This is a genomic window from Dyadobacter sp. HNCC25DJ185, from assembly GCF_056895195.1.
Genome location: NZ_JBXHAR010000004.1, coordinates 403,700 through 519,042 on the forward strand (window position 1 = coordinate 403,700; position 115,343 = coordinate 519,042).

At 44.8% G+C, this 115,343-nt stretch carries 118 protein-coding genes (1 of these 118 cut by a window edge); 38 read left to right on the forward strand and 80 right to left on the reverse strand.

Going from position 1 to position 115,343, the window contains the following annotated elements; genetic code table 11:
- The 7 genes from AC1XUF_RS13515 to AC1XUF_RS13545 all read left to right on the forward strand — a co-directional run.
- Window positions 1–309, forward strand: the final stretch of a protein-coding gene (locus AC1XUF_RS13515) for a SusC/RagA family TonB-linked outer membrane protein (RefSeq protein ID WP_483342332.1). The gene continues 2,724 nt to the left of window position 1, outside the view; 309 of the gene's 3,033 nt are visible here — the last part of the coding sequence; its start codon lies beyond the left edge, outside the window; its stop codon occupies window positions 307–309.
- Window positions 310–322: 13 nt separating this feature from the next.
- Window positions 323–1,816 (forward strand): RagB/SusD family nutrient uptake outer membrane protein, encoded by a 1,494-nt coding sequence (locus tag AC1XUF_RS13520; RefSeq protein WP_483342333.1) that lies wholly within the window; start codon window positions 323–325, stop codon window positions 1,814–1,816.
- A gap of 19 nt (window positions 1,817–1,835) precedes the next feature.
- Window positions 1,836–2,678 (forward strand): LamG domain-containing protein, encoded by an 843-nt coding sequence (locus AC1XUF_RS13525; protein WP_483342334.1) that lies wholly within the window; start codon window positions 1,836–1,838, stop codon window positions 2,676–2,678.
- On the forward strand, window positions 2,678–4,351 hold the full coding sequence (locus tag AC1XUF_RS13530; RefSeq protein ID WP_483342335.1) for a glucoamylase family protein: 1,674 nt from the start codon (window positions 2,678–2,680) through the stop codon (window positions 4,349–4,351). The genes AC1XUF_RS13525 and AC1XUF_RS13530 overlap by 1 nt, the downstream gene beginning before the upstream one ends.
- A gap of 21 nt (window positions 4,352–4,372) precedes the next feature.
- A complete protein-coding gene (locus AC1XUF_RS13535) occupies window positions 4,373–5,749 on the forward strand; it encodes a glucoamylase family protein (RefSeq protein WP_483342336.1) in 1,377 nt (458 codons plus the stop codon).
- A 140-nt stretch (window positions 5,750–5,889) separates the two neighbouring features.
- On the forward strand, window positions 5,890–6,873 hold the full coding sequence (locus AC1XUF_RS13540) for a Kelch repeat-containing protein (protein WP_483342337.1): 984 nt from the start codon (window positions 5,890–5,892) through the stop codon (window positions 6,871–6,873).
- Window positions 6,870–8,546, forward strand: a complete 1,677-nt coding sequence (locus AC1XUF_RS13545; protein ID WP_483342338.1) for a M1 family metallopeptidase — start codon at window positions 6,870–6,872, stop codon at window positions 8,544–8,546. The genes AC1XUF_RS13540 and AC1XUF_RS13545 overlap by 4 nt, the downstream gene beginning before the upstream one ends.
- Here AC1XUF_RS13545 and AC1XUF_RS13550 read toward each other — a convergent pair.
- The 3 genes from AC1XUF_RS13550 to mazG all read right to left on the reverse strand — a co-directional run bounded on the left by AC1XUF_RS13550 (window position 8,541) and on the right by mazG (window position 10,552).
- Window positions 8,541–9,206, reverse strand: a complete 666-nt coding sequence (locus AC1XUF_RS13550) for a thiamine diphosphokinase (RefSeq protein ID WP_483342339.1) — start codon at window positions 9,204–9,206, stop codon at window positions 8,541–8,543. The genes AC1XUF_RS13545 and AC1XUF_RS13550 overlap by 6 nt on opposite strands.
- 3 nt (window positions 9,207–9,209) lie before the next feature.
- Complete coding sequence (locus tag AC1XUF_RS13555) at window positions 9,210–9,584, reverse strand: hypothetical protein (protein WP_483342340.1); 375 nt, start codon at window positions 9,582–9,584, stop codon at window positions 9,210–9,212.
- 140 nt (window positions 9,585–9,724) lie between these two features.
- Window positions 9,725–10,552 carry a nucleoside triphosphate pyrophosphohydrolase gene (gene mazG / locus AC1XUF_RS13560; protein ID WP_483342341.1) on the reverse strand — a complete coding sequence of 276 codons (828 nt, stop codon included), beginning with the start codon at window positions 10,550–10,552 and terminating at the stop codon, window positions 9,725–9,727.
- Window positions 10,553–10,689: 137 nt separating this feature from the next.
- On the opposite strand from mazG, the gene AC1XUF_RS13565 reads away from it, so the two are divergent.
- Window positions 10,690–12,537, forward strand: coding sequence for an ABC transporter ATP-binding protein (locus tag AC1XUF_RS13565; RefSeq protein WP_483342342.1), 1,848 nt, complete (start codon window positions 10,690–10,692; stop codon window positions 12,535–12,537).
- Here the strand turns inward: AC1XUF_RS13565 and AC1XUF_RS13570 are convergent, their stop codons facing one another.
- Complete coding sequence (locus AC1XUF_RS13570; protein ID WP_483342343.1) at window positions 12,538–13,008, reverse strand: PaaI family thioesterase; 471 nt, start codon at window positions 13,006–13,008, stop codon at window positions 12,538–12,540.
- Between the two features lie 167 nt (window positions 13,009–13,175).
- Here AC1XUF_RS13570 and AC1XUF_RS13575 point away from each other — a divergent pair, with 167 nt between their 5' ends.
- Both AC1XUF_RS13575 and AC1XUF_RS13580 read left to right on the forward strand, forming a co-directional pair.
- Entirely contained in the window at window positions 13,176–13,973 is a 798-nt protein-coding gene (locus tag AC1XUF_RS13575; protein ID WP_483342344.1) for a phosphosulfolactate synthase, read from the forward strand.
- A 28-nt stretch (window positions 13,974–14,001) separates the two neighbouring features.
- Window positions 14,002–14,658, forward strand: a complete 657-nt coding sequence (locus AC1XUF_RS13580) for a DedA family protein (RefSeq protein ID WP_483342345.1) — start codon at window positions 14,002–14,004, stop codon at window positions 14,656–14,658.
- Window positions 14,659–14,812: 154 nt separating this feature from the next.
- Here the strand turns inward: AC1XUF_RS13580 and guaB are convergent, their stop codons facing one another.
- Window positions 14,813–16,294: an IMP dehydrogenase gene (gene guaB, locus AC1XUF_RS13585; RefSeq protein ID WP_483342346.1), complete on the reverse strand. Its 1,482-nt coding sequence runs from the start codon at window positions 16,292–16,294 to the stop codon at window positions 14,813–14,815.
- Between the two features lie 274 nt (window positions 16,295–16,568).
- On the opposite strand from guaB, the gene AC1XUF_RS13590 reads away from it, so the two are divergent.
- From AC1XUF_RS13590 to AC1XUF_RS13610, 5 genes are all read left to right on the forward strand, one after another.
- Window positions 16,569–17,123: an RNA polymerase sigma factor gene (locus tag AC1XUF_RS13590; protein ID WP_483342347.1), complete on the forward strand. Its 555-nt coding sequence runs from the start codon at window positions 16,569–16,571 to the stop codon at window positions 17,121–17,123.
- 17 nt (window positions 17,124–17,140) lie between these two features.
- Window positions 17,141–18,142, forward strand: coding sequence for a FecR family protein (locus AC1XUF_RS13595; RefSeq protein WP_483342348.1), 1,002 nt, complete (start codon window positions 17,141–17,143; stop codon window positions 18,140–18,142).
- A gap of 109 nt (window positions 18,143–18,251) precedes the next feature.
- A complete protein-coding gene (locus AC1XUF_RS13600) occupies window positions 18,252–21,671 on the forward strand; it encodes a TonB-dependent receptor (RefSeq protein WP_483342349.1) in 3,420 nt (1,139 codons plus the stop codon).
- Between the two features lie 40 nt (window positions 21,672–21,711).
- Window positions 21,712–23,151, forward strand: coding sequence for a RagB/SusD family nutrient uptake outer membrane protein (locus AC1XUF_RS13605; protein ID WP_483342350.1), 1,440 nt, complete (start codon window positions 21,712–21,714; stop codon window positions 23,149–23,151).
- Window positions 23,152–23,155: 4 nt separating this feature from the next.
- Window positions 23,156–23,572 (forward strand): hypothetical protein, encoded by a 417-nt coding sequence (locus AC1XUF_RS13610; protein WP_483342351.1) that lies wholly within the window; start codon window positions 23,156–23,158, stop codon window positions 23,570–23,572.
- Here AC1XUF_RS13610 and AC1XUF_RS13615 read toward each other — a convergent pair whose 3' ends face one another.
- The 5 genes from AC1XUF_RS13615 to mutY form a co-directional block, all read right to left on the reverse strand.
- Window positions 23,573–24,889, reverse strand: a complete 1,317-nt coding sequence (locus AC1XUF_RS13615) for a transporter associated domain-containing protein (protein ID WP_483342352.1) — start codon at window positions 24,887–24,889, stop codon at window positions 23,573–23,575.
- Between the two features lie 118 nt (window positions 24,890–25,007).
- Window positions 25,008–25,493 carry a single-stranded DNA-binding protein gene (locus AC1XUF_RS13620; RefSeq protein WP_483342353.1) on the reverse strand — a complete coding sequence of 162 codons (486 nt, stop codon included), beginning with the start codon at window positions 25,491–25,493 and terminating at the stop codon, window positions 25,008–25,010.
- Window positions 25,494–25,565: 72 nt separating this feature from the next.
- The gene (locus AC1XUF_RS13625) at window positions 25,566–26,771 is read right to left on the reverse strand and encodes a Gfo/Idh/MocA family protein (protein WP_483342354.1); all 1,206 of its coding nucleotides are present in this window, start codon (window positions 26,769–26,771) and stop codon (window positions 25,566–25,568) included.
- 48 nt (window positions 26,772–26,819) lie between these two features.
- The gene (locus AC1XUF_RS13630) at window positions 26,820–27,680 is read right to left on the reverse strand and encodes a phytanoyl-CoA dioxygenase family protein (protein ID WP_483342355.1); all 861 of its coding nucleotides are present in this window, start codon (window positions 27,678–27,680) and stop codon (window positions 26,820–26,822) included.
- A gap of 25 nt (window positions 27,681–27,705) precedes the next feature.
- Complete coding sequence (gene mutY, locus AC1XUF_RS13635) at window positions 27,706–28,785, reverse strand: A/G-specific adenine glycosylase (protein WP_483342356.1); 1,080 nt, start codon at window positions 28,783–28,785, stop codon at window positions 27,706–27,708.
- Between the two features lie 159 nt (window positions 28,786–28,944).
- Here mutY and AC1XUF_RS13640 point away from each other — a divergent pair, with 159 nt between their 5' ends.
- The 3 genes from AC1XUF_RS13640 (at window position 28,945) to AC1XUF_RS13650 (ending at window position 31,943) form a co-directional block, all read left to right on the forward strand.
- Complete coding sequence (locus AC1XUF_RS13640; RefSeq protein ID WP_026631310.1) at window positions 28,945–29,250, forward strand: HU family DNA-binding protein; 306 nt, start codon at window positions 28,945–28,947, stop codon at window positions 29,248–29,250.
- 28 nt (window positions 29,251–29,278) lie between these two features.
- Entirely contained in the window at window positions 29,279–30,115 is an 837-nt protein-coding gene (locus AC1XUF_RS13645; RefSeq protein WP_483342357.1) for a tetratricopeptide repeat protein, read from the forward strand.
- Between the two features lie 265 nt (window positions 30,116–30,380).
- Window positions 30,381–31,943 carry an Rne/Rng family ribonuclease gene (locus AC1XUF_RS13650; RefSeq protein WP_483342358.1) on the forward strand — a complete coding sequence of 521 codons (1,563 nt, stop codon included), beginning with the start codon at window positions 30,381–30,383 and terminating at the stop codon, window positions 31,941–31,943.
- Window positions 31,944–31,985: 42 nt separating this feature from the next.
- On the opposite strand, the gene AC1XUF_RS13655 is transcribed toward AC1XUF_RS13650, so the two are convergent.
- From AC1XUF_RS13655 to aat, 5 genes are all read right to left on the reverse strand, one after another.
- Window positions 31,986–32,813: an enoyl-CoA hydratase-related protein gene (locus AC1XUF_RS13655; protein ID WP_483342359.1), complete on the reverse strand. Its 828-nt coding sequence runs from the start codon at window positions 32,811–32,813 to the stop codon at window positions 31,986–31,988.
- Window positions 32,814–32,854: 41 nt separating this feature from the next.
- Window positions 32,855–33,937 carry a M20 family metallo-hydrolase gene (locus AC1XUF_RS13660; protein WP_483342360.1) on the reverse strand — a complete coding sequence of 361 codons (1,083 nt, stop codon included), beginning with the start codon at window positions 33,935–33,937 and terminating at the stop codon, window positions 32,855–32,857.
- Window positions 33,931–35,181: a glutamate-5-semialdehyde dehydrogenase gene (locus AC1XUF_RS13665; protein WP_483342361.1), complete on the reverse strand. Its 1,251-nt coding sequence runs from the start codon at window positions 35,179–35,181 to the stop codon at window positions 33,931–33,933. The genes AC1XUF_RS13660 and AC1XUF_RS13665 overlap by 7 nt, the downstream gene beginning before the upstream one ends.
- Window positions 35,181–36,212 carry a glutamate 5-kinase gene (gene proB / locus AC1XUF_RS13670; protein ID WP_483342362.1) on the reverse strand — a complete coding sequence of 344 codons (1,032 nt, stop codon included), beginning with the start codon at window positions 36,210–36,212 and terminating at the stop codon, window positions 35,181–35,183. Before proB ends, AC1XUF_RS13665 begins: the two co-directional genes overlap by 1 nt.
- Before the next feature lie 115 nt (window positions 36,213–36,327).
- Complete coding sequence (aat, locus tag AC1XUF_RS13675) at window positions 36,328–36,936, reverse strand: leucyl/phenylalanyl-tRNA--protein transferase (RefSeq protein WP_483342363.1); 609 nt, start codon at window positions 36,934–36,936, stop codon at window positions 36,328–36,330.
- Between the two features lie 382 nt (window positions 36,937–37,318).
- Between aat and AC1XUF_RS13680 the strand changes: the two genes are divergently transcribed.
- The 6 genes from AC1XUF_RS13680 (at window position 37,319) to hemH (ending at window position 43,641) form a co-directional block, all read left to right on the forward strand.
- Window positions 37,319–38,041: a GNAT family N-acetyltransferase gene (locus AC1XUF_RS13680; RefSeq protein WP_483342364.1), complete on the forward strand. Its 723-nt coding sequence runs from the start codon at window positions 37,319–37,321 to the stop codon at window positions 38,039–38,041.
- A 133-nt stretch (window positions 38,042–38,174) separates the two neighbouring features.
- Window positions 38,175–39,374, forward strand: a complete 1,200-nt coding sequence (locus AC1XUF_RS13685; protein ID WP_483342365.1) for an argininosuccinate synthase — start codon at window positions 38,175–38,177, stop codon at window positions 39,372–39,374.
- 4 nt (window positions 39,375–39,378) lie between these two features.
- On the forward strand, window positions 39,379–40,362 hold the full coding sequence (gene argC, locus AC1XUF_RS13690) for an N-acetyl-gamma-glutamyl-phosphate reductase (protein WP_483342366.1): 984 nt from the start codon (window positions 39,379–39,381) through the stop codon (window positions 40,360–40,362).
- A gap of 32 nt (window positions 40,363–40,394) precedes the next feature.
- Window positions 40,395–41,531: an aspartate aminotransferase family protein gene (locus tag AC1XUF_RS13695; protein ID WP_483342367.1), complete on the forward strand. Its 1,137-nt coding sequence runs from the start codon at window positions 40,395–40,397 to the stop codon at window positions 41,529–41,531.
- A gap of 71 nt (window positions 41,532–41,602) precedes the next feature.
- Entirely contained in the window at window positions 41,603–42,553 is a 951-nt protein-coding gene (locus tag AC1XUF_RS13700) for an N-acetylornithine carbamoyltransferase (protein ID WP_483342368.1), read from the forward strand.
- 14 nt (window positions 42,554–42,567) lie between these two features.
- On the forward strand, window positions 42,568–43,641 hold the full coding sequence (gene hemH, locus AC1XUF_RS13705) for a ferrochelatase (protein WP_483342369.1): 1,074 nt from the start codon (window positions 42,568–42,570) through the stop codon (window positions 43,639–43,641).
- Between the two features lie 16 nt (window positions 43,642–43,657).
- Here hemH and AC1XUF_RS13710 read toward each other — a convergent pair whose 3' ends face one another.
- The 4 genes from AC1XUF_RS13710 to AC1XUF_RS13725 all read right to left on the reverse strand — a co-directional run bounded on the left by AC1XUF_RS13710 (window position 43,658) and on the right by AC1XUF_RS13725 (window position 48,172).
- Window positions 43,658–44,806: a cysteine desulfurase family protein gene (locus AC1XUF_RS13710; RefSeq protein ID WP_483342370.1), complete on the reverse strand. Its 1,149-nt coding sequence runs from the start codon at window positions 44,804–44,806 to the stop codon at window positions 43,658–43,660.
- A gap of 7 nt (window positions 44,807–44,813) precedes the next feature.
- Complete coding sequence (gene glmM, locus AC1XUF_RS13715; protein WP_483342371.1) at window positions 44,814–46,217, reverse strand: phosphoglucosamine mutase; 1,404 nt, start codon at window positions 46,215–46,217, stop codon at window positions 44,814–44,816.
- Between the two features lie 139 nt (window positions 46,218–46,356).
- Complete coding sequence (locus tag AC1XUF_RS13720) at window positions 46,357–47,106, reverse strand: proteasome-type protease (protein WP_483342372.1); 750 nt, start codon at window positions 47,104–47,106, stop codon at window positions 46,357–46,359.
- Between the two features lie 49 nt (window positions 47,107–47,155).
- Entirely contained in the window at window positions 47,156–48,172 is a 1,017-nt protein-coding gene (locus tag AC1XUF_RS13725; protein ID WP_483342373.1) for an alpha-E domain-containing protein, read from the reverse strand.
- A 221-nt stretch (window positions 48,173–48,393) separates the two neighbouring features.
- Between AC1XUF_RS13725 and AC1XUF_RS13730 the strand changes: the two genes are divergently transcribed.
- The gene (locus AC1XUF_RS13730) at window positions 48,394–49,953 is read left to right on the forward strand and encodes a helicase HerA-like domain-containing protein (protein WP_483342374.1); all 1,560 of its coding nucleotides are present in this window, start codon (window positions 48,394–48,396) and stop codon (window positions 49,951–49,953) included.
- A 74-nt stretch (window positions 49,954–50,027) separates the two neighbouring features.
- On the opposite strand, the gene AC1XUF_RS13735 is transcribed toward AC1XUF_RS13730, so the two are convergent.
- The 4 genes from AC1XUF_RS13735 to AC1XUF_RS13750 all read right to left on the reverse strand — a co-directional run bounded on the left by AC1XUF_RS13735 (window position 50,028) and on the right by AC1XUF_RS13750 (window position 53,729).
- Complete coding sequence (locus AC1XUF_RS13735; protein WP_483342375.1) at window positions 50,028–50,600, reverse strand: acyl-CoA thioesterase; 573 nt, start codon at window positions 50,598–50,600, stop codon at window positions 50,028–50,030.
- Between the two features lie 11 nt (window positions 50,601–50,611).
- The gene (locus AC1XUF_RS13740) at window positions 50,612–51,697 is read right to left on the reverse strand and encodes a Gfo/Idh/MocA family protein (protein ID WP_483342376.1); all 1,086 of its coding nucleotides are present in this window, start codon (window positions 51,695–51,697) and stop codon (window positions 50,612–50,614) included.
- A 12-nt stretch (window positions 51,698–51,709) separates the two neighbouring features.
- Window positions 51,710–53,059 (reverse strand): neutral/alkaline non-lysosomal ceramidase N-terminal domain-containing protein, encoded by a 1,350-nt coding sequence (locus AC1XUF_RS13745; RefSeq protein WP_483342377.1) that lies wholly within the window; start codon window positions 53,057–53,059, stop codon window positions 51,710–51,712.
- Window positions 53,060–53,195: 136 nt separating this feature from the next.
- Window positions 53,196–53,729 (reverse strand): YceI family protein, encoded by a 534-nt coding sequence (locus tag AC1XUF_RS13750; protein WP_483342378.1) that lies wholly within the window; start codon window positions 53,727–53,729, stop codon window positions 53,196–53,198.
- Between the two features lie 182 nt (window positions 53,730–53,911).
- On the opposite strand from AC1XUF_RS13750, the gene AC1XUF_RS13755 reads away from it, so the two are divergent.
- Window positions 53,912–54,721: a transglutaminase-like domain-containing protein gene (locus AC1XUF_RS13755; protein ID WP_483342379.1), complete on the forward strand. Its 810-nt coding sequence runs from the start codon at window positions 53,912–53,914 to the stop codon at window positions 54,719–54,721.
- Between the two features lie 56 nt (window positions 54,722–54,777).
- Here AC1XUF_RS13755 and kbl read toward each other — a convergent pair whose 3' ends face one another.
- A complete protein-coding gene (gene kbl, locus AC1XUF_RS13760) occupies window positions 54,778–55,962 on the reverse strand; it encodes a glycine C-acetyltransferase (RefSeq protein WP_483342380.1) in 1,185 nt (394 codons plus the stop codon).
- Window positions 55,963–56,030: 68 nt separating this feature from the next.
- Entirely contained in the window at window positions 56,031–56,984 is a 954-nt protein-coding gene (locus AC1XUF_RS13765; RefSeq protein WP_483342381.1) for an NAD-dependent epimerase/dehydratase family protein, read from the reverse strand.
- 173 nt (window positions 56,985–57,157) lie between these two features.
- On the opposite strand from AC1XUF_RS13765, the gene AC1XUF_RS13770 reads away from it, so the two are divergent.
- Window positions 57,158–57,619, forward strand: a complete 462-nt coding sequence (locus tag AC1XUF_RS13770) for an Lrp/AsnC family transcriptional regulator (RefSeq protein ID WP_483342382.1) — start codon at window positions 57,158–57,160, stop codon at window positions 57,617–57,619.
- A gap of 22 nt (window positions 57,620–57,641) precedes the next feature.
- Here AC1XUF_RS13770 and AC1XUF_RS13775 read toward each other — a convergent pair whose 3' ends face one another.
- From AC1XUF_RS13775 to AC1XUF_RS13800, 6 genes are all read right to left on the reverse strand, one after another.
- Window positions 57,642–60,044, reverse strand: a complete 2,403-nt coding sequence (locus AC1XUF_RS13775; RefSeq protein WP_483342383.1) for a hypothetical protein — start codon at window positions 60,042–60,044, stop codon at window positions 57,642–57,644.
- A gap of 27 nt (window positions 60,045–60,071) precedes the next feature.
- Complete coding sequence (locus tag AC1XUF_RS13780) at window positions 60,072–61,223, reverse strand: DUF4249 domain-containing protein (protein WP_483342384.1); 1,152 nt, start codon at window positions 61,221–61,223, stop codon at window positions 60,072–60,074.
- A 35-nt stretch (window positions 61,224–61,258) separates the two neighbouring features.
- Window positions 61,259–62,353 carry a DUF4249 domain-containing protein gene (locus AC1XUF_RS13785; protein ID WP_483342385.1) on the reverse strand — a complete coding sequence of 365 codons (1,095 nt, stop codon included), beginning with the start codon at window positions 62,351–62,353 and terminating at the stop codon, window positions 61,259–61,261.
- Window positions 62,354–62,427: 74 nt separating this feature from the next.
- On the reverse strand, window positions 62,428–63,543 hold the full coding sequence (locus tag AC1XUF_RS13790) for a DUF4249 domain-containing protein (RefSeq protein WP_483342386.1): 1,116 nt from the start codon (window positions 63,541–63,543) through the stop codon (window positions 62,428–62,430).
- Window positions 63,544–63,560: 17 nt separating this feature from the next.
- The gene (locus tag AC1XUF_RS13795; protein ID WP_483342387.1) at window positions 63,561–66,332 is read right to left on the reverse strand and encodes a TonB-dependent receptor domain-containing protein; all 2,772 of its coding nucleotides are present in this window, start codon (window positions 66,330–66,332) and stop codon (window positions 63,561–63,563) included.
- Window positions 66,329–67,057, reverse strand: a complete 729-nt coding sequence (locus AC1XUF_RS13800) for a hypothetical protein (RefSeq protein WP_483342388.1) — start codon at window positions 67,055–67,057, stop codon at window positions 66,329–66,331. The genes AC1XUF_RS13795 and AC1XUF_RS13800 overlap by 4 nt, the downstream gene beginning before the upstream one ends.
- A gap of 246 nt (window positions 67,058–67,303) precedes the next feature.
- On the opposite strand from AC1XUF_RS13800, the gene AC1XUF_RS13805 reads away from it, so the two are divergent.
- Window positions 67,304–68,365 (forward strand): NAD-dependent epimerase/dehydratase family protein, encoded by a 1,062-nt coding sequence (locus AC1XUF_RS13805; protein ID WP_483342389.1) that lies wholly within the window; start codon window positions 67,304–67,306, stop codon window positions 68,363–68,365.
- A 109-nt stretch (window positions 68,366–68,474) separates the two neighbouring features.
- Window positions 68,475–69,326 carry a beta/alpha barrel domain-containing protein gene (locus AC1XUF_RS13810; RefSeq protein ID WP_483342390.1) on the forward strand — a complete coding sequence of 284 codons (852 nt, stop codon included), beginning with the start codon at window positions 68,475–68,477 and terminating at the stop codon, window positions 69,324–69,326.
- Between the two features lie 56 nt (window positions 69,327–69,382).
- Here AC1XUF_RS13810 and AC1XUF_RS13815 read toward each other — a convergent pair whose 3' ends face one another.
- On the reverse strand, window positions 69,383–70,498 hold the full coding sequence (locus AC1XUF_RS13815) for a hypothetical protein (protein ID WP_483342391.1): 1,116 nt from the start codon (window positions 70,496–70,498) through the stop codon (window positions 69,383–69,385).
- 102 nt (window positions 70,499–70,600) lie between these two features.
- Between AC1XUF_RS13815 and AC1XUF_RS13820 the strand changes: the two genes are divergently transcribed.
- Both AC1XUF_RS13820 and AC1XUF_RS13825 read left to right on the forward strand, forming a co-directional pair.
- Window positions 70,601–71,194, forward strand: a complete 594-nt coding sequence (locus AC1XUF_RS13820; RefSeq protein ID WP_483342392.1) for a thymidine kinase — start codon at window positions 70,601–70,603, stop codon at window positions 71,192–71,194.
- 15 nt (window positions 71,195–71,209) lie between these two features.
- Window positions 71,210–71,851 carry a GDSL-type esterase/lipase family protein gene (locus AC1XUF_RS13825; RefSeq protein WP_483342393.1) on the forward strand — a complete coding sequence of 214 codons (642 nt, stop codon included), beginning with the start codon at window positions 71,210–71,212 and terminating at the stop codon, window positions 71,849–71,851.
- 67 nt (window positions 71,852–71,918) lie between these two features.
- On the opposite strand, the gene AC1XUF_RS13830 is transcribed toward AC1XUF_RS13825, so the two are convergent.
- On the reverse strand, window positions 71,919–73,013 hold the full coding sequence (locus AC1XUF_RS13830) for a chorismate mutase (protein ID WP_483342611.1): 1,095 nt from the start codon (window positions 73,011–73,013) through the stop codon (window positions 71,919–71,921).
- Between the two features lie 186 nt (window positions 73,014–73,199).
- Between AC1XUF_RS13830 and AC1XUF_RS13835 the strand changes: the two genes are divergently transcribed.
- Both AC1XUF_RS13835 and AC1XUF_RS13840 read left to right on the forward strand, forming a co-directional pair.
- Entirely contained in the window at window positions 73,200–74,402 is a 1,203-nt protein-coding gene (locus AC1XUF_RS13835; RefSeq protein ID WP_483342394.1) for a proline dehydrogenase family protein, read from the forward strand.
- Window positions 74,403–74,453: 51 nt separating this feature from the next.
- Window positions 74,454–75,221: a lipoprotein signal peptidase gene (locus AC1XUF_RS13840; RefSeq protein ID WP_483342395.1), complete on the forward strand. Its 768-nt coding sequence runs from the start codon at window positions 74,454–74,456 to the stop codon at window positions 75,219–75,221.
- Between the two features lie 32 nt (window positions 75,222–75,253).
- On the opposite strand, the gene AC1XUF_RS13845 is transcribed toward AC1XUF_RS13840, so the two are convergent.
- The 10 genes from AC1XUF_RS13845 to AC1XUF_RS13890 form a co-directional block, all read right to left on the reverse strand.
- Entirely contained in the window at window positions 75,254–76,852 is a 1,599-nt protein-coding gene (locus AC1XUF_RS13845) for a hypothetical protein (RefSeq protein WP_483342396.1), read from the reverse strand.
- 289 nt (window positions 76,853–77,141) lie between these two features.
- Complete coding sequence (locus tag AC1XUF_RS13850) at window positions 77,142–77,786, reverse strand: OmpH/Skp family outer membrane protein (RefSeq protein ID WP_483342397.1); 645 nt, start codon at window positions 77,784–77,786, stop codon at window positions 77,142–77,144.
- 11 nt (window positions 77,787–77,797) lie between these two features.
- Window positions 77,798–78,421: an OmpH/Skp family outer membrane protein gene (locus tag AC1XUF_RS13855; protein ID WP_483342398.1), complete on the reverse strand. Its 624-nt coding sequence runs from the start codon at window positions 78,419–78,421 to the stop codon at window positions 77,798–77,800.
- Between the two features lie 51 nt (window positions 78,422–78,472).
- On the reverse strand, window positions 78,473–81,073 hold the full coding sequence (gene bamA, locus AC1XUF_RS13860; RefSeq protein ID WP_483342399.1) for an outer membrane protein assembly factor BamA: 2,601 nt from the start codon (window positions 81,071–81,073) through the stop codon (window positions 78,473–78,475).
- 16 nt (window positions 81,074–81,089) lie between these two features.
- Window positions 81,090–81,833: an isoprenyl transferase gene (locus tag AC1XUF_RS13865; RefSeq protein WP_483342400.1), complete on the reverse strand. Its 744-nt coding sequence runs from the start codon at window positions 81,831–81,833 to the stop codon at window positions 81,090–81,092.
- A 321-nt stretch (window positions 81,834–82,154) separates the two neighbouring features.
- Window positions 82,155–82,937 (reverse strand): LytR/AlgR family response regulator transcription factor, encoded by a 783-nt coding sequence (locus tag AC1XUF_RS13870; RefSeq protein WP_483342401.1) that lies wholly within the window; start codon window positions 82,935–82,937, stop codon window positions 82,155–82,157.
- Window positions 82,921–84,390, reverse strand: a complete 1,470-nt coding sequence (locus AC1XUF_RS13875; protein ID WP_483342402.1) for a histidine kinase — start codon at window positions 84,388–84,390, stop codon at window positions 82,921–82,923. The genes AC1XUF_RS13870 and AC1XUF_RS13875 overlap by 17 nt, the downstream gene beginning before the upstream one ends.
- Window positions 84,390–85,046 carry a hypothetical protein gene (locus tag AC1XUF_RS13880; RefSeq protein WP_483342403.1) on the reverse strand — a complete coding sequence of 219 codons (657 nt, stop codon included), beginning with the start codon at window positions 85,044–85,046 and terminating at the stop codon, window positions 84,390–84,392. Before AC1XUF_RS13880 ends, AC1XUF_RS13875 begins: the two co-directional genes overlap by 1 nt.
- Before the next feature lie 26 nt (window positions 85,047–85,072).
- Window positions 85,073–87,232: a TonB-dependent receptor gene (locus tag AC1XUF_RS13885; protein WP_483342404.1), complete on the reverse strand. Its 2,160-nt coding sequence runs from the start codon at window positions 87,230–87,232 to the stop codon at window positions 85,073–85,075.
- 125 nt (window positions 87,233–87,357) lie between these two features.
- The gene (locus AC1XUF_RS13890; RefSeq protein WP_483342405.1) at window positions 87,358–87,993 is read right to left on the reverse strand and encodes a 3-keto-disaccharide hydrolase; all 636 of its coding nucleotides are present in this window, start codon (window positions 87,991–87,993) and stop codon (window positions 87,358–87,360) included.
- 41 nt (window positions 87,994–88,034) lie between these two features.
- On the opposite strand from AC1XUF_RS13890, the gene AC1XUF_RS13895 reads away from it, so the two are divergent.
- A complete protein-coding gene (locus AC1XUF_RS13895) occupies window positions 88,035–88,604 on the forward strand; it encodes a fasciclin domain-containing protein (protein WP_483342406.1) in 570 nt (189 codons plus the stop codon).
- 62 nt (window positions 88,605–88,666) lie between these two features.
- On the opposite strand, the gene AC1XUF_RS13900 is transcribed toward AC1XUF_RS13895, so the two are convergent.
- Window positions 88,667–89,086 carry a nucleoside-diphosphate kinase gene (locus AC1XUF_RS13900; protein WP_483342407.1) on the reverse strand — a complete coding sequence of 140 codons (420 nt, stop codon included), beginning with the start codon at window positions 89,084–89,086 and terminating at the stop codon, window positions 88,667–88,669.
- Window positions 89,087–89,288: 202 nt separating this feature from the next.
- Here AC1XUF_RS13900 and AC1XUF_RS13905 point away from each other — a divergent pair, with 202 nt between their 5' ends.
- The 4 genes from AC1XUF_RS13905 to AC1XUF_RS13920 all read left to right on the forward strand — a co-directional run bounded on the left by AC1XUF_RS13905 (window position 89,289) and on the right by AC1XUF_RS13920 (window position 92,865).
- The gene (locus AC1XUF_RS13905) at window positions 89,289–90,323 is read left to right on the forward strand and encodes a DHH family phosphoesterase (protein ID WP_483342408.1); all 1,035 of its coding nucleotides are present in this window, start codon (window positions 89,289–89,291) and stop codon (window positions 90,321–90,323) included.
- Between the two features lie 54 nt (window positions 90,324–90,377).
- Entirely contained in the window at window positions 90,378–91,283 is a 906-nt protein-coding gene (locus AC1XUF_RS13910) for an FKBP-type peptidyl-prolyl cis-trans isomerase (protein WP_483342409.1), read from the forward strand.
- Window positions 91,284–91,366: 83 nt separating this feature from the next.
- Window positions 91,367–91,942: an RdgB/HAM1 family non-canonical purine NTP pyrophosphatase gene (gene rdgB / locus AC1XUF_RS13915; RefSeq protein ID WP_483342410.1), complete on the forward strand. Its 576-nt coding sequence runs from the start codon at window positions 91,367–91,369 to the stop codon at window positions 91,940–91,942.
- Window positions 91,943–91,971: 29 nt separating this feature from the next.
- Window positions 91,972–92,865: a polyphosphate kinase 2 family protein gene (locus AC1XUF_RS13920; protein WP_483342411.1), complete on the forward strand. Its 894-nt coding sequence runs from the start codon at window positions 91,972–91,974 to the stop codon at window positions 92,863–92,865.
- 90 nt (window positions 92,866–92,955) lie between these two features.
- On the opposite strand, the gene AC1XUF_RS13925 is transcribed toward AC1XUF_RS13920, so the two are convergent.
- The 36 genes from AC1XUF_RS13925 to rpsJ all read right to left on the reverse strand — a co-directional run bounded on the left by AC1XUF_RS13925 (window position 92,956) and on the right by rpsJ (window position 115,255).
- The gene (locus tag AC1XUF_RS13925) at window positions 92,956–93,906 is read right to left on the reverse strand and encodes a hypothetical protein (protein ID WP_483342412.1); all 951 of its coding nucleotides are present in this window, start codon (window positions 93,904–93,906) and stop codon (window positions 92,956–92,958) included.
- Between the two features lie 310 nt (window positions 93,907–94,216).
- Window positions 94,217–94,894 carry a hypothetical protein gene (locus tag AC1XUF_RS13930; protein WP_483342413.1) on the reverse strand — a complete coding sequence of 226 codons (678 nt, stop codon included), beginning with the start codon at window positions 94,892–94,894 and terminating at the stop codon, window positions 94,217–94,219.
- Between the two features lie 14 nt (window positions 94,895–94,908).
- Window positions 94,909–96,441, reverse strand: coding sequence for a 2,3-bisphosphoglycerate-independent phosphoglycerate mutase (gene gpmI, locus AC1XUF_RS13935; RefSeq protein WP_483342414.1), 1,533 nt, complete (start codon window positions 96,439–96,441; stop codon window positions 94,909–94,911).
- Window positions 96,442–96,459: 18 nt separating this feature from the next.
- Window positions 96,460–96,789, reverse strand: a complete 330-nt coding sequence (locus tag AC1XUF_RS13940) for an FtsB family cell division protein (RefSeq protein WP_483342415.1) — start codon at window positions 96,787–96,789, stop codon at window positions 96,460–96,462.
- Between the two features lie 55 nt (window positions 96,790–96,844).
- Entirely contained in the window at window positions 96,845–98,116 is a 1,272-nt protein-coding gene (gene eno / locus AC1XUF_RS13945) for a phosphopyruvate hydratase (RefSeq protein WP_483342416.1), read from the reverse strand.
- A gap of 152 nt (window positions 98,117–98,268) precedes the next feature.
- Entirely contained in the window at window positions 98,269–99,372 is a 1,104-nt protein-coding gene (gene carA, locus AC1XUF_RS13950; protein ID WP_483342417.1) for a glutamine-hydrolyzing carbamoyl-phosphate synthase small subunit, read from the reverse strand.
- Window positions 99,373–99,527: 155 nt separating this feature from the next.
- Entirely contained in the window at window positions 99,528–100,088 is a 561-nt protein-coding gene (gene rplQ / locus AC1XUF_RS13955) for a 50S ribosomal protein L17 (protein WP_483342418.1), read from the reverse strand.
- A gap of 72 nt (window positions 100,089–100,160) precedes the next feature.
- Window positions 100,161–101,150 (reverse strand): DNA-directed RNA polymerase subunit alpha, encoded by a 990-nt coding sequence (locus AC1XUF_RS13960; RefSeq protein ID WP_167266916.1) that lies wholly within the window; start codon window positions 101,148–101,150, stop codon window positions 100,161–100,163.
- Between the two features lie 130 nt (window positions 101,151–101,280).
- Window positions 101,281–101,886, reverse strand: coding sequence for a 30S ribosomal protein S4 (gene rpsD / locus AC1XUF_RS13965; RefSeq protein ID WP_483342419.1), 606 nt, complete (start codon window positions 101,884–101,886; stop codon window positions 101,281–101,283).
- A gap of 75 nt (window positions 101,887–101,961) precedes the next feature.
- Window positions 101,962–102,357: a 30S ribosomal protein S11 gene (gene rpsK, locus AC1XUF_RS13970; protein WP_031528731.1), complete on the reverse strand. Its 396-nt coding sequence runs from the start codon at window positions 102,355–102,357 to the stop codon at window positions 101,962–101,964.
- A gap of 41 nt (window positions 102,358–102,398) precedes the next feature.
- Window positions 102,399–102,776, reverse strand: coding sequence for a 30S ribosomal protein S13 (rpsM, locus tag AC1XUF_RS13975; RefSeq protein ID WP_483342420.1), 378 nt, complete (start codon window positions 102,774–102,776; stop codon window positions 102,399–102,401).
- Between the two features lie 5 nt (window positions 102,777–102,781).
- Window positions 102,782–102,898, reverse strand: coding sequence for a type B 50S ribosomal protein L36 (ykgO, locus tag AC1XUF_RS13980; protein WP_015813811.1), 117 nt, complete (start codon window positions 102,896–102,898; stop codon window positions 102,782–102,784).
- A gap of 39 nt (window positions 102,899–102,937) precedes the next feature.
- Window positions 102,938–103,156: a translation initiation factor IF-1 gene (infA, locus tag AC1XUF_RS13985; RefSeq protein WP_015813810.1), complete on the reverse strand. Its 219-nt coding sequence runs from the start codon at window positions 103,154–103,156 to the stop codon at window positions 102,938–102,940.
- A gap of 12 nt (window positions 103,157–103,168) precedes the next feature.
- Window positions 103,169–103,966 carry a type I methionyl aminopeptidase gene (gene map, locus AC1XUF_RS13990; protein ID WP_483342421.1) on the reverse strand — a complete coding sequence of 266 codons (798 nt, stop codon included), beginning with the start codon at window positions 103,964–103,966 and terminating at the stop codon, window positions 103,169–103,171.
- Between the two features lie 6 nt (window positions 103,967–103,972).
- Window positions 103,973–105,286 (reverse strand): preprotein translocase subunit SecY, encoded by a 1,314-nt coding sequence (gene secY, locus AC1XUF_RS13995; RefSeq protein WP_483342422.1) that lies wholly within the window; start codon window positions 105,284–105,286, stop codon window positions 103,973–103,975.
- Window positions 105,287–105,339: 53 nt separating this feature from the next.
- A complete protein-coding gene (gene rplO, locus AC1XUF_RS14000) occupies window positions 105,340–105,786 on the reverse strand; it encodes a 50S ribosomal protein L15 (protein WP_483342423.1) in 447 nt (148 codons plus the stop codon).
- Window positions 105,787–105,800: 14 nt separating this feature from the next.
- Window positions 105,801–105,980, reverse strand: coding sequence for a 50S ribosomal protein L30 (gene rpmD / locus AC1XUF_RS14005; protein WP_031528736.1), 180 nt, complete (start codon window positions 105,978–105,980; stop codon window positions 105,801–105,803).
- Between the two features lie 36 nt (window positions 105,981–106,016).
- Complete coding sequence (gene rpsE, locus AC1XUF_RS14010; protein WP_015813805.1) at window positions 106,017–106,532, reverse strand: 30S ribosomal protein S5; 516 nt, start codon at window positions 106,530–106,532, stop codon at window positions 106,017–106,019.
- Window positions 106,533–106,546: 14 nt separating this feature from the next.
- The gene (rplR, locus tag AC1XUF_RS14015; protein WP_483342424.1) at window positions 106,547–106,900 is read right to left on the reverse strand and encodes a 50S ribosomal protein L18; all 354 of its coding nucleotides are present in this window, start codon (window positions 106,898–106,900) and stop codon (window positions 106,547–106,549) included.
- 48 nt (window positions 106,901–106,948) lie between these two features.
- Window positions 106,949–107,506: a 50S ribosomal protein L6 gene (gene rplF, locus AC1XUF_RS14020; RefSeq protein ID WP_483342425.1), complete on the reverse strand. Its 558-nt coding sequence runs from the start codon at window positions 107,504–107,506 to the stop codon at window positions 106,949–106,951.
- A 21-nt stretch (window positions 107,507–107,527) separates the two neighbouring features.
- Complete coding sequence (rpsH, locus tag AC1XUF_RS14025; protein ID WP_483342426.1) at window positions 107,528–107,926, reverse strand: 30S ribosomal protein S8; 399 nt, start codon at window positions 107,924–107,926, stop codon at window positions 107,528–107,530.
- A 77-nt stretch (window positions 107,927–108,003) separates the two neighbouring features.
- The gene (gene rpsN, locus AC1XUF_RS14030; protein WP_483342427.1) at window positions 108,004–108,273 is read right to left on the reverse strand and encodes a 30S ribosomal protein S14; all 270 of its coding nucleotides are present in this window, start codon (window positions 108,271–108,273) and stop codon (window positions 108,004–108,006) included.
- Between the two features lie 34 nt (window positions 108,274–108,307).
- Window positions 108,308–108,862, reverse strand: coding sequence for a 50S ribosomal protein L5 (rplE, locus tag AC1XUF_RS14035; protein ID WP_483342428.1), 555 nt, complete (start codon window positions 108,860–108,862; stop codon window positions 108,308–108,310).
- Window positions 108,863–108,935: 73 nt separating this feature from the next.
- Complete coding sequence (rplX, locus tag AC1XUF_RS14040) at window positions 108,936–109,277, reverse strand: 50S ribosomal protein L24 (RefSeq protein ID WP_483342429.1); 342 nt, start codon at window positions 109,275–109,277, stop codon at window positions 108,936–108,938.
- Window positions 109,278–109,323: 46 nt separating this feature from the next.
- Window positions 109,324–109,692, reverse strand: coding sequence for a 50S ribosomal protein L14 (gene rplN, locus AC1XUF_RS14045; RefSeq protein ID WP_483342430.1), 369 nt, complete (start codon window positions 109,690–109,692; stop codon window positions 109,324–109,326).
- 2 nt (window positions 109,693–109,694) lie between these two features.
- Complete coding sequence (gene rpsQ / locus AC1XUF_RS14050; protein WP_082217005.1) at window positions 109,695–109,958, reverse strand: 30S ribosomal protein S17; 264 nt, start codon at window positions 109,956–109,958, stop codon at window positions 109,695–109,697.
- A gap of 15 nt (window positions 109,959–109,973) precedes the next feature.
- The gene (gene rpmC / locus AC1XUF_RS14055; protein ID WP_031528745.1) at window positions 109,974–110,168 is read right to left on the reverse strand and encodes a 50S ribosomal protein L29; all 195 of its coding nucleotides are present in this window, start codon (window positions 110,166–110,168) and stop codon (window positions 109,974–109,976) included.
- 42 nt (window positions 110,169–110,210) lie between these two features.
- Window positions 110,211–110,636 (reverse strand): 50S ribosomal protein L16, encoded by a 426-nt coding sequence (gene rplP, locus AC1XUF_RS14060; RefSeq protein ID WP_483342431.1) that lies wholly within the window; start codon window positions 110,634–110,636, stop codon window positions 110,211–110,213.
- A 43-nt stretch (window positions 110,637–110,679) separates the two neighbouring features.
- Entirely contained in the window at window positions 110,680–111,513 is an 834-nt protein-coding gene (gene rpsC, locus AC1XUF_RS14065) for a 30S ribosomal protein S3 (protein WP_483342432.1), read from the reverse strand.
- Window positions 111,514–111,532: 19 nt separating this feature from the next.
- Window positions 111,533–111,922, reverse strand: a complete 390-nt coding sequence (gene rplV / locus AC1XUF_RS14070) for a 50S ribosomal protein L22 (protein ID WP_483342433.1) — start codon at window positions 111,920–111,922, stop codon at window positions 111,533–111,535.
- Between the two features lie 51 nt (window positions 111,923–111,973).
- Complete coding sequence (gene rpsS / locus AC1XUF_RS14075; protein ID WP_115830811.1) at window positions 111,974–112,252, reverse strand: 30S ribosomal protein S19; 279 nt, start codon at window positions 112,250–112,252, stop codon at window positions 111,974–111,976.
- A 9-nt stretch (window positions 112,253–112,261) separates the two neighbouring features.
- Complete coding sequence (rplB, locus tag AC1XUF_RS14080) at window positions 112,262–113,086, reverse strand: 50S ribosomal protein L2 (RefSeq protein WP_483342434.1); 825 nt, start codon at window positions 113,084–113,086, stop codon at window positions 112,262–112,264.
- Between the two features lie 40 nt (window positions 113,087–113,126).
- Window positions 113,127–113,414, reverse strand: coding sequence for a 50S ribosomal protein L23 (gene rplW, locus AC1XUF_RS14085; RefSeq protein ID WP_483342435.1), 288 nt, complete (start codon window positions 113,412–113,414; stop codon window positions 113,127–113,129).
- 2 nt (window positions 113,415–113,416) lie between these two features.
- The gene (gene rplD / locus AC1XUF_RS14090) at window positions 113,417–114,046 is read right to left on the reverse strand and encodes a 50S ribosomal protein L4 (RefSeq protein ID WP_483342436.1); all 630 of its coding nucleotides are present in this window, start codon (window positions 114,044–114,046) and stop codon (window positions 113,417–113,419) included.
- A gap of 5 nt (window positions 114,047–114,051) precedes the next feature.
- A complete protein-coding gene (gene rplC, locus AC1XUF_RS14095) occupies window positions 114,052–114,672 on the reverse strand; it encodes a 50S ribosomal protein L3 (protein ID WP_483342437.1) in 621 nt (206 codons plus the stop codon).
- Between the two features lie 277 nt (window positions 114,673–114,949).
- On the reverse strand, window positions 114,950–115,255 hold the full coding sequence (rpsJ, locus tag AC1XUF_RS14100; protein ID WP_015813787.1) for a 30S ribosomal protein S10: 306 nt from the start codon (window positions 115,253–115,255) through the stop codon (window positions 114,950–114,952).
- Window positions 115,256–115,343: the final 88 nt, after the last annotated feature.

Genomic DNA, 115,343 nt, shown 5'->3' on the forward strand with positions numbered 1-115,343 from the left:
TATCCTTCTGCTAACATCGGCGGTGGGTCAAACTATCTTCCCAATACATTCTTCGTCCAAAGCGGAAGTTACTTCAGGGTAAGAAATGCACAGCTGGGTTTCACATTCCCGCAGTCGGTAAATGAAAAGCTCAAAATCCGCAAGCTGCGCCTCTATGCAAATGCGCAAAACCCATTGAATTTCTTCAAATACAAAGGGCTTTCTCCTGAGGTAAGGGCAACAGACAATAAACCGACGCAAGCCGGTATAGATGCCAACGTGTACCCGCTTTCGGCTACCTACAACTTCGGTATCAATGTTACTTTCTAATATCAGAATCGACATGAAAAATATAGATTTCAAAAACAATATGAAGCGGGCAAGTCTCTATATCGGGCTGGCTTCCATGCTGATCATTCCGTCATCCTGCGACCAGAGCTTTCTGGATACTGACCCGCAAGGCAAACAAGCCGGGGCCGTTTTCTGGCAAAGTGGTGAAGATGCCACAAAGGCAGTAAATGCCATGTACGCCAACCTCCGCGGCTGGAACAATACCGCATTCGCACCTATAGCTGTTGAAAGCATGGGATCTGATGACGTGGAAAAAGGCAGTACACCTTCCGATGCCACATTTTTTAATGATTATGATAACTTTTCGGTAGGATCCAGCGACGGTCAATTGGGTGGTTTCTGGTCCGGGCAGTATCAGAATATTAACTATGCTAACCAGGTAATAGATAACATTCCTGCAATCGCCATGGACGAAACATTGAAAGCCCGTTACATTGCAGAAGCCAAATTTGTTCGTGCCTACTCCTATTTCCGTCTCGTAAGGGCATTTGGTGACGTTCCTCTGCGCCTTTCACTTCCAAAGGATGCTACCGAGTACAATATTCCACGCACCCCAAAAGCAGAAGTCTACGCAGCCGTTGAAAAAGACCTGACGGACGCAGCTGCCATATTGCCCCTGAGCTATGGGGCTGCGGACCTGGGACGTGCTACCAAGGGGGCAGCCCAGTCGCTTCTGGCCAAGGTATCCATGTACCAGCAAAAATGGCAGCAGGTTTTTGACCTGACCAATCAGGTCATGACGTCGGGCCAATATTCCCTTTTCCCCAACTATGAAGCATTGTTCAGGATTCCCAACGAAAACTCGGTCGAATCCATTTTTGAAATCCAGAATGAGCTGATCCCATCTAATGCGGACGCTTCCAATTCGCAGTACTCACAGGTTCAGGGCGTCAGGGGAGTTACAGGCGGGGGATGGGGTTTCAATGTCCCCACCAAAGTTTTGGCCGATTCCTACGAAGCAGGTGACCCGAGAAGAGATGCTACCATTATTTTCCGCGGAGAAACAACGCCTTCAGGAGATGCAATCCCGGCTACTGGTGATAATCCGATGTACAATCAAAAATCTTATGTGCCCTTTTCACTGTATGTAACGGGATTTAATGAAGGCTCTCAACAAAATGTGAGGGTTATCCGATATGCCGAGGTATTGTTAATGAATGCAGAGGCCGCCAATGAGCTCGGAAATACAGCTCAGGCACTGACATCACTCGAATTGGTGAGGGCTCGCGCCAGAGGTACCAGTAAAACCATTCTGCCTAAGGTGACCACCACAGATAAGGCTGCTTTGCGGCTGGCGATCTGGAATGAACGACATTCAGAACTGGCTATGGAGTTTGACCGCTACTTTGATGTGATCCGTCAGGGACGCGCCACAGAGATTTTTGGCCCCAAAGGCTGGAAAGCCGGGAAGAATGAGGTTTGGCCGATCCCGCAAAACGAACTGGACCTGAGCGCGGGTATATTGGTTCAAAATCCTGGTTATTAATTTGTAAACCACAATTTCGATGAAAGCTTTAAAGAATAAAATGATATGGGCGATCAGTGGTTTACTGGTTGTCGGAGCGTCTTCCTGTTACGAAAAGTTCGATCCTGAAAGTTATGCTCCCAGTGTTTCCATCGGGGGGTTCACCTCTTCAGATGAAATTGCTTCTGCTAATCTTGTCGCCCACTTCCCATTTGATGGTGATTATACGGATGTAATTTCCAAAACAGCAGGCGTGAATACTGGAACGACATTCGCCAACGGATTAAAAGGCAAGGCAATGAAAGGCGCGAAAAACGGATATATGCTTTTCAATCCGACACCGGCGATTCTGGGCCTGAAAAGTTTTACGCTAACCTATTGGGTAAACAGCCAGTCTACTACCGCCGCAGGCGGCATTATCGGACTGGTGGGTCTTTCCAAAAAAGATGGATTCTGGGGGAACATCGAGACTTTCTTTGAAAATGGCGGGACTGCAACAGATGGCATTTTCAAAGCCCACATTCAAAATGATAGTATTGATACCTGGGTTTCCAAAGAAGGTATTGTGAACCTATACAATTCGTGGAACCACATTGCGCTTTCTTACGATGCAACAAGCTCTACGTTTTCTATTTATGTGAACGGCTCCAAAACAGCTACCAGCACAGTACCCAAGTTCGGAAACCTTAAGTGGAGCAAACCAGGCCCGATGGTGTTCGGTACCGTTCAGTTCCAAACTACCCCAAGCCTGACCACCGGAGCTGAAGGCCAATCATGGGCAAGCTACCTTACCGGGTTGCTGGACGAGGTGCGAATTTATGATGTAGCATTAAAGGACAGTGAATTGGATGCACTTGTCAAACTGGAATCAAGGGGGAAATAATGCCTTTTAGAAACCTCCTCTTTGTCGGCTTTTTATTTTGGCTCGGGATCTCCTGCAAATCTGAGAAAGATCCCGGGCCATCCACCCCAACAACTCCCTCCTCTTTCGGCTTCAACAGCCTGAAAGTCAATGAAACCTATTCAGGGTTTGATTACGTGAATGTAAACCTGAAACCAAAAATCAGATTTGCATTTTCGTCGTCATTGAGCGATGCCTCATTAACGGCAGGAATTGTATTTAAATCCAAAACCGGGGAAGCGATTCCCTTTTCGGCGACATTGGAAAATGGCGACAGCGCGGTTTTGGTCACACCCGTTTCGAACCTCTCTTATCTTCAATCTTATACGGTTTCTGCCACGAAGGCCTTAAAGTCCAGGGCCAATGGTACATTGCTCAATGAAGTCCATGTTAACCTCACCACTGTCCTGGATTCAACCGACAAATTCCCGGTGATCTCAGACGAAGCGCTTCTTACGCTTGTGCAGAAGCAGACATTCAAATATTTCTGGGATTTCGGGCATCCCGTGAGCGGTTTGGCAAGAGAAAGAAACAGTTCGGGAGATGTGGTAACCAGCGGCGGAAGCGGTTTTGGCATTATGACTATCCCGATTGCAATCGATAGAAAGTTTATTACCCGGGCGCAGGGGCTTGAGCGCATGCAACAGATCGTCAGTTTCCTGAAAGACAAGGCACAAAAGTTTCACGGCGCATTTCCGCATTGGCTCAATGGCGCTACCGGAGTGGTACAGGCATTCAGCACCAAGGATAACGGCGCCGACCTGGTCGAAACTTCCTATCTGATCCAGGGCCTGCTCACTGCCCGGCAGTATTTCAACGGGGCCGATGCCACCGAAACAGCCCTTCGCACCAATATTAATGCAATCTGGGAGGGGGTAGAATGGGATTGGTTCAGGAAAAACAATGAGGATGTGCTGTACTGGCACTGGAGCCCTGAGTACAACTGGGACATGAACCAGCAGATCAGAGGCTGGAATGAATGTCTGATTACATACGCGCTTGCGGCTTCCTCGCCTACGCACGCTATTCCCAAGGCAGTATACGATAACGGCTGGGCCGGAAACACGAACTTCGTCAATGGAAAAGCATATTACGGCATAACGCTGCCCCTTGGTGAGGGATATGGAGGCCCATTGTTCTTTTCACATTATTCGTTTCTGGGACTTAATCCAACTGACCTGACAGACCGTTTTGCCAACTATTTTACCCAAAATAAAAACCACACGCTAATCAATTACAACTACTGTGTTACCAATCCGCAGGCTTTCAACGGATACAGCGACCAGTGCTGGGGACTTACAGCGAGCGACATTCCCGGCGGCTACAACGCCAATTCGCCTACCAATGATAAGGGGGTTATATCCCCAACTGCCGCGCTGTCTGCATTCCCTTATACTCCGCAGGAATCGATGAGAGCGTTGAGGTTCTTTTACTACAAGCTCGGCGATAAAATCTGGGGCGATTATGGGTTTCATGATGCCTTTTCACTTGACGAGTTATGGTTTGCCGATTCCTACCTCGCCATCGACCAGGGACCGATTGTGATTATGATAGAAAATCAGCGAAGCGGTCTGCCCTGGAAATTGTTCATGAGCTGCCCGGAGGTGAAAGGCGGACTCAAAAAGCTGGGGTTCAGCAGCCCTCACCTTAACTAAGATATTTATTAAAACTCAATCATGAAGATATCCTCATATTACCTTCTTGGGCTGCTGTTGCTTTGGGTCCCTTTTGATTCCATCGCACAGAAAAAAAAAGCCGTTGCTCCCAAACCGGCTGTTTTTAACCCGGCAGAACGTCCCCAGAATTTATCTGATACAGCTTTGCTGGAATTGGTTCAAAAGCAGACATTTCGCTATTTCTGGGATTTCGGGCATCCTGTCAGTGGTATGTCCCGCGAAAGAAGCAATGTTGCCTACGAATACGGCGATGAAGTTGTTACCACCGGAGGCACTGGCTTCGGCGTCATGGCCATGATCGTGGCCGCAGAAAGAAAATGGCAACCAAGAGACTCTGTTGCAGCAAGACTGCTGAAAATGGTTAAATTCCTCTCAAAAGCAGATCATTACCATGGAATATTTCCACATTGGCTCAACGGTGCTACCGGAAAAATCATCCCTTTCGGAAGAAAGGACGATGGTGGCGACCTGGTTGAAACATCGTTCCTGTTTCAGGGGCTCCTGGCTGCCGGGCAATATTTCAACGCGGACAATCAGCTCGAAAGTGAACTGCGCAACAGGATCCACTGGATTTGGGATGAAGCAGAGTGGGACTGGTATACACGAGGTAATCCTAACCAGCTGTATTGGCACTGGAGCCCGAACAACGGCTGGGCAATGAATTTCGAGCTGAGGGGCTATAACGAAACATTGATCACCTATATCCTGGCGGCATCTTCGCCACGCTATCCCATTACCGCGCAGGTGTACAATAAATGCTGGGCACAGAGTGACCATTTTAAAAATGGAAAGGAGTATTACGGGATAAAGCTCCCGCTGGGTTTTGAATTCGGCGGACCCTTATTCTTCGCCCATTATTCATTTCTTGGACTGGACCCACGTGAGTTGAAAGATCAGTATGCCGACTATTGGGAGCAGAACGTCAACCATAGTCTTATCAACTACAAATATTGTGTCGATAATCCGGGTAAGTTCAAAGGTTACGGCGAAAACAGCTGGGGCCTTACTGCCAGTGACACCTACAACGGTTACAATGCACATTCTCCCACCAACGATTTCGGGACCATCACGCCAACTGCCGCTTTATCTTCATTTCCTTACACGCCGCAACAATCCATGAAAGCCCTGAGGCATTTTTATAATGATATCGGCGATAAAATCTGGTCAGAATATGGTTTTGTGGATGCTTTTAATGAATCGCAAAACTGGTATGCTAAATCCCATCTGGCGATTGACCAGGGCCCTATTATTGTAATGATCGAGAATTACAGGACCGGGCTGCTTTGGAAACTTTTTATGAAAGACCCAGATATTCAAAAGGGCCTTAAAAAGCTTGGATTTGAAAGCCCCGCGCTGGAAATAAGCATTAAAAATTGATCATTGCTTGCCCGAAATTAACCGAAAGACCGGCCTCGAGCCGGTCTTTCGGTTTTATAAAATATAATTGTACCTTGATATTGTTTTTTTGCAAAAAACATCTGCAATAGTGCTTAACCACTTCACTTAAAGGCATCAAAATGAAATCATTCTGCAAAACAGGAGCATTGCTGATCAGCCTGATAATCGGCGCATTTTCAGCATCTGCGCAAATATGGGAAGTATCGGAGCCCGAAAATCTTCCTGAAAAACGCCTTGAAAATGCAATGGCCACCGCAAACGGAAAGTTGTACCTTTTAGGGGGACGTGGGATCAAGCCCGTCGATGAATACGATTTTAAGAAAGATGCCTGGGTACACCTGAGTCAACCACCTCTGGAAATGAGCCATTTTCAGGCGGTAACCTACAAAGATGAAATTTACGTGCTGGGCGCTTTTACGGGAGGTTACCCCCACGAAGTGCCAATCCCCGACATTTATATTTTTAACCCTGTCAGAAATGAATGGCGGAAAGGCGCAGCCATCCCCGAAAACAGAAGGCGCGGGGCAGCTGGAGCTTTTGTTCTAAATGATAAAATCTACGTCATCTGCGGAATTCAGGATGGTCATTGGGACGGACAAGTATCCTGGTTCGACGAGTTTGACCCCGCAACCGGAACCTGGAAAACTTTAACCGACGCCCCCAGACCACGTGACCATGTTCAGGTAGCAGTCCTGGACCACAAGCTTTATGTTGCGGGAGGCCGGCTTTCTACCGCGAGGATCAACCAGGTTCTGAATACTGTGATCAAAGAGGTAGACATTTATGATTTCAAAACAGGTAAATGGTCCACACTGGATCCAGCCAACAATCTGCCCACTTTGCGGGCGGGTAATACAACAGTGGTTTTTAATAATAAAATACTCGTCATTGGCGGTGAAAGCGATGCGCATGTGGAGGCGCATCATGAAGTAGAAGCTTTTAATCCCAAAACACAAAAATGGGAAAAGTTACCCTCCCTCCACCAGGGCAGACATGGTACGCAGGCCGTTTCTTTAAATAAAAAAATATATATCGCTGCAGGTTCTGGCAACCGCGGCGGAGGTCCTGAGCTAAATGATATGGAGATCCTTGATAATAAATGAAAACAATTAAAGTCGATAAACACAAAACATTCATGTTGCGAGCCATTCTTTGCTGCTTGTTCCTGGCCATATCTTACCAGGCCATTTCACAAACTCAAAAATTTACACATGCTGATACGTTAAGAGGCTCTATCACTCCCGAACGTGCCTGGTGGGACCTCACCTATTATCATCTCCATGTAAAACCAAATGCCCAGGACAGCACGCTGACCGGCAGCACACAAGTTGTTTATAAGGTTCTCAAAACCAGCCAGGTCATCCAGATAGACTTACAGCAACCCATGCAGATCAGCAAAGTGCTGCAGGACGGCGAGTCACTGGAGTTTAAACGCGATGGCAATGCCTTTTTTATTTATTTAAAGAAAAAACAGGAGGTTGGAAAAACAGAAACTATTGAGGTTTTCTACTCCGGAAGACCTAAGCTGGCCAAACGTCCGCCCTGGGACGGGGGCATCCAGTGGATACCCGACGGCGACGGGAACACGATTATTTCCACTTCCTGCCAGGGATTAGGATCGAGCGTTTGGTGGCCATGTAAAGATCATATGTACGACGAGCCCGACAGCATGCAAATAAGCATTACCGTTCCCAAAAATATGATGGACGTTTCCAATGGAAACCTTCGCTCGGTTGTCGAAAATAGTGATAACACGCATACATTCAACTGGGTTGTCCAGAATCCCATCAACAACTATGGTGTGAATATGAATGTCGCCAATTATGTGAGCTGGAAGGAGACTTTCAAAGGTGAAAAAGGCGATTTGCAAGTCAGTTATTATGTCCTCCCGAAAAATCTGGAAAAGGCGAAAGAGCAGTTTAAACAAGCTCCCATGATGCTGAAGGCATTTGAGCATTGGTTTGGCCCTTACCCTTTCTATGAAGACGGCTATAAACTGGTTGAAGTGCCTTATCTCGGCATGGAGCACCAGAGCTCAGTTACTTATGGCAATGGGTACAAACAAGGTTATCTCGGCCGCGACTTATCCAAGACAGGCTGGGGACTGAAATGGGATTTCATTATTATTCACGAAAGCGGCCACGAATGGTTTGCCAATAACATTACCTACAAAGATGTAGCTGATATGTGGGTGCACGAAAGTTTCACCAATTATTCAGAAAACCTTTACACCGAATTCTACTTTGGAAAAGAGGCAGGTTCCGACTATGTCATAGGTACCCGCGCCAATATTGCCAATGACAAACCAATCGTCGGCGTGTACGGTGTGAATCAGGAAGGTTCGAGGGATATGTATTACAAAGGAGGCAATATGCTGCACACGATCCGACAGATTATCAACGACGACGAAAAATGGCGACAGATACTGAGGGGCCTCAATAAAACCTTTTACCACAAAACCGTGGATGGTTCGCAAATCGAGGCCTATATGAGCGACAAGTCAGGCAGAAACCTTTCAAAAGTTTTTGACCAATACTTACGCGATGTCCGGGTTCCGGTGTTAGAGTATTCTTTTGGGTCAAAAGGGCTTCAATACCGCTGGGCTAATGTCGTGGAAGGCTTTGATATGCCTGTAAAAGTGATGATCGGAGCTGGGAAAGCCGAATTTCTTTACCCATCGGCAGAATGGAAGACTTTAAGGACCAAAGCAGAAAAGAAATTGACCGTCGACCGGAATTTTTACGTGGAATCTAAAGAAACGAGCCAATCTTCATAAGTCCCAACATTCCATAATCAAAAGATCGCCCTTCTGGGCTGAAACCCTGACCATGCCATCGGCGGCGGCTTCATTGCTATTGCCTGTTCGATGTCCCAATGTCAGGGTTTCGTTATTTAGATTATATTTCAATCCGCTCGTCTGGATCCCATCAACGGTTCCAATTGGGATCAGGGAAATGGGCGTTCCTGCTACATACCATTTTTCAAAAACCCCGGCAAGCGGGAATATTTTGGAATAATCATCAAACATCACCAGTTTGATCTTGTCTTTGTAGCGAACCAGGTTGGTAACATTTGTAACTGCATGATCCTGTCGCCTGCCGGTAGCCCATACGATGTTAGCTGCCGGAAAGCCTCTTTCAATCAGGAAATCAATCCCTTTTTCAAGATCTGTTTTGTCCTGATCCGGCGTGTTAACAATTTCAAGCGGGTGCTGACGATTTCGGATATCCTCAAAATCATGCTGATGATCGAAATCCCCCAGCCAGGCGTCTATCTTGATTCCCAGTTCCAGAACACGATAAATGGCGTGATCCAACACCAGGATATAAGGGCTCCACTCCAACAGTTGTCCGAGCAATTCTTCGCTGCAAGCTTCGCCGTTTGCGATGATCAATGCTGGCTCCTGTTTTTCCTTAACGATATGATGTGAGGACATAGATTAAAATTTACTATTGATCAACGAAATGATCTGATCAAATCGCTGATCCATTTTGGATTCCAACCTTCCCATTTTCACTTCCAGGCTGCCCATCCTCACTTCCAGATTATCCATCCTCGCTTCCAGATTATCCATTCTCACTTCCAGATTGCCGACTCTCTTGTTCAGGTCAGTGAATTGGTTGTCAATCCTGATAAATTGATTGTGCATGAAGGCGAATTCCAAATCGTACTTCGCGAATTGTTCCTCACAACGCGCAAATCCTTTTTGAACTGTCGTTGTCAGCGTTGCTAATCCGATCGCTATCATATCGATTTGTGCACCGTGATCCACTGCAATATTTTCCAATTGGTTAATTCTTTCTTCTATGAACATAATGCGTGCTATTTTGGAGGGAGTATCAGGGACCAGGCCGGCATCCATAAACTTCGTGCAATATCCGAAAGAATTTTAACACGTCAGCACCTCAAAAACTGAGGGGTTTATAATTCAAAAAAAATCGCTATGCAAGTCAATCAGACTCCCAATTTCTTGGCGGCATTCCAGTATTCATCCATTTCTTCCAGGCTCATCTCTGACAAGGATTTACCGTCGGCTCTGGATGCTTCCTCCAAGTACTGAAATCTTTTGATAAATTTCTTATTGGTCCTTTCCAAAGCTGTTTCCGGGTTGATATCGGCAAACCTCGAATAATTGACCAAAGAAAACAGCAGATCCCCAAATTCGCCCTCAGCCTCATTCTTATCTATAACTTCCTCAGATTCAATATTAAAATTATCCCGAAACTCTTTCAACTCCTCCTCTACCTTGCCCCAAACCTGGTGTCTTTCATCCCAGTCGAATCCGACGCCGCGGGCCTTCTCCTGGATACGCATCGCTTTTACCAGCGCGGGTAGCGAACCCGGGACGCCCGACAAAACCGATTTATTACCTTCTTTCAATTTCAGTTTCTCCCAGTTTTGCTTAACCGCTTCTTCACTATCCGCAACAAAATCTCCATAAATATGCGGATGCCTGGAAATCAATTTTTCACATATCCCGTTCAAAACATCCTTGATATCGAATTGATAAGCATCCGTTTGTTCCGAACCTATTTTGGCATAAAATACAATATGCAGCATCAGGTCACCGAGCTCCTTCCGTATCTCAGGCAAGTCGTTCTCCATGATTGCATCCGACAATTCGTATGTTTCTTCAATGGTCAGGTGCCTCAAACTTTGGATGGTTTGCTTACGGTCCCAGGGACATTGATCACGCAATTCGTCCATAATGGTCAGCAGCCGGTCGAACGCCATAAGCTGCTCTTTCCTGCTGTCGGTAAGAGAATCAAAGCTTTTTTCCATAAAACAAAGATAGCTAATCAAAAACCAATTCGCGGGCCAAAAAGGGTTCAACGACTTGCATTGAGCCCCAAACACTGTTACCGAACTTTTTCCGGGAGCAAAACGATTATTGACTTACAAACATTTACATTTCATCATTGAGAAAACCACCGCCAAAAGCTTTCAATAATTCCGATTCGGGAAATCTGCCATCTTTCAAAAAACGGTTCTCCGCATTACAGAACCTCCCCCGGTTTTTCAAGCTCGTGTGGGAGACCAACAAGGCACTTACAATTGGAAATATCCTTTTCCGACTCTTAAAATCGGGCTTGCCGTTATTGGTCCTGTACATTGGCAAGGAAATCATTGATGAGGTCATCCGCCTGATGAACCATCGGGCCGACTCCCACCAATATCTTTGGACTTTGGTTGGGACTGAGCTGGCTTTGACCATTATTTCCGATCTTCTCAATCGTTGTATCAACCTATTTGACAGCCTGTTAGGCGATCTGGTTGCCAATAAAACCTCGGTGGACCTGGTACACCACGCTGCCAAACTGGACCTCTATCAATTTGAAAACCCTGTTTTTTACGATAAACTGGAAAGGGCTAGGCGGCAAACTTCCGGCAGAACCGTGTTGTTGTCGCAAACCCTGGCGCAAATGCAGGACATTCTTACCTTGTTATCGCTGGGAGCTGGCCTGGTCGTGTTTAATCCATGGCTGATTCTCATTCTGATTATTGCGGTCATTCCCTCTTTCATAGGAGAAACACATTTTAATGAACGAACTTATTCGTTAACCAGGAGCTGGACCCCAGAACGCAGAGAATTGGATTACCTCAGGTACCTGGGCTCCAGCGCCGAAACAGCCAAAGAAGTAAAAGTATTTGGATTGGAAAATTATCTCGCCGATCGCTTCAAGGCACTCTCGGATGAGTATTTTAACGCAAATAAAAAAATAGCAATCAGTCGGGCGGGATGGGGTTACCTGCTTTCCGCTATTGGCACACTGGCCTACTACGGAGCCTACGTCTTTGTGTTGTTTCAAACGCTGTCCGGGATAATCACGATCGGAACTATGACGTTCCTTTCGGGGTCGTTCCAAAGGATGCACGGCATGTTGCAGGGAATTATGGGCCGGTTTTCAGGCATTGCGGAGGCCGCATTGTACTTGCAGGATTTGTTCGACTTTTTCGAAATCCAGCCCACGATCCCTGCAAACGAGAATGGAGGATTGATCCCTAAACCGATCAGAAAGGGCATTACCTTTGAAAACGTAGGCTTCAAATATCCCGACAATGATTCCTGGGCGCTTCGAAACCTTTCCTTTTCAATTGAGTCTGGTGAAAAACTGGCGCTGGTCGGCGAGAACGGGGCAGGAAAAACGACCCTGGTTAAATTGCTGGCTTCGCTTTACAAGCCCACAGAGGGGCGAATACTCATTGACGGGACCGATATCCGGGGATTCCAGCTGGCCGATCTTCGCGCAAATATTGGCATCATTTTCCAGGACTATATCCGTTATGAAATGAGCGTTTCCGATAACATTGCCGTGGGAGATATCTCCAATATTAATGACAGAACTGCTATCGAGCTTGCCGCCAACATGAGCATGGCGCATGAACTCATCGCCCGTTTACCCAATCAATTCGAACAGGTTTTGGGCAAACGCTTTAAGGACGGAACAGAATTGTCCGGAGGTCAGTGGCAAAAAATCGCATTGGCACGGGCCTATATGCGTGATGCCCAGATTGTCGTGCTGGACGAGCCGACTTCGGCGCTGGATGCCCGCGCAGAACACGAGGTATTCAAACGATTTTCCGGATTGATCGAGGGAAAAATGGCGGTACTGATTTCGCACCGCTTCTCTACGGTAAGGATGGCCGATCGGATCCTTTTCCTCGAAAAGGGTAAAATGGTCGAATACGGCTCCCACGAGGAGCTTCTGAATCAAAACGGTAAATACGCGGAGCTCTTCAACTTGCAGGCAGAAGGTTATCTTTAATTAAAAAGGTATCTTCAAGCTGGTCTGAATTAAATTGCTCGTACACTTGGCTATGATTTTGTCGTGCAAATCATAAATCACGCCTTCAACATGCACAATGTTTTTGCCAGCCCGGATCACCCTGGCTTTGCAAATGAGCGTATCCCCCAGCCTTGCCGCATGCAAAAAGTCGCAATTGAGATTGACTGAGGTGTAGGCATACTCCCTTCCCAGACCGTAGACCATTGTACCTACCACTTCATCCAAAATAGCTGCGGCCATTCCGCCATGAAGTGTTCCCATGGGATTGGTCATATCTTCCCTGACTGTAATCTCAGCCTCCATGCTGCCCTCCCGAATATCCAGGAGTTTGCCATTGAGCCACCTGCCTGCCGGTGATACACTTTGCGTCATTGGTTTCCCTATCAATTGTTGTAAAGCAATAAGGCGTTTATTTTCTTCCTCGCTCGCTGGCTTATTCCCGTGCGACATACGTAAAGTGATATAGATATGGAGAATTATATTGCATATTCGAAAAATAGTAATTATCGTAGAAATACCTATGATACAGCCTCGATTGTCTGGATTTAATTGCTAAGTTTTAAAGGTTATTACTACCTTTGCCCGAGTTTTTGCCAGAGATAAAAGCATACCCATATATGAATTTTACGTTATCGCAGGTTCCTGAACGCTCCGAGAAACCCCGTCAAAAGGGACTGACCATGGTAATGGATAAAGGGCTCAGTGTCAGGGAAACAGAAGATATGTTGTCCACTTCATCTCCTTACATTGATATCGTAAAATTGGGCTGGGCTACCTCATTCGTAAGCCCGAATCTCACCGAGAAGCTGGCCGTTTATAAAAATGCCAATATTCCGGTTTATTTCGGCGGCACCTTGTTTGAAGCGTTTGTAGTCAGGAATCAGTTTGAAGACTATCGCAGGCTTCTTGACAAATACGATCTCAAATATGCAGAAGTGTCCGACGGCTCTATCGAGATGGCCCAGGATATCAAATGCGAATACATTCATACGCTTTCCAAACAGGTCACAGTGTTGTCCGAAGTAGGTTCCAAGGATGAAAACAAAATCATTCCCCCTTATAAATGGATCCAGCTCATCAAATCCGAACTGGAAGCAGGGGCCTGGAAAGTGATAGGCGAAGCCAGAGAATCCGGAAATGTAGGCTTATTCCGTGCCAGCGGAGAAGTACGTCAGGGCTTGGTAGAAGAAATCCTGACCCAGATCGCCTTCGAAGATATGCTTTGGGAAGCGCCCCAAAAATCACAGCAGGTATGGTTCGTTAAGTTGCTTGGTGCCAATGTGAACCTGGGTAACATCGCGCCATCCGAACTTATCCCACTCGAAACAATCCGTTTGGGGCTGAGGGGAGATACTTTTAATCACTTCCTGAATGCCAAGACCAAGCAAAAATGGAAAATAGACTCCAAGAATTAAACACATTATTACTCACCTAATCGCAGCTATGGAATTCATCAAGCAGTTTATTGACATTTTTCTCCACCTGGACAAGCATTTGTTCGACATTGTTCAGCAGTACGGGACACTTACTTACCTCATCCTCTTCCTGATTGTTTTTACGGAAACCGGCCTGGTGATTATGCCCCTGCTGCCCGGCGACTCATTGCTATTTGCCGCTGGCGCCATCGCCGCCAATGAAGGTACCGGCCTGAATGTCTGGCTCATCATTATTATCTTGATCGTGGCTGCTCTCCTTGGAGACAATGTCAATTATTTCATCGGGAAAAAATTCGGCGGCGAGATCAAAAAACGGGAGCGGGTATTGTTCCTGAAAAGGGAATATCTTGAAAAAACAGAAGCATTTTATCAGAAACATGGCGGAAGCACCGTCATCATGGCACGTTTTATCCCCATCGTGCGCACGGTTGCGCCCTTCGTTGCCGGCGCTGGAAGCATGAATTACTCACGATACATCGTTTTCTGTATCATTGGCGCTTTACTGTGGGTCCCTGCATTGACTTTGCTAGGCTTCTTCTTTGGCAACATGGATATCGTGAAAAAGAACTTCGAGCTGGTCATTTTCGGAATCATCGGAATTTCAATACTGCCCATGATTTTTGGTTATTTCAGAAGCAAATTCACAAAGCCGACGGCGGCATAAGCTGAAGTTAATCGCTCTTTCTGGCCCATCCCCTTTTAGCTCTATATCATATCCGCAAAAAGGCCCCGCAAATATCGTTTTGCGAGGCCTTTTTCCATTTATTAAACCTTTGATTTCAACGAAAAAAGAAGACATCTAAAAGCTAAGAAGCATTCTAAGACTTCGACGAATAGTTCGGTGCTTCTTTCTGGATCATGATATCGTGCGGGTGGCTTTCCCTTACACCAGCCGAGGTGATTTTTACGAACTGGGCTTTTTGCAAGGAAGCAATATCTCCGGCCCCGCAATAACCCATTCCTGCTTTCAGCCCGCCAACCATTTGATATACAATTTCGGAAACCTTTCCTTTAAAGGGTACCCGGCCGACAATCCCTTCGGGAACCAGCTTTTTAACATCGTCTTCAGCGTCCTGGAAATACCGGTCTTTCGAGCCGTCTTCCATGGCTTCCACCGAGCCCATTCCGCGATAAGCTTTGAATTTCCGGCCTTCGTAAATCACGATTTCGCCCGGAGCTTCGTCGCTTCCCGCAAGCATTGAGCCGATCATGATCGTGCTTGCGCCGCCAGCCAGTGCTTTGGTCATGTCGCCAGAGAAACGGATGCCCCCATCCGCAATCACAGGCACGTCCGGATAATTTTCTTTCAATGCATCCGCTGCCCACATTACTGCTGTTAACTGTGGAACACCGATCCCCGCGATGATACGGGTGGTACAGATACTACCCGGGCCAACCCCTACCTTCACTGCATCGGCACCTGCTTCGGCCAGCGCAATGGCAGCTGAGCCAGAGGCGATGTTGCCGGCGATCACATCCAATTTGGGAAATGCCGCTTTTACGGATTTCAATGCGTCGATCACTCCTTTGGAATGGCCGTGTGCGGTATCTAAACTAATGACATCTACACCGGCTTTTACCAGTGCTTCAACCCTTTTCAAAAGGTCGGCTGTAACACCTACTGCCGCACCTACGCGCAACCTGCCGTATTCGTCCTTGCAGGCGTTGGGGTGGGACTTCCGTTTGAGTATATCCTTATACGTGATCAATCCGGTAAGCCGGTACTCAGCATCTACAATGGGAAGTTTTTCAATTTTGTACTCTTGGAGGATTTTCTCGGCGTCGTCGAGCGACAAACCGTCAGAAGCGGTGATCAGGTTTTCCTTCGTCATGATCTCGGTCACCGGCTTTGCCATTTCCCTTTCGAAACGCAAATCGCGATTGGTAAGAATCCCGATCAGTTTGTGATTTTCATCGATAACCGGAATACCGCCGATTTTGAACTCCCGCATGATCTGGTGGGCATCGCCAAGCGTAGCCGTATCTGATAAAGTGATCGGATCGAGGATCATGCCGCTTTCCGAACGTTTTACTTTTCGTACCTGCTCGGCCTGTGCCTCCAGGCTCATATTTTTGTGAATAATCCCTATTCCGCCTTCCTGGGCCATTGCAATGGCCAGTTCGAATTCGGTAACAGTATCCATAGCTGCGGACACAACCGGAATGTTGAGTTCGATGTTACGGGTCAGCCTGGTCTTAGTTGTTGTATTGCGAGGAAGAATTTCTGAATAACCTGGTATTAGAAGAACGTCGTCGTAAGTGAGGGCCTCGAAGAGGACTTTGGATGGGTCTGTGCTCATAGCAAATAAACTATTGTTATTTGCCGGGCAAAATTAACAATTATTTTGGAGCCCACCAAAACATTTGGATGTTAGCTAAATATTAAATTTTTAAGAATTGGTTTTTAATATCCGCCTTATTGTTGATCCTGTATTCCGGTATCAGTAATCCTCTTTCTGCTAAAAAGATGCTCAAATGAGTATTTTTTAAAATAATTAAAAATATCGTAAAATGGTTTAGGGGTTAAGGCGACTTTCTTGACTATATCTTTGTATTCTATTTTGCAGAATCCGGATGAACCCAATATTTACCGATGAACAACTGGTAGTTCTGCTTTCTGAAAGCAGTAAAAGTGCTTTTGAGGAGATATACGACCGTTATTGGTACAAACTTTTCTGCATTTCATTTCATCAGACCGGCTCGAGGGAAGAATCCGAGGAACTGGTGCATGATTTATTTGAAAGTCTCTGGAAAAGAAGGCTCGAAAGCAATATCACCCATTTGAGCTCCTACCTGGTGATTGCATTGAAATATTTGATCACCAATCATCTAAAATCAAAAATAACCTGGCGGAAATATCAGGAGTGGGTGCTTTTGAATAAGATGCAGGAAATATCTTCCACGGAAGAAAAGATTCAGTTCAACGATCTTTCGGAAGCCATTGACAGGGCCATGAAAAAGCTTCCGGAAAAGACCAGCAAGGTTTTTCAACTCAGCCGTTTCGAAAATCAATCCGTAAAAAGCATTGCGAAGGAACTCCATATCTCGGAGAAAGCCGTAGAATATCACATTACCAGGTCCCTAAAGGTTTTGAAAGACAATCTTTCGAGCTACCACACAGATAATTGAGACACTTACAAAGGCAAATGAACCAGTACGATTTCCAAAAAACTCTAAACAAATATCTCGCGGGGCAACAAACCCCTGAAGAAGAGGAATTCATTCTGGAATATCTGAAAAGTAATCCCTTGGACGATACCGCTGTTTTCGAAGGCGACAAACAGATCATTGGAGAGCGGATCAAGAAGAAGCTTTACGCAAATACCATCGGCAAGCCATTGTTGGTCAGGCTAAGTCCTTGGTTCGCCGTGGCCGCATCCGTAGTCGTCTTGTTTGGATGCTGGTATTTTCTGGCAAGAAAAGAGCGTACCGAACTGATTTCAGATTCGGACGTGAATCCCGACCAGGAAGTGGTTGAGATCCGGAATACTTCCGGCAGATCACAGACAGTGCCGCTGGAAGATGGCAGCGTTGTGGTTTTGAAAAAGAATAGCAGCATTAGTTTTCCTGAGCATTTCGGTAAAAAGAACAGGCTGGTATTTCTTCACGGCGAAGCATTTTTCCAGATCAAAAGAAACACTGCAAAACCTTTTATTGTTTCGGCCGGCAACCTGATGACTAAGGTCCTGGGTACCAGTTTTAATATTAAGTCCTATGATGAATCCTCTTCTGTCGAAGTGCAGGTCAAAACGGGCAGAGTATCAGTCTACGAGCGGGTCAACAGCAATTCCGTTAACCGGAACGGCGTGATTCTGACCCCGAACCAGAAAATAATTTTTGATAAGAAGTCGAAAAAAATGGAGCTGTCCATTGTAGAAAATCCAATGATGGTGATTCCGATTAACGAAACAGCACATGGCTTTTCTTTTTCAGAAGTGCCTGTTAAAACGGTTTTCTCCGACCTGGAGAAATCGTACGGGATCGATATCGTGCTCGAAAACGATACCGCCGACTCCTGTCTTTTTACCGGCGACCTGAATGGGTTAACCTTGTTTCAGCAGCTTGACCTGATCTGTAAGTCGGCCAATATCTCTTATGAAAGAAGGGGCACGGCTTTGTTTGTTCAGGGGGCGGGTTGCAGTAATTAGTAAAAAAAGTGGCGATGATGCTCGAACATCACAGCCACGGGAATCCAGTTGATCACAACGGTTTCCATTGTTTGTCCTTGCGTTGCGTTTCACAAAAACCATTAAAATTATGCATAAAAAAATACCCCTCAAAAGGGTTGTTTACAAGGTCATGAGTACTACGGCTAAACAACTAATCATTGCGATACTATGTTGCGGCGTTTCACTCGCCCACAGTCTCCACGGGCAGGAACTGCTCAATAAAGAAGTGTCTCTGAAAGTGGAATCCCTTGAAATAAAGAAGATTCTGCAGATGATCGAAAAGCAGGCGGACGTCAAGTTCGTTTACAGCACCTCTAGCATCCAGGGCGTGCAGAATACAAGCCTGAAAGAAATCAAGGGCCCTTTGAACAAGGTATTGGACCAATTGCTGACGCCGCTCAATGTCTCGTACGAAGTAGTGGGAAATTCAAGGATTTTACTGCGAAAAAAGTTGCTCAGCCCAGCAGGTAGCGCCCAGGCCAATTCCCTGCGGGTCGAAGTAATCGACCGGAGCATCACCGGCAAGGTCCTCGACGAAAAAGGGGCGGGCCTTCCTGGGGTAAACATTTTGCTGGTGGGCACGCAACAGGGTACTTCTTCCAATGAAAATGGCGATTACCGCATTACGGTGCCAGATCAGGGCGCTACATTGAAATTTTCATTCATCGGTTATGTAAGCCAGGAAGTTGTCGTGGATAAGGATATCATCAACGTTTCACTTGTTCCAGACGTCAGCGCACTGAAAGAGGTGGTAGTGGTGGGCTATGGTACGCAGGAGAAGAAAGATGTAACGGGCGCAGTATCTTCTGTAAAAGGGGCTGATTTTCAAAATTTGCCTTCCGGAGGGGCACAGCAGGCCTTGCAGGGAAGAGCCGCGGGGGTTAACATCGTACGCAATGGCGGTGCTCCCGGAGATGCAGGCTCGATCCAGATCCGTGGTTTCGGAACGGTTAACAATTCGTCGCCGTTGGTTGTGATTGACGGTATCCCCGCCGGGACCATGAACGACGTCAATCCAAATGATATCGAATCCATTGAGATCTTAAAAGACGCCTCCGCTTCCGCGATTTACGGAACGCGCGCTGCGAACGGTGTAATCCTGATCACCACCAAAAGGGGCAAATTCGATAACCCGCTTTCTGTTACCATTAACGGGTACGTTGGTGTGACCAACCGCATTAAAACGCTGGACGTACTGACTGCACCGGAACTGTCAAAATTAAAACAGGAGGCTTATACCAATGACGGATTGCCCATTCCTGAAATTTGGACCAATACAAAGTACCAAACGCAGCTTACCAACTGGCAGGACGAGCTTTTGAAACAGGGCGTAACCCGCAACTACGACGCCGCACTGCGTGGTGGCAGTAAATATTCCACGTTTGCGATCTCAGGCGGTTATTACAATGAAGATGGTATCATTGGCAAATCCAACTATAAGCGGTTCACTTTCAGGATCAATTCGGACCATAAAATTGGAAAGCGGATCAAGATCGGGCAGAATCTCCAGTTTACGAATACACATAATACTGGTCCCGACACCCAATCGTCCCAAACCGGATTGTTATGGAGTGCAATTCGTTTTCATCCCGGATTGCCGGTTAAAAACGCAGACGGGTCTTACGGTTCCACTCAAGGCCTTGGCGCTTTCGGCGATATCAACAACCCGATATTTACAGTCGATACTCAAGATAAAGACAACATACGCAACCGATTTTTGGGAAACCTGACCGGCGAACTGGAAATTATCGACGGATTGAAGCTGCGTGCCAATCTTGCCATGGACGCAACATTTTCGGAGAGCCATACCTTCGATATCAAGATCAATGATCAGTTCCGTACCAACTCTTACAATCAGCTGAGCCTTGGCCACGACAAAAGCTGGTCGTTCCTTCAGGAGTATTTCCTGTCCTATGATAAGCACTTTGGAAAGCATTCGCTTAACCTGGTAGGCGGTTACACTTCGCAAACCTTCAATGACCTTTATTCCAATCAATGGGGAAGGGATTTTTCAAGTGAAGACCCTTCTTTACGATATATGCAATATGCGGGGACTATTGTTTCAGTCCCTCTGAACAACGGCGGAAATGGCGGCCGCAGCTACGATGCGCTTGCTTCTTTCTTTGGAAGGATTAATTATTCTTTCAACGACCGGTATTTGTTTACAGCAACCATGAGGAGCGACGGATCGTCTAAATTCGCACCAGGGAACCAGTGGGGCGCTTTTCCCGCGTTTTCACTGGGCTGGAGACTTTCAGAAGAAGATTTCTTTAAGAACGCGCTCCCTATGTTCAGCAACTTCAAGCTGACTGGCGGCTGGGGACAATTGGGTAACCAAAACGTAGCATCCCTGCAATACCTGGCCCTGATTAACTCCACTTATCGCTATGCATTCGGGAACGGCGGGGTTCAGAACCAGATTGCCGGCGCTGCCCAAAGCCGACTTGCCAACCTGAACATTGGATGGGAAACCGCAGAGATGAGTAACTTTGGATTGGAGGCCGGTCTGTTCAAAAACGCGCTTTATGTTTCGGCCAATTACTTTATCAAAGATACCAAAAAGATGCTGCTGGCCCCTCCGTCCGTCGGAACGATCGGCACTGCTACCATCCCTGACCAGAATATTGGTCAGCTGAGGAACAAAGGACTTGAATTGGAAGCTTCGTTCCGGCACACAGTGGGTGATGTTACTTTCAACCTGAGCGGCAACGCCACGTTTATTAAAAACAAAATCACGAAACTGGCCACTCCTGGCGGATTTTTGGCGACACAGCTGTACGGTCGCGGCCAGCAGGAAATCGTAAGGACTTACGAAGGTCAGCCTTATGGTACGTTTTACGGTTACAAGACCGACGGTATTTACCAGAATCAGGGTGAGATCGATTCGGATGCCAACATTGCCAATGACTCGCGCCGCACAGACGGACAGATCAAGCCCGGAGATGTCCGTTTTCTGGATTTGAACAAAGATGGTATTGTCAATGATCAGGACAGAACAATTATCGGAAGTCCTCAGCCTAAAATCAATTATGGGTTTTCGGGGGGCGTGAACTACAAAGGATTTGATTTTACGTTGTTTTTTGTCGGTGTAGGTGGTTCCAAGATCTACAATGCCGACAGGATGCAGGGCCTTGACGCCAGTTATTCCTTCAACCTGTACGCCTCAGAAAACGACCGCTGGCATGGAGCAGGAACGAGCAATACCATTCCGCGGGTGAGTATCGACAATGCTAACAGGAATTTCAGGCCTTCGGATCTCTTCATCGAAAAGGGTGACTTTCTACGTCTGAAAAATATGACTTTGGGCTACACAGTTCCGAAATCGGCTATCAGCAAATTAAAAATGACGCAGGCGAGGGTCTATGTGACCGGACAGAACATTCTGACCTTCACGAAATACTCCGGATTGAACCCTGAGCTGGGATATGTAAACGGACAGCTGAATGTGGACTATGCGCAGTACCCGCTGGCGCGTACCTGGACAATCGGAGCAACTATTTCTTTCTAAAACCCCACGTTCAGATTTACACAGAAGAATTTGACTTATTATGAAAAAGATAACAACATTATCCGCATATATACTTCTTGCAGTTCTGACAGGTTGTAGCGACTTGCTCGAAACAACGCCTTACGGGCAGGTTACCTCTCAGCAGTACTGGAGAAACGGCGACGACGTAGTGGCGGCAGTAAATGCCGTTTACTCGCCCCTCCTCGACGAGGACGGCTTTGCCCATACCGAATATACTTTCGACAATTGCTCGGATGATATGAACCGGGCCGGCGACCATTCGGACGAAACTTCACTTGAAATGTTCACTTTCGACGCTTCCAACTCCCACATCCTGGCTACTTGGAAAACAAAGTATGAGGTTATTTCAAGAGCAAACGCAGTGCTGATCAACGCACCGAAAGTTGCTATGGACGAAACGTTACGTAACCGCAGCTTGGGTGAGGCCTATTTTCTAAGGGGCTTTGTCTATTGGAGGCTTTCATTGATATATGGCGAAGTACCTATTTTGCTGGAAGAGGATGCATTGAACCTGAATTTCAACAAACCCAAATCTACGCTGGCAGAAGTTCGCGCACAAGCCGAAGCCGATTTCCTTAAAGCAGCCTCTTTGCTGCCTGTATCTTACAGCGATGCAGAAGCAGGCCGTGTAACGCAAGGTTCCGCCTATGGTTTTTTAACGAAACTATATGTTTATGAAGAACAATGGGCAAAAGCGATTGAGGCAAGCACCAAGGTAACTTCCAATGCAGCCTATAAACTAGCGACTGGTTTTAACCAGAATTTTGAACTGGCGACAGAAAACAATCCTGAGATATTGTTCTCGCTGCAATACGAAACGGGTTGGACAACCGATAATTCCCCCACTTTTTACCATACCCCCCAGGCGTTCGGAGGGTGGGGCTTCCACGAGCCAATCGACGACCTGGTACAGGAATTCGAAAAGGGCGACACCCGCAAAACGTCTTCTATTTTCAGCCCTGGCGACATTGTGGACCGAAACGCAGCTGGAAAAGAAACTTTTGCAAAAGATATGACGCGGGTAACAGGATATGCATTCAAAAAGTACACGCAATTCGCGGATAATGGCGATATGAGCCAAAGCCTGAACGCACCTTTTTTAAGAACAGCCGATGTTTACTTGCTAGCATCCGAAGCCAAGATCCGGTCGGGCGCCAATGGCGATGCAGAATTGAATATCGTCAGAAAACGTGCTGGCCTGGCCCCAATTACCAATGCTACCATGAAAAACATTATGCACGAAAGGCGTGTAGAGTTGGCGGGAGAAAATGAAAGGCACCAGGACCTGATGCGCTGGGATAAAGCCGGCCTGATCGATATTGTAGCGCATTACAAAATTGACCGCGGCCCTCATAAGCCAAGCCGTAATTTTGTTAAACCCAAGCATTACTACTTCCCACTGCCGCAACGCGAAGTGGATCTAAGCAATGGGACATTAATCCAGAACAGCAATTATTAATCTCTTGGTTAAAAAAATCACCCTGTTGTTAATCCTGAATGTCCTTTTCGCGGGTTGCTCCTCCCGCGAAAAGGACATTCAGGGATTATGGAGAACTGATTCCATTTCGAATTATGTCAATGGGTTCAGTTTTACCAATAATACCAAAGATGCGCATTGGTCGTATTTTGATTACCGCGCCGATGGTTCACTTTTTGAAAGACGAAAAGGCGAGTACCGGAAATCGCATTATAAACTTCTTTCGGCAGATTCACTCGTCTATCTGGATTCTGCAGGTAAAGTTGTCAACGGCTATAAAATCCTGGACCTCGATGCCAGAAAATTGGTGCTGAAGAAGTCTCAGAAGCCGTATTTCTCAGGGAAAAATCAGGAACTGTATGAGATCCGGTATTTTTCCAAGGTAACTCCTGGCGGTAAGTGATCAACCCACCAGGACCCTTACCTTTTTTATCCTTTTCTTATCGGCCGATTGAACTTTGAAAGTAACCTCCCGGTGGGTGACAATTTCTCCAGTCCTCGGAAGCCTGGAAAATAACTCAAGTAACAGGCCTGCAAGCGATTCGCTGTTACCGCGCACCTCGTCGAAATATTCAGTATCAATATTCAGGATACGACACAAATCGTTGATCAGCACTTTTCCTTCAAAAACATAGGTATTTTCGTCAACCTGCGTATAGTTGATCTCGTCGTCCTCGTCATATTCGTCATTGATATCCCCGAAGATCTCTTCAATGATGTCTTCCAGTGTAATCAGCCCGCTGGTACCGCCATATTCGTCGACCACAATCGCCATATGCACCCGGCGGTTCTGAAAATCCTTCATCAGGTCATCCAGTCTCTTGCTCTCCGGAATAAAATAAACCGGCCGAAGTAGTTTTTGCCAGTTGAAATGCTCATCCTGATGAATATGCTGTAACAGATCCTTTACGTTCAGAATGCCTTCCACGTGGTCCAGATCGTCACGAAAAATCGGTACCCTCGAATACCCCGACTTATTGATCTTATCCATCAATTCATGAAAATCCAGCTCGATATCAAAAGCGGTTATTTGCAAGCGGGCCTGCATGGCTTTTTTAGCGTTGGTTTGCCGGAAGTTGGCCAGGCCACGCAATAAGTCTGTTTCCTCCTCGCTTTCCGCCTTGGCTTCCAGCATTTCACTCGTTACCTCCTGCCCTTCGGGCGTCAGTACCCCGGCAGAATAGCCCAATCTCATCACGGGTTGCGTCAACGGCCGGCAAACTTTGATCAGGAACTGCGTTAAGCCGGTTATCCTTGGAATAAATTCGTTAGCTCGCCGTGCGCTGTTATACCTCACCAGCGCGTCCAGCCAGATCCACAATGCGAGAGAGCCCAGGATCAACCACCTGGAAAGCGTCTCGTCGTAAATTTCAAGATAGTTCCATGCCAGATGTGCCGACAGGATAAGCGCCAGCAGCGTGATCGCCCTTTGAACAATCGATAAAGAAAGTTGCTGAATTCGGGTGGGCAAGTGATCTTCTCCGTCAGTTTTGCGGTCCCATGGATTTCCCATTGCTCCGGAAGCTGCGTAGGCCGCCCGGATCCCGGAAAGAAAAAGAGAGATTGCAAAAAGAAAAATGATCAGTATCAGATCGTAGGGAGCCAGGAAATCAGTGGGTATAATAACCCCTACCAGAAGTGGTTGCGTACTTTTTGGGGAAAAGAAAATCCCCGTACGCGTTCGGGCAAGGGGATCGTCACTGTCTGCTGTTTCTTTCACAAAATATCAGAAAACGTTGATAGTAAACTGTTAGCAGGATAAATGTACTTAATCTGGCTCAAAAACGGTACGGATTTTCAACAAATACATTTTTACCTAATACGGTTACCAAAGGTTTTCAAAAAGGAAGATCATCATCATCATCGCTTCCGGCAGCCAATGAAGGCGGAATTGGGTCCGATGGGCGCGGCGATTGGTTACCTTTCGGAGCACTGGATTGCTGCTGATAACCCTGGTTACCACCCTCTCCCTGCCCGCCTCCCGAACCTGCTGGCCCGCCGAGCAGCGTCATGCTATTTGCACGGATTGTAATACCCGTTCTTTGCTGACCTTCCTTATCCGTCCAGCTGTCCGTTCTGATCCGGCCCTCGATATAAACCTGGTTACCTTTTTTTAGGTATTTCTCGGCTACTTTAGCCAATCCCTCCCAGAGTTCGATCCTATGCCATTCGGTATTATCTACCCTCTCCCCGTTTTTGTTGGTATAAGATTCCGTCGTTGCAATGTTAAATTTCGCTACTGCCGATCCGCTCTCCAGGTACCTTACTTCCGGGTCGCTTCCCAGGTTACCTATTAAAATGACTTTGTTAACACTTCCTGCCATGGTCTTTTAGTTGTGGATATATTATTTATTGATGTAATTTTAAAGTTAGCGATATTCGGTGAAATCGTCTGCCTAAATATCCTGCTCGAATATCTTCCCGGTCTCCTTATCTTTCAAGATCAGCTTGTTGCGGCCATCATGTGTAACCTCCTGTTTGATCAGATAGTATTTCTCATCATAAGAAACGTAGTTGGAAGGCTTGGTAACACCTTCCTTCCCGCGCCAGACCGGAAGCTCCACTTTCTCCCACAACTTGGTTTTCGCGGATTTATATGCAGCGTCGATTACCGCGTTAACAATGTAGCCATCGTAAAACGTCTCAGCAGGTTCGGTCCCTTTTTCGACGGAATTGAACATATCTGTAAACATATGGTTGTAGCCCAGGTCATTCACTTCATCGCCTACCGGGAATAGCCAGCCCGTATTACTTTCTGCTTTTTCGGCCACATACTCTTCTCCCGCGCCGTCCGGGTTTTGTCCCGTTGTAAACATTTCAAACCCGGTACGCAGGAAATTGTTGATCCAGATGGTTCCTTCCGTACCCATTACCTCGTCCCGCAAATCCATTCCGCCCCGAAACGTCCAGCTTACTTCAAACTGCCCGATTGCCCCATTTTCGTATTTTACCAAAGCGATCGCATGATCTTCCGCATCGATTGGCTTCACCTGCGTATCGGCCCAGCACATCACTTCGACAGGTTTGATATCTTTCCCAATAAAATTGCGGGATATCTCGATGCAGTGGCAGCCCAAATCTAAAATGCAGCCGCCGCCAGCCTGCTCAATATCCCAGAACCACTCACTGTGCGGGCCGGGATGTGCTTCCCGGGATTTCGCCCAGATAATCCGTCCGAGAGAACCGTTTTTAACACTTTCCATGGATTTCAAAAACTTGGGTGTGTAGCAAAGATCTTCCAGGTACCCCCCAAATATTCCGGCATCCTCCACTGCCTTCATCATTCGCAATGCTTCCGCTCCATTTCTTCCAAGTGGCTTGGTGGACACAACCGCCTTTTTATGTTTAGCGCAGAGCATTACCGCTTCCTCGTGAACGTGGTTAGGAAGTGCAATGCACACCATATTTACATCAGGATTGGCAATTACTTCTTCCATGTTGGATGACCAGAAATCACAACCGTAGTCGGTTGCAAATTTCTTTGCGCTTTCCTCCCTCCTCGCATAAATGGCCACTACCCTATCACGTCCCCTTTGCCCGTGAATCGATTCAGCGTAAAATCGTCCGATAAAACCGGAACCTAGCATTGCAATTTTCTGCATACAAAGATTTGTGTTATGGATTAAAAAATGATCAGGTGCTATTTTTATTTACAAAGCTGTCTTCACCTCGTTCTCCCAGCCGGTCGGTTTCAACGCCGGATCATTTTCTTTTTTAAGAAAGTCGACATTGCCAAAAGATGCGGCATCCCATTCCAGCAAGGCACGATCGGGCACTGTCGAAACAGGCACCTTCCAGGAATTGGAGGTTTCACTGTATGCAATATTCGATTGCGAGTTATAACAGGAGATCAACGACCACCTGGGATGATCCGACAAATTGGCTTCTGAGCGGTGCATCAGATTACTATGGAAAAATAATGCGTCTCCCGGTTCAATTTCGCAATAAACGAGCTCCATGGTTTTTAATGCATGATTGACCATCTCCATATCTGCCCCAACCTGCTCACCAGCAAATCCGTGATTGACGCGTCCCATTTTATGGGATCCTTTGATCACCTGCAGACAACCGTTTTCTTTATTTGCAGGTGTCAGGGCAATCATAACACTCATGAGTTGGTCAGGAAAAATAAATTGATTTTTGTACCAGTAACCATAGTCCTGATGCCATTCCCAAGCACCACCGACTTTGGGTTCCTTCTGCATTAGCTTTGTATGAAAATGGCAAACCTGACTATCCTGCCCCAAAAGTTGCCAGACAGCATTCACCATTCTTTCGCTCCTGATCAAATAGCCGAATACATCGTCGCCGGGTGTGAACCATAACGACAGCTTTGTTTTCTTACCTGATTGGTCATTCAAGTCCATCGCATTCTTCTGCATGACCGAATTTTCGAGGGCGGTATGATACAGTTTTCCAATTTCCTCTTCTGAAAACAGGTTTTTAACAACCAGATAGCCATCCCGGTTGTACTGCTGAATCTGATTGTCATTCAAATTAAAACTTGCCATAGCTAATCATTTAAAAGTTTAGGAATTACAGATAGTTTTCCTCTTTGAGAAGCATATCTATGAGAATCGGCTTCGGGAGCGTTTCAATTTCGTCCCTGGTATAAAAAGCCAGTCCGGCAGGCAAATCTATTGTTACATCTGCCGAAATTTCAAACCACCAAAAACGCACATTCAGCCTCTGATGCGTGAGGATGTGCGAGTATACCTTGGGAATTTCTTTAACAGTGGCATTTTGAGCTAGATGAGCCAGAAACGAGTTATTTTCAAAATCCTCCGGAGAGCCGAGCGGCGCCTCCGACTCATGCAGATAAAAATCATATAAGCCTTTCCAAATGTCCTTGCCTGAGCGCTCCTTCATAACCAGCCTTTGACTCTGCTGTATCACGAAATAGTTGAAAAACCGCTGGCGCACTTTCAGCCTCTTGACCTTGACCGGAAGTTCCTTCTGAATATTGAATTGAAAGGCAAAACAAATATTGTTAAACGGGCAGATCGGGCAGTTAGGCGATACCGGGACACATTGAATAGCCCCGAACTCGATCATCGCCTGGTTGTAAGTAGCCGGATCGTCCGTCGGAACAAGCTCCTTAGCCACGGCGGCAAATTCCTTTTTTCCTTGAGTGCTGAGAATATCTGATTGAATACCAAAAATACGTGACATAACCCTGTACACATTTCCATCAATCGCAGGCACTGCCTCGCCGAAGGCAAAGGACGCAATGGCTGCAGCGGTATAATTTCCCAGCCCCTTCAACTTTGAAAGCTGCACCGAAGTAGCTGGAAACTCTCCGCCAAAATCATTGACAATCTGTATCGCCGTAGAATGCATATTTCTCGCCCGAGAATAATATCCCAGCCCCTGCCAGAGTCGTAGCACATCCTTTTCCTCGGCACCGGCCAAGTCGAAAATCGTGGGATAGTGAAACAAGAATTTTTCGTAGTATGGAGTACCCTGGGCGACCCTTGTTTGCTGAAGAATGATTTCGGACAACCAAATTTTATAGGGGTCCCTGGTCTGTCGCCATAGCAAAGGACGATGGTTTTTCAGATACCAGGATTTAAGCTTTTTGTTAAAATCAACGGCCTCAAAATATTCCGGTATCATATTATTTGCACTTATGTATGCTGTTTTTTAACCGATTATAAAAAAAATGAAAATGCCATCCTTTTAAATTCTGGTAAAATTACCGTACCTTTGTGTTCCCAAAATTCAGAGGAGTAAGTAAATAAATGAAATAATATCCACTTAAAGTAAACAATCAAAGTGACTAAGGCAGACGTAATCGCACAGATTTCTGAAAAAACAGGCGTAGACAAGGGCGATGTTCAGCAAACGCTGGAATCATTCTTCACCGTGGTAAAGGATTCGCTTTCTGAGGGTGAGAACCTTTATGTAAGAGGTTTTGGTAGTTTTATCAATAAAAAACGTGCACGTAAAGTTGCCCGTAACATTTCGAAGGGAACTTCGATGATTATTGACGAGCACTTTGTACCGAGCTTCAAACCTGCCAAGGTTTTTGTAGAGCAGGTGAAAGAAAGTGACAAACTGAAAGCAGTCGCTGAGAAGTAATTTACCTGAAAAGGTTGAGTCATAATTTATGAAAAAATCCATCTTTCTTTCCTGTTTGCTTGCGGTTGCACTTGTTGGAACACTGTTCAGTCTTCCAAAAGTCGTTGTCAATACGAAAGGTAAAGAAGTGGACAAAGAAAGGAGTCAGACGGCAGCTACTTCAAGCCCGTCTGACCCCTCTCCCGAAATAAAGCATGAAGCAGCTTTGTCAGCAGATCAGCAGAAAGCTGTAGATCAGCTAAAGACAAACTTCGCCAATGCGGGGGAAAAGGAAAAGGTTATTGCCGGGCTGAAATTGTCGGACAAATTTGTGGAACTTCAAAAATTCGACAGTGCCGCATTTTATGCTGAAAAAGTGGCCGTTCTGTCCCCGTCTATTGAAAACCTGGTGAGAACCGGTGATCGATATTACGAGGCTTATGGTTTCGCAGTAGATGAGCAAAAGGCAAAAAACCTCGGAGCCAAAACCCGCGAATATTATCAAAAAGCACTTGACCAGAATCCTGGATTGTTAGCTGCAAAAGCAAACATGGCAATGACCTACGTCAACACAGAAAACCCGATGCAGGGAATTTTGATGTTACGTGAAGTGATTGACACGGATCCTACCAATGAACTGGCTTTGTTCAATTTGGGGATTCTATCCATGCGATCCAATCAATATTCAAAAGCCGCTGACAGGTTCAGGCAAATTTTAACTAACAACCCGGCAAATAGTAAAGCTAAGTTCTATCTTGGACTTACACTTGTCGAACTGGGAGATAAGGAACAAGCTCGTAAAGTACTTTCGGAAGTTAAGAAAGAGGAGAAAGACCCGGTTATACAGCAAGCCATCGGCGAACTGGAAGGTCGTCTGAACAACTGATCATCGAAAAATAAGAGAATTATTTTTTATTTATAAACGTCATAAATTTATGCCTTGCGGAAAAAAGAGAAAGAGACATAAGATTTCAACTCACAAGAGAAAGAAAAGACTTAGAAAGAACAGACATAAGAAGAAATAAATGGAAATGACCGGGGTTTCATCTGAAGCTCCGGTCATCCTTCTTCACTGCGCATTTAATACCCCTTGATTCTGAAAAGCGGGAGGTTATTTATCAACATTATATAGCCATTTAGTTGGTTGAACATTGAGTAACGAATTACTAATCAATTCTACTCAAAAGGGAGAACGTATAGCCCTTTTGCAGGATAAACGTCTTTTAGAATATCACGTCGAAACACCGGACCAAAGCTTTACAGTCGGGGATATTTACCTTGGTACTGTCAGAAAGTTGGTGGCTGGGCTTAACGCAGCATTTGTGGACGTCGGATTTGAAAAAGATGCCTTTCTGCATTATCTGGACTTAGGTCCGAATATTAACTCTCTCAACAAGCTTACAAAAGACGTTATCTCGAAGCGGGCCAATTCCGGCAAGCTGAATAACTTCAAAATGGAGCCTGAAATTGAGAAACTTGGCAAAATCGACAAGGTTCTTTCCAAAAATCAGCCTATTCTGGTTCAGATAGTCAAAGAACCGATATCTACCAAAGGGCCCCGCCTGTCGTGTGACATTTCTATTGCTGGACGTTATATCGTCCTGGTCCCCTTTTCAAATTCGGTAAACCTGTCTAAAAAAATTACCGACAAACAGGAAAGAAACCGCCTTCAGCGATTGATGTCGTCCATTAAACCCGCCAATTTCGGCGTGATTATCCGCACGGTTGCGACAGGAAAGGATGTGGACGAACTGAACAAAGATTTGCAGGATTGTCTCGACAAATGGGAAAATGGGATCAAAGCCCTTCGCGATGCCAAACCGCGCGATCGTGTTATCGGCGAAATGAACAGGGCTTCTTCCATCATCCGCGATATGCTGAACGAATCGTTCGATAGCATTACGGTAGATTCCAAGGAGGTGTATGAAGACATCAAAGCTTACATACATAACATCGCACCGGATAAAGAGAACATCTTAAAATTACATAATGGCAAGAACAAGCTTTTCGAACAATTCGGTTTGGAGAAGCAGATCAAGTCACTATTCGGACGTTCCGTAAGCCTTCCCAATGGCGGATACCTGATTATTGAACACACCGAGGCCCTGCACGTAATCGATGTGAACAGCGGTAATAAATCCAACTCTGAGGAAGATCAGGAAGCTACCGCACTGAGCGTTAACCTGGAAGCCGCCAAAGAAATCGCAAGGCAATTAAGACTGCGTGATATGGGTGGTATTATCGTGGTGGATTTTATTGATATGAAAAAAGCGGAAAATAAAAGGACGCTTTTTGATGTCATGCGCGACGAGATGAAGGGGGATCGCTCCAAATATACCGTTCTGCCTCTTTCTAAGTTCGGCTTGCTGCAAATCACCCGGCAGCGGGTAAGGCCGGAAATGAATATTGTAACGAGAGAAACCTGCCCTACCTGCGGCGGAACCGGGACAATTCAGGCCAGTATATTGGTTTCAGACGTCATTGCGAATAATCTGGATTATATCCTTACTAAGCAAAACGAACGCGGAATTACCATTTCACTTCACCCGTTCCTACATTCTTATTTTACAAAAGGGCTCATTTCCGAACAGGTAAAATGGTTTTTCCATTACAAAACCTGGGTGAAACTTACCAAAGATACATCTCTTGGGGTAGTTGATTTTAAATTCCATAACCGCTACGGAGAAGAAATTGAGATTGTTCCGGTAAATTAGCAGCAAGTAGCCGCCGGCTGTTAGCTTGGCTGGATGTTCATTTTATTTGCCTTTCCAATTAGGGGAGCGCTTTTCTTTAAAGGACTGTGCACCTTCTTTTGCATCCTCTGTTTTTAACAGTTCTTCAAGCTGAGCCTTTAGGAATATATGGCGCTGATTCTCCCCTATGTTTTGCAGTTGCTGATTAGCCGACATACCTGCTTGGATAGCCAATGGAGCATTCTGACATATTGTATCAGCCAGTTCGCCAATCTCCCGTACAATTGCCTCTTTATCCGCAATTTTTGTAACCAAGCCCATCTCACAGGCCTGGACAGCAGTGTAACTTTGCCCCGTGATCGCCATTTCGAGCATTTTGCGATTCGGAACAATCCGCATGAGTGACGCCATTACCTGCATAGGCCATAACCCTCTTCTGACCTCCGGCAAACTGAAATACACATCTGGAGTACTGAAAACAAATGTGCAGCCGCAAATGATCAGAAAGCCGCCCGCCAACACCGGCCCTTCTACCTTTGCAATGGCCGGTTTCAGAAGCGCATTGAAAGCATCTCCGAGTCTTACTTCCTCACGCGGTTTTGGCAAAGACGTATTTTTGATATCGAGAGAATCGTCCTGAAAGGCATTCAGATCCGCGCCGGCGCAAAAAACCGGACCTTCCGCGTCAATGACGACACACCGAATATCCGGATTGTAATGTGCGTAGGATAGCGCGAACGTAATTTCCTCTGCCATCGTAGGGGTGAACGCGTTGCGCTTTTCCGGGCGGTTCAGTGTAATTGTGAAGACATGGCCCGACAGAGATGTTTTGATATATAACAGATCGATTACACCAAAAGCCAAAGTATCGTTTTCTGTGTAAAACTGCATATCGGCGATGCGTTATCTGGATACGGAATAAGTGAAATCACCTATTTTGTAACTACTCCTTCCAGCATGGTGATGTACTGGGCAATTCCCTCTTCAATTTCTTGCAGGTAAATAAATTCATCTGCGCTGTGCGACCTTGCGGAGTGTCCTGGCCCCATCTTCAATGACGGGCAATCCAGTAAAGCCTGATCGGATGTTGTGGGAGAACCATACGCGGTACGACCCAGGTTTAGTCCCTCCTTAACAATTGGATGGTCCATCGAAATACTTGACGGACGGAGCCTGATGGACCTGGCGATTACCTCGGATTGAATATTTGCCTGTATCTCGGCAATTACCTCTTCCAATGTATACTGGTCGGTAACCCGAACGTCGATTGTAAACGTGCAAGCGTCGGGAACAACATTGTGCTGCGTGCCGGCATTGATAATGGTTACCGACATTTTGATCGGCCCAAGTGTCGCAGATACTTTTGGAAACTGGTACTGTGTAATCCACGCAATATCTTTTAATGCTTTATAAATCGCATTATCGCCTTCCTCCCGAGCCGCGTGCCCCGACTTACCTCTGGCTATGCAATCCAGCACCAGCAACCCCTTTTCTGCAACAGCCAGTTGCATTTCTGTGGGCTCGCCTACTATCGCGAATGAAATTTCAGGCAACTCAGGGACTACAATTTCCAATCCTTCTTTCCCTGATATTTCCTCTTCGGCCGTAGCGGCGATTGCGATATTGTAAGACAGATCCTCCCTTTCAAAAAAATAGCAAAAAGTTGCGATCAATGAAACCAGGCATCCGCCTGCATCATTGCTGCCGAGACCGTACAGTTTATTTCCTTCAACGATCGCTTTGAATGGGTCAAGTGTCCAGGATTTGTTTGGCTTAACCGTATCATGATGGGAATTCAGCAAAAGTGTCGGTTTGGCCGGATCAAAATATCGGTTATATGCCCATAAATTATTCTTCTTTTGCTGAAAAGGAATATGCTTACCCGAAAAAAACGCGGCGATTAGACTGGCCGTACCTGCCTCTTCCTTACTGAAAGAAGGAGTTTCAATTAAGCTCTTCAGAAGCTCAATGGCCTCAGCAGCAAGCACCTGTATATTTTCTAATGCTTTTACCATCTTACCTGTCCTTCACCTTTTACAATCCACTTTTCTGTAACGAGTTTTTCAAGTGCAAAAGGGCCGCGTGCGTGCAATTTCTGAGTTGAAATCCCTATTTCCGCACCCAATGCAAACACACCTCCGTCTGTAAACCGGGTGGAGGCATTGGCATAAACAGCTGCTGCGTCAACTTCCTCCAAAAACGTGTCTATGGCATTTTGACTACTGGAAACTATTGCTTCAGAATGACGAGAAGAATATGTTTCGATATGCTTCAAAGCATCGTAGAGCCCGGCAACTACTTTAACAGAACATTTATAATCCAGGAATTCTTTCCCGAAATCATCTGGCTCGGCCTTCCTTAAGGATGGGTACCCTGCTTTTTCCAAAATAGTGTATGACGATTCATCCGCAAAAACTTCCACGTTCCATTTGGCAAAACCTTCTTTCAGCTTGGGCAGAAAACTTGCCGCAACTTCTTCATCCACCAAAACGGTGTCCAATGCATTGCAGGCAGCGGGTTTAGAGACCTTTGCATTGACTACAATTGCGGCGCCTTTATCGAGATCACCCGTTTTTTCAATATAGGTATGACATACGCCAGCCCCGGTTTCAATGGTTGGCACCCGTGAGTTCTCTCTGACAAATTTGATCAGGCCTTCGGAACCGCGGGGAATAATGATATCCACATATTTTGTTGCCGTCAAAAGCTCTCCAACGAATTCCCGGCCCGTAGGCAGCAAGGTAACGGCCCCATTGGGGACATTGAATTCGGCCAAAGTTTCATGAATCAGGCCTACCAGGCAGGAATTCGAAAAATGGGCTTCCTTTCCTCCTTTTAGGACACAGGCATTGGCCGAACGCAAACAAAGCGCAGCCACATCGATGGTAACATTAGGCCTGGATTCATAAATCACACCCACAACACCCAACGGAACAGCGATCTTCCTTAAAGAAAGGCCTTGTTCAATTGTCTTTTCGAGAAAAATTTCACCTGTCGGATCTGGAAGGGCGGCAACATCCAAAAGACTTTGTGCCAGATCTTTGATCCTTTTTTCATTCAGAAGCAGACGGTCCTTCTTAGGGTCCGCATCGTCCATCATCGCTAAGTCTTTCTGGTTTTCAGCAATGATACTTTCTACGTTGGCAAGTACTCTTTTCGATAAAGACACCAAAAGATCGGCACGTTGCCTGTCCGACAAGCGCCGGACTTCCGCTGATGCTTCTCTTGTTCCTTTCAGTAATGGTATGATAGATTTCATTATAACAATACAATATCATTGGCATGTGCCACTTCAAAATTCAATGTCTTCAGATTTTTCCGGATCGCTGCCGAAGTTTCTCTTGCCCGGGCCACGGCTATCATCTCGCCAGCAGCTGAATATATTTCAATAATTTCACCGGATTCGAAATCGCCGGTAACATCCGTAACGCCCACGACCAGCAGGCTCTTTCTTTTCAGGATTGCCCTGGATGCTCCTTCGTCGATCTGTAAGCTGCCCGAAACAAGCCCACCGCTTCCAAGCCACCTGTTCCTGGCCGATAATGTGCTTTTACCGGCTTCAATCACGGTTCCGGCATTTCCTTTAAGTGCCTCCAGCAGTTCGTCCTTCTGATTCATTCCAAAAATAACGACTCTGATTGCCATGCGTGCGGCCAGCTTGGCAAAAGTGAGCTTTGAGGCCATTCCGCCGAGACCCAGAAAAGATTTATCTGTCTTAACAAACCTGAAAACCTCGTTAACATTCCTTACGTTCCTCAGTATTTTTCCCTCCTCATCCAATAATCCGCCCACAGAAGTGCAAAACATGAGTGACTCAGCGCCAAACCCGACCGCAAGCAAAGTAGCTAGCTCATCATTATCCGAGAATTTAAGCTCCCTGTCACTGACAACGTCATTTTCGTTTACAATTGGAATGATATTGTTCCTCCAAAGCTCTTCAAATGTTTCTTTAAGCTGTAAAAACTTATCCCTGTTTGCAAAGTGTTGCCTTTCGCAAAGACTTTGGGCAATATAGATTTTCCTGGGCGCGAAATGCGAAGCATACAAGCCGACCAGCAAAGGATTGCCGACAGAAGCTGCTGCTTTCCTCTGAGTAATCGATCCCTTGTAATCCTGAATATATGACTTCCCGGCACCAACGGCCCCCGATGATACTATAATAATATTGTAATGCGGGTGAATTTCAGAGACCTGCCGTGCTATCTCAGAAATAATCCGGGTATCCGGCTCTCCCGAAGAAAGGGTAATCGAGGCCGTCCCGAATTTGATAACAAGTATGGATTTTGACACTTTAAATGATAATAAGCGGCATCTGTTTCATGATATGCCTATGCGGTTTCAACCTGAGGCCAAAAGTAAATAATATTTCAAATGATATTCTATCTGGCCTACTTTAGGTGCAAGTTTACACCGTTTGGATTACCCGTCCATCGAACCTTCTTTTCATTTTCAATGCTTTATCCAGCAGCTCCAAGTACTCTTCCCTCGGGATTTCGATGGCACCGTACCTCCGGACATTGTCGTTGATAAATTGTGTATCCAGCAACGCGAATCTGTTCATCCGAAGAATCTGGATCAGATAGTGAAACGCTACTTTCGAAGCATTACTTTCGATTGTAAACATCGATTCACCAAAGAAAACACCGCTTATCGCGACCCCGTAAAGCCCGCCGACCAACTTGTCGTTGCGGTACGATTCGACACTGTGGGCATATCCAAGCCTATGTAATGCAGTGTAACTCGAAATGATGTTTTCTGAGATCCATGTCCCCTGCTCATCCGCACGCGGGCCTGAACACCCGCGCATGACAGCTTCGAAACAGGTGTCAATTTTTATCTGAAAATAATTCTTGTTGATGACCGGGCGAAGGGACTTGGAGGGCTTGTAAGTGTCAATAGGGATAATTGCCCTTGGATTAGGAGAATACCAATAAATGGAGCCGTCCGACTCTGCCATTGGAAATATACCATTTATGTAACCGTTAAGAATATCATCCGGACTGATCTCTGACATGGAGGCCTTGTTGAAATAAAAGTGTTAATTGGTCGTTTTTAAGCTCCTGATAAAAGCCTTAACAGCGTAATAAGCGCACAGAACAAAACTTTTGCAATGAAACGAACCATAAAAATATATCTTCTGTTTCTTTGGAGTGACATTTTTTTTTTCAAAATTTGCACCTCCTAAGACGCACGAGCAAGTCAATGAATAACAACGGCATACATACTGTTCTTCATACTACGCCTTTTCGATTCAGGTCCCCGTGGACCGCATAATTATTTTTTACCTACGTGGTAAAATTTTTCTATCCCACTTTCTTATTTAAATCCTAAACGTCCCATCGTTTTATCTGGGGATAAGTAATTATTGTTTCGAATTTTTGTCAGCACAGCCATCAATGAAAAATACCGAAGTAGTAGGCAGTAAGTTTATAGTTCAGACTGCCAATGAAAATCATCTCCATTTCGCCGAAATTATCTGCGCCGAAATGGAGGAGAGCGCTAAAAAGCGTGGTACAGGTATAGCCAAACGCTCTCCTGTTTATTTAATGGAAAAGATGGTCGAGGGGAAAGCGATTATAGCAACAACTGAAACCGGGGAGTGGGTAGGCTTTTGCTATATTGAAACCTGGGAACACGGTAAATTTGTGGCCAATTCCGGACTGATCGTCCATCCTGATTTCCGCAACAGCGGAATGGCCAAAGCAATCAAGCAAAAAGCCTTTGAACTATCCCGCAAGAAATATCCCGACGCTAAGATTATCGGTATAACAACCAGTTTACCGGTCATGAAAATAAATTCCGACCTGGGTTACGAACCTGTCACCTTCAGTGAGTTACCAGCTGACGACGCATTCTGGAAAGGTTGCGCAAGTTGTGTTAACTATGATGTATTGACCCGGACAGGCAGAAAGCACTGCTTATGTACGGGAATGATGTATGATCCCGATGACAAGAAAAAAGCAGAATCAGCCTCGGAATCCGAGGTGGAGAAACACTCCTGGGATTTCCTGAAAGAATCCAGCCTGTACGAACGCTGGATGCGTATCAAGCAGCGCATTTTATTGCGAAGGGAAGAACGTGCCAAAAAGAAAAACGCCGGGGCTCTGCTGGTACATTAAGTACTGCATTCGTTTACAGATTTAGAATATCTCTTAAATACCTCGCTCCGGCAACTTTCAAAGCCCGACGCGAGGTATTTTTTTGTTACTTTGTACTCCAATTTTTAAGCTTTTAAGTATCCCGTTTAATATAATGTCACAACCCAAAGTAGTACTAGCATTCAGTGGAGGACTGGACACATCCTTTTGCGTTAAATATCTGGCCGAGGACAAAGGCTATGAAGTATACTCTGTTTTAGTAGATACCGGCGGTTTTTCGGAAGAAGACCTTCAAACAATTGAAGCCAATGCCTATTCCCTGGGCGTTAAAAAGCATGCTACGATCTCCAAGACAAGCGATTATTATAACGATTGTATCAAATACCTGATCTTCGGAAACATTCTTAAAAACAATACTTATCCGCTGTCTGTCAGTGCGGAGCGCGTTTTCCAGGCGGTTGCGGTAGCTGAGTACGCAAAGGAAATCGGGGCAAACGCGATTGCGCACGGGAGCACAGGCGCCGGTAATGATCAGGTGCGGTTTGATATGGCATTCAGGATCATCATCCCCGAAGCAGAAATCATTACACCAATCCGAGACCTTAAACTTTCACGCGAAGCAGAAATCGAATATCTGATTAACAAAGGTGTTGGACGGGAATGGGCGAAGGCTGCGTACAGTATCAATAAGGGTCTTTGGGGTACGTCTGTCGGAGGAAAAGAAACACTGACCTCTGAAAAATACCTTCCTGAATCTGCCTGGCCGACGCAGATTACAAAAACGGAACCAGAAAGCATTATTCTCGAATTTGTAAAAGGTGAGCTGAAAAGCGTGGCAGGTGAGCATTTCGAAAACCCAGTTGCTGCGATTCAAAAACTGGCGGCTATTGCCCAGCCGTTTGGCATCGGACGTGACATACATGTAGGAGATACCATTATTGGGATCAAAGGACGAGTAGGCTTTGAAGCCGCAGCACCGCTGATTATCATTAAAGCACATCACACCCTGGAAAAGCATGTACTGAGCGAGCAGCAGCTTTATTGGAAAGAGCAGCTTTCCAATTGGTATGGCAGCTTGTTGCACAAAGGCCAGTTCGTTGAACCTGTTATGCGAAATATCGAAACCTTCCTCACTGATACCCAGTCCCATGTAACAGGTAAGGTTCACGTATATCTCGCCCCCTATCGGTTCCACATCGAAGGAATCGAATCTCCTTTTGATTTGATGTCCTCGGCATTTGGCAGCTACGGCGAAATGAACAATGCCTGGACAGGGGATGACGTAAGAGGATTTTCGAAAGTAGCTTCCAATCAGGTTATGATTTATCAGAAGGTAAGCGAGCTGAACAACTGACAAAATGCACCAAATTAACATAGGCATCATTGGAGCTGCCGGCTATACCGGAGGGGAACTTATCAGAATTTTGATCAATCATCCCTCGGCCAATATCGTTTTCGCACATAGCAAAAGCCAGGTCGGTAAACCTTTGTATGCGACGCATACCGACCTGCTGGGCGACACTGATCTGGCGTTTTCGGGTGAGGATGTTCAGATTCTACTAAACAGGCCAGACCTGCACGTCATTTTCCTTTGCTCAGGACATGGTGAATCGCGTAAGTTCTTGAATGAGCATACGGTTCCTGAAACAGTGAAGATTATCGATCTGAGCACCGACTTCAGGGATGAATCTGATGGCTTTGTGTACGGCTTGCCGGAATTACAGAAAACCAAAATTCAAAATGCTGCTAAAATTGCGAACCCGGGTTGTTTTGCAACAAGTATCCAGCTGGCGATTCTGCCGTTAGCGAGTTTCGGTTTAATTAAGGATGCAGTGCATGTCAGCGCAGTTACCGGAAGTACCGGCGCGGGACAATCATTAAGTGCCACCACTCATTTTACCTGGAGAAATAACAATTTGTCTGTTTACAAGGCTTTTACACATCAGCATTTGACAGAGATTAAAATGAGTTTGGGCAAGTTGCAGGATGGGTTCAGCCAGGAAGTGCATTTTATCCCGTATCGCGGTGACTTCACCAGAGGTATCATGGCAAATGTATATACCGCATTTGAAGGTACGATCGAAGAAGCGAAAAGACTGTATCAGGATTTTTATGCATTGGCGCCATTTACCCATGTCAGCAATAGTCCGATCGATTTGAAACAAATAGTGAACACTAATAAATGCTTTGTGCATCTGGAAGTACACGACGGCCAGTTGCTGATCACCAGCATTATCGATAATCTCACCAAAGGCGCGTCCGGCCAGGCGGTTCAGAACATGAATTTGCTTTTCGGATTGCCCGAGGACTCGGGGTTGCGACTGAAGGCCCCGGCATTTTGACAAAATTTAATTACTTATAGTATTTGCATACCATGTCACATTTATTTGATGTATACCCTATCTACGATATAGAGCCGGTTAAAGCTCAGGGAAGTTATTTGTGGGACCAAAATGGAACGAAGTACCTTGACCTTTACGGAGGGCATGCCGTGATTTCCGTTGGACATTGCCATCCCTATTATGTCGACATGCTGACGAGGCAGCTAAATGCAATCAGTTTCTATTCCAATTCTGTCAGGATTTCACTGCAGGAGGAATTGGCTGAAAAACTGGGTACGCTATCAGGCTATCCCGACTATAAACTTTTCCTTTGTAATTCAGGGGCGGAGGCCAATGAAAATGCGCTTAAACTAGCCTCTTTCCATAACGGAAGGACAAAGGTTATCTCTTTTACTAAATCGTTTCATGGACGGACAGCAGGCGCCGTGGCGGCCACGGATAACCCGGCAATTGTTGCCCCGGTAAATTATAACAAACATGTAACGTTTCTCCCATTCAACGACCCCGAGGCTGCTGATGCTGGTATTACCGACGAGATTTGCGCTGTTATTGTTGAGGGTATCCAGGGTGTAGGTGGTATTAACGTTTGTACAGATGAATTCCTACAGACATTAAGGCGGAAATGCGACGAAACGGGTGCGATCCTGATTATGGACAGCGTTCAATGCGGTTACGGGCGTACGGGAAAATTCTTTTCGCACCAGTTCAGCGGCATAGAGCCTGATATAATTTCTATGGCAAAAGGTATGGGCAATGGTTTTCCGATCGGCGGCATTTTGATTTCGCCGAAGTTCAAAGCCAGCTATGGACTGCTTGGTACCACATTTGGAGGAAACCATCTGGCTTGTGCAGCCGCAGTAGCAGTATTGGATATCATGAAAAACGAAAACCTGATTGACAATGCAGCTGAAATCGGCCATTATCTTCTCGAGGGAATCAAAGAAATCGGCGGCTATAAAGAATTAAGGGGAAGAGGCCTGATGATCGGGATTGAATATGATCTCCCTGTTAAGGATTTACGCAACAAATTGCTCTTTGAGCACAAAATGTTTACCGGAGTGGCTGGTACCAGTACCATTCGTTTGTTGCCATCGCTTGCATTAGGCAAAGAAGAGGCCGACATGTTTCTGGAAGCACTAAGAAAAGAAGTTGCCGTATCTAATATTTAATTTACATAAATAATTCCAGAAGTGCCCGACTAGGTGGATAGCCCCCAACCCGGTCAGAAATACTAAACTGAATGAAACACTTCCTTTCCATCAAAGACGTAACAGACCTGAGCAAGCTGATCAGTAGCGGGATATCGGCCAAACGTAATCCATTTTCGGAGAGCGAATTGGGGAAAAACAAAACCATTGGTTTACTATTCTTTAATTCCAGCCTGAGAACAAGGATCAGCACGCAAAAAGCAGCTCAGAACCTCGGCCTGAATGTCATTACTATGAACGTTGGACAAGATGGGTGGGGATTGGAAATGGAAGAAGGGGTAATCATGAACGGCGACAAGGCCGAACATGTGAAAGAGGCTGCCGCGGTAATTGGAAGTTATTGCGATATCATTGGCATACGTTCTTTTGCGGGCTTACAGGACCGGGAAAAGGATTATGCTGAAATTGTTTTCCGCCAGTTCAAAAAATATGCTGACGTCCCGATCATTAATCTGGAATCGGCCACCAGGCATCCGCTGCAATCTCTCGCTGACTGCATTACGATTGAAGAATTTAAAGTAAAGCAACGACCAAAGGTTGTACTTACCTGGTTACCTCATTTCAAAGCCCTTCCACAAGCGGTTGCCAATTCATTCTGTGAATGGATGAACCCGATGGATGTTGAGCTGGTCATCACGCATCCGGAAGGGTATGATCTCGCTCCTGAATTTGTTGGAAAGGGTCAGGTCATTTATGATCAGGATAAAGCTCTGGAAGGAGCGGATTTTGTTTACGGTAAAAACTGGTCGTCCTACCAGCAATATGGCCAGGTGTTAACAAGCGATCCTTCCTGGATGATTACTGAGGCGAAAATGGCATTGACCGACAACGGAAAATTTATGCATTGCCTCCCGTTACGCCGTAATATGAAGGTCGCCGATGAAGTACTGGACGGCCCTCGGTCATTGGTGATAGAACAGGCGGCAAACCGCGAATGGTCTGCCCAGGCAGCGCTTCGAGAAGTTTTGCTAGGATTAGTTTGACAAAAAATAGAGTAATGAATACATTCATTTCGGAACAGCAAATAAATAACAAGCGAAATAAAGCGGTCGGGAAAACCGGCGTGCTGATTGTCAACCTCGGAACGCCCGACAGTCCCTCTGTACCTGATGTGCGCAAATATCTGCGCCAATTTCTGATGGATGAAAGGGTTATAGATATACCTTTTGTAAATCGCTGGCTTTTGATCAACCTGATCATTGCGCCTTTCAGGGCACCAAAATCCGCAAAAATTTACAAGAAACTGTGGCGGCCAGACGGCTCACCTTTGAAAATATATGGTTTTTCTGTCAAAGAGAAGTTACAGAAGGCGTTGGGCAACAACTTTGTGGTTGAGCTGGCCATGCGTTACCAAAGCCCAAGCATTGAAAACGGCTTAAAAGCATTGCGTAAACAAACGCTTGCAGAAATCATTGTGGTCCCTTTTTTCCCTCAGTATGCATCTGCTTCAACCGGCTCAGTTTACAAAGAAGTAATGCAGGTTGTGAAAGATTGGGAAGTAATTCCCGAAATCAAACTTGTAAACCGCTTTCTTGACCACCCCAAGTTCATCGAAGGTTTTGCCAATCTTGGTAAAAAATATATGGGGAAACGTGATTACGACCATTTTGTGTTCAGCTACCACGGATTACCGGAACGGCAAATCACCAAAGGCGACGTCACCGGGAATTTCTGTCAGTTTGGAAGCTGCTGCGATCAGCTGGATGAACGCAACCAGCATTGCTATCGTGCCCAATGCTTTGAGACGACGCGTTTACTGGTTAAAGAAATGAATATTCCGGAAGGAAAATACACTACATGCTTCCAATCACGACTAGGGAAAAATCCATGGATAAAGCCTTACACCGACGAGGTAATCCCTGAGCTGACGAAGAAAGGCGTAAAAACTGCGCTTGCGTTTTCACCTGCATTCGTTGCCGATTGTTTGGAGACAACCATTGAAGTCGGTGAAGAATACAAAGAAATCTTCGAAAAGGAAGGGGGAACTCACTGGCAGCTTGTAGAAAGCCTGAACGACAGTGACGTTTGGATTGAAACGCTGGAAGATATCATTACAAAACGGGCCCTGTAATTACGGCCTGTTTTGTCTATATCACAACACTTTCCTTTTTGTAAAGGTCCGCTAATGTTTTGACGGCATAATCTATTTCCGCTTCAGTATTATACTTTCCGAAAGAAAAACGGACATTCGCCCTGTCAGGGTCAACGTGCAGCTCATTCAGAACGTGCGAACCGATATCTGTGCCGCTGGAACAAGCACTTCCGCCCGATACCGCAATACCTGCAATATCAAGGTTAAACAGCAACATATCGCTGATGTCCGACGGTGGCAGGCTGACATTCAATACAGTGTACAGACTTTTATCAAGATCTGCTGAGTTGCCATTAAAAGTAACACCTTCAATTTCAACACGTAGCTTCTCGATCATTCTACTCTTCAAGCCTTTAATATGCCTCTGGTGAGCATCCATATCCCGGTAGGCAATTTCAAGCGCCTTCGCCAGCCCGACGATGCCATATATATTTTCTGTCCCTCCGCGCATATTTCGCTCCTGCGCTCCTCCATGCACAAAAGGGACGATCTTGATGCCCGGGCGTACGTACAAGAAACCCACCCCTTTTGGCCCATTAAACTTATGGGCAGCACCGACAATAAAATTGGCTTTTAAATTTTGAAGGTCATGTCTGTAATGGCCCATCGTCTGCACGGTATCGCTATGAAACACTGCCTGGTACTTTTCACAAAGATCGCCCACTGCGTGCAGGTCGAGTAAGTTACCTACTTCATTGTTTCCATGCATCAGGGAAACCAGGGAACGGGAATTGGAGGATAACAAGGTTTCCAGATGCCGCAGATCGACCTCGCCTTTCTCATTCAGATCGACAAAACTAACCTGAACACGGCCAATTTTTTGCAGATGTTCCAGTGTATGCAAAACAGCGTGATGCTCTATCCTGGAAGTAATAGCATGTTTTAATCCGAGTGTTTCAATCGTTGAACAAATGGCCGTATTATCCGCTTCTGTTCCTCCCGATGTAAAAAATATTTCGGCAGGAGCAGCATTCAGGATTCCTGCTATGCTCTTTCTAGCCCTTTCAATGGCAGAGCGCACTGCCCTTCCGTAAGAATGGATTGACGATGGGTTACCAAACTGCTCCGTCATTAAAGGAAGCATTACCTCCAGCACCTCCGGATCCAATTGAGTCGTAGCAGCATTATCCAGATAAACTTTCATATCCTCATTATTTCTTAGGCTCGGAGATGATCTCTTTAATATCAGAGATGATCTTATTAGCCAGATTGATTGCAGTGGTCTGAGTTTCCGATTCGGAATAGATCCTGATAATCGGCTCGGTGTTTGATTTTCGCAGATGCACCCATTCGCGGTCAAATTCGATCCTTACACCGTCGATGGTATTATGCGGCTGCTTGGCGTACCGCGTCTGGATCCGGTTTAATATGTTATCAACATTAATGTCCGACGTGAGTTCGATTTTATTCTTTGAGATATAGTAACTTGGATAAGACCTTCTCAAAACAGAGGCCGTCTTCCCAAACTTCGCTAAGTGAGTCAAAAACAAAGCGATACCCACCAACGCATCTCTGCCATAATGGCTTTCCGGATAGATAACGCCGCCATTTCCTTCGCCTCCTATGACGGCATTATTTTCTTTCATCATATTTACCACATTCACCTCTCCCACAGCCGACGCGAAATATTTACCTCCGGCCTTCAAAGTGACATCCTTTAAGGCAGCCGTGGACGAAAGATTGGAAACCGTATTTCCGGGTGTGTTCTTTAGAACATAATCTGCCACCGCCACCAGTGTGTACTCTTCACCAAATGGACTGCCGTCTTCACACATCAGGGCAAGTCGATCTACGTCAGGATCGACGACAATCCCGAGATTAAATGACCCGTCATTTAACGCTTTACTGATATCCCTGAGATGTTCCGGAAGTGGCTCCGGATTATGGGCGAAGTTGCCCGTAGGATCGCAATGCAGTCTTTTGATATTTTCGGGAGCAACACCAAGTGCTTCCAATAACATAGGGACTACAATCCCGCCTGTGGAGTTCACCGCATCCACAACAATCCTGAAATTCGCGTTTCGGATGGCTTCAACCTGCACCAAGGGTAGTGACAATACCTGGTCAATATGCTTTTGAAGATAAGTATCATCTGCTGAGTAGCTCCCCAGCTTTTTAACATCCACAAAGACGAAGTCTTCCTGGTCGGCGATTCGTAACACTTCCTCTCCCTCTGCTTCGGAAATGAATTCTCCATTGTGATTGAGCAATTTGAGGGCATTCCACTGGATGGGATTATGGCTTGCTGTAAGAATAACTCCGCCAGCCGCTTTTTCGGCAGTAACGGCTATCTCAACAGTAGGTGTGGTGGAAAGACCGAGATCTACCACATGGAGACCAACGCCCTGTAACGTCCCTGCAACCAGGCGGCTGACCATTTCTCCTGAAAGACGGGCATCGCGACCAATTACAACTTTTAAATTTTGTGGATTGTTACGCCTCAGCCATGTCCCGTATGCGGCAGCAAACTTAACGACATCGATCGGAGTCAGCGCCTCTCCCGATTTTCCTCCCACAATACCTCTGATTCCTGAGATAGATTTAATTAACGTCACGATCTAGAATTCCTCTTTTTGTTTAGTTTGTAAAAATACTAAATTTCCCTCTCTGCTATCAGGTTTTTGAACAAACAAAACAACCACTGAGTTTCCGGCTACTATTACCTGATGCAGGCAAAAATGCAATTACGAACACCTAATGCAGCTGAGATTTATTGGTTTCTTCCATTTTATTGAAGACCGGATCCATCCATTCAATGGGCAGTTTCTGTACCGAGTTACTCAGTAATGCGCTCCATTGCTTCCCGACGTAATCGAGATCATCTTTTTCAAAACGGTGCTCTATGATTTGAAAAGAGTCTTTTTCGTACATCACAACGTCGATCGGATAATCCACATCATTGGAACTCACCCGGGTTGAATCAAAAGATAGAAATCCGATTTTCAGAGCATCCTGCATCGAAGAATCAAATTTAAGGCTTCGGTATAAAAGCGGCTTTCCATAGCCCGAATTGCCTATAATAATAAATGGCGAACCGTCTCCAACCTCTACCCAATTACCTTCCGGATACAATAGAAATAGCTTGTGTTCTTTATCATTTTCAAGTTGCCCTCCAATGATAGCGAAAAGATTAAAAGACAATCCGGCGGCATTCAGAGCGAACCGGTCTTCGTCGGCGACCCTCCGAACTTGCTCACCTAAGGCATTTACGGCTTTATAAAGCTTATTGAACGATGAATCCCGTTCTTCAAGCACTTCCTTAAAATAGGTGATTGCTTTGTCGCGAACGGACCTCAGCCCTGAGGTCATGACGAAAATGGAATGCTTTTCAGACTGGTAAACTGAAACTTTTTTGTTGGTCGAAACTTCGGTTCCTGAAGTGAGGCGGGTGTCTGCAATCGCGACCAAGCCGGTCGCGATTTTTATACCTAGGCAATATGTCATGTCTTTGCGGCTCTGTCGTAAATTATAGAGTCGCTAAGTTATAAAGTTTTCAGTTCATCCACTGCCCTTTAAAATGCCCTGAAACCTGTCCCATTGACTGGCTTTGGGACTGGCCCGTTTCCAGTCCGAAGTACATATCAAAAATAGCATTGTCAACCTCATTATTTCTGGTTTGAAAAGTATCCAGATATTCATGAAGCCCTATTTTAAATACATCCTCCACGTCTGTAAATTCGAGATCGGCCCGGATTTTACTCAATGCCCGCTCCGCAGGATTACTATGGCCGCGTTCAGGGATTGAACCTGCAATAGCGTAAAGGGAAAGTTCGGCCTGCCTGACACAATACGCAATAGATCTTGGAAACAATTTATCCAGGATCAGAAAGGCAACAATGTTCATCGGTGTTAATGCGCGATGTGTCTGCCTGTACATATTATAGGCGCTTACGGATTTAAGTACCGCCGTCCAGAGCATCAGATCCAACGTGGATCCAGAGGTACCCGAATCCTGCAAAAGTGTGAAATATTTCACATCAAGAAACCTGGAACATTTGTCGCCACGTTCAATATGCCTTCCCAGTCTGCCGAAATGCCAGGCTTCATTTCTTGTAATAGAAGCATCCACTACACCATGAAAAAGCTGGCAGTTTTTACGGATATCTGTAAAATAGGATTGCATATGGTCCATATTCCGAAAATTATCGGGTGAAGCGCCGCGAATGGAAAGATAGAAGGTATTGATACTCTCCCACATCTCCTTCGAAATCGTTTCCCTGATCGTACGGGCGTTTTCCCTTGCTTCGTAAAGACAGCTGATAATTGAATTGGGATTTCGCTTGTCGAAAGTCATGAAATGGATCACATCCTCTTTCGTAGGTTTTTCATAATACTTATAAAAAAGATAGTGGTCGGCAGTTGCGATCAGCAACGGCTCCCACTGTTCATCGACGTCGGGCGGCAGATCCAAGGCCAGATTAAAGTTAACTCCTACAAAACGGGCGTAATTTTCGACCCGCTCCATATAACGGTTCATCCAGTAAATTGAATTGGCAACTCGACTAAGCATAAACAGTAAGTATTGTATCTAAAAGTGGATAATCAGAATAATTGTTAAGCGATTACTCCAAAATACCTAATAAAATTTTGCAATTACAAGAGTATACGAAAAGTAATACTATATCTGGAAACATTATTATTTTAGTGAAATTAAGCCTACTGGCTTGGAAAACTCCCGAAACCTTTAAATTTTGTAAATATTCATTTCATAACCTATAACACGTAGTTACTGTGTCCAAAAAAGAGCAGTTTATTGCCGCAATCCAGAAATCATACCAGACGGATAAGCCTGTTATTCATTTAGGTTCGGCCATTCTGGATGGCGAGATCATCGGCGAAGCAAAAGTAAGCCTTCCATTGCGTATGATGAACAGGCACGGACTTGTCGCGGGTGCTACCGGATCGGGAAAAACACGTACGCTGCAAGTATTTGCGGAACAGCTGTCACTGGCCGGGGTCCCTGTTTTTATGTCTGATATAAAAGGGGATTTATCCGGAATAGCCCAACCCGGCAAGTCCAACGCAGCATTGGAAGAACGTTCTCAAATATTGGGAACCGTTTTTGAGCCCAAAGGATATCCTGTAGAATTGTATTCGCTCAGCGGGAAAAAAGGTGCGCAGATGCGCGCCACCATCCTTGAATTTGGCCCCATATTGTTATCCAAAATCTTTGAATTGAATGATACTCAGGCTGGCGTGCTGGCTATCCTGTTCAAATATGCCGACGACAAGGATTTGCCGATGGTGGATCTGAACGATCTGAAAAAAGTATTGAATTATTTGTCGGAGGGACCTGGTGCAGCCGAGATCAAAGCAGATTATGGAAGCATTTCCACGTCCACCGCAGGCACCATTCTCAGGAAGATCGTCGCATTGGAACAACAAGGAGTAGGCTCCATTTTCGGAGAAAAATCATTCGACATCACCGATCTGATCAACCGCGTGGACGGACAGGGCGTGATCAGCCTTCTTAATATCTCGGATGTACAGGATAAGCCAGCTCTGTTTTCAACTTTCATGCTTAGTCTGCTGGCGGAACTTTACCAGAAGCTGCCCGAAGCGGGCGACCTGGACAAACCCAAGCTGGTTTTCTTTCTGGATGAAGCACATTTGTTATTCAAAGATGCGCCTAAGGCGTTTCTCGACCAGATTGAGCAGGTTGTGCGATTGATCCGCTCCAAAGGGGTTGGTATTTTCTTTTGTACGCAAATGGCGCAGGATGTACCCGTTTCCGTGCTTTCCCAGTTGGGTAACCGGGTCCAGCACGTCTTGCGGGCCTTTACCCCACAGGATGCCGACGCATTGAAACAAACCGTCAAAACCTACCCAAAATCCGACTTCTACTCTATCGATCAGGTGCTTACCACATTGGGTATAGGCCAGGCCTTGATTACGGTTTTAAATGAAAAAGGTATCCCCACAGAAGTTGCAGCGACCCATTTACTTCCGCCCACATCCATTATGGGCCCAATGGTACAGGCTGATTATGACAACCATGTGCAACAATCGGATCTTTACCTGAAATACAAAGACCCTATTGACCCGGAAAGTGCCTACGAAATGCTCACCAAAAGGATGGAAGCCCACGCCAAAGTAGAAGCGGAAGCTCAGGAGGAAGTGATCGTCGCCAAAAAGGAAAAGGAAGAAAAGAGCGTGATCGCAGATGCATTAAACTCTCCACTGGCCAAGCAAATCGGCCGCGAAGTCGTCCGGGGTGTTTTTGGGATGCTTTTCGGAAAAACGACAAGAACAACGCGAAAAAAAACAGGAGGAGGTTTATTTGGGTTTTGATTCTTCTCCTGAAACCTCAGATCCCAATTTCTTTAGATCCAGGAAGCTGTTTTCGTCAATCAGCCACCTGAAAACTATTTTTTTTTGACATTCAAATCAGTATCCCAGCCGATTACACATCGATGCTGGGATAACTTTTCCAGATTATCCTGAACGTCCAACCTGGTCTTAGCATTATCAAAGGCATCGCGATAGGCCTCTTTTAATTCCCTCCGCTTAATTGCTTCCAGAAACCGCCGGGCGTCTTCCTCGCTTTCCAATAACAGCTCCGGCACAATGGTTGGCTTATCATCGTCGCCTTTTGCAACCATGGTAACATATGAAGTATTGGTATGCCGTTGGATGCCATTGCGTACATTCTCTGCGATAACGCGTATTCCAATCACCAGCGAAGTCCTGCCCACATAGTTAACGGAAGCATGCAGCGAAACCAAATCCCCCACTTCAACCGGTTCCAGAAAATCTACTCCATCTACCGAAACCGTTACGCAATAAGTACCCGCATGCCTGGCAGCACAGGAATAAGCGACTTTGTCGATGAGGGAAAGCAATATCCCGCCATGTATCTTTCCGCCAAAGTTGGCATAGGAAGGAATCATCAGTTCCGTTAGTGTGGTCTGAGAGAAACGGACAGAGCGGGGTTCCATACAGTAAAAAGTTACTTTTTGAGGTAAATGGTTTTTCCGGATTTGGCCGACTCCCGTGCCGCATCCAATATTTCCACTGCAATTACATTGACGGGCAGTCCGTACATATCATTTTTGTCAAGTTTTAGCCGCCCTTGTACGACATCCGCCAAAACGGAAAACGGATCGGTATAAGGCGCAGGTCTCGGGTCAAGTTTAACGGTTTCTTCCGGGGATTTTTCCTGGAATCTCTGGCGTACTGTTGTCGCATTCACAGCTACTGCATAACCTTTATTACCAAACACTTCCATGTCTTTTCTCGCAAAAGACCAGTTCCACGATCCCTGAATGATGCATTGCGCTTTGGGGTATTGTAAAATGATGGAAGCCTCGTCGTCCACATGCTGATAAATTTCCGGCTTGTCCTGATGGGTTACAGCTGTAACGGAAAGGGGCCGCTCGCCCTTTAAAAGCCAGGTCATGAGATTGGCTCCGTAACAGCCAAAGTCGATCAGAGCTCCCGCACCGTTTTTGACCGGGTCGGTCAGGATTTCAAAAAACTCCTTACCAACACCAATTTCCTTAGGCCCCTGGTGACCATCATTGACCATTACCTTCCGGATTTCTCCGAGCTTACCATCCTCCACCAATTTATTTACATACTGATTGCTCGCATACCACGAGGTTTCAAAATTGGTAAGCACCTGAATACCATTCTTTTCCGCCAGCGCATTGATTTCCTTAGCATCGGCGAATGTAGTTGCCAATGGTTTTTCTACCATCACATGGATTTTTCGCGGAGCACAGGCCCTTACGATCTTGATATGCTCGCTGATCGCTCCAAATGCCGAAACGGCTTCCGGTTTTGCCTCGGCCAGCATTTTGTTCAGGTCCGAAAAAAACAACTTTTTGTCCAGCTTATATCTTTCGGCAAAACGGTTCACCAACTCGGGGTTAGTCTCATAAATCCCCACCAATTCGATATCGTTTTTCTCCGACCTGTTAAAAACCCAGCCCACATGCCCATGGCTTAGTCCGGCAACAGCTAGGCGCACCGGCTTCTGCGCAATTGATTGCGCGGTGATCAATCCCAAAATCAGCAGCAATAACGATTTCATAATTCAGGTTGGTTAAGATAATTTATCGATAATGTCCTTGATCACCTCTTGCAGGTACGCCCCATTGTAAGGCCCGTACCAGCTCATGGTTTTGGTTTCATATAGATCTTTGTCGAAATATTTGTCATGGGTGATATAGCCAATATAGCCTCCGTTGAAGCTGGTCACCATGAGGTTCAACCCTTTGGTTTTTGCATAAGCGTCCAGTTGCCCGACGAGTTCACCCGAGAAATCGCAAGGCATGCCTACCATGAGAATGTTCCCGATCCGCAATGCTTTTACAAACACCGGATATTCACCAAATGCCTTTTTGAAAGCCCAGGAACGCAGTACAATGTTCATGGTAAGCCTGGGCGAAGGCTCCCTTAACGGCAACGGTAATGTGATTGCCTCGAGCACCGTTCCTTTTGATTCCTCCCTCACTGACGACGAATCCAATAATGCGCGTTGCACGCCATAAGCCTGGTTTTTCACTTCATCAAAATCATCCGCACCTTTTTCAATAGGCCCCATGCTGCCCACAGCGCCTGCCACGTACATGGCGAAGTTATATCTTCCTTTTTCGAGCGAATCCACCAGCGCACCGGGATAATCACGCGACAACACGATATTTTTGGAATTCAGCACCGTCGAATGCGCGGCAAATGAGCTTAGTATCGCTTTTTCCCCTGTTTGGGTAACAAAGGCTGCGGAACGTATTTCAGGATCAACACCGCCCTCTTCACCTACCAGCCGGTTACGTATATCCACCGTGTCAATGGACTCCATATAAGTGATCTTTACGGGCTGCACTTTTTTCCCTGCCTCGACAATCGCCTTGTAAAAAGCATCAGCGAGCCGGTCCACGGTAGCCTGTTCAAATTTTCCGGAAAAGAACAGTGAAGATACGCCGGTACCCCAGCCGCCTACACTGTTGTGGCTATGCGTGGCACCGAAAAATACCTGCTCAAAGGGAATGTCTTTCCTGGTCAGACGTGCTTGCAGTGCTTTCACCACGGTGGGGGGAATGATGAGAAGATCCGCTGCTACAATCGCAACTTTGTTAACTCCATTGTCGATCACCATTGCCCTCACATAGACCGAATCGTGTACGGAGGTATATACTCGTCCTCTTCTATTGCCATAACCGGCAGTGGGTGTGGGTGACGACGGTGTTATATTGACCTTGGCCCAACCCGCCTTGAACGGGCCTGCAGAAGACGTATCGGATTTGACTTCACTAATTATCTTTTTCCATTGACCATAATAAGGCATTTCCTTGTAAGGCGTATGATCCATGGTGGTTACCATAGTAGCTACGATCAATATTAAAATCAGGATTACTGAACCAATTATTTTAAGAAGGACTTTAAAGAAGCTCATCGGTTTTGTTTGGAAGGATGGGACAGGCGAAGTTAAAAGTAAAAGATTTCCGGAATATCCTCATTAAACCAAAAACCCGGCAATGCAGAGTCGCATTGTCGGGCAGTACGGGCTGGGACCTTTGATTATTTAATAATTACGGTTGCTTAACAAGTTGGATATTCGCAATCAGCTTCACATCCTCACCGATCACCAAGCCTCCAGAGTCTGTCAATAACATATAATTGAGCCCGTACTCTTGCCTGCTGATCCGGCCTTCCACTTCAAATCCAACCCTCAGGTTCCCATCTGCATCTTTTTCCGATCCACCGTATTCGGCATCAAGTTCGATTGGCTTGGTAATTCCTTTTAATGTGAGCAGGCCCGAAAGCTTGTAATTGTCACCCTTTACCTTATGGAAATAATTGGATTGAAAGGTGATGTGAGGAAATTGCTCTGCATCGAAAAAATCTGCGGACTTCAAGTGCGCATCACGCATTTCCACATTCGTATCGATACTATTTACATCCAGCGAGAAATGAATTTCCGCCGATTCGAAATTATTCAGGTCCGAAGTAGCCCCGCCCTCAAAATTATTGAAAGAACCGGTAATGGTGGAAATTACCAGGTGTTTGATTTTAAATTGAACTTCCGAATGTGCCGGGTCTACGATCCATTTTGTAACTGCCATACGCTATTGATTTTAATTACACATGCTATTAATCCTAAAATTAACATTCCAAACAAGAAACGACGATTAAAATGTTTTAATTTCAGAAACCTATCCGCAGTTTATGATAAAATAAATGGCACGTAATTTATAAGTAATGCATAGTCGTTAAATTTACCAAAACATCATAAATCGACTCATACATGAAAATGAAGGGAAGAAGCGTATTCACGTATGACGTGTACGCGCCCACAACCGTGACCACTATGTTACGCCCGAGGCGTCAGGAAGGGCAGTCTATCATACAGGAAGGATTTAACATTGAGCCGCCGGTCCCCTTCTCGGAGTACATCGATATTTACGGGAATCCATGTCAGAGGACCATTCTGCCAGTTGGAAAAGTGACCATATCAACCGAAGTACAGGCCCAGGTAAATCCTACCAAACCGATCCCGAACCCGCCGCCAGCCTATATGCTTGTGGGAGATTTACCGGATGAGGTAATGCACTATATCCTGCCGAGCAGATATTGCCAGTCGGATTTGCATGAAATCAATATGCTGGCCATGGAAATTGCCGGCAACATGGTGCCGGGCTACGCACAGGTGGAGGCGATCCGGTCGTGGATCCACAATAATATCACCTACCAATACGGCGTAACGGATGCAAGCACCACTGCGCTGGACCTTGCCCGCAATCGTATAGGGGTATGCCGTGACTTCACGCACCTCGCGATCGCACTATGCAGGAACCTTTGTATCCCTACCCGCATGACCGTCGGCTATCTGGACAGACTGAAAGTGATGGATCTGCACGCCTGGTTTGAAGTTTACATCGGCGGTGAATGGTATACATTCGATGCCGTCCAGGAAAAAACGGAGGGTTACCGGATTGAAATCGCACATGGGCGCGACGCTGCGGATGTGGCGATGGTTACCCAATATGGCAATGCGACCCTACAGTCGCTGCATGTGGAAGCTGTACTGCTGGAGCCTGAGCCGGTCCAGCAATAGTCGACCAAATAGAAAACAGACTTGTCAGGCGCGGCCACCAGGCAAGTCTGTTCTTTTTAAATAACCCCTAAGTCCTTTCCAACTTTGGTAAACGCGGCCACCGCTTTTTCGAGGTGCTCCTGCTCATGCCCGGCGGATATTTGCACCCTGATCCGCGCCTTGCCTTGAGGAACGACCGGATAAAAGAACCCGATCACATAAATTCCTTCATCCAATAATTTCGCAGCAAATTCCTGCGCAAGTTTTGCCTCGTAAAGCATGATAGGAACGATCGGATGTTCGCCTGGCAGGATGTCGAACCCGGCTTCCGTCATTGCTTTCCGGAAGTACGCGGTATTTTTTTCGAGCTGATCCCGGAGCGATGTGGAGGAAGAAAGCAGGTCCAGCACTTGGATCGACGCGCCCACAATAGAAGGCGCTAATGTGTTTGAAAATAAATAAGGCCTCGAACGCTGCCTAAGAATTTCCACGATCTCTTTTTTAGCAGCTGTAAACCCGCCCGAAGCACCGCCAAGTGCCTTTCCGTACGTTCCGGTAATAATGTCAACACGTCCCATAACACCCCGGAATTCATGAGAACCACGCCCTGTTTTTCCCATAAAACCTGTTGCGTGACATTCGTCGATCATGACCATTGCATTGTGCTGTTCTGCCAGATCACATATCCTGTCCAGCTGTGCAATAGTACCATCCATCGAGAATACCCCATCGGTTACGATCAGGATCCTGCGGCTGCCTTTGGCGTCGTTCAGTTGCTTTTCGAGATCCGCCATATCATTGTGCTTGTACCTAAAGCGCTTCGCTTTGCAAAGACGTATCCCGTCTATCAAAGAAGCATGGTTGAGCTCATCGGAAATAATTGCGTCCTGTTCATGGAGCAATGGTTCGAAAACACCTCCGTTCGCATCGAAAGCAGCGGCATAAAGAATACAATCTTCCATTCCCAGAAAAGCCGCCGTCTTCTGTTCCAGTTCCTTGTGAATATCCTGGGTGCCACAAATAAAACGGACAGAAGACATCCCGAAGCCATGCGTATGAATGGCTTCGATCCCAGCCTTGATTACTTCAGGGTGCGACGAAAGTCCGAGGTAATTATTTGCACAAAAGTTAAGCACCTTCTTGCCATCGGTGGCGATGTAGGCAGCCTGCGGCGTAGTGATAACCCTTTCTTTTTTATATAAGCCAGCTTCTTTGATAGCGGCCAGTTCTTGTTGCAATTCGTTTTGAATGGTAGCGTTCATGGGGTTCAATTTTGAATGACCAAGTCACCGGTACGATGAGTGGCTGAGTCCAGCGTGGCGGGAATGTACTATTGTTTAATCAGATGATACTTCTTTCTTAGTTCGAGGATCATTTCCTCTGTCATTTTATCCAGGGAATAGGCTGGTCGCCAGCCCCAGTCTTTTCTCGCTTGCGAATCGTCTATTTCGGCCGGCCAGGACTCGGCGATGGCCTGACGGAAATCAGGTTTGTAGGTGATCTTAAAATGGGGGATCACTTTTTGGATGCTGGCGGCAATTTCTTCCGGAGAAAAGCTCATACCCGCCAGGTTGTAACCCGTTCGGACTGTGACTTTTTCAGCCGGCGCTTCCATCAAGCGGATCGTTGCGTCCATTGCATCGCTGATATAAATCATCGGGAGTGTCGTTTGCGGTTTCAAAAAGCATTCAAAATCCTCTCCTTTTACAGCTTTGTGATAAATATCTACTGCGTAGTCCGTTGTGCCTCCGCCCGGCATGGACTGGTATCCGATGATCCCCGGATAGCGCAAAGAACGGATGTCGGTACCATATTTCCTGAAATAATAGTTAGACCAGTTTTCTCCGGCGGCTTTACTGATCCCGTAAACTGTCGTGGGGTCCAGGTAGGACCATTGGTCTGCTTTGTCATCGATATGATCTCCAAATACAGCGATAGAACTGGGATAAAATACTTTGGCTACTTTGTTTTCTCTCGCCGCCTCCAACACATTAAAATACGTTTGCATGTTAATGTGCCAGGTTTTCAAAGGTTCCTGTTCTCCTTTAGCCGAAAGAATGGCTGCCAGGTGATAAATCTGGGTTACCTTGTATTTTCTGACGGTAGCCGACAGTGCCTGCCCATCGGTAGCATCCAGCTTTTCAAAAATTCCCTTGTCACCATCCGGTGTTCTGATATCTGAGGCAATGACTTTATTGCTGCCATAAATCTCTCTCAGATATTCAACAAGAACAGACCCGATTTGTCCATTCGCCCCAACAACAAGCATGCATTCTGATTTCATAACCGATCCGGGTTTGATAAAGCATAAATCACTTGCAATTTCCCATTTTCGGAAAGTATTTTCAAGAAAACACGTTCATCACAGTAAATGTTACTGCACTATTTTACATTCAAAGATTTTCCTACTTTTATAGACCCTGAAAATTCAAATGCTTCAGTAAATATTATTGCCCCATGGAACAGTTGGACAAAATTGATACCAAGATCCTTCGCATCCTGCAAAAAGATGCCAAAAAGACCACCAAAGAAATTGCAACAATGCTCAACCTGACGGTATCACCTGTCTACGAGCGAATCAGGAGGCTGGAAAGCCTGGGATACATCAAACAGTACGTAGCCATACTGGATAAAAAATTGATCAACAGACAGGTAACAACGATTTGCCAGGTATCAATGCGTTACCACAATGAAGCGTTCATCGAAAAGTTCGAGCAGGAGATCCAGAATTTAGAAGAAGTACAAGAATGCTACCACATGGCGGGACAAGTGGATTTCCTGCTAAAAATAAATGTGGCCAGCCTGGACGAATACCATGACTTTGTGAAATACAAGCTTTCCAAAATCGACAATATTGGCGTACTGAACAGTACTTTTGTTTTAAAAGAGATCAAGCATACGTCGGAATTCTATATCTGATACAGCGAAGAACAGTGCCGGCTCAGAAATTTCTTTTGCCTACCTCGAAGCTAAGCGTCTTACTGCCCGAGATACCTGCGGGCGTTATACCCTGGATCACCACTTGATATTGTCCGACCTGGTCCGAGGCGTAAAATTCAACCAGCGCCTTTCCATCTTTATCCGTTGTCACATTGGGGGCCCAATGCAGAAGATTGCGGAAGTCGGGGATACGGCTGGTGGCCCTGCCATTGTCGTATCTGGGCGTGTAAAACTCCCTCTGAGCCTGAACTCCTTCATAAGGCATGACCATCACTTTGGGATCGAGTTCGAAACCTCCAAGGTCACCGCGGTAAGTCGAAAAGCTCACAATGCCTGTGAATGTCATCGGGCCCAGGAAATATCTTGAACTCAATGTTTCAATCTTTTTGATCTTAAGAGGATCAAATTCCATGAGCTTATCGGCATCAAAAATGGGTATACCATCCAGGAGCATCAACGGATCGGTCGTATAGAATGTGTTGGGAAGCAGCTTGTCTATCATCCTGAAATGAAATTCTTTCTGTCGTCTGCGGACCAGTACACCCTTAACATATTCCCGCAAAACTTCTTCCATTGTCGGGAAACGTGTAAAATCGTCCAGAAAATATTTCTCGTCCGGCATTCCAAAAAATGCCAGAGAATCAGTTAAAGTCGGTTTCTTCTCCGCATAAACCCTGGGCAGAAATGCATTGGCCGTTTGCATATTAATGGCGCGCGTCAGCAATTGGCTTTCCAGTGTTTTATCAAAATAAAATGGCGCCAGGGGAGTTGTCGAAAACTGTTTTGAAAACGGGCTCGCGATCTCGATCTTATAAGTGGAATCCACAGCCAGGTTGGTCTGGATCGTGATTTCCTTTGGCCCGGTAAATTTCCGTACTTCAAATAGCAGCTTGCCATTCTGATCGCTTTGTGCTACGTAGAGTCGAGCCGGGACATCGAGTGCCGCCAGGAATGCGCCCTTTCCTCTTACAATGCTGCCATCTGATTTATTGAGCATTTTACCGACAATAAAATGCCCGTCATGCTCCGGTATATGCTCAAATGTAACCGGCTGGCCTTTGAATACGTCGTCCCATTTCAGCCTTCTCCAGCCGTGGGTCAGCATCAGATTATCCAGTTGCTGGTCGGTTTCTTTGGACACATGATTGAAATAGTATTCAGGGGACTCTATATTACCCCTGAGATCGGAGGTAAGCCACAAATGGCTCGTGATATCCTGTTGTGGCGCCGATTTGATGGAGTCGTTAAGATAAATCGCTACCGACAAACTCGCCAGGTCCGCTACGGCAGATGCAACCGTTGCCGATAAATCCAATGTTATTTTCTCCCGGTTTACGAATTTACTCCCGAGCTTCGTTGCAATATCCAGCCTTCCTGCCGGCCGCTTGAAATACAAACGTTCGCACACAGGCTTTACCTTTTCGTTAAAAATAGTAATGTGGGATATGCCCTCCCCCAGCTTGTTCTTATCCAGAACAAACACCGCCCTGTTCTTATTCAAAAACTTCTTGTCCACCATGACATTCGCCTGCCTCGTATGTGTAAGCATGTACACCGCTACCGGCTCTTCTCCGGGTATCCGGGCCAAGACTGTTACTTTGACAAGGTTGGCCGTAGAATCCTTCACCTGCATCACATACCCCTGCTCCTCTACAAGAGGTAGCGGGTAGTCGTATCTTTTACCCTTGCTATCGGTTACATAAGCTTTATAGGATTCTCCTTCCCTGGGCGTAAAAATGAAATAACCAATACCGTTCATGGTCGGCGTAAATCTCTGAATGGTATCATTTTGATGGTTAACCACCGCACCGTTAAACCTGATCCCCTTTCCGTCAGAAGCGACGGCACGAAACGCAATTTTGCTTTCAATCCCCTTTACCAGTCGCCCCCCTTCCGGAAAAAACTGTACATCGTATTTTACTTCGTCTTTTACAGTGCGATCGGGATCAAAACGGATAAACGGGTTAACAATGGTAACCGCAGTTTCAAAAAACTGATCGGCACTAAAATTTTTCATCCAGTTGGTGTAGCATCGTATTTTGTACTTTCCACTCACAATCGTTGAGGGGATCAGGAGTGAGCCGTTTCCCTTCCCATCGAGCATGGAAAACTTGGTCTGGGCCAATGCATTGTTTTCAATATCCAGTATTTCGAGGTATGCCACCTTGCTCAAGTCCAAAAAGCGGTGTGTGGCGCCATTCAGATTGTAGGCTTTAAACCAGATTGTTTCGCCCACCAGATAAAATGATCTGTCCACATGAACATACATTTTTTCCTGTACCGCGCGGTCGGCGTATAAACCAAACCTTTGCTTGATAGATGCAGCCATGGCATCTTCCTGCGCATAGGCTGCGGAGGATAATGCCAATAGCAAACATAGACTGGTAAAAATCTTAATTCTCATTTTTATATATACTAATGATGAAACTGATCATTCCCAAAAAGATGGTCTCTGCGTAACGCCACCTTGTACCCGGCAGTCCGAGCAAAATTCCGAAGATGCTAAGATCCCGCTTTTTGTCGCTGTTTGAAAGTAACTGAGCAACATCGCACTGGACTCCAATGCATCCTTCGGCGTCAATGTGTCGGGCGGCATACAACTGGGGTACCTTCCCAATTTTGTTTTGATAAAAATCCTTTGCTTCTGCTCAACCGCCGCACTGAAATACCCAAAAACCAATTCTTTGTTGTTATCCCGGTTTTTCACGTTCCCTGTAACCTGTGATGGCAAAGGATCGAAAAGGCTGCCGGTCCCCTGAGTAGTTTTGGCGAGATCTGTCCAATACTCAAAAGCTTCCCTCGATAATCCGTACTGTTTCACCAGGATACTATATCCAAAATAAAGCTTGTTCGTCGCAATATCGATCACATTGACTGGCAGATCTTTAATAATATTCTGACTCAACTTGACCGTGCTCCCCAGTTTGATATCCTTCGATTCCAATGTTCGCCAGCAGAGATTGATATCCTCCTTTCTGGCAATAATCTGGTTATTTACGAGGTCGCGGTCAAGCCCGGAGTAATAGGCGGCCCGGTACTCATAAGTTTCCTCAAACTTCCATCTGTAAAACTGCGTCCCATTTGCCGCGTCGTGCGCATTGACATAAACGATCATTGCATTTCTCCCCGGATCGACCCGATAGGTAACACTATCTATCGGCGGCGTTTTACTCACCGTTACAAAATCCGATGCATATTCATTTCCGCTGATCCTTTTGATGTGCAAACGGTACTTCAGCGCGGTATCAAACGTACGGGGGGCTAGTTTATAAATACCAGTCGCCACCTCCGAAAATTCAAGAACCTCTTTTCGTTCATTCTCTACCCAAACCTTTGCGCCCGATTCCTTATCCGGGACCGTATTTGCATTCGTGTTTTGTGTGTGGCTTAATGTAATAGTGCTACTGTCCTCCCCCACATTTAAAAAACCATCTACCACCAGATATCCCCCCGGGTCATTTACTTCAGGGGGCGAAAAAGGCTCGATACAACTATTTATCCCAAATGAGAGCAGCAGCAGAGCCACATAATGGCCTTTACGCCCCGGAAACTGGAATGATTTAATATTTATCAAAATTTTCATGGCGCTTTCATTCAAACTGTCAATATCGACGCTGCCTACCAGAACGACGGCTCCACTGTTGTCCCTCCTCCGGTCCTGCAGTCTGCACAAGAAGCAGGCGCTGCAAACACTGAATCAGATCTTATACCATAATAATTCAACAGCAATGATGTTGTTGTCTTCGCGCATTCCTCCTGCGGCACGCATCGGATCGGAAGCGTATCAGGGGCGGTACATGTGGGATAAGACCCAAGGCGTGGCGTGATGATGATCCTTTTGGACTCTTCGGTCGACGCACTGAAATACCCGAAAACAAGTTCTTTGTTGTTGGCCGTATTCACGATATTACCTGTAACCTGCGAGGGTAGCGGATCAAAAAGGCTTCCTGTCCCCTGCGTAGTTTTTGCCAGGCTGGTCCAATACTCAAATGCCTCCTTCGACAAACCATATTGTTTCACGATAATACTGTACTTGATATACAGCTTGTTGGTAATAACAGGAACGATGTTCAGCGGTAAATTTTTGATGACATCACTGCTCAACTTGATCGTACTGCCCAAAAGAATGCTGCCTGACTTTTTGCTTGACCAGCAGCGCGAAATGTCCTGTTTCCTAGTTACGACCTCATCATCGACTATCTCCAGAATGGATGCAAATGCGGAACGGTATTCCCATGTTTCCTCAAATTTCCAGCGATAAAACTTCGTCCTGCTCTCAGCATCATGGGTATTGACGTAAAAAATGACCGAGTTCTGGACGGGGTCCAGCTTGTAGGTCAGGCTGTCAATGGGGGGCGTAACGCTCACTGCGACATATTCCGAGAGATATTCCTGGCCATCACGCGTCTTAATCCGTAACCGGTATTTGCCGGACCGATTAAACGCGCGTGGCGGTAAAAGATACAATCCTTTACCTGATTCCGTAAAAGCAAAAGATTCGCCGTTCTCTACTTCGGCCGTAAGCTTTGCACCAGTCTCAATAACCGGGGTAGCAGTCGCGTTCACGTTTTGAGTCCTGCGCAATTCAACCCTGCTTGTGTCCCCACCTACATTTAAAAAACCATCTACCACCAGATAACCTTCGTCCGAATTCACCTCCGGTGGAGAAAAGGGCTCAATGCAGCTGTACATCACAACAAATGAGATGCCCAACAATAATATTAGGATTAAACGCTTGCCCTTCACATGATCATAGTTAAGCTTTTTGTATTCATATCGTCTGTCTGCTACCAGAATGACGGTCTAACGGTTGTTCCGCCTTGTTCCCTGCAATCCGTACAGCTCGGTGGTGCGCCCAGGATATATTCCGACCTAAGCCCTCCGTACGACATCAGCAACGAAGTTGTTTCCAGTGCACATTGCCTGTTGCTAAGCGGGTTGCAAACAATATCGAAGGTATCTGGCGCAGCGCAAGTTGGAAAAATCCCCAAATGCGGTGCTATGGTTAATCTTTTTGTTTCCTCCGTTGAAGCACTGAAATATCCGAAAACGAGGTCGTCGGAATCAGTCGTGCTTTGAATATTACCTGTAACTTGTGAGGGTTGTGGATCAAAAAGGCTTCCAGTGCCTTGAGTGGTTTTCGAGAGATTGGTCCAATACTCGAATGCCGCGCGGGTCAGTCCATATTGTTTTACCAACACACTATACTTGATAAACAGCTTGTTCGTAGACACCGGCACCCTGAATAGCGGAAGATCTTTGATTACATCGCTGCTTAGCTTCACGGTACTTCCAAGCAAAATACTGCCCGATCTCATACTTCCCCAACACTGGTTAATGTCCTTTTCACGTGTGACAATTTTTTTATCTACTACCTCCAGCGTAGAAAAGTACGCTACGCGGTATTCCCAGGTCTCTTCAAATTTCCACCGGTAAAACTGCGTCTTATTTTGTGCATCATGGGCATTTACATAAAAGACCATAGCATCCTGCCCGGAATCGTATCTGTTGGTGATACTGTCTATCTGAGGTGTCACGCTAACGGATACATAATCGGACATGTATTCCTTCCCGCCCTTTGTTTTAACACGCAATCTATACTTGGCGGCGGTGTTGAACTGCCTTGGTGCCAAAATATGAACGCCTGAACGCGCCTCACTGAAAGGAAATTTTTCACCGGATTCCGACTCTACCGAGACCGTGGCGCCGGTCTCAATAGTTGCTTCCGTCAACTGATTAACATTCTGGGTCCTTCTCAGTTCAATCCGGCTGGTGTCGTTCCCCACATTCAAGAACCCATCAACTACCAGGTAATTCTCGTCGGAATTTACCTCAGGCGGCGAGAACGGCTCAATACAACTATATAGTGAGACCAGGAATGCCAGGAAAAGAAGTTTTCTCAAATGCCTCATCGCGAAACTCAAAACCGGAAATTATAGGTGATAGTAGGTATTGGCTGACCAAAGATCGAAAGCTGATACCCGTTGACTTTTCCTGCAACAGTCTGGAAATAAACAGAAGTCGGGTTTTTTCGTCCCAATAAGTTATAAACAGCCAATGTCCAGGAGCTATGCGCCAGCTTTTTGATCCGATGGTTGCCTTCAATGTTCATGGCGAGGTCTGTTCGGTAGTAGTCCGGGATACGGAACTGGTTTCTGTCGGCGTAATAAACTCGCTGCGCTCCGTCAATCAGGTATTTCCCGATGGGCGGCGTGTAGGGGCGCCCAGTACTGTAAGTAAAATTGAACGACAAGCTGAAACGGTGCGAAAACTTGTAATTGGATATCAATGTGAAATCATGCGGCTTATCATAATTGCTTGGATAAAAGTTACCGTTGTTAGGCGCGTCGGGAGAATCCCTGTCCACGGCGCGTAGCAATGTTCTAGAATATGTATAACCCAGCCAGCCATTCAGTTTTCCAGTCATTTTCTTGATCATAAATTCAACGCCATATGCTTTAGCCTTCGTGTTGATCACCGCGGCTTCAATATTGTGGTTCATGATCAATGAGTCGCCACCTTTATAATCCAGGAAGTTTTTGATGTTCTTATAATAACCTTCAAGGGAAACCTCAATTTTGTTACCTCTGAAATTCCGGTATAAACCAACAGAGAACTGATCCCCTATCTGGGGCTTGATATACGGATCGCTCAGTTTCCAGATGTCCGTCGGCGAGACGGTCATCGTGTTGGTGAGCAGGTGGATGTACTGGCGCAGCGTATTATAGCTGACTTTAAGTGACAGGTTATCAAAAACGCTGTACCGTACCGACGCACGGTATTCGGGCCCACCGTAGGATTTGATCTTTTTCCCCGATTTATATTCCTTCACACCTTCCTGGTAAATATAGTCGATCGGGAAACCGGCAAGGTAGGTATTGATCGTTTTGGGTCCAAGGTATTGGAAGAAGGAATAGCGAATGCCGGCGGAAATAGACAGGCGGGGATTTACTTCGAATTTATCTTCAATGTACAGGGCGCTTTCTGTCGCTTGCTCCGCCTCTAATTCATCCAGCAAGATCAACGATTCAGCTCCCTTTGGCTGGAAAGAACCTGGATGTAGTTTATAGTAAATGGTGCTACCTCCAAATTCCAATGTGTGCCGCTGGTTCAGCTGATAGCTGAGATCGGCTTTGAAGTTCGATTGATTGATATCAAATTTTAAATCAAACGAATTCAGCGGCAAACCAGCCGCTCCCATGGCGTATTGGTACTTGCTGTGAGAAGCTGTGAGCACCCCATATAACCTCGAATTAAATGTGTGTTTCCATTTGAGGGCACCCAGCTGATTCTGGTAAGAATACAAAGTGTCACCATAAAGCCTGAAACGGTCACTGCTGACGTAGCCTGTCAGAAACAAACTGTTCTTTTCGTTGATTTCGTGGCTGATGTGCAGGTTAACATCGTAGAACGACGCTGAACTTTTGTTATAATTTTCGTTATCCAATGCTCTGATCACCCAGTTGGAATATGTGGAACGCCCCCCCAGCAGAAAGGATGTTTTGTCTTTCACAATAGGGCCTTCCAATGTAAGCCTGCCTGTTACCAGGCCAATCCCGCCCGAAGCCACGAATTTTTTCTTGTTGCCGTCCCGGCTATTGATATCAAGTACTGACGAAAGTCTGCCCCCGAATTTGGCGGGAATTGTGCTTTTGTAAAGTTCCACGTCCTTTAAAACATCAGGATTAAATGCTGAGAAAAAGCCGAACAAATGTGATGGATTGTAAATGACCGCATCATTGTATTGGATCAGGTTCTGGTCGGTTGACCCACCCCGGACATTCAGACCGGTACTATTCTCTCCGACAGATTTGATGCCCGGTAACGTCAGTATGGTACGCAGCAAATCGGTTTCCCCGAACACAGTCGGAACTTGCTTCAGGTTTTTAATGGTCAGCTTTACTGTCCCCATCTGCGTTCCGACAACGTTTTTGTCCATACCTGCCTTTACCGAAACTTCTTTAAGCGCGATCACGCTCTCCCGCATTTCGATATCCAGTTTTCCGTCCGAATAAAGCACGACCTGCCTTTGCGTTTCACGCATTCCTGTACTTTTGATCCTGACGATCTGCTTGCCTCTCGGTATGGTCAGTGCGTAAAAGCCGAGGGCGTCGGTTGTAACTCCTATGGAGGGAGAAGTAATAAAAACAGCCGCGCCGATCACTGGTTCGCCGGTGATCGCATTGCGTACATACCCGGTAATGGTAGAATTACCCGGTGTGATCTTGTACTTGCGAATACCTATATCATGTACTTTGCTTTCGGCAGTTGAAAGCAATTTTTCTTTCAGATCGCTTTCCGGGCCGGTATAGGTAATCGAGTCATTATCACCCGCTTTATCGGGCTCAAAAAGACCTGGTGTAAGCTGCGTGATGATCCGTTGGCCCTGTGTGATGTATATCCGTTTCTGGTCATCGATCGAATATTCAAACTCCGATCCCCTGAAAACCTGGTCCAGCGCTTCCCGGATTGTCAGGTCTTTGATGTTGATGTCCAGCGTGAGGCTATCGAACTTGGTGGCGTCGTAGTAGAAAAAATAGCCGGTTTGGGCCTCCGCCTGTTTTACAAATTCATCAAAGCGTGCTGAGTCAAGACGCATGGTAACCTTTTTCTCAGCTGCATTTTGTGCTTGGACAATGCTGAAAACAGAAGCTGCGCAGAATAAAAAGATCAGGAGTAAAGGTTTCTTCATGGTTTGGCTAGTTCGTCGTACCTGGCGACAATTTTGGCTATGGCAACTTCTTTGTTTTTGCGAAATTTGATTTTTTCGTCCCTTAAAAACTTACGTAATTCCTTTTTACGCTCAGGGAATAAATTGAAGACGCTTTTTTTGGTATGGACAGCGTTATAGTGTCCATCGTTGAAGACATAAAAGAAATTTTTCTGAGGATACAGTGAAATGACCCTTTTATCGACAATCTTTTCCTGCCTAGATTTGGTCCTCCGCACAATCAGCCTGGACTTTCCATCGTACAAAATGTCATAAAATCCTGTCCGCATCTGCTCGTTGAGGTTTTTCCCAGCTTCGAGACGCGCGAAATAATGATTGTCCAGAATGAAGTAATCAACCTTTTCAGATTGTATCAGGATATGATCCCCGTTAAAGTGCTTGATAACGAGCTCGTCCTTGAAAATGTCATACAACAATGGAATACTGTCAAATCGTTGCCCGTCATAGTAAACGACTCCGTTATGCCATTTTCTTTGATTGAAGAACTGAAATTCCTCCTGGCGGGCATCATAAACGTAATATTGCCGGCCATTGTAAAGATTTTGGGACATGGCCGTAGCCTCTTTATAAAAGGAAACCGGAAGGGAAGCAACCTGTTCGCTTGCAGCATTTGTCTGAGAAGCCTGACCAAATGACTGCCAAGAATGATACAATAAAAAAAAGAAAACGGTCGTAGAAATACGCATGCAGGTGGAGTTTTTACCTATTACGACAAAAATCGGGCTATTTGTTGCAATATATATATTATGTACTTAAAGATGTGGACATGAGTTACATACTTCATTGCAAAAAAAATTATTTCTAGGGCGCGCTACTCATCCCCAAATGTATATTTAACCCTAATTTTGGCACCAACTATGACTGGGTACAGGTAATGTGATAACTTTGGCCCCGTTTAATTCACACATCATAAATCACTTAATTTCCCCTTTATGAAAATTCTGATTACGGGAGGTGCCGGTTTCGTGGGTTCTTCGCTGGCTATTTCATTAAAAGTAAACTACCCCGACTACCAGGTTTACGCGCTCGATAATTTGAAACGCCGCGGTTCCGAATTGAACCTGAGCCGGTTGAAAAAACACGGCGTGGAATTTGTTCATGGGGACATCCGAAATAAAGAGGATTTCGATTCAATTCCCGCAGTGGATACGGTCATTGAAGCATCGGCCGAACCATCGGTACTCGCGGGACTTGATGGCACTCCCGATTATCTGATCAATACAAACCTGGTGGGGACCGTCAATTGCCTGAACTATGCGTTGAAACATAAAGCCGGTTTTATTTTTCTTTCAACCAGCCGGGTTTACCCAATCAAAACGATTGAAACGCTGAACTTTGTAGAAGAAGAAACAAGGTTCGCCCTTTCGGACGACCAGCCTGTTGCAGGCGTTTCCTCCAAAGGCATCGCCGAGGATTTTCCATTGAATGGTGCTCGCTCACTTTACGGTACAACAAAGCTGGCATCCGAGTTGATCATCCAGGAATACAATGAATTTTATAAACTCAAAACAGTGATCAACCGCTGCGGTGTTATTACCGGACCATGGCAAATGGGTAAGGTAGACCAAGGTGTGATGGTGCTTTGGATCGCCAAACATTATTTTGAACAACAGCTGGGCTACTTCGGATATGGAGGCACCGGAAAGCAGATCCGTGATATGTTACACGTAGCCGACCTTTATAATCTGATCGACTGGCAGCTTCACAACCTGGACAAAGTCAACGGTGAAATATTAAATGCGGGGGGCGGATTGGAAAGCAGTGCGTCATTGCAGGAACTTACCAGGGTTTGCCAGGAAGTAACCGGCAAAACCATCCCAATTAAAGTGGTTCCTGAAAATCGTACTGCTGATATCCGGCTTTATGTAACAGACAACACCAAAGTCACCTCGCTTACTGGCTGGAAACCGCAAATTGGAATCCGGCAGATCGTGGAAGAAATCGCTGCCTGGCTGGCCGAAAACGAAAAAGACCTGGCCCCGATCCTAAAATAAATCGGGAATAAAAAGTAAAGGCTGCTGTCAGAAACAAAGTTATGACGGTAGCCTTTGTTATTTGGATAACGGATGATCGTTTGCACATTGCATCACGCCGAGTTGAATCATGAAAATAATCGAATGTCCGCGCGACGCCTGGCAGGGACTCCACCCATTGATACCTACCGAAAAAAAAGCTGCATACATTAATCAGTTATTAAAAGTTGGTTTCGATACCATCGATTTCGGAAGTTTTGTATCTGCGAAGGCAATGCCTCAGGTGAGCGATACGGCCGACATCCTGGACAGGCTTCTTATTGATGAAACGTCAACCCGCTTGCTTGCGATTGTTGCGAACGAACGTGGTGCAACGGAAGCCTGCAAATACGAACAAATTGCATCTCTGGGATATCCATTTTCCATTTCCGAAACATTTCAATTGCGAAATACCAATGCAACGATTGGAGAATCTTTGGAACGGGTAAACCGTATCGCCAATTTGTGCGACCGATACAACAAACAACTGGTCATTTACATATCCATGGGATTTGGGAATCCTTACGGCGACCATTGGAGTCCGGATATCGTGATGGACTGGATTCAAAAACTTGCTTCGCTTGGAATAAGCGTATTTTCATTGGCAGATACCGTGGGCATAGCAGAGACAATTGACATCGAATCTCTCTTTTCCCAGGTCATACCCCTTTTCCCGCAACTGGAATTTGGCGCGCATTTTCATACAAAAGCGGAAAGCTGGCGTACGAAAATAGAGGCTGCGTATGGTGCCGGTTGCCGACGTTTCGATGGGGCGCTTTATGGTTATGGTGGCTGCCCTATGGCTCAGGACCACCTAGTGGGAAACATGCCAACCGAAAGATTGATTGATTTTGCAGAAGAAAAACAAGAGACATCTGGCATTAATCTTCAAGAATTGCAGCTGGCACGCACCATTTTTCTTGATCTGGTCAAAGGCAGCTAAAAGCAAACAAGCCGGAATGTCATATCCCGGCTTGTTCATTAATGTTTTTCATAACATTAGTTACTGACAAACTTCCTTTTGACAATCGCCAGTAAAGCTGTCACCGCCTCTCCGTTAACATCCCAGGCGTATTTCGAAGCGTATCGGTGCCAGATCAGATTCTCGGCCTCCTCAAAGCTTTTCACGGCATCCAGTTCATAAACTGCCTTGTCGAAATGCTCACTGTTCTTATTGAAAAGCTGATTTACGAACATAAACCGCTGTCCTAAAGGAATGGATCCAGCAATGCTTTCGACTTTAACCGGAACGCTGCCATAAGCCTTCTCATCGGAATGCTTGGGAAGATCCACCTTAAAACGGTTATTCAAGGAGTCCCTTTCAGAAGCATTGGTTTTAGCAACAATTTCGCCAAGTATTGTCGATGCCGGCTCTGCGCGTATCGGTCCGGATGATTTTGGCCTGGGCGGTTCCAGTTCTGTGAACGCGGAATCGAAAAACGATTTTGACTCGCTCTTGTTAACTGTCACACTTTTGTTGATTTCTGCTATTTTCAATTCCTGCAAATTGATCGGAAATACGCCTGAAAATTGAACAAGGTGCATATCCACGTCGTCTATCAGGTCCGCATTGTCCTTCAATTCATACAACCAGCTTACGGCTTGCGTTTGGTACACCGAACTGGATCCGCTGTCCGTCAAACGCCCCAGCATGGCTTCGGCCAAACCACGGTGGATATGGGTATACTTCAGAAGCTGTTCCGCTTTTTCGTGGGTAAACTCAGCGTCCGAATTGGCTCTGATCTTATCCTCAAAATAACTGGCGGGCGTTAACAGCAGTTTTATTGACTCTTTCACTGAATCGCTCAGCAACGGCTCAAGATCCGACCGCTTTACGGCGATGTGCTGGGAAGCAATGTTCATGAAATCCTCCAATGCCTTTTTCACATCTTCATTGGCAAAATCAAAATAAGGGCTGCGGAATGCTTCGGCATTGCCTTTCCATTCCTCAAAAAGGCGGTTGAGTATGCCCAGATTCACTTGCCTTACCGGTGTGAGTTTTAGCAAACCGGCCCCATTAACGAAATTCTGCGATTGGTAAACCTCATTTAAAACTGTTGTGGTGAACCTGGCAGCATATTGGTTGAGTGCGTTTATATTCAAATTATCCGGCATAACGAATAAGAGCTTTTTAGAACGATCGTGTTTAAAAAAAATATGTTTGATTTGTAAATATAAACAAAATTGACCGGTAAGCGGGCCGATACGACACCAAACATGTTCCTTGAACCATCACATAAAAGAGAAAATCAACACCCGCGGACCGGATGGATCGAAGTCATTTGTGGCTCCATGTTTTCAGGAAAAACCGAAGAACTGATCCGTCGGCTAAACCGCGCCAAAATTGCCCGGCAAAAAATTCAAATTTTCAAACCTGCTCTGGATAAACGATACCATGAGGAGAACATTGTTTCTCATAATGAGAATTCGATCCGCTCGGTGCCCGTCCATTCCGCCTCGCAAATCACGGGGCTGGCCGAAAATTGCGAGGTAATCGGGCTGGACGAAGCTCAGTTTTTTGACGAAGGTATCGTTGACGTCTGTAATGATCTGGCCAATGCAGGCAAAAGGGTAATCATCGCCGGGCTGGACATGGATTTCAAAGGGAAACCCTTCGGATGCATGCCGCAATTGATGGCGACCGCAGAATACGTCACTAAGGTTCACGCAATATGCATGGTTTGTGGTGAAGTAGCCTCCCACTCCTATCGCCTCTCTACCTCCGGCGAACGCGTGCTTTTGGGAGAAACAGACTTATACGAAGCACGGTGCCGACGATGTTTTAATTTAGGTGAAAATGCCTACGCATAGGAGATATCGTGCATCATGACCACAAAAAGGCTGCTATTTTTTTCAGTTACCTTCAATCTCCTGCTGGTTGGCACATTCATCGCGCTCGCTTACATGTACCGTGATAAGATAGCACAACGATTTGTCACCATGAAAGGCCATCCCACGATCGTGATGTATGGAAATTCAATCACCGCCCAGGGCAAGTGGGTTGAGCTGCTACATAGGACCGATGTGATGAACAACGCGCTCCCCGGACAGACTACTTACCATTTTCTACAATTAATTCAGTCTCATGTTGTCGACCTTCATCCAAAAATCTGTTTTGTGAAAGGCGGGATCAATGATATCACAGTAGGAGTAGCCCAGCGACGAATTCAGGAAAATTACAAAACGATGCTGGAAATCCTGCTCCGAAACAAGATCTTGCCGGTGGTAACGCTTACGCTCTACGAGCAAAACGACCCCATGAGCAAGATAGAAGTAGATTCTCTAAACCGCTTTCTAATTAGTTACTGTTCTGCAAACAGGATCAGTTACATTGATCTTAATAAATTCATATCAGATTCAACCGGGCTTAAAGCTGAATATGCGGTCGACAAAACCCATTTAAATGAAAAGGCTTATAAAATATGGGCGGGGGAAATTAAGCTGGTTCTCTCAAAAAAGAGAATCTGAAAGGGTTCTTAAAATGCAAAACGGCTGCCCGAATGGGCAGCCGTTTTGCATTTTAATCAATTTATATTTACGCGCTTACCTGATTCATCACCTCGGTTTGCTTACGAATTGACTCCATGTGGACCAGCTTAAAAAGTTCATCTACAAGGTTTGGATAAAGGTTCATGCTTTTACCCCAGCCGGCACGTGTTTCCAATACTTCACGGAAACGATCAACCTGATAAGCTGCTACATTGTTATCACGCTTATATTCAGCAAGTTTCTCTACCAAAGCCATGCGTTGTGCCAATGTTTCGAGCATTTCACGATCCAGGTGGTCAATTTTGCCACGAATAATTTCCAATTGGGAGGCGTAATCGCTTCCATAAGATTCTTTACGAACATGCAGATCATGCAGCATCTGGCCAAGTGCCGCAGGGGTCAATTGTTGTGAAGCGTCTGACCAAGCCTTATCCGGATCACGGTGAGATTCGATGATCAAACCGTCGTAATGAAGATCCAGCGCACGTTGCGCAAGCTCATATAAATAGGCACGTTTTCCTGCCATGTGGCTTGGATCGCCGATTACAGGCAATTCAGGAAAAAGTGTTTTCAATTCAATAGCAATATTCCACATCGGAGAATTGCGGAACTTGGTTTCCTGAGCATTGGAGAAGCCTCTGTGAATAGCTCCCAATTTTTTGACGCCAGCCTGGTTAAGGCGCTCCAAAGCACCAATCCACAGTTGCAGATCCGGATTAACAGGATTTTTAACGAGAACAGGAACGTCCACGCCTTTCAAAGCGTCAGCGAGTTCCTGAACATTGAACGGATTAACGGTGGTGCGGGCTCCTACCCAAAGTATATCAACGTCATATTTCAACGCCAGTTCGATGTGTTGAGGATTTGCGACCTCCACTGCAACAGGCAGTCCAGTTTCTTTCTTTGCCGCCTGAAGCCATGGCAAAGCCGCTTCGCCCATGCCTTCAAAACTTCCGGGTCGTGTTCTTGGTTTCCAAATTCCTGCACGTATCACATGCGCAAATCCTTCTTCCTTGATCTGGGTTGCGGTTTCCAACATTTGTTCCTCGGTCTCTGCACTGCAAGGCCCGGCGATTACCAAAGGCTTGCCTTCGGTATTGATCCAACTGCTCAACGGAAGGATATCTAAAGAAGCATTCATATTCAAAAACTTGTCCTTAGTAAAATAGATAATTGTAATATTTTGACCCGGTATTATGCGTATTTCTGGGATTGACGTACATTTGATGCCATAAAAGTCGAATTAACTCCCTAATGGATACTACCTTCTTCCTGTGGTTTTAAATAAGAACGTTAAAATCTCACCTAGGAAAAACGTGTAATAAAAATGGCATATCCCTCACCAAAAGACCAAATACCTGTATTTTTTGAAGATACCTCCGTCGCTTTTGCTTCGAAATCTGACGCCAAACTGAGGAAAACTTACTGGTTATTCAGCCTTATGAATCAGGCTCGAGTGGTAAATTTAGGCACTTTTTTTATAAAGCTTGCACTAAAACTTAACTTACCTATAAAAAATCTCATCCGGGCAACCATTTTTGAACAATTCTGTGGAGGTGAGACAATTAACGATTGCAATGCCACCATTTCGCTTCTGGGCAACTCTGGCATTGGCACGATCCTCGATTATTCGGTCGAAGGTGAAGATAAAGAAATCAGTTTTGAAGCCACGGCAGCAGAAATCATGAGAACCATTGAAAAGGCTGCTTCCTCTACAAACATTCCATTTTCTGTTTTCAAAGTGACTGGAATCGCATCTGCCGACTTGTTGGAAAAAGTTCAACGAAAGGACTTGCTTTCCCATGAAGAGCAAGGATCTTTAGACAGGATAAAAGCCCGTGTTGAAAGACTATGTAGTTACGCTCACGAAAAGAACGTACGGATTTTTGTGGACGCCGAAGAAAGCTGGATACAAGGGGTTATCGACGATCTGACCTATCAGATGATGCAAAAGTTCAATAAGGATAAAGCCATCGTGTACAATACATACCAATTGTACCGCCACGAAACATTGGAAGCGCTTAAAACTGCCTATTTAACAGCACGTCAAAAAGGATATTTTGTTGGAGGGAAACTGGTAAGAGGGGCCTACATGGAGAAAGAACGGCTGCGGGCGAGAGAAAATGAATATTTCAGCCCGATTCATGCAACCAAACAAGCAACGGACAATGATTACAACCTGGCGGTCGACTTTTGCCTGGATCATATTGAACACATATCTATCTGCCTAGGGAGCCATAATGAATACAGCTCCCAATACTGCGCTGCCAAAATGAAAAAGCTTGGAATCAGTAACAACGATGACCGGATTTGGTTTGCTCAGTTGTTGGGAATGAGCGACAATATTTCCTACAATTTGGCCAATGCTGGCTATAATGTTGCGAAATATGTCCCTTACGGCCCCATCAACGCCGTTTTACCTTACCTGATCCGCCGCGCAGAAGAAAACACCTCTATCGCAGGCCAAAGCAGCCGAGAGTTTTTATTAGTCAAAAGTGAATTGAAGAGAAGAGGAATCGGTTCTTTATAAGTATCTTATTACTTTCGCGTTCTTACAAGTTGTCAACAGTTTTCAAAGGGAATGAACCAATCCAGAAACCCAGCGCCTTATTTGCTTTTTAGTATACTGCTCATTGCTGTTGACCAGGCTTCTAAACTTCTCGTACACCAATACATGGAACCCGGCTTCTCAGGGCAAATTGCGCTGATCGGGAACTGGCTTAAATTACATTACGTGCTCAATCCGGGCATGGCGTTTGGAATGCAGCTGGGCCATGAATACGGCAAGCTTTTCCTTACTTTGTTCCGGCTTGTCGCCATGATAGCCATTGGCGGATACATGATCCATCTTGCGCGTGTCGGTGCATCCAAAGGGTTGCTTTGGGCGCTGGCCATGATTCTGGCAGGAGCGGTAGGTAATGTGATCGACAGTACCTTCTACGGAGTGTTTCTGGGTAATGCCCCTTACGGCTCTCCTACCCCCTGGTTTCATGGGCAGGTCATTGATATGATTTTTGTTGATTTTTGGGAAGGTTTTATACCCGACTGGGTACCCGTTTGGGGAGGTCAGTATTACTCTACCCCTATTTTTAACATAGCCGATTCCTGCATATTTATTGGGGTGTGCAGCATCCTTGTCTTTCAGGGAAGCTTTCATTCGTCAGGTGCTCACGTTGAGCAAGACGAACCAGAGGCTAAGGTTGTTGATGAAGTTAAAACTCACACCCAAAGCGAGGAAAACACAACGGAATTTGGGAAAACGGATCATACTCATCCGGAAATTCCAACGACTTTACCTTCATCTGCAACCAGCGAACTCGAAGGTGACGGAAACGAAAAAGAGAGCTAAGAGCTCTCTTAATGTGTCAAAAACCAATATGATTAATTTTCGTCTTTGGTGAATGGAACAAAATCCTTGAACGCCTTCTTAATGGCATTGTCCGTTGCCTCTTTCTTATTTTCCCAATTTGCGTCCAGCTCCAAGGCAACCAAACCGCTCAAATTCATCAAAGATTTAAATTCGTCAAGCTTTCGGATAAAATCCGGCTGACGACGGGCAGACTTTTGAGAATACTCCCGGGCAAAAACATCACCCTTGTTCTGCAACTCATTTTTCTTCTGCATCACATAGTTAAAACGATCCAATAGTCCATTCACTGATTTTCCAATTACCTCTGTTGCTTCCAGTGTTCCCACCGTAGCCACGGTTGTTCCTCCAATCGTTGTGATATAGCCCCTAGTATTCTGGTTTGTCTTCGCAATAACCGGGGCCAAACCGGTGGTAGCACCCAATGAAGCGTTCACAAGAGACCTGCTGCGCTTTCCTTTCTTCGCCCTCGAATAGGCTCTTTTCAATTCACCTTCCTTCTCAGTCATTTGTTCCAATAAACCCCACGCATTGACCAATGCCCCGCGGTATAAATTATATACAAAATTATCGCGGAGGCTCTCATCAACCGTGTTCTTAATGACAAATTTCACAGTCCTTTCCTTTTTGTTTTGGGCTTTATCCAAAACATAGAAGGTGATATTAAAAGCCAGCGTATCAAATGGATCCTTTACGAAATCGAACCCGGGCTCCCAAATAAACTCATAGCTGGTAGGCGAATTCTTCACCAACGCACTGGCTGGCACCCTTCTGTTTTCAGAAATGAAGTTAAACGTGGAGATATCATCTTCCCCGTTCGGATCAGACAAAGTGAACCTTAAATTGATCCGGTTGTTCTCGGGGCTTCTGATGACTGAATTTTGAGGTATGATGGTAAAATCCGGCGACAGATCCATTTGTGTAGCGTCCAGCTTCAAACGACCCTTTGTCCGGGCTTTGGAAGGCTGGTCTTCAACAAAGAATTCCATATACCTCGGTCCTTTCTTCAGAATATTAAACTGGCTGATCGATGGCTCCCAGGTTATTTCGCCAGCAGCAGTCAGCTTCATTCCTTCTGGCATTTCGTCGAGGATTGGGACAAAAATGATTGGATCCCCATCCTGATCACGCACCGACCCCATATCGATCTTATAGACATTCTGTGTCTTATATTGAACATAGAAAGGCTGTAATTCGTCAACCTGAGGAGGACGATTGACATGGTTTACTTTGAAGACAATTTCTCTTGAGACCGTTTCACCTGCCGCTGTCTGAGCTTCAAAGACGACAGGAAAATTCTTTGTCGTATTGATCCGATCCGCGATATCGTATCCAGGTGTCCATACAAAATGACCTAGCGAATCAAACTTCATGTCCTTCGCCTGACCACTCGCAATACTATATCTCACCGAATCGCTTTTACCACCCCTTATTTGAAGATGAAAATTGATCTCTTTTCCCTCCTGTAAAATGTTCCATTCCGGAGCGTCAGGAAATATGATTTGCAACGGGCCAGCAGACACACTCTTCATATTATCCTGTCCTTGCGCCTCTAAAAACAAAAAAAAGGTAGAGAGAAGTATCAGTATTTTATGAACATTTTTTATTGGCATAACTTCGAAAATATAATTAATTCAATGGGTTTCGGAATCCTCTGATCTAAACGCAAAACTAGCAAATACTATATAGAAAGCCCTGGTAATACTTAATAAAAATGGAGCACGGACAATTGCGCTTTTTACCGTCAAATCAATTTGTATTTTTTAAATATTATACTGATCCCCATGTATGATAGAAATCATGTAATGGCAACAGCGAGTCCATTAAAATTTTAAATGCAAAAAACCGGAGAGCAGCCATTTAAAAGACTGCTCTCCGGTTTTTTAAGTTCAATATCTCCTATTATTTTTTCTTAGGCGTTGTTGCGGGAGCTGCCGCTGGTGGTGTTGTAGCAGGCTTGGTCGGTGTTGCGGAGGCAGGGGCTGCCACCTCAATTTTATCAGGATCAACACCTAACTTTCTCAAAATTAAATTGGTTGCGTTGTTTTCCTCTGAGGCAGCAAACAAAATAATTGGAGTAGTACCAGCGCCGGCATCCATATTTAATATGTAAAGAAACCCATTTTCCTTACCCACTTCCTGAATAGCATTGTTCACTTTCGTCAGGATCGGTTCCAACAGCTGCTGCTGCTTAGTTTGCAAAGAAGTTTGCGCGTTATTCTGCATTTCCTGAATACGGGTTTGCAGGTTTTGCAATTCTTTCTCTTTATCGGCGCGGATAACCTCCGTCATGTTGGCACCGTTTTTCTGATAAGCTTCGTATTTCTCCTGTGCTTCTTTGTAAGTTTCACCCAATGCCTTGTCCAACTGCGCCTTGGTAACTTCAAGCTGGTTCTGCATTACCTTGCTTTCCGGCAGTTTACTGATCACGTAATCTACGTTGGTATAGCCTATTTTGGTGAGTCCGCTTGCAGGGGTAGTTTGAGCTAACAGAGGGGTGGTGATAATGGTCATTAGGACCAAAAAAGCCATCAATTTTTGTTTCATTGCTTTGTTACTTATTTAAGTTTACTGGTTGTACTTTTTTGTTTCGGTGAGTTTTCAATTGAACCTTGGGCCGGTAATTCCGCCTTTCCCGCTTTGTCATTTGCTCCTGACTTACCAGCTTTGGGATCTATCCCGAGCTCCTCCATCACGTAGTCCGTATAATCATGTTTTGGATTGGTGTAAAGCATGCCCACGTCGCTCGACTTATCGAACATGAAATCCAGCCTCCGCTGGCTGCAAACTTTCGTAACGGCTCTCTGTACTTTTTCCATCACCGGCTTCATGAGCTCTTTCTTCTTCTGAAACAGCAATCCTTCCATCCCGAAAATCTTGCTGTTATATTCTCCCGCTTCCAGCTCTTTCTCCTTGATTTCGTTTTGCCTTTTTCGTTTCAGATCTTCGGTTAGCAAGATTTCCTCAGCCATGTAAGCCCGCTGCATGCGATCGATTTCAGCAAACTTGTCCTGAATTTCTTTGGCCCACTTTTCAGAGAACTTTTTCATCTCCGTTTGCGCTGCCTGATACTCGGGCATTTTACTAGTTATGAACTCCATATCAGTGTACCCTATCTTTTGGGAAAATGCCACTGATTTACATAGAATTGACAAAACTAGTAAAATAAAAAACTTCTTCATGCCAAGGGGCTAATAATTTGCAAACTTCTTAACGACAATACCGCTGGAATATTATCTTATTTGCTGGCCTATGGTAAAATGGAATTGAGGTCCGCTACGCTTTGGATCACCCTGAATTTTGTCAAATCCATAACCCCAATCGATACCAAGCAGACCAAACGCTGGCATAAAAATCCGGGCACCCACACCCGCAGAGCGTTTGAGATCAAAAGGATTAAATTCTTTATAGGTACCCCAGTTATTTCCGCCCTCCGCAAAACCCAATATGAAGATTGTTGCTTGTGGATTTAGCGATACCGGATATCTGAGCTCCATTACATACTTATTGTAAACAATTCCTCCTCCCGAAGCTGGATAGCCATTCTGCGCCAGCGGGCCCACTTTCTGGTCTTGATAACCCCGTAGGCCTATAATATCCTGATCTGCCAATGAGAATGATCCCTGACCCGCCAGACCGGATCCACCAACGATGAAGCGACCAAAAGGACTATACCCTACTTTGCTGCCGTAAGCGCCCAGGAATCCCATGTGAGCACGGGTGCTCAAAACAAGTTTACCAGTGATTGTGGCGTAATAACTGGCGTCGAACATCCATTTGTGATATTCCACCCAACGGTATGTGTCCGTTTTATCTGTAAATTCTTTTTTCCTCAATAAAGAATATGGGGGTGTAAATGTTCCGCTCAGCGAAATGTTACTCCCGCTTCTTGGAAATTGAAAATCACTTAATGTGTTTCGTGAGATCGTTGTATTGAAGGATATATTATTGGAAGATCCCGTGCTATAACCAATCCTGAAGATATCAAGACTATCCAAACGGTATCTCTGATAGGACAAGGAATGCGTCATCACCAAGTTTCTGTCTGGCTCTTTTAGACGACGTCCAAGCGAAACGGTTATACCATTATTAAAATAACCGCCCCGGTAATTGATACTCCTCGAACCAGTGCTCCCTCCGTACCCGTAAATGGAACTGTAATCCGTCATGCGATAAACGGTACGTTGCAGGGACACTCCGAAGTTGATAGGCTTTTTACCCCCCAGCCAGGGTTCACTGAATGACAGCGAATAGGTCTGGTATTGCTTGCCGTTGGCTTGAAAACGCAATGACAATTTTTGGCCGTCGCCGGATGGCAATGGGCGCCAGGTTTCACGATTCGGAATGTTTTTAAGTGAAAAATTATTAAAAACAAGGCCCAGAGTACCTACGAAACCAATGTAGCCACCCCAGCCGCCCGAAAGCTCTATCTGGTCGGAAGGCTTTTCTTCCACGGTGTATTCAATGTCTACCGTGCCGTCAGCCTGATTCGGAATAGGATTAATCTGAATTTTTTCAGGGTCAAAATATCCCATTTGAGATAGCTGACGCTGGGTGTTGATGATTTCAGTTTTGCTGAATTTCTGTCCCGGCAAAGTGAAAAGCTCGCGCAAAACAACCCGATCGCTCGTCTTTGTATTTCCGTTCAGGAGAATGCGGTTGATTGTAGCTTGCTTACCTTCAAACATCCTCAGTTCAACGTCTATAGAATCTCCTTCTACAGCTTTTTCGGTGGGCTCACAGCGGAAGTACAGGTAACCGTCATCCATGTAAATGGAACTGACGTCTGAACCAGGGATTCCGTTGATCTTTTTATCCAACTCCTCCGGATTGTAAACATCCCCTTTTTTCACGCCCAACCGGTCGCTCAAATATTGAGAAGGATACAGGTAATTTCCAGACCAGGTGATGTTCCGATAAAAATACTTGGCTCCCTCGTCAATTTTCATCTCGATACTAATCGTCTCATCGCCATTTTTGATGGTGTCAAATTCGATAGCGGCGTCACGATAGCCGTTTTTACGATAAAATGCGATTAGCTTCTCTTTATCCTCGTCGTACTTCTTAGGAATATATTTGGAGGGGTTAAAAAGCCTTCCGATTCTTTTCTGCTTCGTACCTTTCATTTTGCGTTTCAGCAAACGATCGCTGATAGCAGTATTACCTTCGATATCGATTTTCTGAATTTTCACCTTCTTACCTTTGGTGATGGTGAAATTCAACGTCGCCTGTCCACGTGTAGAATCTGGTATTTGCAGCACCTTCACTTTGGTGTAGTAAAAACCTTTATCCATGTAATATTTCTTGATGACAAGCTGTGTGTTTTTGATAATGGTCGGTGTGATCACCCGTCCTTTGATCAATTTCACCTTGTCGTTCAATGTCTCTCTTTCGCCTTTGCGTATTCCGGAAAATGAGACTTTATAGAGCCTTGGACGTTCTTTGATATGGATATTTAACCAAATCTTTTCGCTCTCGATTTTGGTAGCCAGAATCTCTACATCATCCAGTGTTCCGAAATCCATCATTCGTTTTACGGAAGAGCTGATTGCCGGGCCTGGGATACGGATCTTATCCCCGGGTTTTAAACCCGAAATAGATACCATTGAATTGGGATCAAGGAACTGTGTTCCCGATACTGTAACTTCTGCGATCGTATATTCTTTTGGATTCGCCGGATCAATTCCAAGATTGGCAACCGGAGCGGCAGGTTTGCCTACTGCACCCAACCCTACCCGTTGTGCGTTTGCCGATAAGCAGCAGCAAAAAATCAACAATGCGGAAAGACCTTTCAGACGTGCTAATGATTTATTCAAATTTTTCACAAGGTTCATATTATTCAACTTAGCACTATTTCGCTTTAACTTGTTCACCCGTCTTACCAAAGCGTCTCTCTCTGTTCTGATAGGCCAGAATCGCCTCATACAAATGTTCCCGCCGGAAATCCGGCCAGAAAAGATCTTCATAGAAATACAACTCGGAATAAGCCATCTGCCATAAAAGAAAATTGCTGATCCGATGATCCCCCCCAGTCCGTAACATCAGGTCAACCTCAGGGCGGCTTTTTGTCGCCAGGTTTGCCGAGACGACATCCTCATTGACCTCTTCAGGCAGCAAAATGCCTTTCTGTACGTCCGCTGCAATTTTCCTTGCAGCCTGTGTAATGTCCCACTTTCCACTGTAACCCAATGCCAATATTAAATTGAGGCCGGTGTTCTGGCTCGTAGCCTCGATCGCTTCCGCAAGCTGTCTCTGGCAACTCCGGGGCAGGCTGTCGGTATCACCAATCGTATCCATACGAACATTGTTGCTGAGCATCGTAGGCAACTCGTTGCGGATCGACTGAACGAGCAGTTCCATCAATGCTTTCACTTCGAACTCAGGGCGAGCCCAGTTTTCGGTTGAAAACGCATAAAGCGTCAGGAATGACACTCCTAATTCAGCGCAACCTTCGGTAACCTCCCTCACGGCCTTAATTGCGTTACGATGGCCGAATATCCGCGCAGCTCCCTGGTTTTGGGCCCATCTTCCGTTACCGTCCATGATAACGGCTATGTGCTTTGGCAGATTGCCCGTATCAATGAGCTCCTTCATTACTTGTGACTCCCTTTAACCTTTTTTAACAAAATAGAATATACTATATCTCAGGATGTTCTACATTACCGGAGAATTTTCCAAATCCACTGTATCATAAGGAATCACTACGCTCATCAACAGTACGCTACCTAAGGTGATTTCGTGTCGAAAGTTGAAAAAAATCAACATTCTAAGACTCCTAAGTGGCAAAAACTACTCTGATAAACAGTCGCTTAACCTGTAAAAATATCGTTGGGATTTAAAATAGGGGCGCAATTTAGGAATAAGTATCGCCTCTTCAAAATCAATAATCCGCTGTCAGCGGATTATGTAACCCGATTAATTATCAAGAAGATGCCTGATCGCATCCGCGTAAGTGCTTCCACTGGTAACCTGGGAGGCTTTGCGGTCGCGCATGACGATTACAAACTTTCCGTTGAAATGCTTCTGGATTTCCTTGATGTGATGTGAGTTGACGATGCCGGCCCTGCTGATGCGGAGATAATGTTTCGGAAGTTTTTCCTCCAGAGAAGTAAGCGTATAATTGAGCAGGTATTTTTGCCCGTCAAGCGTATTCAGGAAGACATATTTTTCTTCAGCTTCGAAATGCGTGATCTCCGTCATCGGGATCAATAAAATACGGTCGCCCGATTTAACTGACAAAGAAAATATTTCCTTCTTGGGCTTCATTTCTTCCAATAATTTCAGCAGATTCTCGGAATAAGGATTTATGCTGCCAGAGGAATTTGAACCCGCCCTAATGATATTACCGATCTTCTCGATCGTCTTGATCAACCGGTCGTTTTCAACCGGTTTAAGCAGATAGTCCACAGAGTTTTCTTCAAAAGCCCGGATCGCATACTGGTCATAGGCAGTTGAGAACACGACCAAGGGCATCTTTGTAAGTTTTGAAAGCATCTCGAAACCGTTCAAAAGAGGCATTTCGATATCCAGAAAAATGATATCAGGATGATATTTGTCAATCTCTACGAGTCCTTCTGCACCGTTCCTGGCCTCCGATACAATAACGAATACACCTGGATGTTTTTCCAATAACCTTCTCAGCCGGCTCAATGCCAGGGGCTCGTCGTCGATAATGATTGTTTTAAGAGGGAACTGCATGGTATGAATGCGGTTGTTGAATGGCTGACTTCTGAATGGCTATGTTAACTGATTTATTTGGTTCATTGTGAAGTTCAAGCTTCGCATCGTCGCCATAAAGCAATTTCAGTTTGTCCTGAACGCTTCGGATCCCATATCCGGCGCCCATGGTTTCTGGGAACGCCGGCCCGCTGTCATGAACACAAAGATGTAGCCAGGTATCCTTTTCATAAATTTTTACGACAATGGTTCCTTGGTCTGCCATTCGTGAAATGCCGTGCTTAATTGCATTTTCAACAATGGGTTGTAAAATAAACTTAGGAACCTGTAAATTCCTCAGTTCATCGTTTGTGACTTCAACACTAAACTGTAGCCTGTCGCCAAACCTTACTTTTTCTACCTGAAGGTACGTTTCCACCATTTCCAGCTCATTTTCAATAGTATCAAAATAATCGTTGGTTTTCCTTCCGGTCGTGTACCTGAATAGTTTGGAAAGCAGCAAGGTCATTTCCTCGGCCTTATCAGGATCTTCATGGACAAGGCTGGCAATACTATTAAGCGAATTGTACAAAAAATGCGGATTGATCCTGGCCTGAAGTGCATCCAGCTCAGCCCTTGTTTTGAGTTTTTCGAGATTAAGCAGCTGGTATTCCTGATCCGACATTTTACGGGAGATCTGCTTGCCTTCCCTGCTCAGAAAATAGAAAACGTTGGCAATAATGATTGTTCCCCACATATACCAATACCAGGGGGCACTATGGGCTGTTTCCAAAGGGTATTTGGTATTGTAATCGTCCACGATATTAGTCCCAAAAAAGTGGTACAACAACATGCTCCACAGGATGTTCATGAAGAAAACAACGACGGAGAGAATCAGATGCTTCACCAAGAGTCTCTTCAGGATGATATCCAGCCAGAAGGTAAAGCCTTGTGTCAGCAAAATAGTACAAACACCCGCAAACACATTGTTCAAAATGAGGTACTGGTAGAGCTTGACCCTAATCGGTTCATTGGTATAGTAGATTTCCGCCGTGAAGTATACGATTGCATTGATCCCGTATAGTATCACTGCCCCGAGCACCACCGCTACCAAAGTCCCCACCCATCCCTGGTTCTGTATGATACCAATCAGACTGAAATCCTGCCAGCGAAACGACCTTGTCTGGGAAGTAAAGCTGAAATTGGCTCCTTCAACCTTCGCCCCTGTCAGATCTACGTCCGACATGCTGCTGAAACTAAGGTCGGCGTTCCTCAGATCGGCATTTTTGAAGGTTGTGCCGTCAAGCGTAGAAAAACGAAGTTTGGCATTGCGCAAATTTGCACCGTTGAAGTTTATTTCCTTCAGACTGGAAAAACTGAAATCTGAGTTTTCCAGGTTCATATTACTAAAATCCCTGCCATCCAGCGATGAAGCCGTCATGCGCATAGGCTTCCCTTTTTTTTCCTCCATTTGTCCTGCTATATAGGGTGCCATTATTTAGTTTGGGATAATAACCACTCTGTCTCCATTTTGCCCCAGTCGGGATATAGGGCGGTTTGCGGTTTGAACGCCGAAAATTTTTGCTGAGCCTTTTCTAACAATGGCTTGGCTACATTCTTTCCGCCTCCATATTCTTCAGGTGTAAAAAACAAACTTGATCCTTCGAGGTAATATATTCTTGGATTCTCTGGATTGGCGGATTTTGCCGCTTCAAGATACTCCGAAAATCTGGCCCCGTCGTCCTGCCAGCGGTTCATCGGGTCTGCCGCCAGGTGTGCCTGCGACTGGTAGGCCTTCAAAATCAGTAACTCATCGTTCGGCTTACCCAATATGGTTTCCGCATCCTTTAGTAAGGCACTGGCTTTGTCCAGATACTGATCTTTTTCATTGAGGCTGCTGCCGACAAATCCGAGGATCACATTACTATATGCTGCATAATATTTGGGTAACCACTCTTTCGGTTCTGCTGACGCAATTCTTTCAAACCGGTTCGAAATGTCCTGCAGGGTTTTCAGGTCTGGCTTGCCCTTTTCAAGTCCATTGAGTGCCTGGATCCCTTCGGTCATAGCCTTCGTATACCTCTCATTTTGGGCAAACACACTGACGGCCGATAACATCAATACAACTGCGGTAGCTGATAACTTTCTCATTTGTTCCTGATTTAAATTTTACTTGGTTAGAAATCGTTTTTATCCACTTTGGCCTTCCTGGAAAGCATAATCTGCGTCCCGACAAAGAAGCTGCGGTAGCTTTGCGGCCCGACTGCATACCTGGTTTTTCCGTCAGGTGTATAGCGATAGGTGAATATATTCTTGGTGTTCAGGATATTATCAACCGTGGCGTAGAAAATCACCAGGTTTCCCTTGATGCTTTGAAGCTTGCTGGCCTGAATGCTCACGTTATGGACCGCCGGCGTCCGGTCTGATAGAAATTTGTCGGTGTTGGGATTGTAGTAAGGTCGTCCGCTCGTGAACGCATAGGTCATGCTCAGATTTGTCCGGATCTTCTCAAACCATTTTTTAGTAATCAGGCTGACATTATGGTTGGAGATAAAAGTCGGCGTCGCTGCGTTCTCGAATTGCTGGAAAAGGCGCCTTGAATCCACAAAACTATATGTTACCCAATAGTCAAAATTCTTGATAGTCTTCTGGTCTCGCCAGAAAAAATCGAATCCCCGGGCGTAGCCGTTGCCTTCATTGTCAGTAACTCCCCATGGAAAACGATAAGGGTTCGCGTCATAGCTTTCACCCGTAAATTCACGGACGAGTTGTGCATAGTTCTTGTAAAAAGCCTCAATCCTGAAAGTCCTCTGATTCTTAATAATCTGATAGTTCAGAATAAGATGGTCTGCGCGTTCAAAACGCAGGTTTTTATTGAGATACAAATAGCGGTAGTCAGGATTCTGGTAAAACTGACCAGCTGCAAGTGAAAACTGACTGAACCTTCCGGTTTTGTACGCAAAAGATAACCTTGGAGCAAGATTCACCCTTCCAATAACGGAAGAATATTCACTCCTAAGTCCTACGCGACCAGCCAGCTGGCGGGTTACATAAATTTCAGATTCCACAAATGCTGCCGTGTATGCGTCCTTCAAATGATAAAACTGTCCACCGGCGCCATTCCTCAAACGAATAGCATGTGCTTCGCCTCCAAAAAGAATACTGTTATTTCCCGCTAGCAATCTGGTAAGCACCACTCTCGCTTGCGTCCTTTCATCAAACCGGTCAAAATTCACGCCGTCAAATGTCATATCGTCGCTGTTCCGGCTGTATGAAAATCCGGAATTCAGCAACCAGCGGCCCTCATCCCAGGAATCCGTATAAGTGCTGGTGACGAACGCGTTTTTATTGCCAAGCACCAGTCTGGTCTTCCCTGATTCTTTGGAAGGATCTTTGGAATTCATACTCAAATGGCTGTCCGAGTACATTCCGTAAACTTTGAGGATGCCGTTTTTTGTAGGCCTAAGTCGGTAGGTTAATGAAGATCCTTTGAATTCAGGCGCATGCAGCCATTCCACGTTTTGCTTGACCAGCTTAAAAAGCGGTTGGAGGTTTCCGTAATAAACTACCGCGGATACCGACTGATTTTTATTGGCGTAATCATAATTCAACCCTGCATTGGCGAGGTTTAAACTGATTCCCAAACCGTTGTTGCTGGTTTTATCCGTGGTATTGAGCAGCAAAACAGAAGACAATGCCTGGCCATATTGCGCTGAATATCCGCCGGTACTGAAAGAGGTCCCCTTAAACATAAATGGATTGAACCTGCCTCGTGACTGCACATCTGGAAGCGAGCTAAAAAACGGGTTCTGAACGATCATTCCGTCAATGACGACTTTGGTTTCCTGTCCTGAGCCGCCTCTTACAAACAGTCCCTCCTGTTCTCCAACCCTTTGCGCACCTGGTAAAAATTGCATTGCGCCCGTTATATCGGCGGCGGCACCAGCTGTGGTCACAATATCCAGTGGTTTCAGCATAGCCATTCGCTTTTCGTCTGACGCTTCAAAAGCGCCAGCAGTGATCACCACCGTATTCAATTCATTGGGCAGTTCTTCCAACCTGATGGTTACACCTGCCCCACTTTCCTTCAAATTGATTCTTTGCTCAAAGCTTTCATATCCCACAAAACTGGCCGCCAATGTGGCTGTATCTTTTTCAGAGGTCGTGAAACTGAAAACACCATTGGCGTCGGTAGTGGTGCCGTCATAAGTGCCCTTTAAAAACACATTGGCGCCAGGCAAAAGATTACCCTTTTTGTCAGTAACCTTTCCATTGACCGCTTTCTGGGAAAAGGCTAGTGGAGATATGAAAAACAGGAGATAATAAAAAAGCTTCATGGCTAATAGATCCGTGTTACTATTGACACAAATCTATTGGCCATGAAGCCTTATGTTAAACGATTTCCGACGAACTACCAGTTTACACTGGATGAAACCGGCGACCGACGGAGTGAAAACCGATACTATAACTCCTCCAGCATGATGTTTTTCCAGCGAACTTTGATTCCCCCGCCGTCGTGGATCTGGAGCGCAATAGACCCCACCCCGGCGCCTATTTTAGCGTCTTCGAAATCGACCATTGCGTTGCCATTAAGCCAGGTTTGTACTTTGTCGCCAACCGCCCGGATGCGAAGTGTATTCCATTCACCCATTTTCAGAAATCCTTCTTTTTCGTCCGGAATCTGAACCAGCCAGTTGCGGCCATACGATTCGTAAATTCCACCTGTGTCGTGATTTGGAGGTGCCACTTCCACCTGCCATCCCGATACTTTCGTTCCATCAACAGTCGACCGGAAGAAAACGCCGCTGTTACCATTCGCCTCCTGTTTGAACTGCAACGAGAGATCAAAATTCTTATAGAATTTATCTGTCGTTAAATACCCGTATTTTTTGTCCGGGCCGCTTTCGCAGATCAGTTCACCATTTTCTACATACCATTTTTCAGTTCCATTGATTTTCCAGCCAGTGAGGTCTTTGCCATTGAATAGTTTGACAGGCTTCTTTTCTGGTGCGGCAGGACGCTCTTTTAGAACAAAAAAAGCCGAATTTATGAACAAAATGGAGGCACAAATCAGCAATAACTGTTTTGGTTTTAACATAGGAATGTGGGGATTAGGATTAAAAAAAATACTTTAGGGATGTGGTGAAAATACATTTTCCATTAGTTTTACGGAAAATAAACGATTGGAAAGCTATGAAAAAAAACCGTTTTATGGGGCGTTTTGCCACATTTTTTTTAATTGCATGCATTTGTTCAGCCGTGATTTATTCCTGCAAGGAAAAGAATGAGGACATTGTTAAGCCAATTACCATTACGGATATCATTTTAAAAAATGACCAATTCAGTATCTTGCGAGATATCATGCTTTACGCAAAGATGAGCGACGCAATGCGTACAGAAAATTACACACTCTTTGCACCGGATAATGCTGCTTTTGGTCGGGCAAACATCTCCAGTTCTTCCGTTATCACGTCAATGACGGTGGACTCTGCCAGGCTTTTTCTTCAAAATCACATCCTAAAAGGTGTTTATTCACTAGCGGATTTGAAAGTAGGAACAGCTGTTGCTCTGAACAGCGAAAAACTGACCATCGCAAAAGTTGACAGTAATATCGCTGTCAACAGCTCTGAGATTAAGATTTCAAATGTAAAAGCCGCCAATGGTATCGTTCAGGTGATCGACAGCGTGCTAGTTAGATATAAAAAGTAGACGCCCCAAACGGAAAAGGCCCCGCAGATGGTTTTCTGCGGGGCCTTTTCCGTTCATGACCTTTAAAACTGCTCTGTGTGGGCAAAGAAGAAATTACCTTCGATTTCTGCGTTTTCGTCAGAATCAGATCCGTGGATAGCATTGGCTTCCATAGATTTAGCAAACAACTTACGGATCGTTCCGTCTTCTGCATTGGCAGGATTGGTAGCACCAATCAGGGTACGGAAATCGGCTACTGCATTTTCTTTTTCCAGGATCATCGGAACAATTGCTCCTGATGACATGTACCTGCAAAGGTCGTTATAGAAAGGGCGCTCCTGGTGAACAGCATAAAACTGCCCTGCAAGTTCCTGGGTAAGTTTTGTCTTTTTCAAAGCTACCACACGAAATCCGGCGGCTTCGATCATTTTAATAATGGAACCTGAGTGACCGTCCTTTACAGCGTCCGGTTTAATCATGGTGAATGTTCTATTCGTTGGCATACGCTCGGCTGAATTTATTTTTTAGTGCAAAACTACTGTTTTTCATTTTATATCCTCTACAGATCCCGCATTAACATGCCTGCAACGATAAAACACGGCCCATATCCAGCCTTTAGCGTTCAGTATTAAGCAAATCCCAACAGTTTTATTAATTTTGAGTTCTCATTACGGCAAGTGAATTCCTCTTTTGAATTAAATAACTGTGAATCAAACGATTGAAGAGCTGAGCTCTTTTTTATCCCTTCCCCAAAAAATCATCATAACGATGCACCGCGACCCTGACGCCGACGCGCTTGGATCTTCGCTTGGGTGGGCAAGTTATCTGGTCAAAAAAGGACATGATGTAACCGTAATAAGCCCAACGGATTATGCAGCTAACCTACGCTGGATGTCCGGGATGGACAAGGTGCTCGTTTACGAAAGGCAATCGGAACAGGGCAAATGCAAAAGAAAGATCGAACAAGCTACATTGATTTGCTGTCTTGATTTTTCGGCCCTATCCAGATTAAAAGATCTCGGGAAAGTGGTTCAGGAGGCTTCGGCAATTAAATTGATGATTGACCATCACCTTGAACCTGAGCTTTTTGCAAAATGGATGATCTGGGACACTCATGCAGCTGCCACAGCCCAGCTTGTGTACGCGTTGGTCAGGGAAATGGAGGCCGGATTGACCACCCGGGAAATTTTCGACATACCTATGGCGGAGTGCTTATACGCAGGTATAATGACGGATACAGGCTCATTCAGGCACGCAAACGTAACGCCCGAAGTGCACCTTGCAGTCGCCGACCTGATGCTAACAGGTTTTGACTGCAGCCGCGTTCACCGTTTGATTTATGATAATGCGCCTTTATCGAGACTACAGTTTTTGGGTTATGTGCTTTCCCAAAAGCTTGTTGTTCTTCCACAGTACCGCACGGCTTATATGGTTTTGACGGAAGCTGAGCTATCTAAGTTCAACTCAAGCTCCGGCGAGACGGAAGGTATCGTGAACTACGGCCTGCAGGTAGAAAACGTAGTGATGTCTGCCATGTTCATCGAAAGAAAGGGCGAGGTGAAAATTTCTTTTAGATCGGTGGGCACCTTTTCCGTCAGGGACCTTGCAAGTGCTCATTTTAGTGGAGGAGGACATAAAAACGCCTCGGGTGGACGGTCAGAACAATCAGTAAATGAAACTGTTGCCTATTTTTTAAGCGTACTTCCCCTATACCAACAGGCCCTTTTGAACGTTGAGTAAAATTAAATTTGTACATCAAAATTCACCAAATATTTTTCTAATTAACACAATCCAATGAATCTTAAAACAATCGGTTATGCGATGGGCATAACTATTCTCACAGCTGCTTGCAACAAGTATCGTACGCAGGTTACGGAAAGCGGCCTTAAGTATCAGGTATTTGACCACAAAGATGATGCGAGAAAAGCGAAGCTCGGAGACATTATGACGTTCCACTTGGTTCTGAAAAATGGCGCTGATTCGACGTTAAGAAACACATACAAAGAAGGCACCCCTGCAAAAATGGTGTTGCAGCAGCCACAATACAAAGGCAGCTTCGAGGAAGGACTTGCTCTGCTTTCAACCGGTGATAGTGCGAAATTCATTATTAACGCGGATACGCTTTTTGCAAAGATCGGCCAGCCTATGCCACCTATGATTAAAAAAGGCTCGGAGTTGAGTTTTTCGGTAAAAGTGCTAAGCATTTTAACCTCTGAGGAATTTAAGAAACAACAATCTGAGGCAAGCGACAAGCAAAAGGTGATCGACAACAAGATCATTGAGGACTATCTTGCTAAAAATAATCTGAAAGCAAAATCCCGCAAAACAGCTTCGGGGCTGTATTATGTATCGCTAGCGGAAGGTGCTGGCGCAAGCCCGGTAGCGGGTGATAATGTCAAAGTACACTATACCGGAAAATTCCTGGATGGGAAAGTATTTGACAGCTCCAAAAACCAGGGTAAGCCACTCGACCTTCAGGTAGGGGCAGGAATGGTTATTCCTGGCTGGGAAGAAGGAATTATGTTGATGAAAAAGGGTGACAAAGGAATCCTGATCATCCCTTCCGGCCTGGCTTATGGCCCTGAAACTTACGGACCAATCCCAGGCAATTCCGTATTGCAGTTTGAAATGGAGCTGATCGATTTCAGCAAAGGCGCACCACAGCCGACAGGTCCTGCGGCTGTACCACCAAGCAGATAATTCAAACGATATTTTAAACGGCCGCTTCGCAAGAGTGGCCGTTTTTTATGTAAAATGCATTCGTTTATCCCTATATCAATTTTATGAAACTTTGTTTTGCTACCAATAATGTTCATAAACTAGAAGAGATCCAGGCATTACTAGGAGACCAGTTTGAACTTCTGACTTTGCAGGAAATTGGATGTGACGCGGAAATTCCTGAACCTTTTGATACCATAGCTGAAAATTCCCTGGGAAAGGCCAAATACATTTTCGAGCACTTCGGGATCAATTGCTTTGCAGACGATACCGGTCTTGTTGTGAATGCACTTCATGGAGAGCCGGGGGTTAAATCCGCCCGATATGCCGGTCCACAACGCGACCCACAGGACAATATGCAGTTGCTATTGGCAAATCTCTCCTCAAAACACGACCGCGACGCGCGGTTCACTACAGTAATTACGCTGGCTTTAAATGGGCTTTACCATCAGTTTGAAGGCCATGTAGAAGGACAGATCATTTTCGAACAGAGAGGAAACCAGGGTTTCGGATATGATCCAATTTTTATGCCTAATGGTTATGAAAAAACTTTCGCTGAAATGACTTTACAAGAAAAATCCGAACTTAGCCACAGGTCCAGGGCCTTTGCGAAGCTGGTGGCTTTTCTGAAAACCAAATAATTCTGTTCATTCAACTAAACTATTCAACCGTGGCGGATTTCAATGCAGATGATTACCGGATAGATGGCTCCAAGAAATTTGACATTAAGAAGGCAAAAACACGCTTTAAGGACATTTATAAGGACAAAGATGAATACGAGTCCATACAAACGGACTCAGCCCGCGAACTGGACGCCTTACAAAGCATGATGTATGCCCATAACCGATACGGGCTGCTGGTTATATTCCAGGCTATGGATGCGGCCGGCAAAGATGGTACAATCAAGCACGTACTGTCGGGTGTTAATCCGGTAGGAGTTAAAATCCATTCCTTCAAAAGGCCTACCGAAGCGGAACTTGGCCATGACTTTCTCTGGCGGACGAATTTGGTCCTTCCTCAGCGCGGCACCATCACCATATTCAACAGAAGCTATTATGAAGAGGTATTGGTTGTTAAGGTAGAGCCGGACATACTTACAAAATCACAGCGACTCCCTCAGGAGCTAACAACCGATCTTGACAAAGTCTGGAAACACCGGTATGCCGATATCCGTAACCTTGAGAAGTACCTTTACAGAAATGGGATTAGGGTGATCAAGTTCTTTCTGAATGTTTCCAAAAAAGAGCAGGCGTCCAGGTTGATCGAAAGAATTGAGGACCCTTCGAAAAACTGGAAGTTTGAAGAGCAAGACGTGAAAGTTAGGGACAAATGGGATGAATACATGCTTGCTTACGAAGATGCCATTAATGCGACTGCTTCTAAAAAGGCCCCCTGGTATGTTGTTCCTGCAGATGATAAGAAAAATCTCAGGCTGACCGTTGCAAACATTATTGTCGAAGAACTGAAAAAACTGGATATGAGCTATCCTGAGTCCGGGCCGGAAAGAAGCGAAGAGTTACACAGGTTCATTGATGTGATTAACAAACAAAACCAGGCAACCTGAAGGTCTCATGTTTTAAACGGGGCGCAAATAGAAAAGGCGGCCAAATGATCGGCCGCCTTCATAGCTATGCATGGTGTGAACTTATCCGTTTTACTTGATGGTAAAATTACCACCGCCGATTTTATAACCTTCCGCGTATAATTCAACATTATATTTTCCTGGTCGGAACTGCGAAGTATTATCGTATAGCAACTCAACTTTCTGGTTATTATTCTGATATGCTACAGTTTCACGGGTAGTAAATTTCGAAGGCGCACCATCCACTTCAAATTCTCCGGAGCCAGTGGCATTATCTGACAAAACTGCTCCTTCCGGGTCAAGAACCCTCACATAAATATCCTTCGACTCTTGTGCGGTAAGCTCGTTCTCTGGAAGATTGAAGACCAGTTTCAGTTTATCAACTTTCTTGGATTTATACTCTTCCCTTTCTTTTACTTTACCTCTTGAATTAACAGTCAAAATTTTCAGGTTTTGAGCTTTAAGAGCCGCTGCCTTACTTACCTTTTCACTCAGCTCTTTATTAGCAACTGTAAAGGTCGTCACAGAATCGGTTAATTCAGCCTGACGTTGGACAAGTCTCTCACGTTCGCTTGTCAATGTCCCAACGTGGATACTCAACGAATCATTTGAAGCCATCAGATGTTCATTTTCAGCTTTCAGTTGAGCAATCATCTCGTCCTTCTCTGTCAAGAATTTTTCATATTCCTTGATTTTTCCAAGATACTTGTTGGTTTCAACTTTTCTGCTGCGGCTAAATGCAAGCTTATCGGCTTCCAATTTCTCTTTAACCTTGGTAAGCTCGGTGATGTCGCCACCCAACCTTTCGACTTCTGCAATCTTGGCATCCAGAACTGTAGAAATGGAGTCCAGTTTGGTTTTTGTCACCGCTAATTCCCTCGCTTTTTCAACTACCATTGATTCCTGCTGAGTCAACTCTTGCTTCTGAGTTGTGAACAGGTAGCCAAACATGGCCGTCGCTAGCCCCAGGACAACTACCATTGCCCAAGCTATACTTTGCTTATTTTTTTGTTCTTGCTGCATTGATTTAGAATTGTTTTGTGTGATTTAGTTTACCTGTTGACGAATTGTTCAGGGTATTGATACTTCATCAGCCAATTTTATGCCGAAATCGGATCTAAGGCCTATTCATAATGTCTAAGCTTGCATTGTATCCTTAAATAATGCCAAAAAAGAGCCCAAACGACCATTTTTAGGCTCTTTTTCATTCTTTGAATTCTCAGAGACAATTTCACCGACCTGATCATCCATGCCTGAAAAGCTACTCGAAATTTGGGTAATGTTTACCCAAACTATGGTGTAAGGATACAATGCAATGAATGGGCACAACCCGTTATAATCCAATTTTTGATGTAATCTGAAAGGATTTCTTTTGCATAAATAACAACTTCTGATAACCCGTTACAGAAATAGAAGATACCTGCCAGAGATTATCTCGTTCAGCAAGCGTTAATTCCAGGATTTTCTCAGATTCATAAATCTTATTTGTCGATTTAAGCAATGCTTTTACGTATATCGGTTGTTTCACAACCGAGTCAGTTATGATTGTCAAGTACTGTACAGGCAAATGGACGTTTGGTTTCAGCTTATACTCATAGTGGGAGGAATCCTTGCGGACAACATCATAACTCTGGCGGTACGAAGACTTATTGATATCGGCTTGCAGGAAAAGCCCCAATTCCTTTTTCCAGTTAATTTCGCTCGTTTTCGCTGTCTCTGTCTGGTCGTTTAGCTGAACCGTCTTGTAGACCTCGGGCCTTTTTTCTTGCAGGTAAATGGCCTGCTTTTCAATAAAATCTTTTAAATCGTAATAGTACTTTTCGCCTTTTTTGTCATCTTTTCCAGTCTGACACGCTGCCGCTATAGCGAATAGACCAATAAGATATAAAAGAGAAACAGTGTTTGAAAAACCTGAATGCATACGAGGTTGGTAATATGAAGCAATTGCCGCTTTCCTGATGTATATAAAAGAACAGAGAGCCTTTTCAGAGCCCTCTGCAAACAACATCATTTGGATCAAATAAATTACAGAATGCTCGTTCCTGTCATTTCGGCGGGCTGCTGAATACCCATTAATTCTAAAATAGTCGGAGCAATATCTGCAAGTTTACCATCCTTTATCGAACCATGGTATTCATTATCCACCAATATGCATGGCACCAGGTTCAACGAATGCGCGGTATTCGGCGATCCGTCATCATTTATCATATAATCGGAGTTTCCGTGATCGGCAATGATAATGGAAGAATAACCATGAGCAAGGCCTGTCGTCACCACCGATTGGACACATTGATCAACAGTCTCACACGCTTTCACTGCCGCCTCAAAGACACCGGTATGACCAACCATATCAGCATTAGCAAAATTAAGACACACAAAGTCTACTTCTTCTTTTTCCAACTCAGGCAGGATCGAATCCCTGATCTCAAATGCCGACATTTCAGGTTTTAGGTCATAAGTTGCCACTTTGGGGGAAGAACATAACAAACGGCTTTCTCCCACGAAAGGCTTTTCCCTTCCTCCTGAAAAAAAGAAGGTAACATGGGGGTATTTTTCAGTTTCAGCAATGCGTATCTGCTTTTTGCCTGCAGCTTCCAGAACCTCACCTAAAGTATTGTTCAAGTTATCCTTGTCAAAAATTACGTCAACGGCCTTGAAAGTATCATCATAATTGGTCATGGTGATATATTTCAGGTTCAGTTTATGCATGTTTTGTTCGTGGAAATCTTGTTGTGTCAATACTTCGGTAATTTCCCGCCCACGGTCAGTCCGAAAGTTAAAGCAAAGTACCAGGTCTCCATCCTCAATTAATGCGAGTGGGATTCCCGCCCCGTCCGTTGCAATAAGCGGTGTGATAAATTCGTCGGTCACTCCTGCTTCGTAAGACTCCTCAACTCCCTTCAAAATATCCGCGGCTGCAACATGTTTTCCTTCACCGTGAACCATTGCATCATAGGCAAGCTTAACCCGCTCCCAGCGCTTATCCCGATCCATCGCATAATAACGGCCGGTGATTGTGGCAATTTGGCCGGTTGTCTGGCTCATTGCATTTTGAAGATCCGTCAGGAAACCGAGGCCACTTTTGGGATCAGTGTCCCGGCCATCAGTAAATGCATGTACAAAAACGCGGTGTACATCTTGATCAGCGGCTATTTTACAAAGCCCTTTCAAATGGTCGATATGTGAATGTACCCCTCCATCAGAAACGAGACCGATAAAATGCACCTTTTTACCGTTTTGTTTCGCATAATTCAGACCCTCTACAAGAACAGGTTCTTTCGCCAGTGTACCTTCCGAAACGGCAAGATTAATCTTGACAAGATCCTGGTAAACCACCCTGCCGGCACCTAGGTTAGTATGTCCTACCTCCGAATTTCCCATCTGGCCATCAGGAAGCCCAACGGCCAAACCGCTTGCTTCAAGCGTGCTATGTGGATATTTCTGTAAAATGCTGTCGTAAAAAGGGGTCTCCGCAGCAATAATAGCAGAACGGTATTCTTCGCCTTTTTTGGCAATACCCCAACCGTCCATGATGATGAGAACTACTTTCTTGCTCAATGTGGTGAATTTTTAAAATTACTCTTTCTTACTCTCTACGGGCTGATTGTTTTCGTCAACGATTACGTAAACCTGCTCCTTCGGCCTCCTCATTAGAAATTTTTCACGGGCCAATTTCTCGAGCATGTTCGGATTGCCAAAAACTTCATTGCGCTCCTTTTTTACCTGATCAATCTTCTCAAGAAGGATGGCCTTTTCTTTCTCCAATTCCTTCATTTTTGTCCTGTTGGAAAAAACTATTCTCAAATTGTTGTTATCCAGCAGGAATATCCAAACCAGCCACGCCAGCAACGTGGCAGTGTAAAAGTTCTTCAAAGAATGCAGAGACCAAAATGGCTTACCTTTCATTTCGAAATGCCTGAAAACAAGAACCGGAGCAAATGCTCCGGTTTTACTTGGTTTACTAAAATTTCAATCCTGGGAAATATGCGCTTTCTCCTAGCTCTTCTTCAATGCGCAACAATTGGTTGTATTTGGCCATACGATCAGATCGCGAAGCAGATCCAGTTTTGATTTGTCCGGTATTCAATGCCACTGCAAGGTCTGCGATAGTAGCATCTTCTGTTTCGCCAGAACGGTGGGACATAATGCTTTTGTAACTATTACGTTTGGCTAGATTAACTGTGTCAATAGTCTCAGTTAATGAGCCGATCTGGTTCACTTTAACAAGTACGGCATTGGCGATTTGAGATTCAATTCCTTGTTGTAAGCGGGTCACGTTTGTTACGAACAAATCATCCCCTACTAATTGGCATTTGCTGCCAACCGATTCAGTGAGCGTTTTCCAGCCAGCCCAGTCATCTTCATCCATTCCATCTTCAATAGAGATAATCGGATATTTAGCAACCCATTGAGTCCAGTAATCCGCCATTTCCAACGAGGTTAACTTACGGCCGTCTGATTTTTTGAAATGGTAAAGCCCGTCTTCGTAAAATTCAGAAACTGCGGCATCCATCGCGATGAAAATTTCTTCGCCCGGTTTATAACCAGCTTTTTCAATCGCTTGGATTACAATTTCAATTGCTTCTTCATTGGATTTAATATTAGGTGCAAATCCACCTTCATCACCTACATTGGTTGAATACCCTTTGCTCTTCAACACAGTTTTAAGTGTGTGAAAAACTTCTACACCCATTCTCAATGCTTGGGAGAATGTATCCGCTTTTGCCGGCATAATCATGAACTCCTGAAAATCGATCGAATTGTCCGCGTGGCTACCTCCGTTCAGGATGTTCATCATTGGAACCGGTAAGGTATTTGCATTAGTCCCGCCTACATAACGATACAACGGCAGGTTAGCTTCCTGAGCGGCAGCCTTTGCAGCAGCAAGAGACACACCCAGGATTGCATTGGCTCCTAACTTTCCCTTGTTAGGCGTACCATCCAGTTCAAGCATAATTTTATCTATCAGGTTTTGCTCGAAAACAGAGCAGCCTATCAGTTCAGGAAAAATAATATCGTTCACATTTTCAACCGCTTTCAAAACCCCTTTACCTACATAAACGCTTTTGTCATCATCACGAAGCTCAACAGCCTCATGTTTTCCTGTTGATGCTCCTGAGGGAACAGCAGCTCGTCCCAGATAACCATTTTCCGTACGTATATCTACTTCTATCGTTGGGTTTCCTCTTGAATCCAGAATTTGTCTTGCATGTACTGACTGAATCGTACTCATGTGCAGCTTGTGGTTTTGATTAAAACTTGGAATATGTTAACGGTACAAAATAACACAAAAAAATCGTCATCCATCAACTAGAATTTGCTTTTGGTTAAATTATCAGATACGCTAACCATAAAAAAACCTCCCTGATCAGGAGGCTCTTTTTCTTAATTTGCACTCAATAACTTTATAAATTCATCAAACAGATATCTAGAATCGTGAGGCCCCGGTGAAGCCTCTGGGTGATACTGTACCGAAAATGCCGGGAAGTCTTTCCTTCTGATTCCTTCTATTGTTTTATCATTCAGGTTGACGTGCGTAATCTCGACATCGGGGTGACTTTCAATCTCATCTGGTTTAACCGCAAAACCATGATTCTGTGATGTAACCTCGCACATGCCAGTAATCAGATTTTTGACCGGGTGATTCAGCCCCCGGTGCCCGTGGTGCATTTTATATGTATTGATTCCGCTCGAAAGTGCCAGTAACTGATGCCCGAGGCATATCCCAAACAGTGGCTTGCTGCTCTTGATCATTTCATTTACGCTTTCTATCGCATAGAGCATAGCAGAAGGATCACCCGGACCATTCGATATGAAAAATCCGTCAGGCTGCCATTCCATCACTTCTTCGAAAGGCGTTTTGGCCGGAAAAACTTTGCAATAGCATCCGCGGGAAGTCAGGTTCTTCAGAATACTTTTCTTGATTCCGTAATCCATTACTGCAACTTTCCATTTGCTCGTATTTTCCTCACCTATGAAATAAGCCTCCTCTGTTGTAACCTGTGACGATAACTCCAGGCCGTCCATCGAAGGGATCTTTTTCAATTCTTCCATCAAACGGGCCTCATCCAGAATTTCGGATGAGATAATCGCATTCATAACCCCCTTTTGCCTTACATGTCTCACAAGATGCCTTGTATCCACATTGCTGATCCCTACAATCTTGGCTCTTTCAAAATACTCCTGAAGAGAAAAGTCGGCAGTATTACGGGAATAAATGGTTGAAAAGGTATTACAAACCATCCCTCGTATTTTTACTGATGAGGATTCTTCTTCATCTTCCAGTTGAACTCCATAATTACCAATATGAGAATTGGTATTGACAATAATTTGTCCGTAGTAGGAAGGATCAGTGTAAATCTCCTGATAACCAGTCATTCCCGTGTTAAAACAAATCTCCCCACCCGTAGTACCGTGGATACCCAAAGCCAATCCTTTGTATGCTGTTCCGTCTTCAAGCAACAACAGGGCTTCCTTTTTTTGATTCATATGCAAGGTAATCTGTGAATGATTTCTTAAAGGAGTGGACAACCCCAATATCATTGGTTAAAAAAATTCGTCGCAAAAATAGTGATTTCTACTCATAAAAAAGGGTTAAACGAAATCGTTCAACCCTTTTCATATTTCTTATCAAATCGCCAAAGCTATTCCTTTTCAGTATCGCCAGGTAATTCTTCTGTTTCCTTTGCCTCCTCAGGAGCCGCCGGTTCCGATTCCTCCACAATGGGATGATCAGCCTTTTTAACAGGCGCTGCTTGTACCTCTGCAGAATCAGCTTTCTTAGTTCCTCCTCTCCTGCTACGGCGCGTTTTCGCTGGTTTATCAGCGTTCGCCAGTAACAATGCATCATTGAAATCAACCAATTCAATCAATGCTGTTTCCGCTGCATCTCCAAGTCTGTTTCCCAACTTGATGATCCTTGTGTATCCACCCGGACGGGCTGCAATTTTGTCCGAAACAACTCCAAAAAGCTCCTTAGTCGACTCTTTGTCATTCAAATAAGAAAATACTATCCTTCTGTTATGTGTAGAATCTTCTTTTGCGCGGGTTAACAGCGGCTCGACATACTTACGAAGCTCTTTCGCCTTTGCTAACGTTGTTTCAATTCTTTTGTGAATAATCAGTGAAGAAGCCATGTTTGAAAGCATTGCCTTGCGGTGAGATGCTGTTCTTCCCAAATGATTATCTTTCTTACCGTGTCTCATTGTTTTTTTGTTTAGTTGCTTCGAGCTGCGACTGGCGCGCTACAGAATACATACTTATAATGGAATATTTAGTTAATCCTCGTCCAAACGATATTTGGCAACATCCATTCCAAATGTGAGTTGTTTGTCAGCCACAAGCTGTTCCAACTCGGTAAGGGACTTTTTACCAAAATTGCGGAATTTCATCATATCCGAAATTTCAAGCCTTACCAAATCACCCAATGACTTAACATCTGCAGATTTCAGACAGTTGTACGCCCGTACTGAAAGATCCAGTTCAGACAATGAAGTCTTCAGGAGCTTTCTCATGCGAAGCATTTCTTCGTCAACCTGATTATCTTCTTCTGCTTTCTGTTTCTCAAACGTCATCGTTTGATCAGAGAATAGCATAAAATGTTGAATCAAGATGTTTGCGGCACCCTTTAAAGCATCCTCGGGATGGATTGATCCATCAGTCTGAATATCAATTAAAAGGCGTTCGTAATCCGTACGTTGTTCTACACGTGTATTTTCAACACTGTATTTGACATTTTTGATAGGTGTGTAGATCGAATCCACAGCGATATAACCAAATGGCAACTCATTTGCACGTGGTTCATCTGCAGGGACATACCCTCTTCCTTTATCCAGTAAAAGTTCCATTTCGAACTCTTTCTGGTCATCTATATGACAAATCACTTGATCCGGGTTCAACACCTCAAAAGCATTGGTAAACTTGCCAATGTCACCAGCGGTTATAGCCGATACATTTTTAAGATTTACAACGATCCTGCTTTCACTCAGATCAGAAACTTTTTTAAAACGAACCATTTTAAGGTTCAGGATGATTTCTGTTACATCCTCAACAATACCTTCGATAGAAGAAAATTCATGAAGAACTCCAGGGAACTTCACACTCGTAATGGCATAGCCCTCCAAAGATGAAAGAAGTATTCTACGTAACGCATTACCAATGGTTACGCCGTATCCTTTCTCTAAAGGCTTAAACTCAAACAACCCGTGAAAGTCATCTGCTTTTTCCATGACGACCTTATCAGGCATTTGGAAAGCTAATATTGACATAGTCCTTGCTCCTTTTATAGTAGTAAATGATAGTTGATCACGCTACCGTTACCTTTGCGATCGCAAAATTGCCGTTACCGGCCAAAAAGGCACTCCCCCGAAAACGAGGAAGTACCGATGATGAAGATTATTACTTAGAATATAACTCAACGATAAGCTGTTCGTTGATGTTTTCAGGGATTTGCTCGCGCTCTGGAAAAGTGACAAACTTACCAGACAATTGCTGACCATCCCACTCCAACCAGTTAAAACCTTTGGAGCTATGTCCCGCCAAACTATCTGTTACCGCTTCCAGAGATTTCGATTTCTCCCTAACAGTTACAACTTGACCCGGACGTAAAGAAAAAGAAGGAATATTGACGATTTCGCCATCTACCAGAATATGCTTGTGCGAAACCAGCTGACGGGCAGCACGCCTCGTAGGTGCAATACCCAACCGGTAGACTGTGTTATCAAGACGGGCCTCACAGTATTTCAAGAGATTCTCCCCTGTAATACCTTCTTTAACTGAAGCTTTCTCGAATAAATTACGGAACTGTCTTTCAAGTATACCGTATATAAATTTCACCTTTTGCTTCTCCATTAATTGTAAAGCATACTCCGATTTTTTGGAGCGGCGGCCCTTTCCGTGAATTCCGGGAGGGTAATTTTTCTTAGCAAGTGCTTTACTCGGACCAAGAATAGGTTCTCCGTAGCGTCTTGCAATCTTTGATTTGGGACCTGTATAACGTGCCATTAAAAACTATTGATTTGCTTAATTGAAAAAACCATTCTATAACCCCAGTGTCCAAATTACGAATGGATGTTAAATCTATACTCTGCGGCGCTTTGGAGGACGGCAGCCATTGTGGGGAAGCGGCGTGATATCACGAATGGTGGTCACCTCTATTCCTGCATTTTGAATAGTACGGATCGCCGACTCACGTCCAGATCCAGGACCTTTTACAAACACTTCTGCTTTACGCATTCCCAGGTCAAAAGCTACTTGTGCAGCACTTTGAGCGGCTGTTTGCGCAGCATAAGGAGTATTTTTCTTAGATCCACGGAATCCCATCTTACCAGCAGAACCCCAGGAAATTACCTGTCCGTTACTATTGGTAATAGAAATAATGATATTATTGAAAGATGCCTTGATATGAACCTGTCCGACAGATTCAACGACCACGACTCTTTTTTTAGCTTTATCTTTTCTTTTGTTCTGTGCCATTGCTTATGGAATAAGTTGTGGATACATCCACCGCTCACTGTTTATTTAGTAGCCTTTTTCTTGTTCGCGATTGTTTTGCGTTTACCCTTACGAGTGCGGGAGTTATTTTTAGTCCTCTGTCCGCGCAATGGCAATCCTTTACGATGACGAAGACCGCGGTAACAAGCAATATCCATCAAGCGTTTAATGCTCAATTGAACTTCTGATTTAAGTGCGCCTTCTACCTTGTATTCACCAGCAATAACCGCACGAATAGCACCAGACTCGTCGTCTGTCCAGTCAATTACTTTCTTATCCAAATCCACACCGGCTTTCTCAAGGATCTTCTTGGCTGAACTACGTCCAATTCCAAAAATATAAGTCAATGAGATTTCGCCTCTTTTACGGTCGGGAATATCAACTCCTGAAATACGTGCCATAATGATTAACCTTGTCTTTGTTTATACCGTGGGTTTTTCTTATTAATTACATACACTTTACCCTTCCGGCGTATCACTTTGCAGTCTTCGCTGCGCTTTTTAACTGATGCTTTAACCTTCATCTGATTATACTTATGTGTTAATTAAAGGTGATCGACTACTTACTTATATCTATAGGTAATTCTGGCCTTGGATAAATCATAAGGAGACATTTCCAATTTTACGCGGTCTCCCGGTAATATCTTAATATAGTGCATTCTCATTTTACCAGATATATGAGCGATGACTTCATGCTTATTCTCCAATACTACCCGAAACATTGCGTTTGACAAAGCCTCGAGAATTACTCCATCTTGTTCGATTGATGCTTGTTTTGCCATTCGTGGTGTTTATTACTTTGCCTCCACCATAAGGCTGGTGTTGGCCGTCACTTTCTCTATATAGTCGAATGTTGTGAGAATCTCCGCTTTACCCTTTCTAACTACTACTGTGTGTTCAAAATGAGCAGAATACTTTCTATCGCTTGTTCTGATTGTCCATCCGTCCCTTTCTTGCATTACAGCCTTTGCCCCAAGGTTAATCATCGGCTCTATTGCCAAGACCATACCCTCTCGTAACCTGATTCCCTTTCCTCTTTTTCCGTAATTCGGAACTTCGGGTCCCTCGTGAAGATCTCTACCAACGCCGTGTCCGACCAATTCTCTCACAACGGTATATCCTCTCTCTTCCACGTAACTCTGAACCGCGTAACCGATATCACCAATTCGCAAGCCATCTATTGCCTGATCAATCCCTTTATAAAGTGATCTCTTGGTAGCAGTTAAAAGATCCATCACTTGTTTTGACACTTCTCCAACGGGATAGGTGTAAGCGCTGTCACTATGGAAACCATTCAACTTGACGCCACAATCAATAGAAACTATATCACCTTCTTTTAACACATAACCTCCTGGTATTCCATGCACAACGACCTCATTCACAGAAATACAGAGAGATGCAGGAAATTTATTGAATCCCTTAAAAGACGGAACTCCACCATAGTCGCGGATATACTCCTCAGCAACTGCATCAAGCTTACCAGTCGTCACTCCTGGCTTTACCCATGTAGCCACTTCCGCATGGGCCTTACCCAAAACCTGCGCACTAATCTTGATGAGGTCTATTTCCTCTTCTGTTTTAAGATAAATCATGCCCTATCAGATCGCGACACTCTCAGTTCTACCCTTTACACGACCAGACTTCATCAGACCTTCATATCTTCTCATCAAAAGATAACTTTCGACTTGTTGTAACGTATCCAATACAACCCCAACCATAATCAGCAGGGAAGTACCACCGAAAAAATGGGCAAAATCCGTAGATACACCTAGCAAACTTGCAAAAGCAGGTAATGTTGCAACAACAGCCAACATCAGGGATCCCGGAAATGTAATGCGGTCCAGAACAGAGCTAATGTATTCAGAAGTCTGTTGACCTGGTTTTACACCCGGTATAAATCCGCCTCCTCTTTTCATGTCATCCGCGATTTGCTGTGGATTAACAGAAATAGCTGTGTAAAAAAAAGTGAAAACGATAATCAAAACGGCAAACAATAAATTGTACTGCCATGTAGTGTAATTTGCAAATATCGTTGCTACGTTGCTCGCAAAATCACTTTTCTCAGCGAAATATGACGCTCCCAATGACGGTATAAACATCAGCGCCTGAGCAAAAATAATAGGCATAACACCTGCTGCATTAAGCTTCAAGGGTAAATACTGACGTTGACCACCCATAACCCTGTTCCCAACCACCTGTTTAGCATATTGGATCGGAATCCTGCGCACCGCTTGCGTTAGCATAACAGCTCCCATTATTACAAAATAAAGAGCAACTATTTCCAACACGAATAACAGTATTTGCCCACTACCTCTTGATACAAACTCCTTATAAATAGCCCCTGGAAAGCGTGAAACTATGCCGATCATGATCAACATGGAAATACCATTCCCGATACCCTTATCAGTAATTCTCTCACCCAGCCACATGCAAAACATAGTTCCTGCTGTCAAAACAAATACAGATGAGATGGAGAAGAGACTCCTTGTTACCAAAAGAGCCTCATCGGGCACCGTTGTATTCAAATAAGCAGTTCCCTGAACGAGCGTAACTACAATTGTAAGTACACGAGTAATCTGATTCAGTTTCTTACGTCCTGACTCTCCCTCTTTTTGCATTTTCTGAAAATAGGGCAAAGCCATTGTCAATAACTGAATAGCTATTGAGGCTGAAATGTAAGGCATGATGCCTAACGCAAAAATGGATGCTTTACTAAAAGCTCCACCTAAAAAAGTATCCAAAAGACCTAAAAGCCCTTGGGAAGAAACATTCATTTGGTCCGGCTCCACACCAGGCAATGCCACGTAAGACCCCAAACGAAAAATAGTTATAAACAAAAGAGTGTTGAGAATACGTGTTCTCAACTCCTCAATCGCAAATATATGTTTTATAGTTTCTAAGAATCGTTTCATTTTGTGGGCTTACATTAGCCGATCAAGTATACAGTTTTACTTGAGAAGCACAATTATAACTTAACCGCTTTACCTCCTGCCTTCTCAATCGATTCCACAGCTGATGCCGAAAATCCATGGGCATGTATTTCAATCGCCGATGAAATCGCCCCTCTGTTAAGAACTTTGATCAAATCCTTTTTCGCCGATAGACCGTGTTCGCTAATTACTTGGGGAGTAACGACACTGACGCCAATTTTATCAGCAAGTGCCTGGATTGCATCCAAATTAAGCGCCTTATATTCAACCCTGTTGATATTGTTAAAGCCAAACTTTGGGAGACGTCTTTGAAGCGGCATCTGTCCACCCTCAAATCCCAATTTGCGACTATAACCTGAACGAGACTGAGCTCCTTTATGTCCGCGAGCAGATGTTCCTCCTCTACCAGAGCCCTGACCACGCCCAACCCGCTTTCCAACTTTGACAGAACCGGCTGCTGGTTTTAATGAACTAAGATTCATACTATTCGTATCTATTAAATTTCCTCAACTTTTACCAAATGGCTTACCTTACGGATCATCCCCGCAATCGCATCGCTATTTTCCTTTTCTACCGACCGGTTCAACTTTCCCAAACCTAATGCTTTGATAGTAAGCTTTTGTCTTTCGGGACGATCAATTGTGCTCTTAACTTGTGTAATGCGTACTTTTGACATGATTACTTTCTGATAAAGAATAAACCAATATAAGGATTATCCGTTGAAAACTTTCTCCAGTTTAACGCTACGCTGAAAAGCAACCTGATGAGGCGCTCTCATTTTCAAAAGAGCATCTATTGTCGCCTTTATAACGTTGTGAGGGTTAGAAGATCCCTTGGATTTTGCAAGTACGTCTTTGATACCAGCACTTTCCAAAACCGCACGCATCGGTCCACCAGCCAGAACACCAGTACCTGGTGCCGCAGGTTTAATCAACACAAAACCACCACTGAACTTTCCTTCCATTTCGTGAGGAACAGTATGTTTCAGCATAGGAATTTGAATTAAGTTCTTCTTTGCATCATCAATTCCCTTGGCAATTGCATCAGTGACCTCGTTGGCTTTACCTAAGCCATATCCAACTACTCCATTCCCGTCACCCACCACAACTATGGCCGAAAAGCTGAAACGGCGACCACCTTTTACTACTTTTGCAACTCGATTAATCGCTACAACGCGTTCTTTCAAGTCAGATTCGTTAACCTTTGAAGGTCTTGTATTTGTAGACATAGTCTTTGTTATACTTAGAATTTCAGGCCACCCTCACGAGCTCCTTCGGCCAATGCTTTTACTTTTCCGTGATACAAATATCCATTACGGTCGAAAACTACAGCCTGAATACCTGCTTCTTGTGCCTTTTCAGCTATTTTTTTTCCTACCTGAAGAGCGATTTCTGTATTCGAATTCTCCTTCCTCCCTCCCAGGTCTACGGATGATGCACTTGCAAGAGTTACACCATTAATATCATCTATAATCTGGGCATAAATACTTGTATTTGAACGAAAAACCGATAATCTCGGACGCTCAATACTACCTTTCACCCTTTTGCGAATGTGTAGCTTTAGACGTTGTCTTCTGTCTGCTTTTGCGTTAGCCATTTTTAATCTTATCTAACTTTATTTATAACATTAATATTTGGTAACGTACTACTTTTTAGAGGCAGACTTTCCAGCCTTGCGACGAACCACTTCACCAACAAAACGTATACCCTTTCCTTTATAAGGCTCAACTCTTCTTAAGGACTTAATTTTCGCAGCAACGGAACCAATCAACTCTTTGTCAATTCCCTCAAGGATCACTTTAGGGTTCTGACCTTTTTCAGAAGTCGTGGTTAACTTGATCTCTTCCGGTATCGCCATAAAAATATTGTGCGAATAGCCAAGTTGCAGTTCAAGTACGTTGTTCGCCGCGCTTGCTTTATAACCGACGCCAATAATTTCCAACTCTTTCTTATAACCTGTACCTACTCCAATGACCATATTATTAATCAATGAGCGATAAAGACCATGTAAAGCTTTATGACGCTTTTGTTCAGTTGGGCGCTTCACCTTGATCTCACTACCTTCTACCTCAACAGAGATATCAGTATCCACGACCTGAGTAAGCGTTCCTTTCGGGCCTTTTACAGATACTACGTTATCTTCTGCAACTGATACAGAAACCCCAGCTGGTAAAATGATAACTTTATTTCCTATTCGTGACATTTCCTGAATAACTTTAAAATATTAATACACGAAACATAACACTTCCCCACCAACGTTCAGTGTCTTAGCTTCTTTATCAGTCATTACACCTTTTGAAGTAGAAATAATCACTGTCCCCAAACCACCCAAAACACGAGGTAAAGTCGTTGAACCTGAATATTTACGAAGTCCTGGTTTACTAATCCTCTCCAATTTCACAATTGCAGATTGCTTTGTCACAGGATTGTATTTCAAAGCTATCTTAATTGTCCCCTGAGGTCCTACCTCATCAAACTTATAACTTTGAATATATCCTTTATCAAAAAGTACTTTTGTAATTTCTTTCTTTATGTTGGATGCAGGTATCTCAACAACCCTGTGCTTCGCTTTGATAGCGTTTCTGAGTCTCGTCAGATAGTCTGCTATGGGATCCGTTAACATTTTTATGCCTAGTTTAAACACCCCTTTTGAAACGGGAGTGCAAAGTTAAGTAATTGAAATCAGAATTGAAAGTATTCTTACCAACTTGATTTTGTAACTCCGGGGATTTTTCCATCAGAAGCCATATCCCGGAAAAGAACTCTGGAAATTCCGAATTTTCTCATATAGCCACGAGGCCTTCCAGTAATCTTGCATCGGTTGTGCAGACGGACAGGAGAAGAGTTACGAGGTAATTTATCCAAACCAACCCAGTCCTCAGCCGCTTTAAGCTTCTTACGTTTGTCAGCGAATTTGGCTACAAGCTCTTGTCTTTTTCTCTCTCTTGCTTTAACTGATTCTTTTGCCATTGTAGGTAAATAATCTTAGTATTAAGTATTATCCTTATTTGTTAGCATTGGTGAAAGGCATTCCTAGAGCCTTTAACAGCTCGTAGCTCTCCTCATCCGAATCGCTCGATGTCACAAACGTGATATCCATTCCAGTGATTTTATTCACTTTCTCGATGCTGATCTCAGGGAATATGATTTGCTCTTTTACACCAAAGGTATAATTTCCACGTCCGTCAAAACCTTTATCGCTGATACCTTTAAAATCCCTTACACGCGGCATGGCGATGGTAGTCAAACGATCAAGAAACTCATACATACGATCGCCACGTAAGGTCACTTTAGCGCCAATCGGCATGTTTTCTCGTAGCTTAAAGTTCGAAACCGCCTTTTTAGATATCGTTGCTACTGCTTTTTGACCTGTAATCAATGTGAGCTCTTCAACTCCAACATCAACCAATTTTTTATCAGCAACTGCTGCACCGATTCCTTTGTTAATAACAATCTTTTTCAAACGGGGAACCTGCATACTGGATTTATACTGAAACTTCCCCTTCAATTGCTCAACAACCTCGTTAACGTACTTTTCTTTTAATCTTGGCTGTGCCATATCTTTTTAATGATTATGTGGATTGCCGACCCACCCGCTTAATTATCAATTTTACTCTTAATCAAATCCAGGCTTACAGAAAATTGCCTGATTTTTTTGAATACCGTTGCAACTTGCCTTTATCATCAGCCTTACGACCTGTCTTTGTAGCTTCTCCGGTTTTGGGATCCACCACCATCAAGTTGCTAATATGAATTGCTCCCTCTCTTTTCTCGATGCTACCCTGAGGATTTTGAGCATTGGGCTTAACATGTTTTGTGATCATGTTAACACCTTCAACAGTAGCTCTTAACTTTTCTACAAGCACCTTTTTAATTACGCCAGTCTCGCCTTTCGCGTTACCCGAAATAACCTTCACTGTATCTCCTTTACGGACATGAAGTTTTGCGGGTGCTTTTTTATTTGAAATTTCCATTGAGGTATTTTCTTAACAGTTTAAAGAAATACTTGTGTTTGATTTCTTACAACACTTCGGGTGCTAATGATACAATCTTCATAAATTGCCTTTCACGCAACTCACGTGCCACTGGGCCAAAGATACGCGTACCACGAGGTTCGTCATTATTGTTCAATAACACAGCCGCATTATCTTCAAACCTGATGTAAGTACCATCCTTACGGCGCACTTCTTTTTTTGTGCGAACCACTACGGCCTTTGAAACCGTTCCCTTTTTCATATTGCTCGATGAAAGAGCCGCTTTTACTGTCACGACGATCTTATCGCCAACTGATGCATAACGCTTTCCGGTTCCGCCAAGTACACGGATTACGAGTACTTCCTTTGCGCCACTGTTATCTGCTACCGACAGTCTTGATTCTTGTTGTACCATGATTACTTCGCTCTTTCAAGGATTTCTACTAATCTCCAACGCTTATTCTTGCTCAGCGGACGAGTTTCCATCACACGGATCGTATCACCGATTCCCACCTGATTTGTTTCGTCATGTACCATCAGCTTGGTAGTTTTAGTCATAAACTTACCATACTTGGCATGTTTCACTTTACGCTCAACAGTGATCACACAGGATTTCTCCATTTTGTTACTCACTACCTTGCCTACTCTTTCTTTACGTAAATTTCTTTCTGTTGCCTCCATAATTTCTAAACTGATTTACTGTTGGTTCGATTTAGCCGACAGTTCGGTTAAGAGCCTTGCAATTTCCTTACGTGAGGCGCGAATACGCAAAGGGTTTTCAATCGGGGAAATAGCGTGAGCAAATTTCAACCGGAGTAAGCGCTCTCTCTCTTGGGCGATCTGCTCTTTGAGCTGATCTTGCGAAAGATCCTTTATTTCTTTACTAGTCATTGCTTTAAATAATTAGTGTTCTTAATGCGTTCGGAGTTAATCCTATTCCTGATAATCCCGACGTACCACGAACTTGGTTTTAATTGGCAGCTTCTGAGCAGCCAAACGCAATGCCTCATTTGCGGTATCGAGTTCAACACCAGTTGCTTCAAAAATGATAGTTCCTGGCTTAACCGGCGCAACCCAATACTCAGGTGCTCCCTTTCCTTTCCCCATACGAACTTCAGCAGGCTTCTTGGTAATCGGCTTGTCCGGGAAAACACGGATCCAAACTTGCCCTTCGCGTTTCATAGCACGGGTTACCGAGATACGAGCTGCCTCAATTTGTCTTGCAGTCAACCAACCTGGTTCGAGTGCCTTAATTGCAAACGATCCGAAGGCGATTTCATGTCCGCGAGTAGCCAAACCGTTGTATGATCCCTTTCCCTTTTGTTGCTTGCGAAATTTTGTCCTTTTCGGCTGTAACATGATCTAATCTATTTGAACCGGTGCAAAACCGGGAAATGTCTGACTACTTCTTCTTATTCTTATTTCTCTTACGACGATCTGCTTCGCTTCCTCCACCACCGCCTTCTCCTCTCGGAGCACCACCCTCATTTCCACCACGTCCACCTCTTCTGTCACGTCCACCTCGGTCGTTTCCACCACGGTCACTTCCTCCTGTGCTGCGATCTGCCCTGTCCGCCGCCGCTGTCGCTGCCGCCGGAGTCAAATCTCGCTTACCATATAGTTCTCCTTTGAAGATCCAAACCTTGATGCCTATCTTACCATAGATAGTCTGAGCTTCAGAGATTGCATAATCGATATCGGCACGCAACGTATGGAGGGGAATACGACCTTCCTTATATTCTTCCGTACGAGCCATCTCTGCTCCCCCTAAACGTCCGGCCAGACGAATTTTAATTCCCTGTGTTCCTACACGCATTGCAGAGGCGATTGATTGCTTCATTGCACGACGGTACGAAATACGGGCTTGTAGTTGCTGGGCGATAGCTTCGCCTACCAGCTTCGCATCGATCTCAGGACGTTTGATTTCATAGATGTTGATCTGAACATCTTTTCCCGTGATCTTTTTGAGCTCTTCCTTAATTTTATCCACTTCACTACCACCTTTTCCAATTACAATCCCTGGACGGGCAGTATGAATTGTTAATGTGATGCGCTTTAAAGTACGTTCAATAACTACTTTAGAAATAGATCCTTTTGGGATACGTGCCTTGATGTAGTTACGGATTTTTTCGTCCTCAACCAATTTATCAGAGAAGTCCTTTCCTCCATACCAGCTTGACTCCCATCCTCTAACAATTCCTAGTCTCAGACCTATAGGATTTACCTTTTGTCCCATTCGATATAGATCGTTTTACTTATGATTCGGTGATTACTGCTTCTTTATCTGCACCAGTCGTCAAAGCCGAAGCATCGTCAATCACAATGGTGATATGATTAGAACGCTTCCGGATTCTGTGTGCTCTTCCCTGAGGCGCAGGACGTAGACGCTTTAGCATCCGTCCACCGTCAATAAAAACGGTTTTAACGATAAGATCTGCGTCTTCCAATTTTGCGTCTTCATTCAATTGTTGCCAGTTAGCTACTGCTGAGAGCAAAACTTTGTGCAATACTGGTGAAGAAGCCCTTGGTTGAAATTTTAAAAGTGCCAACGCCTTGCTGACCTTTTGTCCGCGAATCATGTCGGCTACTAATCTCATCTTACGAGGAGAGGTAGGTACATCTTTTAATATTGCTCTTGCTTCCATGTTCTTTCAGATATAGGCTTGTTCCTTTCAGAACCAGCTATCGTCGAATAATTATTTTCTACCTTTATCTTTTTTTGCTGTATGGCCACGGAAATTACGTGTAGGAGAAAATTCTCCCAGTTTATGACCAACCATATTTTCAGTCACGTAAACAGGTATGAACTTATTTCCGTTGTGTACTGCAAATGTATGCCCGATAAAATCAGGCGAAATCATTGAGCGTCGAGACCAGGTTTTGATAACTGACTTACGAGCAGCGCTGTTCATAACAGTCACTTTATTCTCAAGACGAAAGTCGATATATGGTCCTTTTTTTAATGAGCGTGCCATGTTATACTGTTATTTTTTACGACGGCTTATAATCAATTTCTCAGAATGCTTGTTACGGTCACGTGTCTTCAAGCCTTTGGCAAACTGCCCGTTTCTTGAACGAGGCTGACCTCCGGAAGAACGGCCTTCACCACCACCCATTGGGTGATCCACAGGGTTCATCGCAACACCGCGAACACGTGGTCGACGACCTAACCATCTTCTGCGACCTGCTTTCCCCAATGCTACATTCATATGACTTGCATTTGAAACAGTTCCAACAGTAGCAATACAAGTTGAAAGAATCATACGCATTTCACCGGACGGCATTTTCAAAACAGCATATTTGCCTTCTCTTGCAACCAGCTGAGCATAAGCTCCTGCACTTCTTGCAAACTGGCCTCCTTTACCAGGAGTCAATTCGATGTTATGAACAATTGTACCAATAGGCATCGCGCTCAATGGGAGAGCATTACCAACCTCGGGAGCAACTGAATTTCCTGAAACAATTACCTGCCCCACTTTAAGGCCATTGGGAGCAATGATGTACCTTTTCTCTTGATCTTCAAACTGGACCAACGCAATGCGCGCAGAACGGTTTGGATCGTATTCAATGGTAAGGACAGTAGCTGGTGCATCAAAACGATTTCTTTTGAAATCGATAATGCGATATTTCCTCTTATGTCCACCACCTATATATCGCATGGTCATGTGTCCCTGACTATTACGACCACCTGTTCTTTTGATGGTTTCCAGAAGACTTTTTTCAGGTTTCGCGGCGGTGATCTCCTCAAAAGTAGGAGCCGAGCGGAAACGCTGACCAGCACTTGTCGGTTTTAATTTTTTAACTGCCATTTGCTATTAACTCGTCAAAGATTTGAATCGCTCAACTATTTTATGCTTCACCGTAGATATCGATGATCTCACCTTCAGCTACTGTTACAATAGCCTTCTTAATGGTTGACGTTTTTCCACTTACAAATTTACCTCCCGATGTGCGGGATTTGCTTTTTCCAATGCTGCGCATTGTGTGAACGCTTTCTACGGTAACCCCGAACAGTTTCTCAATAGCCTTCTTAATCTCTACCTTATTAGCAGTAAGAGTAACTTCAAAAGCATATTTTCCTTGACCACCCTGAGCCGTTACCTTTTCAGTTATAATCGGACGTTTCAGTACACTCATTGTTATTTGTTCAATTGGGTTTCCAAAATAGACAGCGCAGATTCACTTATCAAAAGACGGTCTGCATACATCAAATCGTAAGTATTGACTGAATCCACTGTTGTAACCTTTGCCTTTGGAATATTGCGGCTGGATAGGTATACATTGCTGTCAACAGCTGGAAGGATCAGTAACGTTTTTGTGTTCACCAATGACAGCGAATTCAAAACACTCAGGTAAGACTTGGTTTTCGGGGCGTCGAATGTAAACGTTTCCAAAACTGAAATAGAATCGGATTGCGCTTTTACAGAAAACGCCGACCTACGTGCCAAAGCTTTCACTTTCTTATTAATTTTAAAACCATAGTCACGTGGTCTTGGCCCGAAAATACGGCCGCCACCTACAAATACGGGCGACTTGATACTACCCGCACGAGCACCGCCCGTTCCTTTTTGACGTTTGATCTTACGTGTAGAGTGATTAACCTCCGCGCGTTCCTTAGATTTATGCGTGCCCTGGCGCTGGTTAGCCAAGTACAATTTCACATCGAGATAGATCGCGTGCGTATTAGGCTCGATGCCGAAGATATCTTCGGACACACTTACCTTCTTGCCGGTATCTTCTCCTTTTATATTTAATACGGACAGTTCCATTAGTGCTATTTCTCAATGATTAGAAATGAATTCTTCGAACCCGGTACTGAGCCACTTACAACCAAAAGGTTTTGCTCAGGTATCACTTTCAGAATACGTAAATTCTGAATTTTTACACGATTGTTACCCATGCGTCCACCCATACGGATACCCTTAAATACACGTGATGGAAAAGAGCAGGCACCAATCGAACCTGGGTGACGCGCTCTGTTGTGCTGACCGTGCGTTTGTCCACCAACCCCACCAAAACCATGACGTTTTACAACACCCTGGAATCCGCGACCCTTTGCAGAACCAACCACGTCAACAAACTCGCCTTCTTCAAAGATATCCTGAACAGATAATGAAGTTCCAAGTTCATGCTCCACTTCAAACTCCTTGAACTCAACCAATTTCTGTTTGGGAGTTGTGTTGGCTTTTTTGAAGTGGCCAATCATAGGCTGGGTCGAATTCTTTTCTTTTTTCTCGCCAAAACCTAATTGAATAGCTTTATAGCCATCCTTGTCTTCGGACCTAACTTGTGTAACAACACAAGGACCAGCTTGAATTACAGTACATGCCAGAGCCTGCCCGTCAGCATTGTACAAACTAGTCATTCCGATTTTCTTACCAATTAAACCAGACATGTTTTGAAATTAAAATTAGCAGGTAAAACCCTTATTCTTTAAAACGGACTGCAAAGGTAAAAAAACTGATTTTAGTATCCAAGCAATATTTAAATATTTCTCGCTGATAATCAGCAAAAAAGGTCAGATGAATGAACATCTGACCCATTTTTGAGAACCTTTGTTACGATATGCTGAACATACCATTACCTGGCTTCATTGAGTTCAGATGTGGTTTCCAATAATGGACCTTCACCCGTTTATTTCTTTTGACTTAATTAAATAAGTCCTTGAGAAACTATACCTTGATCTCTACATCTACCCCGCTTGGTAATTCCAATTTCATCAGGGCGTCAACTGTCTTTGCACTAGTAGAAAAAATATCAACCAAACGTTTGTAAGTACAAAGCTGAAATTGCTCTCTTGACTTTTTGTTAACGTGAGGAGAACGCAAAACTGTGAATTTCTCAGTCTTTGTAGGTAATGGAATAGGACCACTTACTACCGCTCCTGTTGCTTTTACAGCTTTTACAATTTTCTCAGCCGATTTGTCAACCAGATTGTGGTCAAAAGACCGAAGTTTAATGCGAATTTTTTGATTCATGGGTATTGTTTGTTTCCGGTTCAGAAAAGTTGTTCGAAATGATTTCGACAATCCATCGGCGAAAGAACCATTTACTTCTCCGATTTAA

Coding starts and splice junctions, on each gene's coding strand:
- AC1XUF_RS13520 (WP_483342333.1), top strand. CDS start 323: ATGAAAAATATAGATTTCAAAAACAATATGAAGCGGGCAAGTCTCTAT.
- AC1XUF_RS13525 (WP_483342334.1), top strand. CDS start 1,836: ATGAAAGCTTTAAAGAATAAAATGATATGGGCGATCAGTGGTTTACTG.
- AC1XUF_RS13530 (WP_483342335.1), top strand. CDS start 2,678: ATGCCTTTTAGAAACCTCCTCTTTGTCGGCTTTTTATTTTGGCTCGGG.
- AC1XUF_RS13535 (WP_483342336.1), top strand. CDS start 4,373: ATGAAGATATCCTCATATTACCTTCTTGGGCTGCTGTTGCTTTGGGTC.
- AC1XUF_RS13540 (WP_483342337.1), top strand. CDS start 5,890: ATGAAATCATTCTGCAAAACAGGAGCATTGCTGATCAGCCTGATAATC.
- AC1XUF_RS13545 (WP_483342338.1), top strand. CDS start 6,870: ATGAAAACAATTAAAGTCGATAAACACAAAACATTCATGTTGCGAGCC.
- AC1XUF_RS13550 (WP_483342339.1), bottom strand. CDS start 9,206: ATGTCCTCACATCATATCGTTAAGGAAAAACAGGAGCCAGCATTGATC.
- AC1XUF_RS13555 (WP_483342340.1), bottom strand. CDS start 9,584: ATGTTCATAGAAGAAAGAATTAACCAATTGGAAAATATTGCAGTGGAT.
- mazG (WP_483342341.1), bottom strand. CDS start 10,552: ATGGAAAAAAGCTTTGATTCTCTTACCGACAGCAGGAAAGAGCAGCTT.
- AC1XUF_RS13570 (WP_483342343.1), bottom strand. CDS start 13,008: ATGTCGCACGGGAATAAGCCAGCGAGCGAGGAAGAAAATAAACGCCTT.
- AC1XUF_RS13575 (WP_483342344.1), top strand. CDS start 13,176: ATGAATTTTACGTTATCGCAGGTTCCTGAACGCTCCGAGAAACCCCGT.
- AC1XUF_RS13580 (WP_483342345.1), top strand. CDS start 14,002: ATGGAATTCATCAAGCAGTTTATTGACATTTTTCTCCACCTGGACAAG.
- guaB (WP_483342346.1), bottom strand. CDS start 16,294: ATGAGCACAGACCCATCCAAAGTCCTCTTCGAGGCCCTCACTTACGAC.
- AC1XUF_RS13590 (WP_483342347.1), top strand. CDS start 16,569: ATGAACCCAATATTTACCGATGAACAACTGGTAGTTCTGCTTTCTGAA.
- AC1XUF_RS13595 (WP_483342348.1), top strand. CDS start 17,141: ATGAACCAGTACGATTTCCAAAAAACTCTAAACAAATATCTCGCGGGG.
- AC1XUF_RS13600 (WP_483342349.1), top strand. CDS start 18,252: ATGCATAAAAAAATACCCCTCAAAAGGGTTGTTTACAAGGTCATGAGT.
- AC1XUF_RS13605 (WP_483342350.1), top strand. CDS start 21,712: ATGAAAAAGATAACAACATTATCCGCATATATACTTCTTGCAGTTCTG.
- AC1XUF_RS13620 (WP_483342353.1), bottom strand. CDS start 25,493: ATGGCAGGAAGTGTTAACAAAGTCATTTTAATAGGTAACCTGGGAAGC.
- AC1XUF_RS13625 (WP_483342354.1), bottom strand. CDS start 26,771: ATGCAGAAAATTGCAATGCTAGGTTCCGGTTTTATCGGACGATTTTAC.
- AC1XUF_RS13630 (WP_483342355.1), bottom strand. CDS start 27,680: ATGGCAAGTTTTAATTTGAATGACAATCAGATTCAGCAGTACAACCGG.
- mutY (WP_483342356.1), bottom strand. CDS start 28,785: ATGATACCGGAATATTTTGAGGCCGTTGATTTTAACAAAAAGCTTAAA.
- AC1XUF_RS13645 (WP_483342357.1), top strand. CDS start 29,279: ATGAAAAAATCCATCTTTCTTTCCTGTTTGCTTGCGGTTGCACTTGTT.
- AC1XUF_RS13655 (WP_483342359.1), bottom strand. CDS start 32,813: ATGCAGTTTTACACAGAAAACGATACTTTGGCTTTTGGTGTAATCGAT.
- AC1XUF_RS13660 (WP_483342360.1), bottom strand. CDS start 33,937: ATGGTAAAAGCATTAGAAAATATACAGGTGCTTGCTGCTGAGGCCATT.
- AC1XUF_RS13665 (WP_483342361.1), bottom strand. CDS start 35,181: ATGAAATCTATCATACCATTACTGAAAGGAACAAGAGAAGCATCAGCG.
- aat (WP_483342363.1), bottom strand. CDS start 36,936: ATGTCAGAGATCAGTCCGGATGATATTCTTAACGGTTACATAAATGGT.
- AC1XUF_RS13680 (WP_483342364.1), top strand. CDS start 37,319: ATGAAAAATACCGAAGTAGTAGGCAGTAAGTTTATAGTTCAGACTGCC.
- AC1XUF_RS13685 (WP_483342365.1), top strand. CDS start 38,175: ATGTCACAACCCAAAGTAGTACTAGCATTCAGTGGAGGACTGGACACA.
- argC (WP_483342366.1), top strand. CDS start 39,379: ATGCACCAAATTAACATAGGCATCATTGGAGCTGCCGGCTATACCGGA.
- AC1XUF_RS13695 (WP_483342367.1), top strand. CDS start 40,395: ATGTCACATTTATTTGATGTATACCCTATCTACGATATAGAGCCGGTT.
- AC1XUF_RS13700 (WP_483342368.1), top strand. CDS start 41,603: ATGAAACACTTCCTTTCCATCAAAGACGTAACAGACCTGAGCAAGCTG.
- hemH (WP_483342369.1), top strand. CDS start 42,568: ATGAATACATTCATTTCGGAACAGCAAATAAATAACAAGCGAAATAAA.
- AC1XUF_RS13710 (WP_483342370.1), bottom strand. CDS start 44,806: ATGAAAGTTTATCTGGATAATGCTGCTACGACTCAATTGGATCCGGAG.
- AC1XUF_RS13720 (WP_483342372.1), bottom strand. CDS start 47,106: ATGACATATTGCCTAGGTATAAAAATCGCGACCGGCTTGGTCGCGATT.
- AC1XUF_RS13725 (WP_483342373.1), bottom strand. CDS start 48,172: ATGCTTAGTCGAGTTGCCAATTCAATTTACTGGATGAACCGTTATATG.
- AC1XUF_RS13735 (WP_483342375.1), bottom strand. CDS start 50,600: ATGGAACCCCGCTCTGTCCGTTTCTCTCAGACCACACTAACGGAACTG.
- AC1XUF_RS13740 (WP_483342376.1), bottom strand. CDS start 51,697: ATGAAATCGTTATTGCTGCTGATTTTGGGATTGATCACCGCGCAATCA.
- AC1XUF_RS13745 (WP_483342377.1), bottom strand. CDS start 53,059: ATGAGCTTCTTTAAAGTCCTTCTTAAAATAATTGGTTCAGTAATCCTG.
- AC1XUF_RS13750 (WP_483342378.1), bottom strand. CDS start 53,729: ATGGCAGTTACAAAATGGATCGTAGACCCGGCACATTCGGAAGTTCAA.
- AC1XUF_RS13755 (WP_483342379.1), top strand. CDS start 53,912: ATGAAAATGAAGGGAAGAAGCGTATTCACGTATGACGTGTACGCGCCC.
- kbl (WP_483342380.1), bottom strand. CDS start 55,962: ATGAACGCTACCATTCAAAACGAATTGCAACAAGAACTGGCCGCTATC.
- AC1XUF_RS13765 (WP_483342381.1), bottom strand. CDS start 56,984: ATGAAATCAGAATGCATGCTTGTTGTTGGGGCGAATGGACAAATCGGG.
- AC1XUF_RS13770 (WP_483342382.1), top strand. CDS start 57,158: ATGGAACAGTTGGACAAAATTGATACCAAGATCCTTCGCATCCTGCAA.
- AC1XUF_RS13775 (WP_483342383.1), bottom strand. CDS start 60,044: ATGAGAATTAAGATTTTTACCAGTCTATGTTTGCTATTGGCATTATCC.
- AC1XUF_RS13780 (WP_483342384.1), bottom strand. CDS start 61,223: ATGAAAATTTTGATAAATATTAAATCATTCCAGTTTCCGGGGCGTAAA.
- AC1XUF_RS13795 (WP_483342387.1), bottom strand. CDS start 66,332: ATGAAGAAACCTTTACTCCTGATCTTTTTATTCTGCGCAGCTTCTGTT.
- AC1XUF_RS13800 (WP_483342388.1), bottom strand. CDS start 67,057: ATGCGTATTTCTACGACCGTTTTCTTTTTTTTATTGTATCATTCTTGG.
- AC1XUF_RS13805 (WP_483342389.1), top strand. CDS start 67,304: ATGAAAATTCTGATTACGGGAGGTGCCGGTTTCGTGGGTTCTTCGCTG.
- AC1XUF_RS13810 (WP_483342390.1), top strand. CDS start 68,475: ATGAAAATAATCGAATGTCCGCGCGACGCCTGGCAGGGACTCCACCCA.
- AC1XUF_RS13815 (WP_483342391.1), bottom strand. CDS start 70,498: ATGCCGGATAATTTGAATATAAACGCACTCAACCAATATGCTGCCAGG.
- AC1XUF_RS13820 (WP_483342392.1), top strand. CDS start 70,601: ATGTTCCTTGAACCATCACATAAAAGAGAAAATCAACACCCGCGGACC.
- AC1XUF_RS13825 (WP_483342393.1), top strand. CDS start 71,210: ATGACCACAAAAAGGCTGCTATTTTTTTCAGTTACCTTCAATCTCCTG.
- AC1XUF_RS13830 (WP_483342611.1), bottom strand. CDS start 73,013: ATGAATGCTTCTTTAGATATCCTTCCGTTGAGCAGTTGGATCAATACC.
- AC1XUF_RS13835 (WP_483342394.1), top strand. CDS start 73,200: ATGGCATATCCCTCACCAAAAGACCAAATACCTGTATTTTTTGAAGAT.
- AC1XUF_RS13840 (WP_483342395.1), top strand. CDS start 74,454: ATGAACCAATCCAGAAACCCAGCGCCTTATTTGCTTTTTAGTATACTG.
- AC1XUF_RS13845 (WP_483342396.1), bottom strand. CDS start 76,852: ATGCCAATAAAAAATGTTCATAAAATACTGATACTTCTCTCTACCTTT.
- AC1XUF_RS13850 (WP_483342397.1), bottom strand. CDS start 77,786: ATGAAACAAAAATTGATGGCTTTTTTGGTCCTAATGACCATTATCACC.
- AC1XUF_RS13855 (WP_483342398.1), bottom strand. CDS start 78,421: ATGAAGAAGTTTTTTATTTTACTAGTTTTGTCAATTCTATGTAAATCA.
- bamA (WP_483342399.1), bottom strand. CDS start 81,073: ATGAACCTTGTGAAAAATTTGAATAAATCATTAGCACGTCTGAAAGGT.
- AC1XUF_RS13865 (WP_483342400.1), bottom strand. CDS start 81,833: ATGAAGGAGCTCATTGATACGGGCAATCTGCCAAAGCACATAGCCGTT.
- AC1XUF_RS13870 (WP_483342401.1), bottom strand. CDS start 82,937: ATGCAGTTCCCTCTTAAAACAATCATTATCGACGACGAGCCCCTGGCA.
- AC1XUF_RS13875 (WP_483342402.1), bottom strand. CDS start 84,390: ATGGCACCCTATATAGCAGGACAAATGGAGGAAAAAAAAGGGAAGCCT.
- AC1XUF_RS13880 (WP_483342403.1), bottom strand. CDS start 85,046: ATGAGAAAGTTATCAGCTACCGCAGTTGTATTGATGTTATCGGCCGTC.
- AC1XUF_RS13885 (WP_483342404.1), bottom strand. CDS start 87,232: ATGAAGCTTTTTTATTATCTCCTGTTTTTCATATCTCCACTAGCCTTT.
- AC1XUF_RS13890 (WP_483342405.1), bottom strand. CDS start 87,993: ATGTTAAAACCAAAACAGTTATTGCTGATTTGTGCCTCCATTTTGTTC.
- AC1XUF_RS13900 (WP_483342407.1), bottom strand. CDS start 89,086: ATGCCAACGAATAGAACATTCACCATGATTAAACCGGACGCTGTAAAG.
- AC1XUF_RS13910 (WP_483342409.1), top strand. CDS start 90,378: ATGAATCTTAAAACAATCGGTTATGCGATGGGCATAACTATTCTCACA.
- rdgB (WP_483342410.1), top strand. CDS start 91,367: ATGAAACTTTGTTTTGCTACCAATAATGTTCATAAACTAGAAGAGATC.
- AC1XUF_RS13925 (WP_483342412.1), bottom strand. CDS start 93,906: ATGCAGCAAGAACAAAAAAATAAGCAAAGTATAGCTTGGGCAATGGTA.
- AC1XUF_RS13930 (WP_483342413.1), bottom strand. CDS start 94,894: ATGATGTTGTTTGCAGAGGGCTCTGAAAAGGCTCTCTGTTCTTTTATA.
- AC1XUF_RS13940 (WP_483342415.1), bottom strand. CDS start 96,789: ATGAAAGGTAAGCCATTTTGGTCTCTGCATTCTTTGAAGAACTTTTAC.
- eno (WP_483342416.1), bottom strand. CDS start 98,116: ATGAGTACGATTCAGTCAGTACATGCAAGACAAATTCTGGATTCAAGA.
- carA (WP_483342417.1), bottom strand. CDS start 99,372: ATGAATCAAAAAAAGGAAGCCCTGTTGTTGCTTGAAGACGGAACAGCA.
- rplQ (WP_483342418.1), bottom strand. CDS start 100,088: ATGAGACACGGTAAGAAAGATAATCATTTGGGAAGAACAGCATCTCAC.
- AC1XUF_RS13960 (WP_167266916.1), bottom strand. CDS start 101,150: ATGTCAATATTAGCTTTCCAAATGCCTGATAAGGTCGTCATGGAAAAA.
- rpsD (WP_483342419.1), bottom strand. CDS start 101,886: ATGGCACGTTATACAGGTCCCAAATCAAAGATTGCAAGACGCTACGGA.
- rpsK (WP_031528731.1), bottom strand. CDS start 102,357: ATGGCACAGAACAAAAGAAAAGATAAAGCTAAAAAAAGAGTCGTGGTC.
- rpsM (WP_483342420.1), bottom strand. CDS start 102,776: ATGGCACGTATTTCAGGAGTTGATATTCCCGACCGTAAAAGAGGCGAA.
- ykgO (WP_015813811.1), bottom strand. CDS start 102,898: ATGAAGGTTAAAGCATCAGTTAAAAAGCGCAGCGAAGACTGCAAAGTG.
- infA (WP_015813810.1), bottom strand. CDS start 103,156: ATGGCAAAACAAGCATCAATCGAACAAGATGGAGTAATTCTCGAGGCT.
- map (WP_483342421.1), bottom strand. CDS start 103,966: ATGATTTATCTTAAAACAGAAGAGGAAATAGACCTCATCAAGATTAGT.
- secY (WP_483342422.1), bottom strand. CDS start 105,286: ATGAAACGATTCTTAGAAACTATAAAACATATATTTGCGATTGAGGAG.
- rplO (WP_483342423.1), bottom strand. CDS start 105,786: ATGAATCTTAGTTCATTAAAACCAGCAGCCGGTTCTGTCAAAGTTGGA.
- rpmD (WP_031528736.1), bottom strand. CDS start 105,980: ATGTCAAAAGTACGCATTACACAAGTTAAGAGCACAATTGATCGTCCC.
- rpsE (WP_015813805.1), bottom strand. CDS start 106,532: ATGTCTACAAATACAAGACCTTCAAAGGTTAACGAATCTGACTTGAAA.
- rplR (WP_483342424.1), bottom strand. CDS start 106,900: ATGGCTAACGCAAAAGCAGACAGAAGACAACGTCTAAAGCTACACATT.
- rplF (WP_483342425.1), bottom strand. CDS start 107,506: ATGTCACGAATAGGAAATAAAGTTATCATTTTACCAGCTGGGGTTTCT.
- rpsH (WP_483342426.1), bottom strand. CDS start 107,926: ATGTTAACGGATCCCATAGCAGACTATCTGACGAGACTCAGAAACGCT.
- rpsN (WP_483342427.1), bottom strand. CDS start 108,273: ATGGCAAAAGAATCAGTTAAAGCAAGAGAGAGAAAAAGACAAGAGCTT.
- rplE (WP_483342428.1), bottom strand. CDS start 108,862: ATGGCACAGCCAAGATTAAAAGAAAAGTACGTTAACGAGGTTGTTGAG.
- rplX (WP_483342429.1), bottom strand. CDS start 109,277: ATGGAAATTTCAAATAAAAAAGCACCCGCAAAACTTCATGTCCGTAAA.
- rplN (WP_483342430.1), bottom strand. CDS start 109,692: ATGGTACAACAAGAATCAAGACTGTCGGTAGCAGATAACAGTGGCGCA.
- rpsQ (WP_082217005.1), bottom strand. CDS start 109,958: ATGGAGGCAACAGAAAGAAATTTACGTAAAGAAAGAGTAGGCAAGGTA.
- rpmC (WP_031528745.1), bottom strand. CDS start 110,168: ATGACTAGTAAAGAAATAAAGGATCTTTCGCAAGATCAGCTCAAAGAG.
- rplP (WP_483342431.1), bottom strand. CDS start 110,636: ATGTTACAGCCGAAAAGGACAAAATTTCGCAAGCAACAAAAGGGAAAG.
- rpsC (WP_483342432.1), bottom strand. CDS start 111,513: ATGGGACAAAAGGTAAATCCTATAGGTCTGAGACTAGGAATTGTTAGA.
- rplV (WP_483342433.1), bottom strand. CDS start 111,922: ATGGAAGCAAGAGCAATATTAAAAGATGTACCTACCTCTCCTCGTAAG.
- rpsS (WP_115830811.1), bottom strand. CDS start 112,252: ATGGCACGCTCATTAAAAAAAGGACCATATATCGACTTTCGTCTTGAG.
- rplB (WP_483342434.1), bottom strand. CDS start 113,086: ATGGCAGTTAAAAAATTAAAACCGACAAGTGCTGGTCAGCGTTTCCGC.
- rplW (WP_483342435.1), bottom strand. CDS start 113,414: ATGAGTGTACTGAAACGTCCGATTATAACTGAAAAGGTAACGGCTCAG.
- rplD (WP_483342436.1), bottom strand. CDS start 114,046: ATGGAACTGTCCGTATTAAATATAAAAGGAGAAGATACCGGCAAGAAG.
- rplC (WP_483342437.1), bottom strand. CDS start 114,672: ATGTCTGGTTTAATTGGTAAGAAAATCGGAATGACTAGTTTGTACAAT.
- rpsJ (WP_015813787.1), bottom strand. CDS start 115,255: ATGAATCAAAAAATTCGCATTAAACTTCGGTCTTTTGACCACAATCTG.